Raw genomic sequence first — 83,092 nt, forward strand, 5'->3', positions numbered from 1 at the left:
GCAAGGAAGGTCTGGGCGCCCAGCCGGTCATGCGGATCGTAGTCGGCGTCGATCTTGCGCAGCGCGATCTTGCTGCCGTCATGCTGCTCGACCATTTGCACCGTGCCCGGCGCGTAGTCCACCGCGATGGGATCGCGGCCGACTAGAACGTCGAGCCGGTTCACGGCGTCGTTGTGCTCGCGGACATAGTCGAAGCTCTTGGTCGAGCCGGCGTGGTTGTTGAAGGCGATGCAGGGGCTGATGACGTCGATGAAGGACGCGCCCTTGTGGCGGATCGCAGCCGCGATCAGCGGCACCAGCTGGGTCTTGTCGCCGGAGAAGCTGCGCGCCACGAAGGTGGCGCCCAGCTGCAATGCGATCGCAACGAGGTCGATGGCGTTGTCGGTGTTGGTGACGCCCTTTTTGGACTTCGAGCCGCGGTCGGCGGTGGCCGAGAACTGGCCCTTGGTCAGGCCGTAGACGCCGTTGTTCTCGACGATATAGGTCATGTTGACGCCGCGCCGGATCGAGTGCGCGAACTGGCCGAACCCGATCGAGGCGGAATCGCCGTCGCCGGACACGCCGAGATAGATCAGATCGCGGTTGGCGAGGTTGGCGCCGGTCAAGACCGATGGCATGCGGCCGTGCACGGAGTTGAAGCCGTGCGAATTGCCGAGGAAATAATCCGGCGTCTTCGAGGAGCAGCCGATCCCGGAGATCTTCGCCACCCGGTGCGGCTCGATCGAGAGCTCGTAGCAGGCCTCGATGATCGAAGCCGTGATCGAATCGTGACCGCAGCCGGCACACAGCGTCGAGATCTTGCCCTCGTAGTCGCGATGGGTGTAGCCGAGCTCGTTCTTCTTCAGCCCCGGATGATGGAATTTCGGCTTGGCAATATAGGTCATGACACGGCCTTGCGGAGCGGGGTCACCTTGAGGTGATCCTGGTGGTCGCCAATGGCTTTTGCAATGAAACGGGCGGTGATCGGCGAGCCGTCGTAATGCACGATCGGCACGAGGCGCACCGGGTCGATGCCGTTCTCGTTGACGATCAGCTGGCGGAGCTGGCTGTCGCGGTTCTGCTCGACGACGTAGACGAAATCGTGCTCGGCGAGGAAGCTCGCCACGCTCGAATGGAACGGGAAGGCGCGGATGCGCAGGCGGTCGAGCTGATGCCCGCGCGCTTCCAGAAGGCCGATCGCCTCGTCCATCGCCGGCGACGTCGAGCCGAAATAGATCACGCCGTATTTGGTCGGCCGTTCCGCATTGGCCTGCAGCGGCCGCGGCACCAGGTCCTGCGCGGTCTCGAACTTGCGCATCAGGCGCTGCATGTTGTCGGCATAGACCGAGCCTTCCTCGGAATAGCGCGCATAGCGATCCCGCGAGGTGCCGCGGGTAAAATAGGAGCCCTTGGTCGGGTGCGTGCCGGGATAGGTGCGGTAGGGAATGCCGTCGCCGTCGACATCGAGATAGCGGCCGAAGTCGCGGCCTTCCTCCAGCATCTCCGCGGTCATCACCTTGCCGCGGTCGTATTGCTTGGCATCGTCCCATTTCAGCGGACGGCAGAGCCGGTGATTCATGCCGATGTCGAGGTCGAGCATCAGGAAGATCGTGGTCTGGATCCGCTCGGCGAGATCGAACGCGGCGGCCGCGAATTCGAAGGCCTCGGCGGGATCCTCGGGGAACAGCAACACATGCTTGGTGTCGCCGTGCGAAGCATAGGCGCAGGCGATGATGTCGCATTGCTGGGTGCGGGTCGGCATGCCCGTGGAGGGGCCGGCGCGCTGGATGTTCATGATCACGGCCGGAATCTCGGCGAAGTATGAGAGGCCGATGAATTCGGTCATCAGGGAGATGCCGGGGCCCGATGTCGCGGTGAAGGCGCGGGCGCCGTTCCAGGAGGCGCCGATGACGATGCCGATTGAAGCGAGCTCGTCCTCGCCCTGCACGATGGCGTATTTCGCCTTTCCGGTTTCAGGGTCGTGCCGGTACTTCTTGCAATGGGCGGTGAAGGCCTCCGCCACCGACGAGGACGGCGTGATCGGATACCAGGCGCATACCGTGGCGCCGCCATAGACGGCGCCGAGCGCGGCGGCGCTGTTGCCTTCGATGAAGATGCGGTCACCGACCTTGTCCGACTTTTTCACCCTGAGGCCGAGTGGGCATTTCAGGTTCTGCAGCGCCCAGTCGCGCCCAAGATGCAGCGCGTGGACGTTGGAGGAGAGCAGCTTTTCCTTGCCCTTGTACTGCTCGCCGATCAGCTGCTCGATCAGCTTCGGGTCCATGTCGAGCAGCGCCGAGAGTGCGCCGAGATAGATGATGTTCTTGAACAGCTGGCGCTGGCGCGGATCGGTATAGGTCGAGTTGGTGATGGCGGTGAGCGGCACGCCGATCACGGTGATGTCGTCGCGGAATTTCGTCGACGGCATCGGCTTGGTGGAATCGTAGAACAGATAGCCGCCCGGCTCGATGCCGGCGACGTCCTTGTCCCAGGTCTGCGGGTTCATCGCCACCATCATGTCGACGCCGCCGCGGGCGCCGAGATGGCCGTCCTCGGTCACCCGCACCTCGTACCAGGTCGGCAGGCCCTGGATGTTGGAGGGGAAGATGTTGCGTGGGGAGACCGGAACACCGTGGCGCAGGATCGCGCGCGCGAACATCTCGTTGGCGCTGGCCGAGCCCGAGCCGTTCACGTTGGCGAAGCGGACGACGAAGTCGTTTACGCTGCTGATCGGCTTTTTGTCGGGCATGTCGAACCTGCGTGAGTCATGTCGATGAAATATTTCTGCATGTCCCAGGCGCCGGTGGGACACCGCTCGGCGCACAGCCCGCAATGCAGGCAGACGTCCTCGTCCTTCACCATCACGCGGCCGGTCTTGAGATCCGAGGAGACGTAGAGGTCCTGGTCCGGATGCGGCGAGGGCGCCTTCAGGCGCTGGCGCAGATCGCTTTCTTCTCCGTTGCCCGTGAAGGTGATGCAATCCATCGGGCAGATGTCGGCGCAGGCATCGCACTCGATGCAGAGCGAGGTCGAGAATACGGTCTGCACGTCGCAGTTCAGGCAGCGCTCGGCTTCGCCCAGCGCCAGCTTGACGTCGTAGCCGAGCTCGACCTCGGCGCGGATGTCCTTCAGCGCGATCACCTTGTCGCGATGCGGCACCTTGTAGCGCTTGTCGATCGAGATGTCGTTGTCATAGCTCCATTCGTGGATGCCCATTTTCTGCGATGAGACATGCACCTCAGGCAGCGGCCGCTCGGTAATGTCCTCGCCCGAGAGCATCTTGTGGATCGACAATGCGGCGTCATGGCCGTGCGCGACCGCCCAGATGATGTTTTTGGGGCCGAACGCGGCATCGCCGCCGAAGAACACTTTTGGATTGGTCGATACGAAGGTCTTGGGATCGACCTTCGGCATGTGCCATTTGTCGAACTCGATGCCGCAATCCTGCTCGATCCAGGGGAAGGCGTTTTCCTGGCCGACCGCGACCAGCACGTCGTCGCAGGGAATGGTCTGATCGGGATCGCCCGAAGGCACGAGGTTGCGGCGGCCTTTGGCGTCATATTCGGCTTTGACGTGCTGGAAGGTGACGCCGATGAGCTTGCCGGCGACGTGCTTGAATGCCACCGGCACCATGTAGTTGAGGATCGGAATATCCTCGTGGAGCGCGTCCTCCTTCTCCCACGGCGAGGCCTTCATCTCCTCGAAGCCGGAACGCACGATCACCGTAACTTTCTCGCCGCCGAGCCGGCGCGCGGTGCGGCAGCAGTCCATTGCGGTGTTGCCGCCGCCGAGCACGATCACGCGCTTGCCGATCTTGTCGATATGGCCGAACGAGACCGAGGCCAGCCATTCGATGCCGATATGGATATTGCCAGCCGCTTCCTTGCGGCCGGGAATGTCGAGCTCTCGGCCGCGCGGCGCGCCGGAGCCGACGAAGATCGCGTCGTATTTCTCCGCGAGCAGCGACTTCATGCTCTCGATGCGGTGGCCACCTTTGAACTCGACGCCGAGACCCAGGATGTAGCCGGTCTCCTCGTCGATCACCGAATTGGGCAGGCGGAATTTCGGGATCTGCGTGCGCATCATGCCGCCGGCTTCCGGATCGGCATCGAATACGGTGCAGTGATAGCCGAGCGGCGCGAGATCGCGCGCCACCGTCAGCGAGGCCGGACCGCCGCCGACGAAGGCAACGCGCTTGCCGTTCTTCGGTGCAGGGCGCGGCAGGCGCTGCTTGATGTCGTCCTTGAAATCGGCGGCGACACGCTTGAGCCGGCAGATTGCGACCGGCGTCTCCTCGACGCGTCCGCGGCGGCACGCCGGCTCGCATGGACGATCGCAGGTGCGTCCCAGAATTCCGGGAAACACGTTCGATCTCCAATTGATCATGTAGGCGTCGCTATAGCGGCCTTGTGCGATCAGTCGGATATATTCGGGAACCGGGGTGTGCGCAGGACAGGCCCATTGGCAATCGACCACTTTGTGAAAGTAGTCGGGGGCCGCGATATCGGTCGGTTTCATTCCTACCCTGTCCGCGCAGGCTCAAAGACCCGGCGGCCTCTTCTGAGCTTGGCGAACGCTTAACGCGCTGCGATCTGGTTTCTGAATGACGTCATTGGGTTAGCTTATTAGAACCTTTCCGAAGTACAACGGCAAAGTTCGGTGCGTCCCCGCTTTCATGGGAGCTACGCGCGCACAGCATTAACGGCCGCGCGCGATGCGCGTGCGGTGCAATATGTTGCGATGCAGATGGTTGTTCAGCCGCGCGATGTCGCTCTTTGCGAGGTCCCACATCAGGCTGTAAGTCCCGACCGAGACGGGCAGCGGGAAGGGCGATGCCGCAGGGCCGGTGAAGCGCTCGGCGATCACGGCCGAGACCGCGCCGACATGCGTGCCGTCGATCAGCACGAACCAGTCGCGTGCGCCTTCGTTGCGCACCGCCGGAATGTCCGCGGTCGCGCCAGACAATTCCGGCTCGCTTTCGAGCAGATGCATCGAGATGATGCCGTCGCGCCGCTCCGGCGCCAGCTTTTCTTGCAGCGCATCACGCCATGCGCCAGCATTGTCGGCTGTGGGCCGCAGCCGCACGAGGCCGAGCGCAGCGCCGCGGCCGGTGCCGTTGCTGATGGTAATGCGCGCGACGACACGGAGCATGTCCTTGAAATGCGCCATGCTTTGCCGCGACCATTCGGTCTGGTTGGCCAGGCGCGCCCGATAGGCGGGACTGTCGAGCACGTCGAGCGTCGCGGTCGAGTACAGCGAGAGATATTTGGGATTGGCGGCATGCGCGACATAGCGCCGCGCTTCCAGGAAACCGTCGATCGCGACGCGCTCTTCCAGATGCTCTCGATCGTACCAGCGATTGAAATCGGCCTCATTGGCTGCGTCGATATTCATCGACGTCAGCAGCATGCCCTTTCCGGCGAGCGGCATTTTCTTGTTGTCCTTTTTCGCGCATTAGCGCGCGGCCTTCGACGCAAGGTCGGCAATCGACTTCATGACCGCATCCCTCACGCCGGCATCATAGAGCGAATGTCCGGCTTCTTCCACGAGGCGAATCTCGGAACCCGGCCAAACTTTCGCGAGCGCGTGTGATGTCTCAGGAGGGCACAACAGGTCGTAGCGGCCCTGCACGACAATGCCGGGAATCCCGGCGAGCCGGTCCGCGTTCCGCAGCAGCTGGGCTTCGTTCATGAAGGAGTTGTTGATGAAGTAATGCGCCTCCATGAACGGCGTCGCCGGCAGCGTGCGCCAGACGTTTAGCGACGCCAGGTCCAGCCGCATCTTGGCGGCCTTGTGCTCCGACAGGGCTCGCTCGGTGTCGTGCCAGGCGCGGGCCGCAGGTCCGTGAACGGCCGGATCGGCATCGAGGATGCGGCGATAATAGGCTTCCACCGGGCGCGCACGTTCCTCAGGCGGCAGCACGCTCAGAAAATCCTCGTAGAGCGCGGGATAGAATTGCGGCAGGCGCCCCGTGAAGGCCGTTTCGACCTCGGCCCGCGTGCCCAGAAAGGTCGCGCGGAGCGCGATGCCGGAGACGCGCTCGGGATGGGCCTGCGCATACGCCAGCGCCAGCGTCGCACCCCAGGAGCCGCCGACCACCATCCAGCGGTCAAAGCCGAACTTTTCGCGGATTTTCTCCATGTCCGCGATCAGATGTGCCGTGGTGTTGTGCTCGCGCGATCCCTTGGGCCGGCTGCGGCCGCAGCCGCGCTGGTCGAACAGCACGGCGCAGAAGCGATCAGGGTCGAACAGCCGGCGATGATCGGGCTGGCAGCCGCTGCCGGGCCCGCCGTGCAGGTAGACCGCGGGAATGCCGTCGCTGCGACCGACGCTCTCGACATAGAGCTCATGGCCGTCGCCGACGTCGAGCATGTCGGAGGTCAGCGGCGCAAAGGGATCGGCACGCCTCGCCGCTGTGCCTGCGTCGGCGTCAGGCCCCATTCTCTGATTCCAGGGTGCCGCCGGCGAAGTTGCGATAGAGGAAGCGGCTGGTCTCGCCCTCGGCCTCACGCTCGGCCTGCTTGAAGATGGTCTCGTGCAGCGGCGACAGCGCGCAGGCCGGATCGGTGTTGGCGGCATCGCCGGTCAGCGCGAAGGCCTGGCAGCGGCAGCCGCCAAAATCGATCTCGCGGAATTCGCAAGACTTGCACGGCTCCTTCATCCAGCCGGTGCCGCGATAGCGGTTGAAGGCCTCGGAGTTCTGCCAGATCCAGGCGATCGAATGGTTGGAGCGGACCGATTCGAAGTCGAGCCCGGTGATGCTCTCGGCGGCGTGGCAGGGCAGCACCTTGCCGGCGGGCGAGATGTTGAAGAACTGCCGGCCCCAGCCGCCCATGCACTTCTTCGGCCGCAGCGCGTAATAATCAGGGACGACGTAGTCAATCGCGAGCGTACCCCTCAGCCGCTCGCGCGCCTCCTCGACGATGCGCGTGCACTCATCTAACTGCGCCACGCTCGGCATCAGCGCGGCACGGTTCTTCAGCGCCCAGCCGTAATACTGGACATTGGCGACCTCGAGCCGGTCGGCGTCGAGATCGACAGACATCTGGATGATGTCAGGCAGCTGGTGCAGGTTCTGGCGGTGCATCACCGCGTTCACGGTGAGCGGCAGATCGAGCTCGCGCGTCCACTTTGCGACCTCGAGCTTCTTGCGGTGCCCGTTCTTGTAGCCGGCGACGCGATCGGCGAGGCCTTCTTCAACGCCCTGGAAACTGATCTGCACGTGGCAGAGCCCGGCATCGGCGAGATCGCTGAGCTTTTCGCGCGTCAGCAGCACGGCCGAGGTGATCAGGTTGGTGTAGAGGCCGACGTCACTGGCATGCTTGACGAGGTCGACGAGGTCCTTGCGCGCCGTCGGCTCGCCGCCGGAGAAATGCACCTGCAGCACGCCGATCTCGGCAAGCTCGCTCAAGACCTTCTTCCATTCCTCGGTGGTCAGCTCCTTGCCCGAGCGATCGAGCTCGACCGGGTTGGAGCAGTAGGGGCATTGCAGCGGGCAGCGATGGGTGATCTCGAGCAGCACGGCGAGCGGAATGCCAAAGGTCTCCGCCGTCGAGCGCTGCTTCTCCAGCACCGCGAGGCTGTCGCTGGCATCAGGGGGGATCATGGGGTTGCCGAGCACATCGCTCATGACGTCTTCTCCCGGGCCTCCGTGAGAAAGCCCTTGTCGGCGAGATCCTGCAGCATGACGATGACGTCGGCGAGGATCGCCTCGCGTGGCGCGGCGTATTTCACCGCCAACGCGTCCGCAATGTCGCCGACATTGCGGACGCCGTTGCAGAGCTGCAAGACCTCGACTGCGATCTCGTCGGGTGCCAGCACCCGTTCCGGTGCCAGGATCACCCAGACCTTCCGCGTCTCGTCATATTTCAGCTTGGCATGCCGCGGCAGCACGGGGCGGCTTGCCTCGCTGACACTGATGTTCCGCGGCCCGGCCATTGCTCTTGTCCCTCAACTCGCCTTGGGCACGAACGCGCCCGGCGGAATGTGGCCCTCGACATAGGCGTGCTGAAGCGCGTCAAGCTGCACCCACAGCACGTTGGTCTTGAAGATCAGCGCGTTGCACACTTGCGCGCGCTGCTCCGGCGTCGTGGCATGCGCCTTGACATAGTCGAGCGCAAAGCCGGCATCGCGCGGCGCCTGCGCCAGGCGGCGCTTGAAGTAGCTCATGATGTCGGGGTTGACGAAATCATAGTGCTGCAGCATGCCGGAGATGCGTTCTTCATGCAGGTTCGGCGCGAACAGCTCGGTGAGCGAGGAGGCGATCGCCTCCAGCGGGCTTTTTTCGCGGCAGTAATGCACGTAGGCCTCCACCGCGAAGCGCGTCGCCGGCAAAATGCCTTCGGTCGATTCCACATAGGCCGTGTCGAGGCCGAGGCCTTCGGTCAGCTTCAGCCAGCGCTCGATGCCGCCTTCGCTGCCGACGTCGCCGTCATGATCCTCGATGCGGTGGCGCCATTCCAGGCGCGTGGCGCGGTCGCGGAAACGCGAGATCACCACCGCGTCCTTGATCGGGATCGTGCTCTGGTAATAGTAGCGGTTCAGCGCCCAGGCCTGCACCTGGCCCTTGTTCAGCTTGCCGCCGTGCAGCAGCTTGTGGAACGGATGCAGGCTGTGATAGCGCGTCGCCCCGATATGGCGCAGCGTCGCCTCGAGCTCCTCGGCCGAGTTGAGCCTCAGATCCTTGCCGATCGACAGCGCAGTCATTCCAGTCATTGACGCCGCATTCACAGCACGATCTCCGTTCCATCCGCCGGTATCTGCCAGCCCGCCGCCTCGACGGCCTTGCGCTCGGATGAGGCAGGTAGCAGCGCCGGGTTCGAGTTATTGATATGCAGAAATATCTTCCTGTCGATAGCGAGGTCGGCCAGCCGTGCGATCGCGCCGTCCTCGCCGGACATGGCGACATGTCCCATGCTCTTGCCGGTCTTGTGGCCGAGCCCGCATTTGATCATCTCGTCGTCCTGCCAGACCGTACCGTCGAAGAACACCAGCGAAGCGCCGTCGATCTCGGCCTTGAGCGCGTCGGTCACCTCTGCGCAGGCGGCGATGAAGTAGAAGCACTTGCCGGTGGCCTTGTCGGTGATCTTCAGGCCGAGCGTGTCGCCGTCGCCGCTGTCCCCGCCGGGATGCGCCTTGCCTTCCAGATACCAGGCCGACTTGCCCGAGACCGCGAAGGACAGCACCTCCAGTCCGGAGCGGGTGCCGTCGGGCAGGCGCGGCTCGAATGGCTCGCGGATTGCCATCGGCTGGCGCTGCACGTGCTTCTCGTTCAGCACGTTGAAGATGCTGTTGCTGGCAAGGATCGCCAGCACCTTCTCGTGCGCATAGACCGTGAACGGCGACCCCTCGCGCATCGAGAGCAGGCCGGCCACCGCATCCACTTCGCTGTTGGTCAGGATCACGCCCGCAATCGGCGTATGGCGCAGCGCCCCGGCCTTGGGGTGCAGTTGCGGCGTGGCATTCAGTTGCTGGCGGAGATCCGGTGAGGCATTGATCAGGAACCAGTGCTCGCCATCGCCGCTGAAGGCGACCGAGGCCTGGGTTCTCAAGAGCTCATGGCCGTTCTCACGGGCCGCCCGGCAGCCCTCGCAGCCGCAATTCCATTGCGGCACTCCGCCGCCAGCTGCGGCGCCCAGGACGACGACGCGAAGCATGATCCGTCTCCTGGAAGCAACGTCACGAGGTGGATCTCAGGCCGACACGATTTCCCTCATTCGGAAACCGGTCGTGACCGAAAGACCCACCTGCGCTGAACGCAGATCACCAACCGCTTACTTGCGGGTGGCGCTCACATACATGTTGATTTCCATGCCGCAGGGCACTTCGACGATCTTCGGGGCTTTCCAGGCCATTTTGGCACTCCATTTTCGCGAATTCGGACGTATCGCCCACCCGTTAAATTAGTGCGCGCTGAGAAGTTCGCCAGTGAAATTTTCCCGAGAAGCCCATGTTGCGCCGCGAAAAAAAGCCTTCGGGAACGCTCACTTCTGGGGCGCTGCCTTGCGTTCGGCGCATTCGGTCGCGAACCCTGTCCTGATAAAGCAGTTGTGAGTGCAGTGCAGCTTTCAATCCGGTACAGGCGACCCAACTGGATCTCGATGATGCCCAGATACTACTTCAATACCCGTATCGGCGACGAACTGATCGTGGATCCCGAAGGCGAGGATCTGCGCAACCCCGACCGCGCCTGGGAGGTCGCCCGCCAGATGATCCTTGAAGTGGTGAAATCCGAGGGCACCCAGCGCGCCCTGCTGGACGCCGTGATCGAGGTCACCGACGCCGAAGGCGAGATCGTGCTGGAGTTTCCCTTCACCGAGGCGCTGCTGGACATCCCGGACGCGTCCGCAACGCGGCATTAGCGGGCGCTCTCTCCGGTCATTGCGAGCGCAGGAAGCAATCCAGAGACTCTCCGCGGAGGAAGTCTGGATTGCTTCGTCGCAAGGGCTCCTCGCAAAGACGACGGAGAATGAGGCACCACCCGGCGCCCCAGCGCCTTCGCCCCTGCGAAATCCGCATGGCTTTGCCGCGTTCCCGGCGCTAAAAGACGCCGGTTACACGGAGCAAGCCATGCAAGATCTCTGGCGCCTGTCGGCTGCCGACCTCGCCTCCCTCGTCAAGTCCAAAAAGGTGTCCGCCAGGGAGGCGGCCAAGGCCGGGCTTGCCCGCCTGGATGCCGTCAATCCCCAGCTCAACGCGGTGATCGACCACCGGCCGGACGACGTGCTCAAGCAAGCCGACGCCGTCGATGCCGCCATCGCGCGGGGCGAGGACCCCGGCGTGCTCGCCGGCGTGCCCGTCACCATCAAGGCCAATGTCGACCAGGAGGGCTTTGCCACCACCAACGGCCTGAAGCTCCAGCGCGATTTGATCGCGCGCGAGGACAATCCGGTGATCGCCAATTTCCGCAAAGCCGGGGCCATTCTCCTTGGCCGCACCAATTGCCCGGCCTTCTCCTATCGTTGGTTCACCACCAACCTCGTCCATGGCGACACCAAGAATCCGCGTGACGCCTCTCTGACCCCGGGCGGCTCGTCCGGCGGCGCCGGTTCGGCGGTCGCGGCCGGTATCGGCCACATCGCCCACGGCACCGACATCGCCGGCTCGATCCGCTACCCCGCCTATGCCTGCGGCGTGCACGGCCTGCGCCCGACGCTCGGCCGCATTCCCGCCTTCAACCCGGCGCTGCCGGAGCGTCCGATCGGGCCGCAGATCATGGCGGTGTCGGGTCCGCTGGCGCGCACCGTCAACGACCTCAGGATTTCACTGGCCGCGATGTCGGCCCGCGACATCCGCGATCCCTGGTACGCACCAGTGCCGCTGGAAGGCCCAGCACGGGACAAGCGCGCCGCGCTCTGCCTCAATCCGGACGGCCTTGCCACCATGCCCGAAGTGAAGGCGGCGGTGAGCAATGCCGGCAAGCGGCTCGAGCGTGCCGGTTGGACGGTCGAGACGATCGAAAACACGCCGTCGATGCGCGAGGCGGTCGAGTGGCAGATCAAGCTTTGGCTCGGCGACGGCTATGAGGCGCAGCTGGAGATGGCCGAGCGTGAGGGCGATCCCGGTGCGCTGGCGTGCCTGCGCGGCAATCGCGGCAGGGTCACGCCGATGGATCAGGCGAATTACGCCAAGGCGCTGACCCGAAGAGCCACCCTGACCCGCGACTGGATGCTGTTCTTCGAAAAATACGCGGTGCTGCTGACGCCGGTGTCCGGCGAGCTGCCGTTCCCCGATCATCTCGATCGCAAGGACGATGAGTCGTTCAAGCGGGTCTGGGAAGCGCAGCTGCCGCAGATCGCCATTCCCTTCATGGGATTGCCGGGCCTTGTGGTCTCCACCGGTCTCGTCGGCAAGGCGCCCGTCGGCGTGCACATCGTCTCCGGCCGCTATCGCGAGGATTTGTGCCTGCTCGCAGGCGAGGCGATCGAGGCGGGCGGCGTGCCGCCGTCGCCGATCGATCCCGTGGGTTAGCGATGTCCGTGATCTACGATTTCAAGGCCAACTCGCTTGCCGGCGGAGGAGGTCGCCCTGAAACGTTTCGAGGGGCAGGTGCTACTGATCGTCAACACCGCGAGCAAATGCGGCTTCACGCCGCAATATCGTGGTCTGGAGGATCTGCATCGCGATCTCTCGCCGCGCGGCTTCTCGGTGCTCGGCTTTCCCTGCAACCAGTTCGGCGCGCAGGAGCCGGGGCGGGCGGACGAGATCCAGGCGTTCTGCTCGACCCATTACGACGTCACCTTTCCCTTGTTCGAGAAGATCGACGTCAACGGCGCCAATGCGCACCCTCTGTATGAGTACCTGAAACGCCAGCAATCCGGGCTTCTCGGCGCCGCCATCAAATGGAATTTCACCAAATTCCTGGTGGACCGTGCCGGCAAGGTGGTCGCGCGCTACGCTCCGACCGCGCGGCCCGAAGGATTGCGGAATCAAATCGAAACACTGTTGTGAGCGAGACAATCATGAGCGACGAATTTCCGGACCGCCTGTCGGTCGATCCGAACAGCCCCTATTACAACGCGGACATCCTCGCGCGCGACGTCGGCATCCGCTTCAAGGGCGTCGAGAAGACCAATGTCGAGGAATACTGCATCAGCGAAGGCTGGGTCCGCGTCACCGCCGGCAACGCCAAGGATCGCCACGGCAACCCGCTGACCATCAAGGTGCATGGCCCGGTGGAGCCGTATTTCAGGGATAAGAAATAGACCACCGTCATTCCGGGGCGATGAGAATCCGCCGCGCGTCCAAATGCAAGACCGTCACCCTGAGTTGGCCGCTCCTTCAGCGGCCCTCGAAGGGCGACAGCCCGGCTGCACCTCGGCCGTTCATCCTTCGAGGCTCCCGATGGGGCGCTGAGCGCCCCATCACTCGCACCTCAGGATGACGGGGAGACAGTCCGGCGAATTCCTCTCAACACCCAAGGCTACCCCATGTCCGTCCGCATCGTCGACGTCCGCGAAATTACAAAACCGATCTCCTCGCCGATCCGCAACGCCTATATCGACTTCACCAAGATGACGACGAGCCTCGTCGCCGTCGTCACCGACGTGGTGCGCGACGGCAAGCGCGTGATCGGCTACGGCTTCAACTCCAACGGCCGTTACGGGCAGGGCGGCCTGATCCGCGAACGTTTTGCCTCGCGCATCACCGAGGCCGATCCGAAGTCGCTGCTGAATGCGGCTGGCGACAATCTCGACCCCGACAAGGTCTGGGGCGCGATGATGACCAACGAGAAGCCCGGCGGCCACGGCGAGCGTTCGGTCGCAGTCGGCACCATCGACATGGCGGTGTGGGACGCGGTGGCGAAGATCGCCGGCAAGCCGCTGTTCCGCCTGCTCGCCGAACGTCACGGCGTCAAAGCCAATCCGCGCGTGTTCGTCTACGCCGCCGGTGGCTATTACTATCCCGGCAAGGACCTCTCGATGCTGCGCGGCGAGATGCGCGGCTATCTCGACCGCGGCTACAATGTCGTGAAGATGAAGATCGGCGGCGCCGATATCGACGAGGACCGCACCCGCATCGAGGCGGTGCTGAAGGAGATCGGCAAGGACGCGCAGCTCGCCGTCGACGCCAACGGCCGCTTCAATCTCGAGACCGGCATCGCCTATGCCAAGATGCTGCGGGACCATCCCTTGTTCTGGTACGAGGAAGTCGGCGATCCCCTCGACTATGCGCTGCAGGCCGCGCTCGCCGAATTCTATCCGGGCCCGATGGCCACAGGCGAGAATCTCTTCAGCCACCAGGATGCCCGCAATCTGATCCGCTACGGCGGCATGCGCCCCGACCGCGACTGGCTGCAATTCGACTGCGCGCTGTCCTATGGCCTCTGCGAATACCAGCGCACGCTGGAAGTCCTGAAGACCCACGGCTGGTCCCCCAGCCGCTGCATCCCGCACGGCGGCCACCAGATGTCGCTCAACATCGCAGCCGGCTTAGGCTTGGGTGGCAATGAGAGCTATCCCGACCTGTTCCAGCCCTACGGCGGCTTCCCGGATGGTGTGCGCGTCGAGAACGGCCACATCACCATGCCGGAGCTTGCAGGCATCGGCTTCGAAGGCAAGTCGGATCTCTACAAGGAAATGAAGGCGCTGGCGGAGTAGGCTTGAGGCCGCGATGGCCGCGCCACACCCTCCGCTGTCATGCCCCGGCTTGACCGGGGCATCCAGTACACCGCGGCGGATGTGGCGAGAGTGAGCCCTTCAACGCCGGCCTCTGGAATACTGGATCGCCCGGTCAAGCCGGGCGACGACACCGAGGTTGTGGTCGCGGACAGCGCAAGCCGCCGCCATCGCCGCTACGACAACCGCATATCCAGCAGCCGTCGCCCTTCGCCCTTCAGCAGCTTCTTCACCGCACTGGACGCCACCACCTCGCCGTCATTGGCGTAGGCTTCGTGGTTCTTCTCGATGTCGTCGAGGCGATAGAGGTAGTTGACCATCACGCCGGCGGATTCCCGCACGCCCTTCGGCGAGAGATCGCCCAGCCAATTGATGCGCTCCAGCCTGGCGCCGTTGCCGAGATGGAAGCGGGCGACGGAATCGATCAGCTTGCCCTTCGGCGTGCGCGCCTTGAGGAAGTAGTGTGCCGCGAGCGGCTCGATCACGGCGCGGAGCTGTGCCGTCGTCTCGGGGCTCTCGAACCATTTGGGATCGTCGAGGCGCTTCAGCACCTCGCGGTCCTCGTCGGACAGCGGCAAGTCCTTGTCCTGCTTCAGCCATGGCATGAAGCCCGGCACCGGTGACAGCGTCACGAAAGTGTCGAGCTTGGGCGTTTCACGGCGCAGCTCCTCGACCACCTGCTTGATCAGGAAGCTGCCGAAGGAGATGCCGCCGAGACCGCGCTGGGTGTTGGAGATCGAATAGAACACGGCGGTGCGCGCGCGCTCGATCGGCAGATGCTGGCGGTCGACTGCAAGCAGCGGAGCAATCGCGCCCGGGATGGTCTCGGTCAGCGCCACCTCGACGAAGATCAAGGGCTCGTCGACCATCGCGGGATGGAAGAAGGCGTAGCAGCGGCGGTCGACCGGATCGATGCGGCGGCGCAGATCGTCCCAGTCGGAGATCTCGTGCACGGCCTCGTAGCGGATGATCTTTTCGAGGATGTTGGCCGGGGACGACCAGTCAATCCGGCGCAGCACGAGAAACCCCCTGTTGAACCACGAAGAGAGAAGATGCGAGACGTCGCGATCGAGCGCGGCGAGGTCGGTGTGGCCGTTCATCATGCCGAGCAGATCGGCGCGCATGTTGACGAGATCGCCGGTGCCGCCGGGCGCACGGTTGAGGCGGCGGATCAGCTCCTGCCGCCGCGGCTCCGAGGCGAAATGCAGCGAGCTCGCGTCCTCGTCGCTCGGCGCGGCGCGCCATTTCTCGATCGCCTTGGCCAGGCGCTCCCGGTCCGGGCCGAAATCGCGCACCAGTCCGTCGAAGAAGGCGCGGCGTCCCGCCGCATCCAGCTCACGGTAGATGTCGAGCACCTCACGCGCGATGGCGATGCCCGATGCCTCGCCCCGGCCCGACAGCAGCGCATCGCAGAGATCGATCAGCCCGTCGGCATCCCGTCTGGTGTCGGCGGACTCGCCGCGACGAAGCAGGGTGCGGCCGCGCTCGGAGATCGTGGCGAGCAGGTCGGAGAAGAAGGCGTTGGCCATCGGGGCTTTCGTATCAGGTTTGTGCGTTGCCGAAGCTTACACGGGATTTGGGCGGAAACCGATCACAATCAAGCGGAGGAATGCGGCAACTTTAGTTGGGCCGTGCGTTTGGGGAATGACGGCATAGCGTGGGCGTTGAGGGAGCGGGTGTGCTCACCCCAAACGAGCTGCCGTAGGATGGGCAAAGGCGCCCTTGCGCCGTGCCCACGATCCTTTGACTGCAGCGAAGAAACCGTGGGCACGCTTCCGCCTTCGCTCTTCGAGCTACGGCGGCGCTTTGCCCACCCTACGAGTTCTGTGCTCGCAATGCCGAGGCTGCCTCAAGCTTTGCCGGCAAACTCCGTCGGCGTCCGCCCCGTCACCTGACGGAACGCCGCGGAAAAGGCGGGCACGCTGGCATAGCCGAGCTGGGTTGCGAGCTGCTTCACCGACACATTCGCATCCGTCGACAGGCGCTGGATCGCCGCAGCAATCCGCGCGCGCTGGCACCAGCTCTTGAAGCTCAGCTGCGTTTCCGTTGAGAACAGCCGCGACAGCGTCCGCGCGGAAGTTCCGACCTCGCGCGCGAGCGTGTCGATGTCGTGCAGGCCCGTCGGATCGTCGAGCACGATCAGGGCGGCGCGGCGGCAGCGCGACTCGCGCGGCAGCGGCACGAAGGTCGCGGAATCCTCAGCCTGGTGCAATTCCAGCATGACGAGGCGAACCAGCAGTTCGGTGCGCTCCTCCGTGTTGCGCGCGTCGAACAGCGCCAGGATCGCCTGATTGAGCAGCGGTGACACCCGCACCACGAATTCCCGGGTCAGGCCGTCATAGCGCTGCTCGCGCTTGAGCCAGGACAGGTCGAAATACAGCGTGCGCATCTCGATGTCGGCGAGCAGATCGATGGCATGCTCGAGCCCGGCCGGGACCCAGACCGCGCGGTCCGGCGGCACCAGCCAGCGTCCCCCCGGCGTCGTCACCTGCATGGTGCCCTTGGCCGCATAGATCAGCTGCGCCTCGCGGTGCAAATGCGGATCGATCCGCAAACCCTTGGGGTAGTCGCGCGCGACCAGGTGCACGCCCGCGGGCGAGCGGTGGTTGCTCCGGACCTCCCGCAGGATTGGCGTTTCCAAGATTGGCGTTTCCAAGACAGTCATTGGCAGCATCCCGTCATGGGGAGGACATATAACTCATTTCGGAGCAGGAGAGGATTCGTATGAACAGCCCCAGCCGGGTCATCGGTTTCGTCAACGCAGGCCATTTCATCGACCATTATTCGATGCTTATCTTCGCCGCCGCCGTCATCATCATGGGACCGGCGCTCGGCATGGCCTATTCGGAACTTCTGCCCTACGCGACACCTGGCTTTGTGGCTTTCGGCGCCGGCTCGCTGCTCACCGGCTGGCTCGGCGACCGCTGGAGCCGCCGCCACATGATGCTGATCTTCTTCGTCGGCATCGGCCTCTCCATGATCGCGGTCGGCCTCGTGCAGACCCCGGCGCAGCTCGGCGCGGCGCTGCTGGCGATCGGCATCTTTGCCTCGATCTACCATCCCGTCGGCACCGCCATGATCGTGTCCTATGCCGACCGGCTCGGCCGCGAGATGGGGATCAACGGCGTCTGGGGCAATCTCGGCGTGGCCTCATCGGCGCTGGTGACAGGCGTGATCGGCCAATATCTCGGCTGGCGTTTCGCCTTCATCGTTCCCGGCGTGGTCACGATCCTGATCGGCGTCGCCTTTGCGATGATGGTCGTGCACGAGGACCGCAAGGGCACCAAGCAGGCCGCGGCGCAGGCGCGGGTGGCCAAGCAGGACATGTGGCGCGTGGTGCTGTCGCTGCTGATCGTGGTGATCGCGATCTCCACGACTTTCAACGCGGTCACCGTGGCGCTGCCAAAGCTGTTCGCGGAGCGTCTCGCGGATTTGACGAAGAGCCCGGCGCTGCTCGGCGTCATTGCGGCCTGCGTCTACGTGTTCGGCGCGATGACGCAGTACACGATCGGCCGGCTGCTCGACCGCTACTCGCTGAAGACGGTGGCATTGCCGCTGTCCTTCATGCTGGCGCCGTTCCTCTATCTGGCCGCCAGCCTGAACAATCTGCCGCTGATCCTGGTCTCGATCGGCATCGTCATGGGCGCATTCGGGCAGGTCACGGTGAACGATGCCATGGTCGGCAAGTACACCAGCGAGGAATGGCGCTCGCGCGCCTACGCCGTGCGCTACTTCATCGGCTTCACCGCGGCCGGCGCCTCGGTCGGCCTGGTCGCTTGGCTCTACGAGCAGGGCGGCTTCGTCACCATGCTGCACGCCTTCGCCGCGCTCTGCCTGCTGGCAATCGCAGCCGCCATCATCCTGCCGCGCGAGATCCGGACGCCACAGCCGGTGTGAGGCGCCTCGTGTCCCGGACAAGCCGCAACGCGTGAGCGTTGCAGCGTAGAGCCGGGACCCAGAGTTGCGAGTCCCCTTCGCCAAGGCTTCGGCGGACAAGTCGCTGCGCTCGCAATGACGGTGAATATCCCGCCCCGTGAACCGGGAACCCGCTCCACGTCCCGCGGGTTCTATCCTCGTGGCCCCAACCTCGGGGCAGGCAAAGGGGGAAAGACACCTGCATGCCATGGCGCCTGCTCCGTCCGGTCGGCCTCGTCCCCGCGGCGCTTGTCCTCACCACCATTGCGGCCGGTGCCGAGGGCGGCAAATCGGCCGGCCCGTCCGAATTCCTGCTGGTGGCGCAGATCGTGCTGTTGATCGCTGTGGGGCGCGGTCTTGGCGAGATCATGCAGCGGATCGGCCAGCCCTCGGTGATCGGCGAGTTGCTCGCGGGCATCATCCTCGGACCGTCGCTGTTCGGCTGGATCTGGCCCGAGGCGCAGCACGCGATCTTCCCCAAGACTCCCGAGCAGAAGGCGATGATCGACGGCATTGCCCAGTTCGGCATCCTGCTCCTGCTGCTGCTCACTGGCATGGAGACCGACCTCAAGCTGGTCCGGAAAGTCGGCAGGGCCGCGATCGCGATCTCGATCGCCGGCATCCTCGTGCCCTTTGCCTGCGGCTTCGCGCTCGGAGAGTTTCTGCCCGATGCGCTACTGCCCGATCCGCAAGCCCGCCTCGTGGCCTCACTGTTCATGGGCACGGCGCTGTCGATCTCCTCGGTCAAGATCGTCGCGGTGGTGGTGCGCGAGATGAATTTCATGCGCCGCAATGTCGGGCAGATCATCGTGGCGACCGCCGTCATCGACGACACCATCGGCTGGATCATCATCGCCGTGATCTTCAGCCTGGCCTCGCACGGTACGCTGGATATCGCCTCGGTGGCGAAAGCCGTGCTGGGCACGCTCGCCTTCCTGGCCGTCAGCTTCACCATCGGCCGCCGCCTGGTGTTCCAGCTGATCCGCTGGGCCAACGACAATCTCGTCAGCGCGGCGGCGGTGATCACGGTGATCCTGCTGTTGATGAGCGTGATGGCGCTGATCACGCATCTGATCGGCGTGCACACCGTGTTAGGTGCCTTCGTCGCCGGCATCCTGGTCGGGGAATCCCCGATCCTGACGCGGCAGATCGACGAGCGCCTGCGCGGACTGATCTCCGCCTTCTTCATGCCGGTGTTCTTCGGCCTTGCCGGCCTCAGCGCTGATCTGTCGGTGCTGCGTGATCCCAATCTCTTGATGCTCACCGGCCTGCTGGTCGTGATCGCCAGCGTCGGCAAGTTCGGCGGCGCCTTCGTCGGCGGCACATTGGGGGGCCTGAACCATCGGGAATCGCTGGCGCTGGCGAGCGGCATGAATGCCCGCGGCTCGACCGAGGTGATCATCGCGACCATTGGCCTGTCCATCGGCGTGCTGAGCCAGAACCTGTTCACGATGATCGTGACCATGGCGATCGTGACGACGATGGCGATGCCGCCGATGCTGCGCGCGGCGCTGGCAAGGCTGCCGATGAACAAGGACGAGAAGGAGCGGCTGGAGCGGGAGGAATTCGAGAAGCGCGGTTTCCTCGCCAATCTCGAGCGCCCTCTGCTGGCGGTGGACGAAAGCGCCAACGCCATCTTTGCCGCGCACATCGCCGGCCTGATCGCCGGCATGCGCGGCCTGCCGATCACCGTCCTGCATATCGGCAAAAGCGCGAAGGAGCGGGAGAAGGGCCGCGACCAGGAGGAGAGCCACGAAGCGGTGGTGAAGAAAGCCGCCGAAGTCGTGTCCGCCCATGGCGACGGCGAGGCCGGCAACGTCGATGTCGTCACCCGCGCGCGGCAGGCGGAGCTCGGCGAGACCATCGCCGATGAAGCGCGCAAGGGTTTTGATCTTCTGGTGGTTGGCATCGACAAGGTCATCGCGACCAAGGACCGCTTCGACCGGAGGATCGACGAAATCGCCGCGAAGTTCGAAGGGCCGCTCGCGATCGTCGCGGCCAAGGGCAAGCACCTGAAGCAGCCGGCGCCCGAGGCGCTCAACATCCTCGTTCCGGTCTCCGGCAGCGGCATCTCCAAGCGCGGCGCCGAGGTCGCGGTCGCGTTGGCGCAAGGAGGATCAGGCTCGCTGCGGGTGATCTATGTCGCGACCACGCGCGACAAGGGCGCGCAGCGCGGCGCCTCCCGTGGCCTCGGCCAGGAGGCGGGCATTCTCAAGGACGCCAGCGATCTCGCCGCCCGCTATGACGTTGACATCACCACCACGCTGCGGGTGAACCGGGCACCCGAAGCCGCGATCCTGCGCGAGATCGACACCACCGACGTCGATCTCGTCGTCATGGGCGTCGACCGCATCCAGGCCGACCACCTGTCCTTCGGCGGCGTCGCGGACGCCGTGCTCCGGCAGTCGAAGGTGTCGGTGCTGCTGGTGTCGAGCGGCGAGGCAAGGCAGGCTCCGGCGGAGAAGACTTGAGGTCGACTGCTGGTGCGCTCCCTCTCCCGCAAGCGGGAGAGGTTACACCGAACTCGCGGCGCCGCTGATCCAAACCAACCCTTACGACTTCACCTCCGCCACAGTCTCCACCTTCACCGCCTTCTTGCTCGCCCGCCAGTTCTCGAAACGCTGCACCACCACGAAGAAGGCCGGCACGAACAGCACGGCGAGGCAGGTCGAGGCCAGCATGCCGGAGAAGACGGTGATGCCGATCGACTTGCGCGCGCTGGCGCCGGCGCCAGTGGCGAGCACCAGCGGCACCACACCGAGGATGAAGGCGAAGGAGGTCATCAGGATCGGGCGGAAGCGCGCACGCGCCGCCTCGATCGCGGCCTCCACCACCGGCTTGCCGTCACGGCCGTGCAGCTCCAGCCCGACCTCGACGATCAGGATCGCGTTCTTGGCCGACAGCGCGATCAGCAGGATCAGGCCGATCTGGCAGTAAAGGTTGTTGTCGATCTTCAAGCCGGAGAGGATCAGCATCGGCCCGAGCAGCGACAGCGGCACCGCGAGGATCACCGAGATCGGCGCGTACCAGCTCTCATACTGGCCGGCGAGCACGAGATAGACCAGCAGCATGGCAAGGCCGAACACCCAGTAGATCTGGTTGCTGACCGCCTTCTCCTGATAGGACATCGCCGTCCACTCGTAGCCGGTGCCCGGCGGCAGCGTCTTGTCGGCGATCTCCTCCATCAGCTTCAGCGACTGGCCGGAGGAGTATCCCTGCGCCGGCAGGCCGATCACGGTCGAGGACGGATAGAGATTGTAGAGGCTGATCAGCGACGGTCCCGTGGCCGGCGTGATCTTGGCGACGGTGCCGATCGGGATCATGTCGCCGTTCGAGTTGCGCACCTGCATGTTGGCGATGTCGCGCTCGGTGACGCGGAACGCCGGATCGGCCTGGGTGTAGACCTGGAACACGCGGCCGAACTTGTTGAACTGGTTGACATAGGACGAGCCGAGATAGGTCGACAGCGCCGAGAACACCTGATCCGTCGTGACGTGCAGCGTCTGGGTCTTGACCCGGTCGATCTCGACGTTGAACTGCGGCACCGAGGAGCGGAACGAGGACTGCACGCGCTGCAGCGCGCTCTGGCTCTGGCCGTTGCTGACCATCGCGCCGGTGATCGCCTGCAGCTTGGCGAAATCGCTGTTGCCGTCGCGCAGCTCGACCTGCATCGAGAAGCCGGCGGCGTTGCCGATGCCCTGGATCGGCGGCGGCGGCAGCACCAGCGTGCGCGCCTCCATGATGGTGGCGAGCTTGTCGTTGAGCCCGTACACCAGCGAGCGCAGATCCTCGCCGGGGCCTTTGCGCGCATCCCAATCCTTCAGGATGATGTAGGCAACGCCGGCATTGGCAAGGCTGGCGCTGTTGTCGAGCGCGGAGATGCCGGCGATGGTGATGACCTGCGCCACGCCAGGCGTCTCCTTGATCAGCCCGCTCGCTCTGTCGAGCACGGCTTGCGTCCGCTCCAGCGCGGCGCCGTCGGGCAGCTGCACGGCGGCGATCAGATAGCCCTGGTCCTCGATCGGCAGGAAGCCGGTCGGCACCCGCGACAGGCCGTAGCCGCTGGCGCCGATCACCAGCAGCGCGAACGCGACCGAGATGGTGGCGTGCTTGACGAGGAAGGTGATCAGTCGTGTGTAGCCGCGCTCGACGCGGTCATAGACCGCGTTGAAACCTCTGTAGAAGAAATTGCGCTGCTCGGGCGGCACCGTCGGCCGCAGCCACAGCGCGCATTGCGTCGGCTTCAGCGTCGCCGCGTTGATGGCGGAGAGCAGCGCGGTCGCCGCGATCACCAGCGCGAATTGCGAATAGATGCGCCCTGTGAGCCCGGCGAGGAACGAGGCCGGCAAAAACACCGAGATCAGCACCAGCGTGATGCCGACGATCGGCGCGAACAGCTGGTCCATCGCCTTGATCGCGGCGTCGTGGCCGTTCATGCCCTGCTCGATGTTGTGGGCTGCGCCTTCCACCACGACGATGGCGTCGTCGACCACGATGCCGATCGCGAGCACGATCGCGAACAGCGTCGACATGTTGATGGTGAAGCCGAGCGCCGCCATCGCGGCGAAGGCGCCGATGATGGTGACAGGCACGGTCGTCGCCGGCACCAGCATCGCGCGCCAGTCCTGCAGGAACACGAGGATCACGACCAGCACCAAGAGGCCGGCCTCGATCAGTGTCATGTAGACCTCGTGCACCGAGGCCTCGACGAATTTGGTGGTGTCGAACGGCGTGTCGTATTTGATGCCTTCCGGGAACCGCTTGGCGAGGTCCGCCATCTTCTTCTCGACGGCCTGCTCGACCTGGAGCGCGTTGGCGCCGGGCGACTGGAATACGCCGATGCCGACGGCCGGCTGCTTGTTGAGCGAAAAGATCTGGCTGTAGGTCTGCGCCCCCAGCTCGACCCAGCCGACGTCGCGCACCCGCGTGACGTCGCCGCTGCTGCCCGACTTGACGATGATGTCCTCGAACTGGCTGGTGTCGTCGAGCCGTCCGTTGACGTTGAGCGTGTACTGGAATGCCTGTCCCGGCGGTGTCGGCGGCGCGCCGACCTGGCCGGCGGAGACCTGCTGGCTCTGCTGCTGGATTGCGTTGATGACGTCCTGCGGCACGAGGCCACGGACCTGCAGCTTGTTCGGATCGAGCCAGACGCGCATCGAATACTGGCCGGCGCCGAACACGGTGACGTTGCCGACGCCGGGCAGGCGGGAGAGCTCGTCGCGGATGTTGATGGTGGCGTAATTGCTTAGGTAAAGGCTGTCGTATCTCGAATCCGGCGAGGTCAGCGTCACGAACAGCAGGATCGAGGTCGACCGCTTCTGCACGGTGACGCCCTGGTTCTGCACGGCCTGCGGCAACTGCGACAATGCGCTGGAGACGCGGTTCTGTACCAGCACCTGCGCGAAGTTGAGGTCGGTGCCGATCTTGAAGGTCACGGTCAGCGTATAGGTACCGTCGGAACCGCTGTAGGACTGCATGTAGAGCATGTCCTCGACGCCGTTGACCTGCTGCTCGATCGGCAGCGCCACGGTGTCGATCACGGTCTTGGCGCTGGCGCCGGGATAGCGCGTGGTGACCTGCACGGTCGGCGGCACCACGTCGGGGTATTGCGCGATAGCGAGATTGAACAGCGCGACGCCACCGATCAGGATCATCAACAGCGCGATGACGTTCGACAGGACCGGCCGCTCGATGAAGAACTTTGAGATCATGGCTGGCGCTCCTACTTGGCAGACGCCTGCGGCTGCTCGATCTTCGTTGTTTGCGGATCGATCTTCTGGCCCGGGATCACCCGCAGCAGCCCCGCGATGACGACGCGGTCCTCCGGCTTCAAGCCGCTTTCGATGACGCGCAGGCCGTTGTCGACGGGGCCGATCTGCACCTTGCGCTGCTCGACGACGTTGTCGCCGTTGACCACCAGCAGATAGCGGCCGCCCTGGTCGCTGCCGAGCGCGGTGTCGGGGACGAGCAGGGCGCTCTTCTCCTGGTCGAAGGGCACGCGCACCCGGACGAAATAACCGGGCAGCAGCACCCGCTTGTCGTTGGGCACGACGCCGCGCACCGCGAGCGTGCCGGTTGATGTATTGAGGGTCGGCGAGACGTAGTCGAGCTTGCCCTCATGCGGATAGCCGGTCTCGGTCTGCAGTCCCACCTGAATCGGGAATTGCTTCATGTCGGCGGGGGTCAATCCGCGGCGGGCAGCTTCGGCGCGGATGCGCAGCACGTCCTGCTCGTTGACCGTGAAGTTCACCCAGATCGGATCCATCGCGACGATGGAGGCGAGCTGGGTCGGCGAGGAGACGCCGACGAGCTCGCCGACCGAGACCAGGTGGGCGCTGACGATGCCGTCAAACGGCGCCGTCACCCTGGTGTAGCCGTAATTGACCTCGGCTAGCCTCGTATTGACCTGGGCCTGTTGGAGGTTGGCCTGCGCGTTGTCGCGGGTCGATGTCGAGGTGTCCAAGGTGGATTGCGAGACCGCCTGGCGCTGCACGAGCTCGACCTGCCGCTTGAAATCGGCTTCGGCCTGCTTGACCGTGGCCTGGGCGCCGACCTCGGCCGCCTTCGCCTGCTCGACCTTGAGCTTGTAGGTCTCGGGCTCGATCGTGAAGAGCTGGGTGCCCTGCTTGACGAAGGCGCCGTCCTGATAGTCGATTGATTGCAGGAAGCCCTGCACCCGCGCCACGAGATCGACGCTCTTGATCGGCGCGGTGTTGCCGGTGGCTTCGATGTAGCGCGTGACCGGACGCTGCACCGGCGTTGCCACGTCCACCTTGGGCGGCGGCGGTGCCACGAACGTGTTCTTGTCCTCGCAACCGGCCAGCGCGACCACGGCCGCAGCGGCGGCCAGTGTCCGCCCGGCCTGTCTCCACGCTTCATTGCGCCGTGCAGGAGATGCGGGATTCGATGAGGTCATTCGCTAGCCCCCGAGTATCGTCTGTCGGTGCGGCAGGCTACCAACAAATGACCGGCCGTGGAACACCATAGCCATGGCAGTCGCCGGCCTTGCGCTGCACAGGGCGGTGTGGCCTTTGACAGATTTGTCATGACAAACCGCTTTTCACCGAGCGCACGATCGACCAGAATTGTGTCAAAGACCGTGTGACGCTACGCGAGTCAGCCGGGAAGAAGCCAAGAAGAAAAGAAGAAAAGGTGAGGAGAACATGACATGCCCACGTCCCTCCGCTCGGGCCTTGCCGGCCTCGTTCTCGCAGCGATGGTCGCCATGCCGGCGCTAGCAGACGCTCTGAAGGACGAGATCGCACCGACCGGCAAGCTGCGGGTCGCGATCGCCATCAGCCCCGCAGGCGGCGCATTCTGGTCGACCAAGACCGAAGCCGGCTATGCCGGCGTGCCCGTCGATCTCGGCAAGGCGATGGCCGCCCAGCTCGGCGTCCCCGTCGAATATGTCGTCCACCAGAACTCCGGACAGATCACCGACGCGGCTGGCAAAGGCACGTGGGATGTCACCTGGCTCCCTAGGGATCCCGAGCGCGAGACCAAGATGATGTTCGGCCCGATCTACGAGGTCGCGGACGCCACCTATATCGTCAAGCCCGGCTCGAACCTCAGCAATTTTGCGACGCTCGACCAACTTGGCATCAAGGTCGCGGCCGTCAACGCCACCACCACCATGCGCGGCGCGATCGCGCATCTGAAGCATGCGACCGTCACGGGCTATCAGACCTATGACGAGATCTTCGGCCTGCTCAGGAGCGGCGAGATCGACGCCTTCGCACTGTCGCGCGACCAGCTCAACAAGATGGCGCAGAAGATTCCGGGGACGAAGGTGCTGGACGAGACCTTTAAGAAGACGGTGACCGCCGTCGCCGTGCCGCTCGGCCATCAGCAGGCGTTGGCCTTCGTCACCAAGTTCATGACCGAGGCCACGACCAACGGCACGCTGCGCAAGGCCTATGACGACAACGGCCTGAAGGATTCGCAGATCCGGACGGAGTGACGGCTGCGGCTCCATGACAAGAGAGATTCAGATTCGCGCCTTCTCACCGCCCGATGCAGTTCCTGTGCGGGAGCTGTTCATCCGGGTAAATCGTCTGTTGGCGCCAGCGCGCTTGGAGGAGGCGTTTGAAAGATACATTAGCCGCTCGCTCGCAGAGGAGATAGATCGGCTCTCCGATTATTATTCGAGCCGGAACGGCGGTTTTTGGGTCGCTGTCGATGGCGACGAAATCGTTGGTATGTTTGGACTAGAGGCCCTTGGCGAGCATGCGATGGAGTTACGGCGCATGTACGTCGCTCCCGCGGCGCGGCGCCGCGGCATTGCGCGAAAGATGCTGGCGTTTGCCGAGCAGGAGTGCCGCCATCGCGATCGTCTGCAGTTGCAGCTGAGTACGTCCGAGCTTCAGGAGGATGCGCTGGCGCTGTATCGTAACGCGGGATATGAGAACGTGCGCGAAGAGATCGCCAATGCCTCCAGCAACAAGACGCTGGGCGGCGGCATTCGCCGCTACCATTTCACCAAGCGACTTTGAGGCGGATTTCTTCGCCTTCCCGAAGACGCTGACAGACGGCTACAGGCCGGAGACTTGGGTCACTCTTTTCGCGTGCCACGCGGCGAGCACGTCCTTCTCTTCATCGCCAGTGAGCCCGACGACCGGGCCGCCGCTGATGTGAAGCCAATGCAGCGTGTCGCGCGCGGTGTCTCCCGGTGGTCGCGCGGTCAGTCCGGCCTCGCGAGCCGGCGAGGTGTCGCGTGTCAGGAATCCGGCGAAGTCGGGCAAAGGCAACCATATCGGCAATGACCGCGGACCAGCCCAACGCCGAACGTCGTGTGCCTCGAGGAACGCCCGATCGACCCAGGTGAACGTGCAGGATGCGTTCAGCGCCGATGCGCATTCGGCCAGGAACTCGCCGCGCGAGCGCACTGGTCCAATCCCGTCATAGATGCCGGTGAGGCGAACTTCCGCCGCATGCACGATCCATTGCGCGAGGTCGCGGACATCGATGAACTGGACGGCGTCGTCAGACGATCCCGGCGCAAGCACCTCGCCACCGCGCGCGAGCCGCGCCGGCCAGTAGGCGAAGCGCCCGGTCGGGTCCTCCGGCCCTGCGATCAGGCCGGCACGGCAGATGAAGGCATCGCCGCCGACCGCCTGTTCGCAGGCGACCTTGGCCGCGCCGTAAATGGCATCGGTACTGTGCTCCAGATCCTCGGCCGCAGGCTCGCGCAATGGCGCCGTGTCGGCGCGTTGTCCCGGTATGCGATTGTCCGCATACACGCTGATCGTGGAGACGAAGGTCCAATGCACATTTGGCCGCTTCAGCGCCACGACCGCGCGGCGGACCTGGCCGGGATGACGCGAGACGTCGACGACAGCGTCGAACGTCTCGCCGACGAGCGGCGCAAGACCGTCGGCGACATCGCGGTCGATCCGCACAAAGCGTGCGCCCGGGGCGATCGGCCCCGCGAGCCCGCGGGCTGCGCAAGTCACGTCGTGGCCTGTGGCGCAGGCGTGAGCGGCGATCGCGCGCCCGAGAAACTGGCTGCCGCCGAGAATGAGAATGCGCATGACATTGTCCGTGCCGTCGAAGAGATCGCGAGGCTACAATTTCCGGTAGCATTTGCAACCGATCGTTAGCGCGGCTTGATCTCAGCGTATTTCGCCATCGCCTTCTCGAACTTCCGGTTGAACAGCCACATCGCGGCGAGGATCTCGCGGAAGCTTGCCGAGCTGCGCGCCCGGTCGGCCTGTCCGAAGGCAAAGATGCTGTTGTTGCGCAGATGCTTCATGATCGTCGGGCTAGACACCCTGTAGTTCAGGAGGTCGCCAGACTTGAGCGCCGATCTCGTCGGGGTGGGAACGATCTGGATCAATTCGAACAGCTTCATCTGGTCGATCGGGTCGGGCAGCGTCTTCACGATTCCAGGGATCTCACGGAATACATCCGCATGTGCGTTCATCAGCCCGTCGCGCACATTGGTCCAGTGATTGAAGCGGTGATCGGTGCCGCGCGCCCGCGCCTCCTCCTTGTCGTCGCGCGCGCTTAAGGCAGGATCGATCGCGGCGATCTCGCCCTTGATGGCCTCCCATTTCCTGTGGCCGTTGCGGTCTTCGGAGGGGCCGGTCTGGAAGCTGCCCATATAGGTGTTCGAGCGTCCGTTGCGGACGTTCTGCTTGCCGTTGGTCTCGGCAAAGAACAGCCCGAGGCTGATGCGCCCCGCAGCGTCGGCGTGGGCGGGCGCAAGCCCCTTGGCGCGCGCGATCACTGTCGCGAGATCGACGACGTCCTTGAACGGCGTCGGCGAGTTCTGGGCATTCGCCGGCGGCGCCTCCATGACGTCGAACAGTTTTGAATATTCGTCGATCAGCGGCTCGATGTCGGCATCGAAATAGGCCGGAGGAATCTCGAACTTGTTGGGCCGGCCGATCCGTGACGGCATGGCGTCGGTGAGATCCTTGTAAGAACTGATCACGGCGACGCGGGCGAGATAGAGCGCCTGTCCAGGGAGATTCGGCAGCGGCTCCTTGCCATCGATCTGGCGCCGACGCTCGGCGAGGATCGACTTGAAATTGCCGAGCGCCCGCTCATAGGTGGCGAGCGCCTCGGATTGCTTCGGCGTGAGCGCGCGCTGTTGTCCGACGGCGGGCGCCGCGACGAAGAAGGCAACAGCCGCAAAAACCGTGGCGGCAAGACGTCTGGATCCCATGGCCGTTTCCCATCGATTCGATGCCAGGGAGATCGTAAGCATTGGAGGCGAGGGCTGGCGAGATGCAAATCCCGCTCAGCCGCAATTCTTCTGCTCAGGCCGCGCGATAGTCCGGCGCCGTCGCCAGGAATTTCGCATAGGCATCCGCATCCGGCGGCTGGAAGCGCCCTTTGAGCCCGCCGGTCTTCTGGTTCTTCGCGCCGATGTCGGCCATTAGCTCGTCGAAATGGCGGTAGTGATAAGGCGCGACGCAGAGGCCGCCATAGACCCCCGCGGCGGGCCGTTCGACGCGCCTGAAGTGCAACATCATCTCGATGTTGTCATGCATTTGCCGCGCCGTCGGCTGGTTGGCGAGCTGGCCGTCGGCATAGCGTACCAGCCAGTTGGCGGCGAGGTCGGCGCAGAGCACGGTGCAGAACGACGAGTTGAAGCCGACGAAGCCGAGCTCGGGCAGGTCAGGGTTGGCGATCAGGCGGTAGAGCCGGTACTGCCCGTCGGCATCGACCAGCTTCTGCTTGTAGGCCGCGGGCAGGAACGGCACGCCGAGCTTGTAGCCGATCGCGAGCACCGCGACGTCGGCGCCGATGCGCTCGCCGCCGCTCATCACGATGCTGTCGCCGTCATAATGGCCGAAGGTGCCGAACACCGCCTTGATGCGGCCGTCGGCGACCATCGGGTAGAATCCGGGCGTTGCGATCGGAACCGAGCAATTGACGCCGTCCTCGATCCGCTCCTTCGGCACCATCTTGCAGCGGCCGAGCTTGAGCTGCGCCTTGAGCAGGCTCTCCAGCCCGCGCCAGTTCGCCCACACCAGCGGCGCGGCGATGCGGTGCGCGAGCCGCGTCATCGCGCCGATGCCCCAGCCCGGAAACATCTCCTCCTGCGCGCGGATGTAGAGGATGCGCTTGAAGTTCACGAGCCCGCCGATGAAATAGGGAATGCGCCAGACCGGCTCGCGCATCACGATGGTGACCTCGCGCGCGCCCGATTTCACCGCGTTGACGGCGATGTCGGTCGCCGATTTCGAGCCGCCGAGCACGACGATTCGGCGTCCTTTCGCCAGCGTGGGATCGCCGTATTTCGACGAATGCAGGATCTGCCCGCCCTGGGCCAGAAAGGCGTCCTCGCCGGGGCAATGCAGCTCGCGCGGCTCGTTGAACTGCCCGGTGCAGACCGCGACGAAATCGAAATCCTCGTCCGTGGTCGCGCCGTCCTTGTTTTTCAATGCGAGGGTCCAGCCCGGCTTGCCGTCGGCGCGGCGCGCCATGCCGGCGACCTCGGTGCCAAGGCGCAGCATGCGGTCGAGACCGAAGCTTCTGGCATAATCGGCGAGATAAGCATGCACCTGAGGCCCGGTCGGCCATTCCGGATAGGCCTCCGGCATGGCGCGGTCGGTGTAGCGATAGAGCTCCTTCGGGCTCTGGGTCTGCACGTCAGGGTAGGAGCGCGCCGGCTCCCAGACGCCGCCGAGATCGGCGCTGCGCTCGACGATGGTGACGCGGTGGCCGCGGCTGGAGAACGCCTTGGCGGCGGCAAGGCCGGAGACGCCGGCGCCGATTACGCAGACATGCTTGGGAGGGATCATGGGTTTGCTCGCAATCGATGTGTTTTCCGCGCGCAAGCGGCCTCGTTCAGCCGCAAGGCGCGGCCGGCGGAGCTGCAAGCAGATGAAAGTGGACGAGGGGCTCGTGCCTAGTCGTTGGCCTCGGGCGGCAGGAAGTCGACCTCATGCAGCGCCGAGATGCGCACGACCTCGGCAGGGTCGGTCAGATTATGCAGCTGGTTGAACAGCGCCTCCAGCTTCTGCATCGGCGAGACCCAGAACAGCGCGCGGCACGGCTTATCGGACTTGTTGAAATAGCCGTGCGGGATGCCGCGCGGCATGCGCACGAGGTCGCCGGCGTGAGCCTTGACCCATTTGCCATCGAGCTTGAGGTCGAGCGTGCCCTCCTGCACCAGGATGAACTCGTCCTGGGTCGGATGGATGTGCACCGGGACGAACTGGCCGGGATCGCTGTTGGTCTCGAACGCAAAGGTGGAGTCGGTGACGGCCTTGGGGAAGTAGACTTGGCCCAGAATGTTCCAGCTCTTGCCGCCGTAGCCTGTGCCAGCGGCGGTAATGCCCTTTTCGAGTGCAGTCTTTTCAGGTGCAGACTTTTCAGGTGCAGTCATGGCGCTCTCCCATGGATTTCGGCGAGGATGGAGCTTCAGTCAACAATGGGTCGCCTGTCTATCCGCTAAACGAATCCGCCAGCGCCTGTTGCCCTGCAGCATGACGATTTTTGCCGACGCCGCCCTTTCCGCGTCCGGGGAACTATTATAGGCTTAAAGCAATTCCGTGACGCGAAGCGTGGTCGACCATGTCCGCAGCCGTGCTGGAAATGAGCGCAAGGGCGCCCGCGGCCGACCGGCTCGCGGATTTCGCCCGCGTCACCACCGACGATGTCGACGAAGCGGCCGAACAGATCGGGCGCATCTTCTGCCCGCACGATCTCAAGCCGGCACAGGCGCGCGCGGCCGGCTTCTCCGCCCGGCACAATTGCGCCGGCTTCGACGGCTTTTCCATCAATTACGTGGCCTATGGCGGATCGGTCGGCATCGATCCGGGCTGCCTCGAGCGCTTCTTCCTGGTGCAGGTCCCGCTCACCGGCACGGCCTATATTCGCGCCGGCACGACCGAGCTCGACGCCGCGCCGGAGCGGACGGCGTCGCTGCTGTCGCCGACGATCCCGACCCGGATGATGTGGCGCGACTGCGCGCAGGCGATCCTGCTGTTTGACCGCCGCATGGTCGAGCAGCGCGCCGCGGCGCTGTCGGGCAGGGCGTCAGGCACGGTCGAGTTCGATCCCGTGATCGATTTGGAGGCGCCGGCCGGGCGCGCCTTGCGCGGTAGTCTCGCCGAGTTGATGAAGCTCGCCGAACGTCTCGGTCCCTCCGGCCGGCTGTCGGCGGTCGCGATGGCCGATTGGCGCGAGCTGCTGCTCGATCACCTGCTCAACGGTCAGCGCCATGGCCTGTCGGATGCGATTCAAACGTTTTCGGGGCAGGCCGAGCGGCTGCCGCGCGCGCTCCGCGCGGCGCGGGACCATCTTGCGGACAATGCCGGCGAGCCGCTCGACCTTGCACAGCTCGCCTGTGCCGCCGGCATCGGCATCCGCGCGCTCCAGCTCGGCTTCCGCCGTCACTTCGGCCTGTCGATCTCGCAGATGCTGCTCGACATGCGCCTCGCCGGTCTGCACGCCCGCCTGGCGCAGGCCGCGCCCGATGCCTCCATCACCGAGATCGCCTTCGATCTCGGCTTCACCCATCTCAGCCGCATGGCCGGCGCCTACCGCGAAAAATTCGGCGAGACGCCGTCGGCGACGCTGCGGCGACGATTGAGCTAGCGCGAGAGAGCTATTTCCGCGGCCGCATCGTGCCGTTATCGTCGGCCGCCTGTCTGCGCAGGAACGCCTCGACATCAGCCTGCACCGAATAGGGCGTCGGGATCGCGTCGCCGGCGGAATCGACGGCGGTGTCGAGGCAGCGGCGCAGCATGCGGGCGAGCTCGGCCTTGCGGTAAGGCTTTCTCAAGAGCGGCGCGCCCATCGTCGCACGTCCCTGCGCGTGCAGCGAATCGTAGGCGTAGCCCGACGTGAACAGCACCCGAAGAGAGGGGCGCGCCGCCACCATCTGCTCGGCGAGCTCGCGTCCATTCATGCCGCCGGCCATCACGATGTCGGTGAAGAGCAGGTCGAAGGACCTGCCTTCGGCCGCAATCGCGAGCGCCTCGTTCGCATTGGCGGCCGGGATGACCTTGTAGCCGAGACCTTGGAGCTGGACCGTGACGTATTGGCGGACGTCGCGGTCGTCTTCGACGCAGAGGACGGTTTCCCTGCCGCCCACGATCTTGCGGTCGTCATAGCCGGTCGGGCGCAGCGCGCTCGCCTCCGCCTTCGGCAAATAGAGCGTGAAGATCGTGCCGCGTCCTTCTTCGGAGGCGACCTTGATGCCGCCGCCGGACTGCTTGACGAAACCGAACACCATGCTGAGCCCGAGTCCCGTGCCCTTGCCGACGTCCTTGGTGGAGAAGAACGGATCGAAGATCCGCTCCAGGATGGCCTGCGGAATGCCGGTGCCGGTGTCGGCAATCTCGATCTCGACATAGTCGCCGGCATAGCCGGCGCCGACCGCGACGGCCTCGCGCACGCCGAACACGACGTTGCGCGTCGTCAGCGTCAGCCTGCCGGCGTCCAGCATGGCGTCGCGCGCGTTGATCGCGAGGTTGAGCAGCGCCGAGCTCAGCTGGCCGCGGTCGGCATAGGCGAGCCAGACGTTGCGGTCGAGCCTGGTCACGATCTCGATCTTCTTGTCGAAGGTCGCCAGCAGCAGCTTTGCCAGCTCTTCCAGCAGCTCATTGACGTCGATCTCGGCCGGCTGCAGCGCCTGCTTGCGGGCAAAGGACAGCAGGCTCGAGGTCAGCGCGGCGCCGCGATCGGCGGCCTCGCTGATCAGCTTGGTGATGGTCGCAAGCGGCGGGTTGTCCCTGACGGCGTCGGCCAGGATCTCGATCGTGCCTGTGATCACCGTGAGCATGTTGTTGAATTCATGTGCGATGCCGCCGGTGAGCTGCCCGACCGCCTCCATCTTCTGGGACTGCACCAGCTGCTCCTCGGCAGCGCGTTTCTGGGTGATGTCCCTGACGAAGGTGTTGATGATGGCGCGTCCACCCAGCCGCAACACCGTGCTGGACGCCTCGGCCAGGATCTGGTCGCCGTTCCTGTGGATCAGGGCGAGCTCGAAGCGCAGGCCGGACGGCGTGTCCGACAATTCCGGCACCAGCCGCGCCATGCGCTGCCTGAAGGCGGCCCGCAGCGGCTCGGCGACGATCAGGTCGACGACGTCGGCACCGAGCGCCTCCTCGCGCGTCCATCCGGTCAGGGCCTCCGCCTGAAAGCTCCACTCCAGCACGGCGCCGCTATCGTCGATCTGAATGAAGGCATCGAGCGCGGTCTTGATGACGGCCTGCATCATCTGCGCGCTGTCGCTGCGTGCCCGCGCGTCTTCCGCCGATCGTCCGGCGGCGCGCTTGTCCTCCGATCTCTCGATCGCGCGATTGCAGAGGTGCACGAGCAGCGCGGCAACGGCGGCGCTTGCGATTAGGGCTGCGATCTGGGCCATGCCGAACCCGGGTCCGGCCACGGCATAGGAGGCGAGGAGGGCCGCCGCGGTCACCACGACCTGTGCGGCCATCGCGAGTGTCAGAAGCCCCCTGAGTTTCATGGTCTCCCACCAAAGAAGACTACCGCATTGGCCGCCCGGTCCCGGGTGCCGCTTTGATGTGAGCTACAGACTCCGCGCGGCGGCGTCGAGGGGCAATTTGCGGTGGTGTCGGCCGCCAGCCTTTCTTCGGCCTCAACCTGCGGGCGAATCGCATGGCAAGCAGGCGCGCATACAAGCAATGCGATTGACAGCTGTACTGAGGCGTGATCGTTCGAACTGAACTCCAGGAGTGCTCCATGTCCCCGCCGCTCAACCGTATCAACAGCGACGAACGCCTGCCGCAGCAGGTCGACGTCGTCGTCATCGGCGGCGGCGTCATCGGTGTCTCCGCGGCCTATCATCTGGCGAAGAAGGGCCTTTCGGTCGCGCTGGTCGAGAAGGGCCACGTCGGCGGCGAGCAGTCGAGCCGCAATTGGGGCTGGTGCCGCCAGCAGGGCCGCGCGCGCGAGGAGATTCCGCTCGCCCGTGAAGCGCTGCTGCTGTGGGAGGAAATGCAGAACGACGCCGGCGTCGATGCCGGCTTCCGCCGCACCGGCGTTCTGTTCCTGACCAAGAGCAAGGACGAGCTTGCGAGCTGGGAACGCTGGGCCGCGGTCGCGCGCGAGATGCAGGTCCACTCGACCGTGCTGACGCCGGCCGAGGTTGCCGAGCGCATGCCGGGCAATACCGACACCTGGGTCGGCGGGCTGCATACGCCGAGCGACGGGCGTGCCGAGCCGTCGATGGCCGTGCCCGCGCTCGCCACCGCCGCGCGAAAGCACGGCGTCACCGTCCATCAGGGCTGCGCCGCGCGGGGACTGGAGACGACTGGCGGTCGCGTCAGCGCCGTCGTCACCGAGAAGGGCACCATCCGCACCCAGTCCGTGCTGTTGTCGGGCGGCGCATGGTCGTCGCTGTTCTGCCGCCGTCATGGCATCGAGCTGCCGATCGGCCTCGTCAACGCCACCGCCTGCCGGACCACGCCGGGACCGGAGATCACCTCGGGCGCGCTGGGCACCGATCTCTACTGCGTCCGCCGCCGCCTCGACGGCGGCTTCACGCTGGCGCTGCGCAACCGCGGCACGGTCGAGCTGTCGCCCGATCTGTTCCGCTACGCGCGCACCTTCTGGCCAACCTATTTGCATCGCAAGAACGGGCTGAAACTTTCGTTGGGCAAGTCTTTCTTCGACCAGATCGTGCGCGGCACCAGCTGGAGCTTTGACAAGCCGTCGCCGTTCGAGACCGAGCGCGTGCGCGATCCCGAGCCTGACATGTCGCTGGTGAATGCGGCGCTGGCCTCACTGATCAAGGCTAACCCTGAACTCAAGGACATCGAGATCGCGGAAGCCTGGGGCGGCACCATCGACTGCACGCCCGACACGATCCCGGTGATCTCGCCGGTCGACGCGCTGCCGGGCTTCTTCCTCGCCACCGGATTCTCCGGCCACGGCTTTGGCATCGGCCCTGCCGCCGGCAAGCTCGCCGCCGACATCGTGACCGGCGCCACGCCGCTGGTCGATCCCGCGGCCTACAGCCACAAGCGCATGATCGACGGCCGCCGGCTGGTGCCGGTCAGCCCGTTCTGAGGGCTCGCATGACGGTTCTCTACAAGGCCAACATGGTTCGCGGCGCCGAATGGGCGCGCTTCTTCGCGGAGCGTGCGCCCGACGTCCCATTCCGGCTCTGGCCTGACATCGGCGATCCCGCCAACGTCCGCTATCTCGTTGCGTGGGTGCCGCCTGACGATATCGCGACGACGTTTCCCAATCTCGAGCTGGTCTTCTCGGTCGGCGCTGGCGTCGATCAGTTCGATGCCACGAAAGTGCCCGCGCACATTCCGCTTGTCCGCATGCTGGAGCCCGGCATCGCCGAGACCATGGTGGAGTACGTCGCCATGGCCGTGCTCGGTCTGCATCGCGACCTCCTGCGGTTCATCGATCAGCAGAAGCAGCAGGTCTGGCGCGAGATCCGGATCACGCCGGCGAAACGGCGGCGTGTCGGTGTGATGGGGCTTGGCCAGCTCGGCCAGGCCGTGCTCGAACGCCTCAAGCTGTTCGGCTTCCCGCTCTCGGGATGGAATCGCTCGGCGCGTGAGATCGAGGGCGTGACCTGCCACGTGGGTGCAGACGCGCTGCCAGATTTCCTCGCGCAGAGCGACATTCTCGTCTGCCTGCTGCCGTTGACCGACGAGACCCGCGGCATCCTCAACGCGGATTTGTTCGCGCGCCTGCCGCACGGTGCGTCCCTCGTCAATGTCGGACGTGGACCGCATCTCATTGAGGCCGATTTCCTCGCGGCCCTCGACAGCGGTGCGCTGTCGGGCGCGGTGCTCGATGTCACCGAACCGGAGCCGTTGCCTGAGGGACATCCGTTCTGGCGCCATCCGCGTATCCTGCTGACGCCGCACAATGCCAGCATGACGACGCCGGACACGGCCGTCGATTTCGTGCTCGACGTCATCGACCGTCACCGCCGCGGCGAGGAATTGCCGGGGCGTGTCGATCGCAGTCGCGGTTACTGAGGGCGTGATGGTGATGGGAACACCGGTCTAGCCACGAGCTCCTCTTACCTCTCCCGCTTGCGGGTGAGGTCGGCGCGCAGCGCCGGGTGAGGGTTCTCTCCTCTTGGGGGGAGGGGTGGCGCGACGATGAGGATTTGTCCTCCTGAAATTGTGACCGGATGGAGCGAGAGGGAACTGCGGCATGTGAACCGCCTCATATTCCATCACTCTCTTTTCGAGCTATCACTCCCGCAAGAAATTGTCGCACCTGGAGCCAACTGGCAGACACGGGTGAGATGCAAATGCCTGCGAAGCCGCGTGCTCGCAGCTTTGGATTGGCTCTCGTCCTGGTCACGAGCAAGCCAACCCCATCACTCAACACAGATCTTTCAGAAATTGGAATCAAGGGCATCGAGAAACGCGTCCTGGCAGCTTCTAGTCGGGGTCGGCCGGTAGGCTGCTACTTACTCAGAGGAGCCCCCAATGAAGATTAGCAGCGCAATTTCCAGCGCCTTTTCCCTAAGAAGGCAGGTCGGCAGTCTTCGGATCGCCCGTTCCAGCCTGATCAAGTCGGCCCACATTCTTGAAAGAATTGGGCTGGCAGCCGTTGGGGCCTCTTGTGGCCTCTACGTGGGTGCGACCCTGTTGCGTCAGAAAGGCGGAATGTTTGAAAGCGGCTGGATCGTGCTGATAACAATGCTCTATGGAGCTCTCAGCTATTATGTCGGGATTGATTTGTCCGGCAATGTCGCACGAAGGGCGACATCGAACATCTCGGAAGAATGGAATGGTTCTGAGCCGGCTGAGCTCATGAGTGCGGCTGGAACGTTCAGCGCGGCGATTGCCGCAACGCTGTCCGTCAGCATCCTTGTCCTTGATCAAAACCTGCCTAACGGCCTGATAGGCTTTGTTGCCGGCTGTTGGGTGGTTGGTTCTTCGCTTCAAGTTGCGGCGGGTGCAATGACTCGCAGCTCCGATGCGCCCACGAACGAGCAACGATAAAAGTGCGCCTCACGGAAAACGTGCACTTGGCATCGTATGTGCGCACAAGCCGCAGTGTTGGTTCGGCTTCAGGTCTGCGGTGAGCAGCGACGACTCATCGCAACCTCTGCCATCTAACGCTGCGCGCGGGCGATGTTTGGTAGCGCAGCCGTTCGCATCGAGCAGTGTCCCGGTCGAAAAACGTGTCGGTATCGAGTAACCTAAATTTTCGCGCGACAAACAAGACGTGCCATCATGGTGGCGTTGGGATATTGTCCCTGCGCGCCGTGGTCCAAAATTCTGCTAACCGCCAACCACACGATCGGTGGAGCCAATGCAGATTGCGGAGTGGCTCGAGAAGCTGGGGCTTGGGCAATACGCAGAGCGTTTTGTCCAAAATGGGATCGACATGGGCGTCCTTCCCGAGCTGATGGTCGAGGACTTCGACAAGCTCGGAGTCCTGCTCGGGCATCGCCGCAAAATGCTGCGTGCGATTGCCGACCTTGATCCAGCCGCGTTGATCGCATCGCCGACTCCGCCTCACGACGCCGAGCGGCGCCACCTCACTGTCATGTTTTGCGATCTGGTCGGCTCGACGGCGCTCTCGGCGCGTCTCGATCCCGAGGATCTGTGGGAAGTGATCCGGGCGTACCGCGCCGCCTGCGGGAGCGTCATTGCCGCTTATGACGGCAGGATAGCCAGGTTCGTTGGTGACGGAATACTCGTCTATTTCGGGTATCCGCGCGCCCACGAAGATGATGCGGAGCGGGCAGTGCGAGCGGGCCTCGATATTATCGCTGCGATTCGCCAGCTCAAGACAGGCGCCGGCGAACGGGTTGAACTGCGGATCGCAATTGCGACCGGGCTTGTGGTGGTCGGCGATCTCATCAGCGGAGATGCATCGGAGGAGCACGCAACCATCGGCGATGCACCAAACCTCGCTGCTCGGCTTCAAAGCCTGGCCGAGCCGGGGGCGGTCGTCGTTGCCTCGTCGACGCGCCGGCTACTTGGCGATCTCTTCACCTTTCGCAATCTCGGCCGCCGCGAGGTCAAGGGGATAGGCGAACCCATCGCGGTCTGGGCGGTGGAAGGAGCGACCTCATCGGAGAGTCGCTTCGAGGCGGTCCGCGCCGCGCGCTCGATCGGCTTTGTCGGCCGCAAGGACGAGATCGAGTTCATTCTCTCGCGCCAGCGGGAGGCATGGCAGGGCCAGGGCCAGATCGTATTGATTTCCGGCGAAGCGGGCATCGGCAAGTCGCGCATCGTGGCAATGCTGTCCGAGAGCCCCTCGTTGGGGACGCACCGTCGCGTGCGATATCAGTGTTCGCCTTACCACACCAACAGCGCACTTCATCCCTTTGTCGCGCAGCTCGAGCGCGCCGCCGGAATCCGCTCCCACGACACGCCAGAACAAAAGCTCGACAAGCTCGAGGCGATGCTGGCAATAGGAACCCGGCAAGTCGCCCGGGCCACGCCGCTCATTGCGGCCCTGCTCTCGATTCCGACCGGCGATCATTGCCCGCCACTCGGCTTGAGCCCGGCGCAGCAGAGGCGACAGACATTTGCCGCCCTTCTCGATCAGCTCGAGGGATTGGCGCGAGACCAGCCTCTGCTGATCATCTGCGAGGATATGCATTGGGCCGATGCGACGACACTTGAACTGTTCGATCTCGCGGTCGATCGGATCAGGGGCCTGCAGATACTCGTGCTCTTGACGTCCCGGCCGGAGTTCGAGCCCTCCTGGTCGGGCCTTGCCAATGTCAGTCTGTTGCGGCTCGACCGGCTCGATCGGCAGGACACGCGCGCGCTGGTCGAGCAGGTGGTCGTCGGTCGCCAGCTGCCACGCGAGATGATGAAGCAGATCATCGACAAGACCGATGGCATACCGCTATTCGTCGAAGAGTTGACCAAGATGGTGCTGGAGTCCGGGCTGCTCGTCGAAGATGCCGGGCGCTACCGCCTGAATAGTCCGCTCCCGCCGCTTGCTATCCCCGCGACGCTGCAGGATTCGCTGATGGCGCGGCTCGACCGGCTCGCTCCGGTCAAGGAGGTAGCGCAGATAGGCGCCGCCATTGGCCGTGACTTCTCGTACGCACTGCTGAAAACCGTGGCGGGACGCGACGATCTGACGCTGAACGCTGCGTTGGGACAACTTGAAGAGGCCGAACTGCTGTTGCGTCGTGGCACGCCGCCCGAAGCAAATTACAGTTTCAAGCACGCCCTTGTTCAGGAGGCGGCCTACGAGAGTCTGCTCAAGAGCAAACGGCAGCTGCTTCATACCCGCATTGGCGATGTTCTGCGCGAGAAGTTTCCAGCAGTCGCCGAGACCGAACCGGAAGTTCTGGCGCACCACTTCACTGAGGCGGGGCTGAGCGAGACGGCCCTCGAATGGTGGCGCAAGGCGGGCCAGCAGGCGTTGAAACGCTCGGCCTATTCCGAGGCGATCGCGCATCTCGGCAAGGCCATTGCGACCGCCGATCAGTTGCCTGATGATTCCCGCCGGATCATGAGCAGGCTGCATCTTCAGATCGCATATGGCCGTGCCTTGCGGGGCAGCCTCGGCCACAGCGCTCCAGAGACGGTCGCGGCATGGACGCGTGCGCGCCAGTTCGCAGCCGACATCGATGATCCCGTTGAACTTGCGCCGGTGCAGTCGGGGCTCTTCAATGCCTGCCTGACCCACGGCGAACTCGCTCCGATGCGGGAGCTGGCGGACGCCATCAGGAGCGCCGCTGACCGACGACCGGACTCGCCGGTGGCCGCCGTCGTCGCCCATTGGACGGGCGGCGTCACCTGCTGGTTCGAGGGCGATTACTTGAATGCGAGAACGCATCTTGAGCGGGCGCTGGGGATCTATGGTGCCGAACCGGATCCCGCGACCTTCAGGGCGTCTGCGCTGGATCTGCCGTTCGTGATCATGAGATTTCTTGCCCTGGTGCTCTGGCCGCTCGGTAGCACCGCTCGTGCGCGCAAGCTCGCCGCGGAAGCGGTGGGTGCTCCGGGCGAAAAACGGGCGCTGTCCCAGGCCAATGCGCTGGTTCATCGCGCTGTGTTCGACGGGGTATGCGGGGGCATGTTGCAGCAAACAGAGACGATCCTGGCGCTCGGTCTCGCGCGCGACCACACGATGCCGCTGTACGTGGCCGCGGGCACCTACCTGAATGGCCTCGCCAAGTGGCGTGCCGGCGACCGGATGGCCGGACTGGCGGACATGCGTCACGGCTGGGCCTTCCTGCACGAGAACGACTGCTACCTCTGCGAACCGTTCTGGGGGATGCATGTCGCCCTGGCGAATGCAGAGGTGGGCGAAGTCGGGACCGGGCTGGAAATCCTGGACGAATCGATCGCCGGGACGGAACAATCCGGCCAGCATTGGCTCGATGCCGAGCTGCATCGTGTCCGCGGTAAACTTGTATCGCGCCAGGATCCTTCGGACGAATCCAGTGCCGAAGAAGCCTTCAAGCGCGCGCTGGACATCGCGCGACACCAGCAGACCAGGACTTTCGAGCTGCGCGGCGCCCTTGAACTTGCACGCCTGTACAAGACAAATGGCCGAGCTGGTGCGGTCTCTGAAGTGCTCGCTCCTGTGCTCGCCGAATTCGATGCGGAGCGAAATCTTCCCGAAGTCCTGGAAGCGAAAGAGCTGCTTGGGAATGGGCGTTAGCCGCGCCATTCGATCGCCGCAAGCGCCGCGCCGACTTCAAGCCGGAATGGGACGATATCCTGATCCTCGACTCGGCAGCCGTAGTTATCCGGTTTTGACACAGCTTAACCTGATGTGGTGAATCCTAGGTATGCTTCTCGTGGTTGCGAAGGCGAGTCTGCCGCGGTGGCGAATCCTGATTTCGGCTGGCGGCAATGTTGTCGGATTGCTCCTTGCCTCAAGGCGCAAACTTCATCCCAACGCCCGACGATTGGTTTGCCTTCGCTGCGGCAGGCGCAGCGACCAAAGCCCATTGGAGATCCAGTCGTGGTCCGTTTGCACGTCGAACGTTTCATTCGCAGCCGGGTTGTTCGCCGAGCTCTGGCGCTCGGGATCATCGCGCTGAGCGGATGGGCCCTGTTGCCGTATGTGACCTACCGAATCGCTCCCTCCGCCTTTGTCAATGCCGAGCTCATGCGGGTGACTGCACCGTTCGCGGGTCAGCTCTCGCCTGATCTTCCACGCAAGGGCGAATATTTCCAGCAGAGCCGGGTGGTGCCGATGGTCGGGGCGCGTTCGCCGGATCGCCGACACCTCATGGACCTCGATCAGCAGCTTGCCGTGTCCACCAAACGCGCCGAGCTCGCACGTCGGCAACTCGAGGAGATCGCCGGGCTCGATCGCAAGCTCGGCGAGCGCAGCGAGGACTATCGTTTGGGGATGGTCGCGCGCCTGAGCCACGAAATCGGCGAAACGGAAGTTGAAAAAGGCGGCTGTCTCGCCGAGGCGCGGCAGCGGAACGATGTCGCGGGCCGGATGGAGAGGCTCGTGAAGCTCGGCATCAGTTCGCAGATCCGCTCCGGCGAGGCCCAAGCCTCGCAGGAGGCAACCGCAACGCGGTGCCGGATGGCCGATGAACGCCTGCAGCGCCTCAAGACCGAGTTGGGGGCGGCGGAGAAAGGTCTCTATCTTCGTGGCGATGCCAATGACGTGCCCTACTCCCAGCAGCAACGCGAGCGGCTTGTTCTCCGCCGCCAGGAGCTCGAGACGGACGAGTTGCAAAACAGCTCACGTTCTGCGCAACTGGCCGCGGAAATCGCCGAGGAGCGCGCTCGGCTTGATCGTCTCGATCACTACGATCTGTCGTTGCCGGCCGCCCATGTCGTCTGGTCGGTCGCGGCCAGCCCCGGCTCGATGGTCACGGAAGGGCAATCGGTCCTCGATTTTGCAGACTGCCAACGCCGATTCATTGTCGTTGAACTGCCCGAGCGCGATTTCGAGAAGATCAAGGCCGGAGATGCGGCTACCGTCCGCCTGATCGGGAGCGGCGAATGGAAGACCGGCCTGGTCCGGCAAGTCCGCGGATCGGCTGCTTACGCCGACGATCGACTGCTTGCGGCTCGGGTGCCGCGGCCTGATCCGGGCAACATTACCGTTGAGATATCGCTTCCCCCCAACGAAACGTGGGCCGACCGCAATGGCTCCTGCGATATCGGACGGCTGGCCGAAGTGCGCTTCGAGCGCAGAGCCGACGGCTTGCTACGATTGGTCAGCTCGAAGTTGAAATGGCTGACCGCGCGCCTGGAGCTCGACCAGTCGTCGCTGTGAGCGAGGTGTTCCATGCAGGCCATGACTCTGTCTCTCTCTCAGCTGTTCGCGCCGATGGTGGGGATCTTTGCGGCGATGTACCTGTTGGCGCCGACCTTTCCGGTCGCGCGCCTTTGGGCACGTGTCGCGGTCTTTGCCGCGGTTTGGCTTGTCGTGGCTCGCTACCTCGAATGGCGTATTTTCACCACGGTGCTGCCGGCGACCGGCACTTGGTATCAGGTCTACTGGATCTGGTTCTGTCTCTTCGTTGAGCTACTGACCTTTACGGATCAGTTTATTCTTTATCTGATTTTCCTTCGCAGGACCGATCGCCGCAGCGAGGCGGATCAGCACGAGCGTCGGCTTCGCAGCCTGCCGCATGATGAGCTGCCATCGGTCGACGTCCTTATTCCAACCTATGACGAGCCGTTCGAGGTGTTGGAAAAGACGATCACCGGCGCGTTGTGTCTGGACTATCCAAACTTCCAGGTCTGGGTTCTGGATGATGGTCGCCGGCCTTGGCTCAAGAAACTCTGCGAGGAAAAGGGTGCCGGGTATCTCACGCGCGCCGACAACCTGAATGCCAAGGCCGGCAATATCAATCATGCGCTGACGCAGACGAACGGCGAGTTCTTTGCGATCTTTGACGCGGACTTCGTGCCGCAGTGCAAATTCCTGATGCGCACGATCGGCTTCTTCGCGGATCCAAAGATCGGAATCGTTCAGATCCCGCACACCTTTTACAACGAGGATCCGATGCAGGCGAATCTCGGCCTGCACAGGGGATTGCCGGACGAGCAACGGTTCTTCTTCGATTCCATCATGCCCGCGCGCGACGGCTGGGATGGTGCCTTTTGTTGTGGTTCCAACTCCGTCACGCGTCGTGCAGCACTTCGCGTGGTTGGGGATGCCTTGCCAACCCAGTCCATTACCGAAGACATTCTGCTGACGCTGGTCCTGCTGCGCAAAGGGTACATCACCCGTTATCTCAACGAGCCATTGGCGATTGGATTGGCGCCGGAAAGCCTTGACGCGTTTTTCGTGCAACGGCAACGCTGGGCGCGTGGCGCGATCCAGACTCTGTATCTCGCCGCCGGCCCGCTCGGCCCCGGACTGGGCTTGATGCATCGGCTTCTGTTCTTTCCGACTCATTGGCTCTCATTGGGCTTGCGAGCGCTCATGGTCGTGGTGGTTCCGATCGTGTTCATGTGGACCGGTCTATCGCCTGTCGCCGACGTCACCCCCGAGGCGGTCTTCTTTTACCTGTTCCCCGCGATCCTGGCGCTCAACGGCGGCATCTCCTGGTTTGCGCCGCACGTGCACTTTCCGCTCGCCGCTCAGGTGTCGGCGACGATCCAGAGCTTCAAGATTCTGCCGACGGTGCTCGGGACTCTCGTCAAGCCGATGGGACATGCGTTCAAGGTGACGCCCAAGGGAGCTGCCGCGCGGTGCGCAAGCTACGCCGCGGAGATATTCTGGCCGTCGGCGGCGCTGATGGCGTTGACGGTTGTCGGCCTGGTTCTGAACACCATCCCGGAATGGCGGATGATCGATCATCCGGCCGCTTTACCGATGGTCGCCTTCTGGTCGGTGGTGAACGTCGTCGTGCTCTTCTTCGTCTGCATGACCTCGCTGCAAGCCCGGATGGGACGCGCCGAGGAGCGTTTCGACGTCGATGAATCGGTCTTGATCGAGACCGGGGCCGGCGAACGGCTTTCTGGGCGCGTGAGCAACATCTCCCTCTCTGGCGCTGGCGTTCTGCTCGGCTCCGGCATTGACTGTCCCGGCGCTGGAGAACCGCTGCGCGTGCACATCATGCAGGTGGGCTGGATCGACGCGATGATTGTACAGCAACGAGGCCGGCTGGTCGGGATGCAGTTCCATTTGCCGCAATCGCTTGAACGAGACCTGCTGATTCGCAAGCTCTTTACCGTCGCCCGTCTGAAGGAGAACGGTGTCGTCGCATGCTCCGTGAACAGGGCGATGCTCAAGAACATCTGGTCAATGGCCGTGCCGTTGCCTCAAATTGTTACAACTGGCGCGAAGCCCGCATCGCTTTCGCCGCCGATTCGGTTGCCGGCAGAGAGCCTGGTCATTCGGCCTCAACCGCGGATCGACGATCTGGCACATCTTGCCGGAGTCCGAAGCCTGCATCCCGCCAGTTTCACTGAGCCTCACTTGGCCGAGTGGCCGGCACGTTGAGCGAGGCCGTCAAGTCGGGCTGATTGCTGTGGTGTCCTTCTCGCCCGACCGGTCGATGGGTTATCGATCGACGGTCAAGCCGCTCATCGATGCCGTCAGTCTTCCGAAGCCCTGCCAGAAACTCAACCGGAACGAGCAACTATCCCTTAAGCCCAAGGCGTTTACGGGGCTGGGGTGGAGGGAACATCTCTTGATCTATCACCGTAGTGATGTTCGCCAGGGGCGTCTGACGTTCTGGGTCTCGGCATTCGTGGCGGTCGCCTGTATGGCGATTGTCGCGCTCAGCGGCTGGCGGGAATGGTCCTCGCGACTGGCGGTGCTGAAGGGTTCCGAAACGGACATGGCCAATCTGGCCCGGTCGCTGACGCAACACGCGGACGACACGTTCGAACTCGCGGATACCGTTCTGAACGTGCTGGTTGGTCAACTCGAACTGGAGGGAGCCGGGCCAACAGCAATCGCCAAGATTCAGACCTTTTTGACCCGACGCAAAGCCGCGAACCGGATCCGCGCCGTATTTATCTACGACGAGACCGGCCGCTGGCTCGCAACCAGCGAGCCAGTGGATTTCGCCCGTCTCAACAACAGCGACCGGGATTATTTCCAGCATCATCGTGCCGTGGCGGACCGGGGGACCTTCATTGGGAATCCGGTGAAGAGTAGATCGGGCGGTCAATGGATCATCACCGCGTCACGGCGCTTCAACCATCCTGACGGCAGTTTTGCCGGAGTTGCCCTTACGACGATCGATGTCGACTATTTTCTACAATTCTATCGCGGGTTCGACGTTGGCCGGAACGGTTCAATCGCTCTGGCGACCGCGGGAGGCATTGTCCTCGCGCGTACCCCGGACAACGGATACACGGGCCGCGATCTGTCGAGTGCTCCGCTTTTCAAGACTATTCGCGAGCGGCCGGCTGCGGGCGTCTACTACTTCACGTCGCCTCTCGACGGCGTTCGGCGTCTGAGCTTCTATCAACTCAGCAGCCGCTACCCCGTTCTCCTCGTTGCTACGGAATCGGAAGATGACGTCTTGGCCCCCTGGCGCAGAGCCGCGCTGACGCGCATTGCCGCAGTCCTGGCGCTGACTGGTGGGCTCGGTGTTGCCGGGCTCTTTCTGGTGCGCCAGTTGCACCTGCGGCAGAAGATGGCGGCTGCCCTGGTCGCCAAGGAGGCGGATTTTCGCCTCCTTGCAGAGCAGTCGGGAGACATGGTCATGCGCGTCGCAGTCGATGGACGGATCCTCTATGCGTCGCCGTCCACCGCTCGAATCCTTGGCTGGGCTCCGAACGAATTGGTGGACACATCAGCCCTCGCCGGCATCAATCCCGCGGATCTGGCCCGGGTTGAGCAAACGCTCTCCGCATTGATGAACGGCGAAGCCGAGGAGGCGAGAATCACGTATCGCACCCGTCATCGTGAGAAGGAAGAGATCTGGGTCGAAACTGCACTGCGCGTCACGAGGAGTGCGCAGAGTGGACACATCAACGGCGTGGTGGCGATCTCGCGCGACATGACCGAACGCAAGGATCTGGAGGATAGGCTGGCGGCTCTCGCCAGTTCGGACGGCCTAACGGCCTTGGCAAATCGCAGACACTTCGACGAGCGGCTGGAGGCGGAATGGGACCGGGCCAGGCGGGAAGGAACGCCTCTGTCACTGCTGCTGATGGACGTCGATCATTTCAAGAGCTTCAACGACCGGTACGGGCATCAAGCGGGCGATTCATGTCTCCGCTCAATCGCGGGGGTCCTGGCGCAGCAGGCCAGACGGCCGGCAGACGTGGCGGCCCGGTACGGTGGTGAGGAATTCGCCTTGCTGCTACCGAATACCGACGCAGGAGGTTGCGAGCAGGTCGGTGAGCGAATCCGGCAGGCGATCGAGGACCTCGGCATCCTGCACGCGCTCAACCCGTCATCCAGGCAGGTCACCCTCAGCATTGGTGGCGCCACATATCATTCGTTCGGCGACAAGGCGGATTGCACGTCGCTGATAGCGGCTGCGGATAAGGCGCTTTACGCCGCCAAGGAGGGCGGACGCAACCGCATGGTGATGTCAGGGCAAGTCGTCGCGTGGCCCGGCTCGATACGGGCTTGAAGAGCAATTCCAGCGCGCCGCGGCGTGGTGTCACGAATTCACGTGCACGAAATCCCGCAGCAGCGGATAGATCTCGTTATTCCAGCGCCGGCCTGAGAACACGCCGTAATGGCCAACGCCGGCCTGCATGTGGTGGACGCGCCGATAGGCGCGTACGCCGGTGCAGAGGTCCTGCGCGGCGAGCGTCTGGCCGATCGAGCAGATGTCGTCCTTCTCGCCCTCGACTGTCATCAGCCCCATGCGGCTGACGGCTTTGGTGTTCACCGGGCGGCCGCGATGCATCAGTCTGCCTTGCGGCAACAGGTGCTCCTGGAACACGTCGCGCACGGTCTCGATGTAGAACTCGGCCGGCAGGTCCATCACGGCGAAATATTCGTCGTAGAAAGTCTTGATGGTCGCGGCCTTGTCGTTCTCGCCCTTGGCGATGTGGTTGGCGAGATCCATGTGCTGCTTGATGTGGCGCTCGAGGTTCATCGAGACGAAGGCGGTGAGCTGCACGAAGCCGGGATAGACTTTCCGCAGCGCGCCGCGGCACTGCATCGGCACGTAGTTGATCAGGTTCTGCTCGAACCATTCGATCGGCTTGCTCTTGGCGAAGTCGTTGACCCTGGTCGGCTGGATGCGGGTGTCGATCGGCCCCGCCATCAGCGTCAGCGTCGCCGGGCGCGAGGGATGGTTGTCCTCGCACATGATCGCGGCGGCCGCGAGCGCCGACACCGACGGCTGGCAGATCGCCACCATGTGCGGGCGCGGGCCGAGCTGTCCGAGGAAATCGATCAGATGCTCGGTGTAGTCGTCGAGCCCGAAGCGGCCCTCGCTGCGCGGAATGTCGCGCGGATTGTGCCAGTCGGTGATGTAGACGTCGTGGTCCTGCAGCAGCGTCTGCACGGTGCCGCGCAAGAGCGTCGCGAAATGGCCGGACATCGGCGCCACCAGCAGCATGCGCGGCTGCTCCGTCACGCCGTCCTTCCTGAAGTGCAGCAGCGAGCCGAACGGTGTCGCGTAGGCGACCTCCTCGGTGACGGCGACTTCGCGATTGCCGACCATGACGCTGTCGATGCCGTAGGCCGGGCGATGATAGGTGAGGGTGGAGCGCGAGATCAGCTCCAGCGCCGCCGAGAGACGGCCGACGACCTGGTCCGACATGCCCTGCGGCACCAGATTGAGGAATTTGAGCGCGGACGAAGCCCCCGCCCGCCACGGCGCTGTCAGGTCCATCTGGTTCTGAAAGGCCTGATAATACATCGACATCATACTGAAGTGCCCACCTGTCCCCCCGTCGTGATGCAATATCGAAGCCAGATGGGAGCCGGACCGCCGGGAAAATTGGCACGTCGCTTGCTGCTCTTTGGGCGGGAAGGACGGGGCACGCACGCGCGGCAGTGCGCGCCCAGGCGTGAGGGAATGGCCATATGGCGAAGGCGACTCTGACCATCAGCAGCAAGAACTACTCGTCCTGGTCGCTGCGCGGCTGGCTGCTGACGAAATTCTCCGGGCTCGATTTCGAGGAAATCGTCACCGCGCCGGACGATCCGTCGGCGCGCGCCGAAATCCTCTTGCTGTCGTCGTCGATCCTGGTGCCGTGTCTGCGGCACGACGGTGCCGTGGTGTGGGATACGCTGGCGATCGCCGAATACCTCAACGAGGCGATGCCGTCAGCCGGCCTGCTGCCTGATGACCGCGTGCAGCGCGCCCATTGCCGCTCGATCTCGGGCGAAATCCACTCCGGCTTCACCACGCTGCGCGCCTCGCTGCCGGTGAATCTGAAGGGACGTTTTCCCGGCTTCAAGATCTGGTCGCGCGCGCAGGCCGACATCGATCGGGTCTGGTCGATCTGGCGCGACTGCCTGGACAGGTCGGGCGGCCCGTTCCTGTTCGGCGAGCGGCGAACCATGGCGGATGCGATGTACGCGCCCGTGGTGACGCGCTTCGTCACCTACGACGTCAAGCTCGAGCCGCAGCTGAAGGCCTACGCCGACACCATCATGGCGATGGATGAGATGAAGGAATGGATCGCGGCGGCGAGGGAAGAGCCGGCCGAGATCGAGGAGCTCGAGGTCGAATATTAGGCAGGCCTTGCCTGGCCCTGCCTGTTTCGGGGGCGGGGACCGGCCACAGCAACTTGAGCGCTATGTCCTTTTCGCGATTAACCTTTGGCGCCCGTGCGAGGCGTGGGCCATCCACCGCGCTGCGCAGATATTGTACGCGCCGGCCAAGCCACATCGATATCTAGCCGTGAACAGCTGCGTACACGTCCGTTCGGCTGATTCGGACGTGATTCGTTCGGGCCGCGTTCCGAAGGTTAAGACGGAGCGCGGCCCCGTTGCATTTTGGAACAAATATGGGCGTCAGGCGGCCCCGCGCTGCCTCACGCGCGGCAGGCGCCAGCCGATGACGGTCGCTTCGACCGCGATGCCGGCCTCGTGGTTCTGCCAGCGTCCCTCGACATAGCGACAGGCGAACGGCAGTTGGTACGTTCCGCTGTGGTCCTCGCACAGCACTTCGAGCGCCAGGCCCGGCGGTGGTTCTCCGGCGCCGTCGAATTCCGCCAGTCGTCTATCGCGCGTTGCCATTCCAAAAATCTCCCCTAAACAAAGCCGCGGAACGAGCGCCCACTTCTTCCGCGTGCGGATCATCGTTCCCCGTCCAAGGGAACGATGCAAGCTCAACGCGAGAATGCGGTGCGAGTGTGGTAGCCTTGAGTGGCTGTGCGCAAACAGCGCACATTGCCGTGATCGATCGGAGAGGAACCTTTCATGCTGCTTCGAAACGCCGGCGTTTGTTTCGCAATATTGCTGCTCGCAACGCTGGCGAATGCGCAGGTGCACGCGCAGGACGTGCCCGGTATCGAGATCTGCACGGTCGAGAAGACCATGGAGCGGCGCACCAGCTGCCTGCAGAGCAATGTCGACTTCCTGCAGAAAACGATCACCAAGCTCGCGCTCGACCAGCAGCAGAAGCTGGATGCAGCAAACCGTCAGATCGATGCGCTGAAGACGAACCTCGCCGGCCTGCAGAAGACGCTCGGCGATCTCCAGGCCGCGCAGGTGAAGACGGCCGATGATCTGAAGAAGAAGCAGGACGCGCCGGCGGCGAAGGACGCGAAATAAGCGAGCCGATCACGCCACGCGATAGCGCTCCATCACGTCCCGATCAGGCTCATAGCCGAGCCCCGCGCCCGCGGGCACCGCGACATGGCCGGTGGCATCGCTGTCGGCGCGGCCGCTCCAGAGGCAGGCTTCGCGCTTGAGATAGAACATTTCGACCAGCCCGTCCTCGCGTGTCGCCAGAAGGTGCAGCGTCGCGAGCAGGCCCGGACCGAAATACGGCGAGTGCGGAACGATCTTGACGCCGAGCTGATCGGCGAGCGCCGCGACCTTCAGAAATTCCGTGATGCCGCCAACCTTGGTCACCGACGGCTGGGCGTGGCTCACCGCGCCGGCCTGCATCATCTGGCGGAATTGATATTCCGTGCAGGCGTTCTCGCCGGCGGCAATCCCGAGCCCGCCTTTGCTGCGCACCTCGGCGAGCGCGGCGAAATCCTCCGGCGGCCAGACCGGCTCCTCCAGAAACATCGGCCGTGCGTCGCGGCAGGTCGTTGCGAACGCGATCGCCTGCTCGGCCGTCAGCGGGCAGTTCATGTCGACCATCAGCGGAACGGTCGGTCCGATCGCCTCCCGGGCGGCGAACACCGCCGGCGCCGTGGTCTCGTGCAGCTTGATCGCGCCATAGCCGAGCGCGAGCGCCTTCCTGCATTCGGCCGCGATGTTGTCGGGCGAGCCGATCCGCAGCAGGCTCGCATAGGCGGGAATGGCCGTGCGCCTGATCTCGCCGAGCAGGCGATGCAGGGGCACCCCCTGCACCTTCGCCGCCAAATCCCACAGCGCGATGTCGAGCGCTGAGATCGCGAACATGGTGATGCCGTAGCGGCCGAACAGATGCAGATTGCGCTGGATCTGCTCCATGGCAGCGGGAATGCCGGCCGTATCGGGCACCTTCAGCCCGCGGGCCTGCGGTGCGATCATCTCCTCGACGGCGCTGCGCGCGGTGCGCGGGCAGACATAGGCAAAGGCGTCGCCCCAGCCGGTCAGCCCGGCATCGGTGATGACCTCGACCAGCACCATGTCGAGCGCGGTAATCGCGGACGCGCCCTGGCGAAAGCTCGCGACACCGGCGTCATAGGGGATGCGGATATGGTGTGCCCGCACATCGGTGATGTCCATGACGTGGGGTTCCTCTTTCTCGTGAGCGGTTCGAAACAGTCTAGCCGCGAATGCCGGGGCGTTGCCAGTGGCTATTCCCGAACTATCCTCACGCGAGGACAGCAATGCCGATCAAGCGAAGCCGGCGCTGAGGGCGCATCATCGTCACGCTTCGAACGAGGGTTGAGCCGCCATGAACCCTGCCCAACGCGCGCTCTGGTATATCGAGAGCCATCTGGCCGAGCCGATGACGCTCGACGAGATCGCTGCGATCGCGGGCGTGTCGCGGTTCCACATCGTGCGCGCGTTTGCCGCAGCCACCGGCCTTCCGGTGATGCGCTACGTCCGCGCGCGGCGGCTGACCGAGGCGGCGCGTCTTCTCGCGAACGGCGCGCCCGACATTCTGTCGCTGGCGCTGGAGGCCGACTACGGCTCGCACGAAGCTTTCACCCGCGCGTTCCGCGACCAATTCGGCACCACGCCCGAAGCGGTCAGGGCGGCGATGTGCGTCAATGACCTCAAGCTTCAGGAGCCGATCCTCATGGACTCCACCATGCTCGACCATCTCGCCCCGCCGCGTTTTGAGACCGAGCGGGCGTTGCTCGTCGCCGGTCCCGGCGAGCGCATTTCTTGCGACAACGGCGCCGTCATCCCCGGCCTCTGGCACCGCTTTCACCAGGAGGTCGCCGATATTCCATCGAGGGTCGGACAGGTCGCCTATGGCGTCTGCTGCAACGGCGACGATTCCGGCAATTTCGACTACATCGCGGGCGTCGAGGTCGCCGAGTTCTCGGACCTGCCGCGACGCTTCGCCCGCATCCGCATTCCCGAGCAGCGCTATGCGGTGTTCACGCATACCGAGCACGTCGCCTCGATCCGCCGCACCGTCAACACGATCTGGAATCGATGGCTGCCCGCCTCGGGATTGACGGCCGCGGACGCGCCGAGCTTCGAGCGCTACGACGAGGCGTTCGATCCCGCAACCGGGAATGGTGGCTTCGAGATCTGGCTGCCGGTGAAGCATTAGGGCTTCCGCAACGCTGGCATACCATCCCGCTTGCTTGGCAAGCCGAGGCGACTTTGTCATAACCGCAGGCAAATCTTGCGTGTGGGGCCCGTGCCGGACATCCCGTGCAAGCCATAACAAGGAGCCGGGAGGGTCCCCAATGTCTGACGTCCGCGTTCTCGCCACCGACCTCGAATTTCCCGAAGGGCCGGTTGTGATGCCGGACGGCTCGGTGGTGCTGGTGGAGATCCGCGGCCAGCGCCTGACGCGCGTTTATCCCGACGGCCGCAAGGAGATCGTCGCGAAGATTCCGGGCGGCCCGAACGGTGCCGCGCTCGGGCCCGACGGCAAGATCTACATCTGCAACAATGGCGGCTTCTCCTGGATCCCGACCCGCAAGATGATCATGCCGGGCCCGCAGCCGGACGATTACCTCGGCGGCTCGATCCAGCGTGTCGATCTGCAATCCGGCAAGGTCGAGACCGTCGTCACCAGATGCGGCGAGCACGATCTGCGCGGGCCGAACGATCTGGTGTTCGACAAGCAGGGCGGCCTGTGGTTCTCCGATCTCGGCAAGCGCCGCGCGCGCGAGATGGACGTCGGCGGCATGTACTACCTCAAGCCCGGGATGACCGAGCTCGTCGAGATCGTGCACGGCATATTGCCGGCCAACGGCATCGGGCTGTCGCCGGATGAGAATACCGTCTACATCGCGGAGACGCCGACCGGCCGGCTGTGGGCCTACGAGCTCTCCGCGCCCGGCACGCTGAAGCCGCGCGACGTGATCTATCGTGGCGAGCGCGGCAAGCCGATCTGCGGCCTCGGCGGCTACCAGATGTTCGACTCGCTCGCGGTGGAAGCCGGCGGTAATGTCTGCGTCGCCACCCTCGTCTCCGGCTGCATCTCGGTGATCGCACCCGACGGCACGCTGGTCGAGCAGGTCCCGACCGGCGACCGCGTCACCACCAACATCGCCTTCGGCGGCCCCGAGCTGGAGACGGCCTACATCACGCTGTCAGGCAAGGGCGAGCTGGTCGCCATGGACTGGCCGCGCAGCGGATTGCCGTTGAATTTTTTGAACAAGTGAGCCAAGCCGTCATTGTGCGAGAGGCGAGGTAACTCTCAGACCCTCACCCTGAGGAGCGCGCCCTTGGCGCGCGTCTCGAAGGGCGAGGCCACCAGCCGGGCCTTCATCCTTCGAGACGCGCGTTCCGCGCTCCTCAGGATGAGGATCTGGCACCCGGAATGCCTCGCCGCATAGTGACGTAAGGAGAGACCTCAAATGCCCTGGCCCGATCCCATCACCCTGCGTGGACAGCACGCCCGTCTCGAGCCGCTGTCGCATCAGCATCTCGATGGGTTGGTGACGGCCGTCAAGGACGGTGAGCTGTCAAAACTCTGGTACACCGCGATCCCGCTGCCGGAGAACATGGCCAAGGAGATCGACCGGCGCCTCGGGCTGCAGGCCGCGGGCTCGATGCTGCCGTTCACCGTGTTCGACGCCGGCGGCAACGTCGTCGGCATGACCACCTACATGAACATCGATGCCGCCAACCGCCGCGTCGAGATCGGCTCGACCTGGTACGGCAAGAGCGCGCAGCGCGGCCCGCTCAACACGCAGTGCAAATTGCTGCTGCTTCGCCATGCTTTCGAGACCCTGAACTGCATCGCGGTCGAATTCCGCACGCATTTTTTCAACCACCAGAGCCGCCGCGCCATCGAGCGCCTCGGCGCCAAGCAGGACGGCATCCTGCGCAGCCACCAGGTCGCGCCGAACGGCACGCTGCGCGACACCGTGGTCTACAGCATCACCGCCGCCGAATGGCCAACGGTGAAGACGCATCTGGAATTTCAACTCAACGACAAGCCGCGCTAGGAGCGGCCGAGGCACCATGGACAGATTTGATTATGTGATCGTCGGCGCGGGCTCTGCCGGTTGCGTGCTCACCAGCCGGCTGAGCGAAGACCCCAACACCAGCGTGTGCGTGCTGGAAGCCGGCCCGTCCGACTGGCATCCCTACATCCATCTGCCGGCGGGCTTCATCAAGACCTTCCACATGAAGAGCATCAACTGGGCCTACCAGCAGGAGCCAGGGCCCTGGACCGGCGGGCGCAGCATCTATGCGCCGCGCGGCAAGACGCTCGGCGGTTCGTCCTCGATCAACGGCCACATCTACAACCGCGGCCAGCGGATGGATTTCGACACCTGGGCGCAGATGGGCAATCGCGGCTGGGGCTATGCCGACGTGCTGCCCTACTTCCGCCGGCTGGAGAAACGCGTGGGCGAGGGCGAGGACACCTATCGCGGCCGCGAAGGCAGTCTCACCGTCACCACCATGGAGTGGCGCGACCCGCTGTGCGAAGCCTTCATGGAAGGCGCGGTCTCGCTCGGCATTCCCCGCAATCCCGACTACAACGGCAAGACCCAGGAAGGCGTCTCCTACTGCCAGCGCACCATCAACAACGGCCTGCGCGTCTCCGGCGCGACCGCGTTCCTCAAACCGGCGATGAAGCGGCCCAACGTGCATGTGCACACCCATGCGCACGCGACCGAGATCATCTTCGAGGGCAAGCGCGCCGTCGGCGTGCGCTACACCAAGGGCGGCCGCGGCGGCATGCCGGTGGAGGTGCGCGCCAACAAGGAAGTCATCCTCTCCGGCGGCACCTATAATTCGCCGCAGCTCTTGCAGCTCTCCGGGGTCGGCTCGCCCGATCTGCTGCAGCAGCACGGCATCGCGGTGCGTCACGCGCTGCCGGTCGGCGAGGGCCTGCAGGACCACTATGCCCCGCGCACGGTGGCGCGCGTCAAAGACATCAAGACCATCAACGAGCTTCGCCGCGGCTTCTCGCTGTGGATCGAGGCGCTGAAATGGGCGACCGCGCGCCGCGGCCTGCTCTCGCTGTCGCCGACCATGGTCTATTGCTTCTGGCATTCCGGCGAGAGCGCCGAGAGCTCTGACCTCCAGCTCACCTTTACGCCGGCGTCCTACAAGGAAGGCGTGCAGGGCCAGCTCGAGGACGAGCCCGGCATGACCGTGGCGTCCTGGCAGCAGCGCCCGGAGAGCCGCGGCTATGTCCGCATCCGCTCGTCCGATCCGTTCGCACCGCCGATCATCCAGACCAACTATCTCGATGCCGAGCTCGACCGTCGCGTCATCGTCGGCGGCATGAAGCTCGCGCGGCGCCTTTTGAAGTCCGCGCCGTTGTCGCCCTATTACGCCTACGAGGATTTCCCCGGCCCTAACGTCAACACCGACGACGAGTTCTTGCAAGCCGCCACCGAGCGCGGCACCACCACCTTCCACCCCGGCTGCACCTGCCGCATGGGCCCGGCGGATTCGACCTGGGCGGTGGTCGACGACCAGCTCCGCGTCCACGGCCTCGAAGGCCTCCGCGTCATCGACGCCTCGGTCATGCCGCGCATGATCTCGGCGAATTTGAACGCGTCGACGATGATGATCGCCGACCGCGCCTCGGACCTGATCCGCGGCAAGCAGCCGATGGAAGCCGCAAGGATTCCGGACGCCGCGGTGGCGTAGGGGCTTCGTAGGATGGGTTAGCGCGCGGCTGCGCGAAGGCGCAGTCCGCTGGCGTAGTTCACCATTTATGCTGAAACCAAGAGGCGGATTACGCTGACGCTGACCCCACCGTACGGCGCTGATCTAGGAGTAATTCGCCTGGAGCATCGTCAGAAATCCCTCGCCGAAGCTGTCAACCAATTCACGATCGCGCTGCGTTCGACGCGAAAGCCAGCCCCTGACGTCGCCCAGCGAGAAGAAGCAGTCCTTGATGTCCTCGATACTCATGAGCTGTTGAGAGCTATCAATCGCAAAAATGCCGACATCGACCGGACTGGCTTGATAGGCGGCCCACCTATTCTGGCTGTCCACAAGAGCTAGTCCATAGACGTCGCCCTCATCGAGCATGGCGTTGCCAAGCGCAAAAATTCCCAGAGTCCAATCAGCGTCTCTCGTCAGTCGCGCTAGGAAGGACCGGCTTGAACTGGCAAACACATCCATATCGGCATCCGAGCCGAGGCATATCGTGGTCGCTTGCCGAATCGCGACAGCTAACGGTTTTGAGGTGCAGATGTCGGTGTCAAAGAACAGATACTGCTTGAACCGGCGATTGAAGACATCGCAGGGAAGCTCGACGCCGAGAAGGACCGTTTCCAACTGTTTTGGCATAGTGTTGAGCGTCGTATCCTTGCCTGCGATCACCTTCCGCGGGAGCATAGCTTTGTGCCAGAGTTGTTGAAACGTCCCACGGGAGGCTCGATGGACAACACATATGTTGAGCCCTGGCGTCAAGTCACCGATGCACCGGAGCGCCTTCTTCTCGAAGAAGAGTTGACGAAAGAGGCTGTGATGGGCACCTGCTTGTCGGCTGGGAGATTAAGGTGCTCGCAAGATGTGATGATCGGGAGGATATCCTGGTCTCGTCAGGCGATGGAAGTTTTCGGCGGGCTTGGATGGCACGATGCTGAATGTCGACGAACAAATCCTGTTGAACCAACTGGCGCAGGGGATCGCAAGCGCTTCGGAAGGGGACGCTTGGTTTGGCGCGCAGAGCGAGGATAATAAGCGCAGGCTGCTCCGTGGCTTGAGTAACTTCATATTGCAGGCCAGTCCGAAGCTTGAAGATGTGACAGTTGCAATTGCCAAGTCACGACTAAAGCCGACGCTTACTCCCTGCGTCTTGCTTGCGATGCCTCACCTCAAGGTTCAATTGGCCAAGCTCTCGACGCTGCCTGAGTTTGAGTTGCCTCGCGTGTTTCGACTCCTCATCAAGTTGCTCGCAGCCGCAGACAACAGGCGTCGCAGGGAGCGGCCACTGGATCTTATAAATCATTAGTGGCATCGGGACTTAAGCGATCCGGAGGTCGTGAACGACATTAAGCGAGCCAAGGGGGCGTAGCCTCGGTTACTTGCCGCGTGATGAGCTGCGATCTTCTCAAGCTTGCCCGTCGGGCAAAACACCAGCCACCCCGTCAACCCCTCTTCGCAAAAATATTCCACTTTACCGAAATTCGGAATTGCGTCATACATCGACGCAGCCCGGCCCGACGAAGAGGGGCGGTTCGCGAGTCGTTCGAAACGCGGGTCGGGTTGCGGTGGACGCGGCAGCGTCGGCACGAGAGGTAGCGGGCAGGGCGGGTAGTCCCTGTGAGCCCGAGGCCGCGTGTAGACGAACGGCGCTGAGCGCGTACGGCAAAACCGTGTGGTCCTGGCCGTCGTTGCTACGGTCAAGCCTTTGCGGAGATGTGCGCGAGCCCAACCGGGTGGACGGCATTGTCAATTCGCAGGGGCGAGGGAGGCCAGAAGGAAAGTTCGGCTCCCGGGAGAGCACGGCATAAGCCGTCCGACCATCGCGCAGGGAAGGCCGTGTGTTCGGCACCACCTGTATGCTGCTGTGCGGTTTTCTGCGTGTGCCTTTTGCGCAGCAGACCGCGGGTGCGAGGTCAGCACCCGGCCTTCCCTGCGCCCTCTTTCTTGGAGGGTGGAGCGATTGAAGCAAAGCTCGGGCGAGATGCGCCGCGAGGACGCGAAGGCGTGTCTGCGATTCAAAACGCGACTGAAATGGCGAGGCTGCTGCCACATGCGCGAACATCGTAGGGTGGGCAAAGCGCAGCGTGCCCACCAGAAGCAAATGGTGGGCACGGCGCTTTGCGCCTTTGCCCACCCTACGGCACCGTGCGTTACACGAGGCGTCTCACACTTCCCTTCTGCTCAGGAACGCCAGCCGCTCGAACAGATGAACGTCCTGCTCGTTCTTGAGCAGCGCGCCGTGCAGCGGCGGGATCAGCTTTCGCGGGTCGCGCTCGCGCAGCTGCTCGACGCTCATGTCCTCGTTGAGCAGCAGCTTGAGCCAGTCGAGCAACTCCGAGGTCGACGGCTTCTTCTTCAGGCCGGGCACCTCGCGCACCTCGAAGAAGATGCGCAGCGCCTCTTCCACCAGGCGCTTCTTGATGCCGGGGAAGTGGACGTCGACGATCCGATGCATGGTGTCGGCATCGGGGAACTTGATGTAGTGGAAGAAGCAGCGGCGCAGGAAGGCGTCCGGTAGCTCCTTCTCGTTGTTGGAGGTGATCATCATGATCGGGCGTTGCTTGGCCTTGATCGTCTCGCCGGTCTCGTAGACATGGAATTCCATGCGGTCGAGCTCGAGCAGCAAATCGTTCGGGAATTCGATGTCGGCCTTGTCGATCTCGTCGATCAAGAGCACCGGGCGCTGCTCGGCGGTGAAGGCTTCCCACAGCTTGCCGCGCTTGATGTAGTTCTTGATGTCGGACACGCGCGCGTCGCCGAGCTGGCTGTCGCGCAGGCGCGACACCGCGTCGTATTCGTAGAGGCCCTGCTGCGCCTTGGTGGTGGACTTGATGTGCCAGGTCAAAAGCGGCGCGTTCAGCGCCTTCGCCACTTCCTCCGCCAGCACGGTCTTGCCGGTGCCGGGCTCGCCCTTGATGAGCAGCGGGCGCTCCAGCACGATCGAGGCATTGACGGCGACCTTGAGATCGTCGGTCGCAACATAGTCCTTGGTGCCGGTAAATTTCATTGCGTGTCCTTGGGTAATCGTCGGCGCGAGGCATTTGCCAATGTCATGGCCCCGGTCGCGACAAGGGAACGGCCGCTCGTGGCGGCCGTTCCTGGTTCGGTCAGGCTTTCAGACCCGTTTTATCAGCGAAAGGATGACGAGCACAATCACCGCGCCGATGGTGGCGTCCACGATGGCGCCGACCGTGCCTGTTGCCAGCTGAATGTGCAGCTGGGGCAACACCCAGCTTGCGACCAGCGCGCCGATGATGCCGACGACGATGTTGCCGATCAGTCCAAATCCCGCCCCGTGGACAATCTTGCCCGCAAGCCAGCCTGCGATCGCCCCGATGATGAGCGCTGCGACAATTCCCATTGCAAACGTCCCCAAAACAACCCCGTGAGAGCCCCAATTCTAGAGCAAAAAGCTTCCCGGTCCAGCACCCCGCGACGGTCTCCGCCCCTTGACGTCAGCCACCCGACGGGCAATCTGTCACCCATGTTCCTGCAATTCTTCACCTCTCTGCGCGACGCGCAGGTCCCCGTGACGCTGCGCGAATACCTCACGCTGATGGAGGCGCTCGACGCCGATCTGTCGGATTATTCAGTCGAGAATTTCTACTACCTGTCGCGCACCTCGCTGGTGAAGGACGAGCGCAACCTCGACAAGTTCGACCGCGTCTTCGGCACGGTGTTCAAGGGGCTGGAAAACCTGCTCGACGCCATGGAGAAGGCGGAGATCCCCGAGGAGTGGCTGAAGAAGCTCGCCGAAAAATACCTGACTGACGAAGAGAAGAAGCAGATCGAGGCCATGGGCTGGGACAAGCTCATGGAGACGCTGAAGAAGCGCCTCGAGGAGCAGAAGGGCCGCCACCAGGGCGGTTCGAAGTGGATCGGCACCGCCGGCACCTCGCCGTTCGGCGCCCACGGCTACAATCCCGAAGGGGTGCGCATCGGCCAGGAGAAGAATCGCAACAACCGCGCCGTGAAGGTGTGGGACAAGCGCGAGTTCAAGGACCTCGACGGTAATGTCGAGCTCGGCATCCGCAACATCAAGGTGGCGCTGCGCCGTCTGCGCAAATTCGCGCGCACCGGCGCGCCCGACGAGCTCGATCTCGACACCACCATCCGCGAGACCGCCAATCACGGCTATCTCGACGTTCACATGCGCCCCGAGCGGCGCAACGCGGTGAAGCTCCTGGTGTTCTTCGACATCGGCGGCTCCATGGACGCGCATATCGAGCAGGTCGAGGAGCTGTTCTCGGCGGCGAAGAGCGAGTTCAAGCACATGGAGTATTTCTACTTCCACAACTGCCTCTATGAAGGCGTGTGGAAGCAGAACAAGCGCCGTTTCACCGACCGCACCCCGACCTGGGACGTGCTGCACAAATACCCGCACGACTACAAGATCGTGTTCGTCGGCGACGCCTCGATGTCGCCTTACGAGATCATGGTGCCCGGCGGCTCGGTCGAGCACGTCAACGAGGAGCCCGGCTCGGTCTGGCTGGACCGCATCATCCGCACCTATCCGCATGCAGTGTGGCTGAACCCGGTCGCTCAGAAGCATTGGGATTATTCGGAATCGACCACCATCATCAAACGCATTTTTGCCAACCGGATGTATCCGATCACGATCGAGGGGCTTGAGGGCGCGATGAAGGAATTGACGCACTGATGCATGAGTGAGCCCGGCCCTGTCGGCGACGGGTCTGCGCTCCCTCCCCCGCTTGCGGGGGAGGGAGCCTCCACAACGGGAGAGTCCCCTAGAGGAGAGAGCCCTCACCCGCATCGCTCGGGACGATGCTTCGCATCGCTCGGCGCGCTGCGACCTCTCCCGCAAGCGGGAGAGGTGACCCCACCTCAGGCAGTTCGCTTGGGGACGATGACGTAACAAGAGGGAGAACCACATGCCCCAAAACATCACCCGAGGCATCAAGGCGCTGATCGACGAGGCCAATGCCGAGATCGAGACGCTCAACGCCAAGGACGCCATCGAGATCTCCAAGAACGGCGATGTCGTCATCGTCGATATCCGCGACCCCCGCGAGATCGAGCGCGACGGCCGCATCCCCGGCGCGTTCGCCTGCACTCGCGGCATGCTCGAATTCTGGATCGATCCGCAGAGCCCCTACGCAAAGCCGGTCTTCCAGGAGGACAAGAAGTTCGTCTTCCACTGCGCCGGGGGACTGCGTTCCGCACTCGCGGCAAAGACCGCGCAGGACATGGGCCTCAAGCCCGTCGCCCACATCGCCGGCGGCTACGCCGCTTGGCGCGATGCCGGCGGGCCGACCGAGCAGTGGGAGCCGAAGAAGAAGGGGTGAGGGGTGCTCCGCTATCTCTCCGGGCTCTGCTGCCATTCCCCGCGAAGGCGGGGAATCCAGTACGCCGCGGCCTCTCGGTTCCATCACAACCGCCTCTGGAATACTGGATCGCCCGTTCCTAGTGCGCAATTGCGCACTGGCCGGGCGATGACAGCGGAGTGCGACGCGCGCTGCTTCAGTCTCGCTCGCGCGGCGCATGCTCCGGAATGACAAGGAAGAAATCGCATGACCAGCGCCACCGACCCCCTCGTCTCCACCGAATGGCTCGCCGCCCATATCAACGACGCCAACGTCAAAGTGCTCGACGCCAGCTTCAAGCTGCCGGGCGTGCTGCCGCTGCCGAAGGACGATTATCTCGCCGCGCACCTGCCGGGCGCTGCGTTCTTCGACGTCGATGCGATGTCGGATCATTCCAACCCGCTGCCGCACATGTATCCGAGCGCCGAGCAGTTCGGCCGTGACATCGGCAATCTCGGCATCTCCAACGCCGACACGGTCGTGCTCTACGATGCCGGCGGCTGGGTCGCAGCGCCCCGCGCCTGGTGGATGCTCCTGGCCTTCGGCCATAACAATGTGCGCATCCTCAATGGCGGCTTGAAGAAGTGGCGCGCCGAAGGGCGAGCGGTCGAGAGCGGCGAGGTGAAGCCGAAGCCCGCGACGTTCAAGGCGACTTACGATCCGAAGCGCGTGCGCAGCATGCAGCAGCTGATCGCCAATGTCGAAAGCCGTGCCGAGCAGGTGATCGACGCGCGCGCCGCCGACCGCTTCGAGGGCCGCGCGCCCGAGCCGCGCGCAGGCATCCGCTCCGGCCACATCCCCGGCGCGCGCAACTTGCCCTACAATCTGCTGTTCGATGCGGCGACGGGCACGATGAAGCCGCTCGAGGATCTGCGCGCCGCCTTCACGAGCGCCGGCGTCAAGCTCGATGCGCCGATCGTGACGAGCTGCGGCTCGGGCGTCTCGGCCGGCGTGCTGACGCTCGCGCTCTATCGCCTGGGGATCACCGACACCGCGCTCTATGACGGCTCGTGGTCGGAATGGGGCCAGGAAAAAGGCCCGGCCATCGCAACCGGGCCGGCCTAGCCTACTGGCGCGACCTCGCGGCCGTCGTCGTCGCGAAGGTCTGCGGCTGGCCGAACGGATCGAGCTGCTGCTGCAACTGCTGAGGCGGCGGACGTCGCACCACGCGATGCCGCTTCTTGGCCTTCGCCTTGCGCTTGGTCGCCTTGTCGTCAGGCTTGCTATCAGCCTTGCTCTCGGTCTTGGCCTTCGCCGGCGCATCCTTCACGGCCGTCGTCGCCGGCTCGTTCAGAGCCGCCAGCTTGGCCGAGGCGGCATCGAGTGCGGAGGAGGCCAGGGCCGCGCTGGGATCGACCGGCGCCGGCTCGCTGGCGGTCGCGGCAGGCTCGGCCGCGGGGATCGACGCCGTGGTGTCGGCAGCGGTGAGTGTATCGGCGGGTGCCGGCACTGCGGTCTCCGTTGCCGTCTCGGCCTTGGCCGGTTCGGCGACGGGGACGTCAGCCGGAGGTGCCGCGACCTGGGGCTGAGCCTCGGTCTCGGTCGTCAGGGCGGCGACCTGCTCGGGCTCGCTTTCGGGCAGTCCAATGGTCGGCACCCGGTCGCGCAGCGACGGCTCGGGCTCGGCGGTCAGCTCCGGCTCGGCGCGGAGGACCGCGAGCACCGGCTGGGCCGGCTCGGGAGCCCGCGCGAACACCTGCTCCTGCGGGCCGTTCCGCCAGGAGGGATTGCTGACATACTGCTCATGGCTCGCCCGCAGCAGTGCGGCGGCGCCCAGGCCGAACACCAGGATGGAGACTGACAGCAGGATCGCGGCAAACAGGAAGCGAAAGCCGGGAAGCATCGAGCGGTTGCGAATTTCCGCCCCGGCGGCGAAGAGGCCAGGGCCCAAGAGCCATCTGAACGCGGTGACGGTACTGTTTGCCGCGTTCGCCACGCGGGGATCGGGAGCTCGAATGGGCGGCGAATCAGGCTGATTCGAACATACCGCAACGATTCCGACCCGTTCCGCAAAAAACGGGCCGAGGACTCCGGCAATTGACGCCATGAGCCGATTTCCGCCCCGTGATGCAACGGGGCAACGGTAGTCTTGCGGATCACAAATCGGCAGGTCCGGCGCAAATAAGCCTGATATGTCTTGAATGTGCCGCTATCTTCGGCCATCTGGCCGTTAACGGTCCGATCGGGCTTGGGGACTATACAAGAGCGATGATGATCAAACACTTTCTGACGATATGCGCTGCCGCGACAGTCGCTGCGGCGGGAACCTCGCTCGCGCAGGCTCAGAGCTATCCGGTTCAGCAGGCACCGAGCTACGGCGCCCCGGCCGAATATCGGCCCGGCGACCGCACGCCAAATTTCGACGCGCTGGAAGACGACGACGACGCGATGCCGCAGGCATCGCTGCCGCCGCCCGGCCCGGCCGACGATCCGCGCTATGGCCGTCCGGTCGGCGCTCCGCCAGTCTACTCGGCCGCGCCGCCGCAGGGTCCGGTGATGTCGCCGGATGATCCACGTTATGGCCGTCCGTCCGGCGCGCCGGTCTATTCGGCCGCCCCATCGCAGGGCCCCGTGATGTCGCCCGACGATCCCCGCTACGGCCGGCCCGCCGGTCCGCCGCCGGTGATCTACGCAAATCGCCCGGGTCAAGGACAGGCCCCCGCCAATGACGGCATGCGTCCGCCGGAAGCCGTTGGTGGTCCCGCCGCGACCGGTACGGTCCAGGCCGCCCAGCCGCCCGTCGGCACCGATGGCAGGCCGATGACGATGGCCGCGCTGCCGCCCGAGGAGCAGCCCGATGCTGCGCCGGTGCAGCTGCCGCAGAACCTGCGCCGTCAGGAGGTCGCGTTCCAGACCAAGGAGCCCGCGGGCACCCTCGTGGTCGATACCCCCAACACCTATCTCTATTACGTGCTCGGCAATGGCCGCGCGATCCGCTACGGCGTCCGCGTCGGCCGCGACGGCTTCACCTGGACCGGCGTGCAGAAGATCACCCGCAAGGCCGAGTGGCCGGATTGGCATCCGCCGACCGAGATGATCGAGCGCCAGCCCTATCTGCCGCGCTTCATGGCCGGCGGCCCCGGCAATCCGCTCGGCGCCCGCGCGATGTATCTCGGCTCGACCGTCTACCGCATCCACGGCACCAACCAGCCCTCGACCATCGGCAAGTTCGTCTCGTCCGGCTGTATCGGCATGCTGAACGAGGACGTCTCCGACCTGTTCGATCGCGTCAAGGTCGGCACCCGCGTGGTGGTGATGCCCGGTGGCCCGCCGCCGGGAACGGCGACGGCATCCGCTGCGCCGGCGCCCGGTCCCGCCGCCGGTCCGGCTCCGATGGCCGCCCAGGCTGGTCCGGTCCCCGGCACCCAGCCGACGGTCGTGCCGCCGCTGCCTGCACCGGTCACCGTGCGCTAAGCGCGCCGCGAATATTCAGATTGCAAAAGGGCGTGCCATCGGCACGCCCTTTGTCATTCAGGCGAGCTTGGTCATTCAGGCCAGCTTGCGCGGCAGCTCGCTGCCTTTGGTGAAGGCATCGATCGCCTCGACCATCTGGCCGTAATGGATGCGCAGGCCGTCTGAGGTCGCGTAGCCGAGATGCGGCGTCAGCACGAGGTTGTCGAGCTTGCGGAAGGGATGGTCGACCGGCAGCGGCTCGACCGAAAACACGTCGATGCCGGCACCCGCGATCTTGCGCTGCTGCAAGGCCTCGAGCAGCGCCTGCTCGTCCACGATCGGCCCGCGCGCGGTGTTGACGAGGAAGGCCGTCGGCTTCATCCGCGCGAGATCGGCAGCGCCGACCAAACCACGCGAGCGCTCGCTCAGCACCACGTGGATGGTGACGATGTCGGCCTTGGCGAACAGCTCCTCCTTGGTGGCGTAGCCGACGCCGGCGGCAGCGCATTTCTCCGGCGTGAGGTTCGGGCTCCAGGCGATCACGGTCATGCCGAACGCCTTGGCGATCCCGGCCATCCTGCTGCCGAGCTTGCCGAGCCCGACGATGCCGAGCGTCATGCCCTCGATCTCGACGCCGGCAAAGGTCTGCCAGGGCTCGCCTGCATGCATGCGCGCGTTCTCGCGGCCGATGCCGCGGGTCAGCTCCAGGATCAGCCCCATGGTGAGGGGCGCTGTGGGATCGCGCGAATATTGCGTGCCGCCGACGGTGACGCCGCGCGCCTTTGCGGCTTCCATGTCGATCGCGGCGTTGCGCATGCCTGACGTGAGCAGCAGCTTCAGCTTCGGCAAGCTCTCGAACAGGCTCTTCGGGAAGGCCGTCCGCTCGCGCATCGCGCAGATGATCTCGAAATCAGCCAGCGCGCTGGCTGCAGCCTGTTCGGAGGCAAAGGGATGGCTGAACACGGTGACGTCGAGGCGGTCGGACAGTTTCTGCCAGTCGGCGACGTCGAGCGCGAGGTTGAAATAGTCGTCGAGAATTGCACAGCGCAGCCGGCTCATCAGCGTTCATCCAGGGCCAGAGTTGATGGCGAGAGGTGAGGGCGCTGGGCGAGCGCCGCCGTCGGAACCAGGCCATGGTTGCGCGCAATCAGGACGGCGCGCAAGCCGCTTGCGTCTTCAAAAGTCCGATAGGAAGGAGGCGCTCAGAGATCCCGGGGCTTGAGCCGGAACGGCGCATCCATGCCGTGCTTGGCGCGCCAGGCGGGACCGGGTCCACGCATGTAGTGCAGCTCGGGCCGGTAGGGATTGAAGGCGGTGGCGAAGAAGCGCTTCCAGAACCCCGCGACCTCCGAGACGAGCCCGGAGACGTGGCCGGCTTCTGCCGGAACAGGAAGTGAGTTGGTCTCGATCAGAGCCATGATGCGGCCTCGCTGTGCTCCCGTTCGTTCTGAGCGGGTGGCGCTGTTTCCGCGCGAAACCGAGCTTTCGGCCTGATTTATTAAAAGATGGTTTCAATTGTCCGGATCGGTGGCCGGATGGTGTCCGTCCCGTATTCATCCGTGGTGAACGGACGGAAAACATTGCCCTTTGGGGGCGGGATCGTTACATCGGCGGCGAAGCAAATTTCCTCAAATCGAAGGTTTTCGGGACCTATGGCGCGCCAGTTCATCTATTTCATGCAGGGCCTGACCAAGAGCTACCCGACCCGGAAGGTGCTCGATAACATCCATCTGTCGTTCTACCCGGACGCCAAGATCGGCGTGCTCGGCGTCAACGGCTCGGGCAAGTCGACGCTGCTCAAGATCATGGCTGGCCTCGACAAGGAGTATAACGGCGAGGCCTGGGTCGCGCAGGGCGCCCGTGTCGGCTATCTCGAGCAGGAGCCGCATCTCGATCCGGCACTGAGCGTGCGCGAGAACGTCATGCTGGGCGTCGCCAAGCAGAAGGCCATCCTCGATCGCTACAACGAGTTGGCGATGAACTACTCCGAGGAAACCGCCGACGAGATGACCAAGCTGCAGGACGAGATCGAGGCCCAGGGCCTCTGGGATCTCGACAGCAAGGTCGACCAGGCCATGGACGCGCTGCGCTGCCCGCCCGACGATGCCGACGTCACCAAGCTCTCGGGCGGCGAGCGCCGCCGCGTGGCGCTGTGCAAGCTGCTGCTCGACCAGCCCGATCTGCTGCTGCTGGACGAGCCGACCAACCATCTCGATGCCGAGTCGGTGTCCTGGCTCGAAGGCCATCTGCGCAACTATCCCGGCGCGATCCTGATCGTCACCCACGATCGCTACTTCCTCGACAACGTCACGAGCTGGATTCTCGAGCTCGATCGCGGCAAGGGAATTCCCTACGAGGGCAATTACTCGTCCTGGCTGGTGCAGAAGCAGAAGCGGCTGGAGCAGGAAGGACGCGAAGACGCCGCGCACCAGAAGACGATTGCCCGCGAGCAGGAATGGGTCGCGTCCTCGCCGAAAGCGCGCCAGGCCAAGTCCAAGGCGCGCTATCAGCGCTACGAGGAGCTACTCAAGCAGGCGAGCGAGAAGCAGACCCAGACCGCGCAGATCATCATTCCCGTCGCCGAGCGGCTCGGTGCCAATGTGGTCGATTTCGAAGGCCTCAGCAAAGGCTATGGCGATCGCCTGTTGATCGACGATCTCACCTTCAAGCTGCCGCCGGGCGGCATTGTCGGCGTGATCGGTGCCAACGGCGCCGGCAAGACCACGCTGTTCAAGATGATCACCAAGCAGGAGACCCCGGACAAGGGCACGATCACGGTCGGCGAGACCGTGCATCTCGGCTATGTCGACCAGTCGCGCGACGCGCTCGACGGTAGCAAGAACGTGTGGGAGGAGATCTCCGGCGGCAACGAGCTGATCTTGCTCGGCAAGAAGGAAGTGAACTCGCGCGGCTATTGCTCGTCCTTCAACTTCAAGGGCGCGGACCAGCAGAAGAAGGTCGGCGCGCTCTCCGGCGGCGAACGCAACCGTGTGCATCTCGCCAAGATGCTGAAGTCCGGCGCCAACGTGCTGCTGCTCGACGAGCCGACCAACGACCTCGACGTCGACACGCTGCGCGCGCTCGAAGAGGCGCTGGAGGATTTTGCCGGTTGCGCCGTCATCATCAGCCATGATCGCTGGTTCCTCGACCGTATCGCGACCCACATCCTGGCCTTCGAAGGCGACAGCCACGTCGAATGGTTCGAAGGCAACTTCCAGGATTACGAGAAGGACAAGATGCGCCGGCTCGGCCAGGACAGCATCATTCCGCACCGCGTGAAGTACAAGAAGCTGACGCGGTGATTTCGGCATGATGCGGCGGGCGCTCATCGCTGCGGTGATCGTGGTCACCTGCGGCTGGACGTCCGCGCGCGCCGCCGATGCCGCCTTCACCCAGTTCATCGCCTCGCTGTGGCCGGAGGCGCAGGCAGAAGGCGTCTCGCGCAAGACGTTCGACGAGCAGACGCGCGGGCTCGAGCCCGACTACAAGCTGCCCGATCTGATCCTGCCCGGACGGCCCGCGCTAGGTGCGCCGTCGCAGGCCGAGTTCGTGCAGGTGCCGGCCGATTACGTCAAGGAAGCCTCGATCGCGCGGCTTGCGGGCGAGGGGCAGCGGCTGCTGCAGAAATATCGCGCCTCGCTAAGCGAGATCGAGAAGAAGTCCGGCGTGCCGGCAACCGTGATGCTCGCGATCTGGGGCCGCGAGACCGATTACGGCCGCTACACGCTGCCTTACGATCTCGTCAGTGTGCTGGCGACGCAGGCCTATGTCGGGCGCCGCAAGGAGCAATACCGCACCGAGTTCATCCTCGCGCTGAAGATCCTCGGCGAAGGCGTGGTGACGCGCAAGGACATGCGCTCGTCCTGGGCGGGCGCCACCGGGCTGACGCAGTTCCTGCCGTCCGAATATTACAAGCACGGCGTCGATTTCGACGGCGACGGCCGCATCGACATCTGGCATTCGGTGCCGGACGCGCTGGCCTCGGCCGCGCAGCAACTCGTCAACAAGGGCTGGCAGAGCGGCGTGCGCTGGGCGTACGAGGTGCAAGCACCCGCGAAGGTCGATTGCACCACCGGCGTGCCCGAGGTGACGAAGCCGATCGGCCAGTGGTTGCGCGAAGGTTTTGTGCCGGTGCGCGGGCAGAAGCTGAGCGCTGCTGAACAGGCGCAGCCGGCCTCGCTGCTGCAGCCGGAAGGCATCTATGGCCCCTCGTTCCTGACGACGAAGAACTACTTCGTCATCAAGGAATACAATTTCTCCGATCTCTACGTGCTGTTCGTCGGCCACCTTGCCGACCGCATGACGAGCCCGCTGCCGTTCGCAACGCCATGGGCGGCCTCGAAGCAATTGCGCACCAGGGATGTCGAGACCATGCAGCGTGGGCTCACGCGCGTCGGGCTCTACAAGGACAAGATTGACGGCAAGGCCGGCATGCAGACGCGCGCCGCGCTCGGCGCCTATCAGAAGTCGGCAGGCCTCAAGGTCGATTGCTGGCCGAGCGAAGAGGTGCTGCGCTCGATCCAGGCGGCGCGATAGCGTTTCATCAAAAAGAAAAAGCCCGACCGAGATGCTCGGCCGGGCTTCGATCGTGGCGCGGATGCGCCGGTGCGATCAGATCAGTAGCAGACGCGAACCGGGCGAACGACCCAGCCGTAACCGTCCCAATAACGCTGACGCTGCCAGTAGCAGGGCGGGGGCGGCGGGCCGGGCTCGGCGACGTAAACGGGGCCGCCATAGGCCGGACGGCTCGACGCGATGGCGCCGCCGACGATCGCGCCGCCAATCAGGCCGGCCGCAATGCCGGCGCCGATGCTGCCGTCATGCGCCTTGGCGGACGGAGCGGCAGTCACCAGCGAACCGGCGATCGTCGCAACCGTGAGGGCGGCAACAAGAGTCTTCTTCATGCTCAGGGCTCTCCTGGGAGATGGGTTCCTCTTGTTAGAGGCGCCCGGGTTTCAAAGGTTCACGCACACGCTGATGGAATTGGCCGTGCAGCTAGGAAGCGCGCAATTGGTCAACCCACGGTAAACGCACACGGAGCTGTGACGAGAAAAAGCGGTCTTTTTCAGGCCCGGAGATGAACGGCGCATCCGTAGTGAACCGGCCAGCGAAGCAGTTGCGATGGACCGGTTCGAGTCGCTTCAGCCGCAGACTCTGACGCGGCGGGCGCGCCAGGCATAGCCGTCCCAGAAGCGCTGCTTCTGCCAGACGCAGCCGCCGCCGTAATAGTCGTCAGAGACATAGCCCGGACCCGGCGCATAGTAACGGGGCGGGTAATAGCCGGGTTCGTAATAGCCGGGGCCAGGTCCGTAGTAATACGGAGAGGCCAGCGCGCCGCCGACAATGGCGCCGCCGATGATGCCGGCCGCCACGCCTGCCGCGACGCCGCGCTGGGCATGGGCCGGGGATCCGGCCGCAACGGTCAGGGAGGCGACGGCGGCGACCGTCAGGAGCAGCTTCTTCATTGGCTTGACCTTTCGTACCAACACGCGGGAACCCTTTGGGGCAGAGTTCCATACTTCGCTTGAATGATCAATGAACGGCACCTTGGGGGCGGGCGACCAATTGATATGGACCGTAGGCCCGGCCATGGAGGCGATGATGGGCAACGCGATGATCAATGCATTGATTGCTGCCGGGATCGTGTCCGCGATCGGTTACGGCTGGATCACCCATCTTCAGAACCGCGGCCAGCGGCGCTCCCGCGCCGGGGCGGGCGGCGATGGCAGCAGCAGCGGCGACACCTATTCGGGCAGCAATAACGGCTTCTCGCTGGGAAGCTGGTTTTCCAGCGACAGTTCGGGCAGCTCGACCGACGGCGGCAGCTGTTCCAGCAGCGATAGCGGCAGCAGTGGCGGCGATTGCGGTGGCGGCGGCGACGGTGGGGGAGGCGGTGGCGGCGATTAGATCCGCTCCAATCTTGATCCAGCGCAACCCTGAAATTTAGGGCCGTTCTAGGCTGCTTTTGGGCCAGTTTGGAATAGCTTCAAATACCGCTTTTTCCTTTTGCATCCGGCGGGCCCGTTAAATATCGATGATGACGCATCACCGAAGGGCCTGCCGCTTCCATGATCGTTTGTTCCTGTAACGTGCTGAGCGATGACGACATCCGCGCCGCCGTCGCCGAGTCCGACGACGCCGTGCGCCATGCCAAGCAGGTCTATGGATGCCTCGGCTGTAGCGCCGAATGCGGCCGCTGCGCCCGGACGATCAAGACCATCATCGACGAAGCTCTCGGCCCTTGCGCCCAGTCCTGCTGTGCCGGCTGCCCGCACAACCACACCGTGGCTGCTAATGACGAGGCGGCCGAGCCCGCCCAGTTTGCCCTCGCGGCCTGCTGAAAGCCTTCGCCAGCTCAGCTGAGCTTTTCCCCGGCTGCGCCGCCGTAGCCAGTTGCCCTCATTCGTAAACTGACTTAGAAGCATTCTAAATTCGGTTTTGGGCCGATTTGGACTGCAAGAGCTGGAGTGAACCATGCAGGGCGACGCAAAAGTCATCGACTATCTCAACAAGGCACTGCGTCACGAACTGACTGCGATCAACCAGTACTGGCTGCACTACCGCTTCCTCGACAATTGGGGCCTCCTCGACATGGCCAAGGTCTGGCGCAAGGAGTCCATCGAGGAGATGGAGCACGCCGACAAGCTCACCGCGCGCATCCTGTTCTTTGACGGCTTTCCGAACATGCAGGTGCTCGATCCCTTGCGCATCGGCCAGAACGTCAAGGAGATCATCGAGTGCGACCTCGCTGCCGAGATGAGCGCGCGTGCGCTCTACCAGGAAGCGGCGACCTACTGCCACGGCGCCAAGGACTACGTCACGCGTGACCTGTTCGAGAAGCTGATGAGCGACGAGGAGCACCACATCGACTTCCTCGAAACCCAGCTCGACCTGATCGGCCGCATCGGCCTTGAGCTCTACACCCAGAAGCACGTCGGCGGGCTCGAGGGCGAGGGGCATTAAGCTCGGGCATCGCTGCGTACTCGGTGTCGTCCCGGCGAAGGCCGGGACCCACCGCGTGATCTATCTGGATGCGCCGGTATGAGCACCGGGGCACGAGTTCTTCACTGTTAGTCTTCGCAAAACCACTCCCTGTGGTTATCGCGACGAGCGCAAGCGCTCGCGCGGAGGTCCCGGATCTGCGCTGCGCTTGTCCGGGACGACACCGTGATTGTCGTCCCAACTACAACTGCGTCTTGTAAATCTCTTCCACAGTTTCCTGGCTCGCCGGTTCGCCGAGGCCAGTCTGGTCGTGAATGACCGTGACGATGCTGGGCATCACCGAGCGCTGCACTTTCTCTGGCGACCACAGCTTCGAGCGCATCAGCGCCTTGCCGCAATGGAAATAGACTTCGCTCACAGCGACGTTCAGCACCGCCCGCGGCGGCTTGCCGAATTCGACCATCGCGGCGAGCAGATCCGGATCGGCCGACAGCGTGCCGCGTCCGCCGACGCGTAGCGTTTCGTCAATCCCAGGCACGAAGAACAACAGGTGCACGAAGCCCGAGCCTTCGACGACGTTGCGAAAGCTGTCGATCCGGTTGTTGCCGGAGCGGTCAGGCATCAGCAATTGGTTGGGACCGGCGACGTGGACGAAGCCGGTGCCGCCGCCGCGTGGCGAGGCATCGACGCTGCCGTCCGCGCCCGACGTCGCGAGCACGCAGAACGGCGACATCTCGATGAACTTCTTCGCATGCGCATCGATCGCGGGCCGCGCTTTCGCGATCACGCGCGGGCTCGGCTTGGCATAGATGGTGGCGAGGTCTTCGGCGCAAAGATCGGTCAACGGCATGCCTCCTCTTCAGCTTGGCGGCAAGCTAGCCGATCGGGCCGCCTCCGGCCAATGGAATCGATAAAGACGCATTACACGGCGTCCGCCGGCACGAAGCAGCTTATGATGATGGCGCCGCGGTGGCGAACGTACCACACCACGGCCTGGCCGACCGGATTGCCCCGGTCGCGGATGATGGCGCGCTCCGGCACCTCCATCCACTGCCCTTCGATCGGCACCCAATAAGCGCCGCTGCGCACATCGTAGTCGGTGCGATGGCCGTCCGAGACGTCGCAGCAGGGCACGCCGTTCGGCGCGATCACGCTCTTGAACCAAGCGCGGATATCGGGCGGGATGTGGTCGTATTGCCCGTTGTCGAATGCGAGTGCGGCGCTGGTCAGCGCCGTCATCGCGACCAGCCAAACGCACAGTGCGAGCCTGTGCATGCGATCCCTCCTCGTCGCGTCCAGCTATTCGCGCGCGAGTCTTGCTCGCGTCGATTCCATCGGTGACGCGATTAAGCCCGAGCTGTCAGCGCATTGCATGCCCAAATAATATGCGGCTCCGAAGTGCCGCACATGATGCGCTGCAAAATCAGCGGCGCGCCGATTCGATCGTTTGCTGCGGTGTGCTCTCCAGCAATTGCCGCACCTGCTCGCTATAGAATTTCGCATTGCCGGTGGTGCCGTGGCCGCGCGTCTCGCCGCTCGCCGGGATCAAATAGAGACGGCCGTTCTTGACCCGCTTCATGGCAGCGTCCGTGATGCCGGTCTCGGGCGGATTGCGCTCGTCGTCGGCGGAATTGATCAGCAGCAGCGATGCTTCGATGGCCTCCAGCTTCTCGCCGGCATTATAGTCGTGCGAGGATTCCCACTGGTAGACGAAATCGTTGGCGTCCGCCGTGATCGGCGCCGCCAGCCGGTCGTCGACGATCTTGTCCGCCTTGGCCGCGGTCGGCGCCTGCGATTGATAGGCGAGCGTGCCGCCGATGCTGGCGATGCCGTAGGCGGTGATGGCATATTTCATCATGCGCGGCTGGCTGGTGTAATTGCCGCCATTGTAGTCCGGGTCGTTGCGGATGGTGTCGAGCATGATCCGCCGCAGCATCCAGTTGCGCGACGCCATCTCGGTCGGCTGCGAGGCCATCGGGATCAGTGCGTCCATCGCGTTCGGATATTTCGCGCCCCACAGCCAGCTGTGCATGCCGCCCATCGAATTGCCGATGACGAGCCGCAAATGCTTGACGCCGAGGCCCTCCGTCACCAGGCGATGCTGCGCTTCGACCATGTCGTCGTAATCGTATTTCGGGAAGCTCGTCTTCATCCCGTCGGAGGGCTTCGACGATTTGCCATGACCGATGCCGTCGGGAAGGATGATGTAATATTTGGAGGCGTCGAGCGGTTGCCCCGCGCCGAACAGCTCGCCGGCGAAGGCGGGTGACAGCATGCTTGCGCCCGAGCCGCCGGTGCCGTGCAGCACCAGCACCGGTTGGCCCGAGGGCTCGCCGATTGTGGTGTAGTGCAGCTTCAGCTCCGCCATGGTCTCGCCGGTGTGGAACTTGAAATCCCTGGCGATCCAGTCGCCCTGCTTCGGTGCCGGATAATCCGCGGCCAGGACCGGTATTGAAAAGGACAGCAGGGCAGCCGACAGCGCGGCGCAGGAAGCCTTCATGCTTTTCTCCCCATTGCGGCTCATGGTCGGCGGCCGCGTTGCGGCGGGACTTAGCAGAAATGCACAGAAGGATGTAGGATTTCGGCTCCGCCGATCGTCTTCAAGGAAACATCCGGAAGAGGCCCCTGCATGTGCCGCAACATCAAGACGCTGTTCAACTTCGAGCCGCCAGCGACGGAGGATGAGATCCATGCCAGCGCGCTCCAGTTCGTACGAAAACTGTCCGGCTTCAACAAGCCGTCGCAGGCCAACGAGGCGGCGTTCGACCGCGCAGTGGCCGAGGTCTCGCAGGCCGCGCGAAATCTCCTGACCTCGCTGCACACCCATGCGCCGGCGCGGGACCGTGAGGTCGAGGAGGAAAGGGCCAGGGAGCGCTCGCGGCTGCGCTTCGGTTAGTGGGCTAGTGTAATTCGTTCCGTGATCTGGCTCACGGTACGGGGGCGTCTCCTCCTGCAATGATGTGTGCCGGGGTTTTGACAGCCGGAGCACGACCCATGAGCCGCCCCCTTCTTCCTCTGAAAGCAGGTGCCATCGTCCTCACGCTATTATGGACCGCGTGGATGATGTGGTGGAGCGGCTCGTTCTCGAGCGCGAACGTGATCATCCTGGCCCTGTGCGGCGCAGCGGTGGGCTATCTCTGGTATCGCGCCATGCGCTGGCAATTCGAGCGCATGGGCATGCTGCCGCGCAAGGATGATTCATCGGCTTCCTAAACCGAGGCTCGTGTCCCGGGACGCGGCGCAGTGCGTCAGCGCTGCGACGCAGAGCCGGGACCCAGAAAATCACGAGAAAAGCTCTTCAGATGGGCGCCGGCCCAGCAGCGCGTCACTGCGTGCTGCGCTGCGTCGGGGCACGGGCGCGCCACTAATCCTACTGACCGTGCTTCTTCTTTTTCTTCTTTTTCTTGTGCGCGTCGCCTTCGCTGTCGTCGCTCGCGTCGTCGACGATGCCCTCATCGGGCTCCTGCACGGCGGCCTCCAGCGCCTCGCGTTCGGCGGCGTCGCGCTCGCGCTGGCGGCGGCGCTCGTCCCAGGCGTCGAACAGTTGCTCGAGCCACGGCAGCAGCTGTTCGATCGAGGGCAATTGACCGGCAGGCCCAGCCTCGCCGCGCGGGCCTTGCGGTCCCGCCGGCCCTTGAGGTCCGGCAGGCCCCTGCGCGCCGGCGGCCCCACGCGGGCCAGCCTCACCCTGCTTGCCTTGCGGACCGGGCTTGCCCTGAGGTCCCGCCTTTCCGAGCGGCCCCGGCTTGCCCTGCGGTCCCGGCTTGCCGCGCGCGCCGTCGGGACCGCGCCGGCCGGGATGACCCTGCGGTCCCGGCCGTCCCGGTTCACCCTGCCGTCCGCGCGGCCCTTGAGATCCCTGCCGTCGTCCCTGATCGTCTGCCACGCCACTGCTCCCCATGATCGGAAGCAAGCTACTTAGCGGCGTTTGACGACAGCAGCAATTCCGCCCACGCGCTAATCCTGATAGGCGGGCACCTCGATGCCGGACGCGGCATAGAGCTTGATCTTGTTGCGCAGCGTACGCACCGACAGGCCGAGCACGCGCGATGCGCGTGTGCGGTTGCCGTCGCAGCGCGCAAGCGTCTGAAGCACGAGCTCGCGCTCGACCTCGTCGACGGTGGCGCCGATCAGAAGCGGAACGATCTGGTTAGGAGCAAGGAATTGCGCGCCCGACTCGGACGCGGCGACATGAACAGTGGTCATCAACACACCTCCCGATCAACGCCCGCTGCCATCTTTGGAAGCGGATCGAGAACCAACGACCCCCAAGCCGTAGATCCACGGTGGGCGGGTTTGGTTAATGAAAGGTTAATCGCGGACGATCGCACCAATTGACCTCAGGAATGCCGCTAAGCCGCCGCGATTTGCGCCAGATGCATCGTGATGCGGGACTATCTCTTCCACACACGCGGTGTCATCGTCCGGTCCAGTGGCGCAATTGCCTACAAGGCGGACGATGATCTCGTGCTTCGGGATAGTGAGTCGCGCCTCACACCGTCCGATAGCCGCCGTCCACCATCACGATCGTTCCCGTGACATAGGCCGACAGATCCGAGGCGAGGAAGATCGCGGGCCCGACGATATCCTCGGGCTTGCCGGTGCGCGCCAGCGGGGTGTGGTCGACGAAGGCCTGCACCAGCGCCGGATTGGTCGCGCGCACATTGGCGTTGATGTTGGTCTCGATGAAGCCCGGCCCGATCGCGTTGACGCGCACGCCCTCCTTGCCGAGCTCGACCGCGAGCGCCTTGGTAAAGCCGAGCACGCCGTGTTTCGAGGTCGTGTAAGCCGCCGAGCTTGGCGTGCGCAGATGCACGAAGGACTGGATCGAGCCGATATTGACGATGCGGCCTTTGCTCGCGCGCAAGGGTGCAAGGAAGGCCTGCGTCATATTGAAGACGCCGTTGAGGTTGAGCGAGATGATGTCGTTCCAGTCCTTCGCCACCGTCTCCGTCTCCGCGGTGAAGGCGTTGCGGCGGGTGATGCCGGCATTGTTGACGAGGATCGAGACCTGCCCGACCTCGCCCGCGACCTGCTTGGCGAGCGCAAAACAGTCCTCGCGGCTGACAACGTCGAGCGCAAAACTCTCGGCCTTGCCGCCCGCTTTGCGGATCTCCTGGGCGGCCTCCGCGACCGTGTCGGCATTGACGTCGAGCAGCACCACTTGCGCGCCCTCGCGGGCGTAGCCGGCCGCGATGGCGTGGCCGATGCCGGAACCGGCGCCCGTGACGACGGCGATGTGGTTTGCGAGCAATGCCATTACATTTTCCTCCCGATTTCGTTTCGAAGTTTCACGAAACGCTAACTCGAAATTAAGGGGTCGGAAACGGCAGCCTTGGCATACTGATCTTCATTGCTAAACGTTGCGCGCATGATGGAACGGCTCGACTCCCGGCTCGACTCCTGGAAACCCGCCCTCGAACGCCTGCGGTCGGCGCAATCGGCCGATTGGGCCGAGGCGGGCCGGCTCGTGGCCGAGATCGCGCGGATGAGCGTCGATGCCACGCTGCGCCAGGCCGCCGAGCAGGCGCTTCCGGTGCTGCGCCAGGCGGTCGACAATGACGATCACGGCGTCACGCTGGCGGCCCAGCGCCGCATCGGCGTCGTTCTCGAAGTCGTTCATGATCTGACCGCGCCGCGCTTCGGCCGTCGCAACGCCACGCCGAAACAGCTGTCCAGCGAGGATCGCGCCCGCAAGATGCTCGGCCTGCCGCTCGCGGTGCAGCTCACCTGCGAGGACATCAACCAGGCCTATCGCCGCGCTGCCAAGGGCATGCATCCCGACCACGGCGGCAGCACGCAAGCCTTCATCGATCTCGCCGCCGCGCGCGACGTCCTGATCCATCCCGGCGCGCATAAGGATGCGTGAGCGGGCTTGACGATATCTCGTAGGGTGGGCAAAGGCGCATCGCGCCGTGCCCGCCATTTGCCCGTTGTTGAAAGGCGTGGGCACGGCGCGCGAAGTGCGCGCCTTTGCCCACCCTACGGCATCTCGGAAAAACAAGCGGGCAAGGACGCATGGTCCTTGCCCGCTCTTCGTCCGCCGATCGAAATCTTACCAGGTGCACTGACCGTTCTTCAGCGCGGCATCCTTCACCGCGAGGGCGTCGATGAAGGTCGGCACGGATGCGCTGGCGCGATGATAGCCGGCCGGCCACGGTGTGGTCGGGATGCTCTCGTCCCAGATCTGGCACAGGCCCGTGTCCTGCCAGCGGATCAGGTGATAGCTGGCTTCCGCAGGGCTCGCCGCGACGAAGGCGGTGACGGCAAGACCGGCAGCAGCGCACAGCACTGAAATACGACGCATGATCAGCTCCTCAAATGAATGATGTGATGTGCCTCCCGGCAATGACGGGGAGGGCTGGTGCGGGACGTCTTGGGGAATGCGCCCCGGACAAGATGTGAGTAGTTCCGCAGGCCGGTCAGGTTCAAAGCGCGCGGGCGGGACATGGCTGAATTCGGCCGGAAAACGCGCGGGTCCCGCCAAAAGAAGAAGGCGGATCGCTCGCGCGACCCGCCCTCGAAATCCGGTCCGTTGCAAAAGCTCAGAGCGTGCAGCGGCGCTCGGCGCGCATCTTGATCTGGACGTCGGAAGCGGCCTGGAAGGTCGGGAGCGGCTTGCTGACGACCTTGTAGGTCGACACCCCAATTTGAAGCGGCTTGTACTGCAGGTCTTCGTTCCAGACCTGGCAGATGCCGGTGTTGTCCCAGCGGATCACGTAATAGCCGACCTTGGCGGATGCGGGCACGGCGAACACGGAACTTGCGATGCCGGCAACGGCACAGAGGGCGAGAACGCGACGCATGAAATATCTCCTTGTGGGGAAGTGGGACGCAAAAATTCGTGCGGTAAAAGCAGGTCCTTTGCAAGCCGGTGAGCTGCCGTTCACGGACATGTCAGCTGTTCCCCAAGCATTTGGTTCGGCCGCGTGCCCGGCAAGCCACACGCTCCGTGGCTCACTTCGCCAGCGAGGCCACCGCCTCGATCTCGATCAGCATCCTCGGATCGGGCAGGGCCTGCACCACGCAAGTGGTGCGGGCCGGATAGGGCGGCGGGCCGAAGGCGCCGGCATAGAGCGCGTTCATGGCGGCGACGTCGGAGGCGCGGGTCAAGAGCACGTTGACCTTGACGAGGTCGCGGACACCGGCGCCGGCCTCGTCCAGCACGCGCTTGATGTTGACGACGACATTGGCGAACTGCGCCTCGAAACCGTCGGGCAGCGCACCATTGGCATCGAAGCCCGGAATGCCCGAGACGAACAGGAGATCACCGACGCGCGTCGCAAAGGACAGCGGCGGCGCCTTCACGTGCGGCGGGGGCGCGAAATGCTGGATCGGCATGGCATCACCTCGAATTAGGAACGGGCGCGTAGCCCGCATGAGCGTAGCGACATGCGGGAGACTTGCAATCGGGTTGCGGAGACGGGCAAGAACAAAAACGCGAAAACAACCCCATGCACAGTAGAGATCATGCGGAGATCATTGAGTTTTTATAATTCGGTAAAGGCTAAACACTCAAGTTGCTCCGTCGGGCAAAACAAGGGCAGAATGGGATGATGGCGATGCGCGACCTTGTGCCCGAACCTCCGCCGCGATGCCCCGGCTTTGACCGGGGCATCCAGTACGCCGCGGCCTCTCGGCTCAATCACCGGCGCCTCTGGAATACTGGATCGCCCGGTTGAACCGGGCGATGACGGTTGAGTGCGACGCTGCACCTTGTGTCTCAGGGCAGTCCCATCATGTTGCCGCCGCGATCGATCGGATAGATTCGGCTCGTCTGATTCGCTTTCCCCCCTTGAAAAATAGCTCCCGGAGACGTCCATGAAGATTGCATCCACCTTCCGCGCCGCGCTGGTCGCCATTGCCGCCCTGGCCGGGCTCTCGACCTCGGCGATGGCCGACAGCGGTTTCGTGACGCTGACGATCTACAAGGCCGGCTGGATCATCGGCGGCTCAGGCGGGAGCGGCGTGCTCAACTTCCGCGGCCGCACCTATGGGCTCTCCACCGGCGGCCTCGACTACGGCCTCGTCTTCGGCGGTTCAAAGACGGTGCTGCGCGGCCGCGTCTCCAACATCAACCGTCCCTCTGATGTCGCCGGGGTCTACGGCGCCGCCGGCGCGGGCCTCGCCGTTGGCGCCGGCGCCCGTGCCATCGTGCTCACCAACCAGAAGGGCGCCGTGCTGGAGCTGACGGGCACGCAGGTCGGGTTGATGGCGAATGCGGATCTAAGCGGCCTCGCGATCACGATGCGGTAGGCCAGGGTGCCGTAGGGTGGGTTAGCCGCTTGGCGTAACCCAGCACTTCTGTCACCGCGGAAAGCGAAGAGGTGGGTTACGCGCATCGGCCCGCGCTTCGCGCAGCCGCTGCGCTAACCCACCCTACGATTTTCCGATCGCCGCATGAATCCGCTCGCAATGCGCGACGAGATTCTTCTGCGCATCGACGAACGCCTTCAGCGGCGTCGGGATCGGAAAATAATAGATGTTGGCGATGAAGCCGTAGATGCCGGCATCGATGCTCGTTGGCGCCGCGCCGTGCACGAAGCCCGCGGCCGGCACGATCTCGGCCAGCACCTGCAAATCGGCGAGCCCGCGCGCGTAAGCCTGATCGGGCCTGTAGCGGCCGATGCCTTGGTAATGATAGCGCTGCGCATTATACGCCTTCGCCTTCTCGAATCCTTCCGCATCGATCTGCGGATGCTGCGCAATGAAGCCGTCGCGAAACGCCGGATAATAGCGCTCGTCCTTCCAGCGCGAATACGACATCACCCAATAGAGATCGTCCAGCATGCGCGTGACGAGGAGATTGGTGCGGCGCTGCTCCGGTGAAAGTCCGGCATCGATGGTGAGACGATATTTCGCGATCACATGCGCGATGATGGTCTCGCTGTCGCCGATGCTCTCGCCGTCGTCGACGACGTAAGGCAGCTGCCCGCGCGGTGCGGCCGAGGCATCGAAGATATGCTCGTGCACGAACGACACGGCTGCGAGCTTGAGGAAGGCGTAGACCTTGAGGCCGTAGCCGTTGTTGTCGGCGACGCCGAACAGTTGCGGGTAGGAATAGAGGGTCAGCATGGGCGGGCTCCCTTCCACCCGGAGTCGTATCGCTGCAGTGACAGGCTTGCAACAATCCGGCGCCTTGTCGGCGGTGTCGTTCGATCGGAGGACGCGAGGGATCGCCCGTTCGCAGTATGGATTCGGCCTGAAATACTTGCCCCAGGGCCCGCCATGCGATGTTCATCGACCCGCCGAAACATGCCGGCATTGTCTTGCGGCGGTGCGCTTCTGGTCGGGCTCGCCTTCGCAGCACCGGCACGGGCTGCGGACCTCGCGGCAAAGCCGTTGACCAAGGCGCCGCCGGTCGCGGTCTCGTCGTGGACCGGCTTCTATGCCGGCCTCGGCCTCGGCTTTCGATCGACGGCCGCCGATCTCACCACCACCTCGGTGCTGGAGGACGGCGTTCCCCGTGACATCAGTGATGCCGTCGTCAGTCAGCCGTTCGATGGCCCGGGTCTTCGCGTCAATCCCTATGCCGGTTTCAATTGGCAGGTGGCACCGAGCTGGGTCCTCGGCGTCGAAGGCGATGTCGGTTTTGGCAACCAGACCACCATCCTCCAGGGGTTTCGCGCCTCGCCGCGGGCCGGCTCGTCCACATTCCTCGTCGACAGCCTCGCGCTCAAGGCCGGCTGGGATGCGAGCCTGCGCGGCCGCGTCGGCTACCTGCTGACGCCCGCGACACTGGCCTATGTGACGGGCGGACTTGCCTGGCAGCAGTTCGACGTCACCTCGGTCTGTGTCGGCGCCACCTGTAACAATGCGGTGCCCGCAGTGATCTCGAACTCCGCCATCAAGACGGGGTGGACGCTCGGCGGCGGCCTCGAGACCGCGCTATGGGACAACTGGCTGCTGCGCGCCGATTATCGCTACGCCGATTTCGGAGCCACGCCGTTCGCCATTGCGCGCACGAGAAGCGGCGCGGGGCCCACGCTGACGGTCGACAATTTCGATACCAGGCTGCGGACCCACACGGCGAGCGTCGGCCTCGCCTACAAGTTCGGCGCCCCCGTCACCGGCGGCGGTTCAAATCCGCTGCAAGCTCAGGCCGCCGTGCTGCCGTCCTGGACCGGTGCGTATCTCGGCCTTGGTCTCGGTGCGCGCGCCACGCGCACCGACCTGACGGCGACGTCGGAGACCATCGGCGGCTTTGCGTTCGACCTCACCGAGCGCGCCAACAACCGCCCGATGGACAACACCGCGTTTCGCGCCAGCCCCTATGCCGGCTATCTCTGGCAGCTCGCGCCGCAATGGGCCGCCGGGGTCGAGGGCGACGTCGGCTTCGCCGACCGCACCACCATGCGCGAGGGTTTTACCAGCGTCCATCTCGCCGACTCCCAGGCGCCGGGCGAGAGCCTTTCGATCCGCAGCCGCTGGGATGCATCCTTGCGCGCGCGCGCCGGCTATCTCGTCAACCCGCACACCATGCTCTATGCCACCGCCGGCGCGGCGTGGCAGAACGTCGAGTTGACCTCAACCTGCACCAGCCGCAACTGCAGCGGCTTCTTCGCGCTGTCCTCGCCGATCATCAGTTCGTCGACCACGAAGATGGGCTGGACTCTCGGCGGCGGCCTGGAGACCGTGCTGTGGGGCAATTGGCTCGCGCGCGCCGAATACCGCTATGCCGACTACGGCAGCGCCGGTTTCACCGTCGCACGGTCGAGTGCCCGGCCCGAGTTCGACCCGTCCGTCAACACCTACGATGTCGCGATGCGAACGCATCTGGCGACGTTCGCCATGACGTATCGGTTTCAGTAGGGGGTGCGTAGTCGTGGGGTGGCTCCTACGACTGTGATGCCGCGTTGAACACGGCCAATTGCGCATCGAACGCTCGCTTGAACGCCGGCCGCGCTTCACCGCGCGCGACATAGGCGGCGATGTCAGGATATTCGTCGAGCAGGCCAGATGTGTTCAGCCGCCGCAGCACCGTCACCATCATGAGATCGCCGGCGCTGAAGGCGCCGTCGAGCCGGTCGGCACCACTGATATGGCGGGACAGTTCGCCGAGCCTGATACGGACGCGCTGCTGCAGCATGGGCAGCCGCTCCGCGTACCAGCTCTTGTCGCGCTCGAACAGCATGGCCATGGTGAGCTCGACGATCGGCGGCTCCACCGTGCTCAGCGCGGCGAACATCCACGCGATCGCGCGGGCGCGGGCATTGGGGTCCTTCGGCAGCAAGCCATCGTGGCGCTCGGCGATGTGCAGCACGATCGCACCCGACTCGAACAGACTGAGATTGCCGTCCTCATAGGTCGGGATCTGCCCGAACGGATGCAGTGCGCGATGCGCCGGCTCCTTCATCGCCGCGAACGAGACGAGGTGAACGTCGTAAGGTTGCCCGACCTCCTCGAACGCCCAGCGAACCCGCATGTCGCGCGCCTGTCCCCGGCCGCGGTCGGGGGAGTTTTCGAAGGCGGTGATGGTGGGGGGCATCTAGGGCTCCGGGTTGATCGCCGTTTAGCTTTGCAGAGGACGAACGGCTGGTGCGGATTCCGACAACGGTTCGATTCTTATCCCGCGTGCTGCCAAACCAACGGTGTCGTCCCGGCGAACGCCGGGACCCATATGTGGACGGCCCCCGTGGCACAAGAGCTTTGAGAGGTTTGACCGGATCGCTTGCATCCATATGTGCGGCCTGTTGGGTGCAGCTTGTTCGCTGCTGGCCAAGATGGTTTCCGCAACACGAGTTCCAA

General features: G+C 64.4%; 78 protein-coding genes and 1 pseudogene (1 of these 79 cut by a window edge). 38 read left to right on the forward strand and 41 right to left on the reverse strand.

The genetic code is table 11. The features are described from left to right. From GGD66_RS32575 to pqqA, 10 genes are all read right to left on the reverse strand, one after another. Positions 1–884: the 5' portion of a 2-oxoacid:ferredoxin oxidoreductase subunit beta gene (locus tag GGD66_RS32575; protein WP_018318541.1), read on the reverse strand. 172 nt of this gene lie to the left of the window's left edge; only the first 884 of its 1,056 coding nucleotides appear in the window; the start codon lies at positions 882–884; the stop codon falls past the left edge of the window. Next, on the reverse strand, positions 881–2,728 hold the full coding sequence (locus GGD66_RS32580; RefSeq protein ID WP_018318542.1) for a 2-oxoacid:acceptor oxidoreductase subunit alpha: 1,848 nt from the start codon (positions 2,726–2,728) through the stop codon (positions 881–883). The genes GGD66_RS32575 and GGD66_RS32580 overlap by 4 nt, the downstream gene beginning before the upstream one ends. Continuing rightward, positions 2,698–4,497 (reverse strand): FAD-dependent oxidoreductase, encoded by a 1,800-nt coding sequence (locus tag GGD66_RS32585; RefSeq protein ID WP_183260555.1) that lies wholly within the window; start codon positions 4,495–4,497, stop codon positions 2,698–2,700. The genes GGD66_RS32580 and GGD66_RS32585 overlap by 31 nt, the downstream gene beginning before the upstream one ends. Before the next feature lie 180 nt (positions 4,498–4,677). After that, on the reverse strand, positions 4,678–5,409 hold the full coding sequence (locus tag GGD66_RS32590) for a DUF4286 family protein (RefSeq protein WP_183260557.1): 732 nt from the start codon (positions 5,407–5,409) through the stop codon (positions 4,678–4,680). Between the two features lie 24 nt (positions 5,410–5,433). Further along, the gene (pip, locus tag GGD66_RS32595; protein ID WP_183260559.1) at positions 5,434–6,420 is read right to left on the reverse strand and encodes a prolyl aminopeptidase; all 987 of its coding nucleotides are present in this window, start codon (positions 6,418–6,420) and stop codon (positions 5,434–5,436) included. Next, the gene (gene pqqE, locus GGD66_RS32600; protein ID WP_183260561.1) at positions 6,410–7,609 is read right to left on the reverse strand and encodes a pyrroloquinoline quinone biosynthesis protein PqqE; all 1,200 of its coding nucleotides are present in this window, start codon (positions 7,607–7,609) and stop codon (positions 6,410–6,412) included. The genes pip and pqqE overlap by 11 nt, the downstream gene beginning before the upstream one ends. After that, positions 7,606–7,917: a pyrroloquinoline quinone biosynthesis peptide chaperone PqqD gene (gene pqqD, locus GGD66_RS32605; protein WP_183260563.1), complete on the reverse strand. Its 312-nt coding sequence runs from the start codon at positions 7,915–7,917 to the stop codon at positions 7,606–7,608. The genes pqqE and pqqD overlap by 4 nt, the downstream gene beginning before the upstream one ends. A 12-nt stretch (positions 7,918–7,929) precedes the next feature. Next, entirely contained in the window at positions 7,930–8,685 is a 756-nt protein-coding gene (gene pqqC, locus GGD66_RS32610; protein WP_210321755.1) for a pyrroloquinoline-quinone synthase PqqC, read from the reverse strand. A 20-nt stretch (positions 8,686–8,705) separates the two neighbouring features. After that, positions 8,706–9,635, reverse strand: coding sequence for a pyrroloquinoline quinone biosynthesis protein PqqB (gene pqqB / locus GGD66_RS32615; protein WP_183260567.1), 930 nt, complete (start codon positions 9,633–9,635; stop codon positions 8,706–8,708). Between the two features lie 117 nt (positions 9,636–9,752). Beyond that, complete coding sequence (gene pqqA / locus GGD66_RS32620; RefSeq protein ID WP_007595659.1) at positions 9,753–9,833, reverse strand: pyrroloquinoline quinone precursor peptide PqqA; 81 nt, start codon at positions 9,831–9,833, stop codon at positions 9,753–9,755. 249 nt (positions 9,834–10,082) lie between these two features. Between pqqA and GGD66_RS32625 the strand changes: the two genes are divergently transcribed. From GGD66_RS32625 to tarD, 5 genes and pseudogenes are all read left to right on the forward strand, one after another. Next, positions 10,083–10,340, forward strand: coding sequence for a DUF6894 family protein (locus GGD66_RS32625; protein WP_026202038.1), 258 nt, complete (start codon positions 10,083–10,085; stop codon positions 10,338–10,340). A gap of 208 nt (positions 10,341–10,548) precedes the next feature. Further along, on the forward strand, positions 10,549–11,949 hold the full coding sequence (locus tag GGD66_RS32630) for an amidase family protein (protein ID WP_183260569.1): 1,401 nt from the start codon (positions 10,549–10,551) through the stop codon (positions 11,947–11,949). A gap of 2 nt (positions 11,950–11,951) precedes the next feature. Then, positions 11,952–12,429, forward strand: a pseudogene (locus tag GGD66_RS32635) (glutathione peroxidase). Positions 12,430–12,440: 11 nt separating this feature from the next. Further along, positions 12,441–12,683, forward strand: a complete 243-nt coding sequence (locus GGD66_RS32640; protein ID WP_038950952.1) for a DUF3297 family protein — start codon at positions 12,441–12,443, stop codon at positions 12,681–12,683. A 225-nt stretch (positions 12,684–12,908) separates the two neighbouring features. Further along, positions 12,909–14,078: a D(-)-tartrate dehydratase gene (gene tarD / locus GGD66_RS32645; RefSeq protein WP_183260571.1), complete on the forward strand. Its 1,170-nt coding sequence runs from the start codon at positions 12,909–12,911 to the stop codon at positions 14,076–14,078. A 194-nt stretch (positions 14,079–14,272) separates the two neighbouring features. On the opposite strand, the gene GGD66_RS32650 is transcribed toward tarD, so the two are convergent. Both GGD66_RS32650 and GGD66_RS32655 read right to left on the reverse strand, forming a co-directional pair. Continuing rightward, on the reverse strand, positions 14,273–15,625 hold the full coding sequence (locus tag GGD66_RS32650) for a malonyl-CoA decarboxylase (protein WP_179736332.1): 1,353 nt from the start codon (positions 15,623–15,625) through the stop codon (positions 14,273–14,275). Positions 15,626–15,945: 320 nt separating this feature from the next. Beyond that, positions 15,946–16,770 carry a helix-turn-helix transcriptional regulator gene (locus GGD66_RS32655; protein ID WP_183260572.1) on the reverse strand — a complete coding sequence of 275 codons (825 nt, stop codon included), beginning with the start codon at positions 16,768–16,770 and terminating at the stop codon, positions 15,946–15,948. Between the two features lie 50 nt (positions 16,771–16,820). On the opposite strand from GGD66_RS32655, the gene GGD66_RS32660 reads away from it, so the two are divergent. Together GGD66_RS32660 and GGD66_RS32665 are read left to right on the forward strand one after the other, a co-directional pair. Then, complete coding sequence (locus GGD66_RS32660) at positions 16,821–17,993, forward strand: MFS transporter (protein WP_183260574.1); 1,173 nt, start codon at positions 16,821–16,823, stop codon at positions 17,991–17,993. Positions 17,994–18,214: 221 nt separating this feature from the next. After that, a complete protein-coding gene (locus GGD66_RS32665) occupies positions 18,215–20,482 on the forward strand; it encodes a cation:proton antiporter (protein ID WP_183260576.1) in 2,268 nt (755 codons plus the stop codon). An 81-nt stretch (positions 20,483–20,563) separates the two neighbouring features. Here GGD66_RS32665 and GGD66_RS32670 read toward each other — a convergent pair whose 3' ends face one another. After that, positions 20,564–23,722: an efflux RND transporter permease subunit gene (locus GGD66_RS32670; RefSeq protein ID WP_183260578.1), complete on the reverse strand. Its 3,159-nt coding sequence runs from the start codon at positions 23,720–23,722 to the stop codon at positions 20,564–20,566. An 11-nt stretch (positions 23,723–23,733) separates the two neighbouring features. Beyond that, the gene (locus GGD66_RS32675; RefSeq protein ID WP_183260581.1) at positions 23,734–24,927 is read right to left on the reverse strand and encodes an efflux RND transporter periplasmic adaptor subunit; all 1,194 of its coding nucleotides are present in this window, start codon (positions 24,925–24,927) and stop codon (positions 23,734–23,736) included. Positions 24,928–25,179: 252 nt separating this feature from the next. Between GGD66_RS32675 and GGD66_RS32680 the strand changes: the two genes are divergently transcribed. Beyond that, positions 25,180–25,971, forward strand: coding sequence for an ABC transporter substrate-binding protein (locus GGD66_RS32680; protein ID WP_183260584.1), 792 nt, complete (start codon positions 25,180–25,182; stop codon positions 25,969–25,971). Positions 25,972–25,984: 13 nt separating this feature from the next. Next, complete coding sequence (locus GGD66_RS32685; protein ID WP_183260586.1) at positions 25,985–26,503, forward strand: GNAT family N-acetyltransferase; 519 nt, start codon at positions 25,985–25,987, stop codon at positions 26,501–26,503. A 39-nt stretch (positions 26,504–26,542) separates the two neighbouring features. Here the strand turns inward: GGD66_RS32685 and GGD66_RS32690 are convergent, their stop codons facing one another. The 4 genes from GGD66_RS32690 to GGD66_RS32705 all read right to left on the reverse strand — a co-directional run bounded on the left by GGD66_RS32690 (position 26,543) and on the right by GGD66_RS32705 (position 30,852). After that, positions 26,543–27,541 (reverse strand): NAD-dependent epimerase/dehydratase family protein, encoded by a 999-nt coding sequence (locus GGD66_RS32690; protein ID WP_183260589.1) that lies wholly within the window; start codon positions 27,539–27,541, stop codon positions 26,543–26,545. A gap of 65 nt (positions 27,542–27,606) precedes the next feature. After that, the gene (locus GGD66_RS32695) at positions 27,607–28,680 is read right to left on the reverse strand and encodes a hypothetical protein (RefSeq protein ID WP_183260592.1); all 1,074 of its coding nucleotides are present in this window, start codon (positions 28,678–28,680) and stop codon (positions 27,607–27,609) included. 94 nt (positions 28,681–28,774) lie between these two features. Beyond that, positions 28,775–30,265, reverse strand: a complete 1,491-nt coding sequence (locus tag GGD66_RS32700) for an NAD(P)/FAD-dependent oxidoreductase (RefSeq protein ID WP_183260594.1) — start codon at positions 30,263–30,265, stop codon at positions 28,775–28,777. A gap of 107 nt (positions 30,266–30,372) precedes the next feature. Then, complete coding sequence (locus GGD66_RS32705; protein ID WP_018318566.1) at positions 30,373–30,852, reverse strand: cupin domain-containing protein; 480 nt, start codon at positions 30,850–30,852, stop codon at positions 30,373–30,375. 188 nt (positions 30,853–31,040) lie between these two features. Here GGD66_RS32705 and GGD66_RS32710 point away from each other — a divergent pair, with 188 nt between their 5' ends. Continuing rightward, positions 31,041–32,066 carry an AraC family transcriptional regulator gene (locus GGD66_RS32710; protein ID WP_183260596.1) on the forward strand — a complete coding sequence of 342 codons (1,026 nt, stop codon included), beginning with the start codon at positions 31,041–31,043 and terminating at the stop codon, positions 32,064–32,066. A 10-nt stretch (positions 32,067–32,076) separates the two neighbouring features. On the opposite strand, the gene GGD66_RS32715 is transcribed toward GGD66_RS32710, so the two are convergent. After that, positions 32,077–33,942, reverse strand: a complete 1,866-nt coding sequence (locus GGD66_RS32715; RefSeq protein WP_183260598.1) for an ATP-binding protein — start codon at positions 33,940–33,942, stop codon at positions 32,077–32,079. Between the two features lie 236 nt (positions 33,943–34,178). Here GGD66_RS32715 and GGD66_RS32720 point away from each other — a divergent pair, with 236 nt between their 5' ends. From GGD66_RS32720 to GGD66_RS32750, 7 genes are all read left to right on the forward strand, one after another. Next, positions 34,179–35,507: an FAD-binding oxidoreductase gene (locus GGD66_RS32720; RefSeq protein WP_183260600.1), complete on the forward strand. Its 1,329-nt coding sequence runs from the start codon at positions 34,179–34,181 to the stop codon at positions 35,505–35,507. A gap of 8 nt (positions 35,508–35,515) precedes the next feature. After that, on the forward strand, positions 35,516–36,442 hold the full coding sequence (locus GGD66_RS32725) for a glyoxylate/hydroxypyruvate reductase A (RefSeq protein ID WP_183260602.1): 927 nt from the start codon (positions 35,516–35,518) through the stop codon (positions 36,440–36,442). Positions 36,443–36,904: 462 nt separating this feature from the next. After that, on the forward strand, positions 36,905–37,423 hold the full coding sequence (locus GGD66_RS32730) for a hypothetical protein (RefSeq protein ID WP_183260605.1): 519 nt from the start codon (positions 36,905–36,907) through the stop codon (positions 37,421–37,423). Positions 37,424–37,736: 313 nt separating this feature from the next. Then, a complete protein-coding gene (locus GGD66_RS32735; RefSeq protein ID WP_183260623.1) occupies positions 37,737–41,066 on the forward strand; it encodes an adenylate/guanylate cyclase domain-containing protein in 3,330 nt (1,109 codons plus the stop codon). Between the two features lie 306 nt (positions 41,067–41,372). Then, the gene (locus GGD66_RS32740) at positions 41,373–42,653 is read left to right on the forward strand and encodes an HlyD family efflux transporter periplasmic adaptor subunit (protein WP_179736309.1); all 1,281 of its coding nucleotides are present in this window, start codon (positions 41,373–41,375) and stop codon (positions 42,651–42,653) included. A 12-nt stretch (positions 42,654–42,665) separates the two neighbouring features. Then, complete coding sequence (locus tag GGD66_RS32745) at positions 42,666–44,834, forward strand: glycosyltransferase (protein ID WP_183260625.1); 2,169 nt, start codon at positions 42,666–42,668, stop codon at positions 44,832–44,834. Positions 44,835–45,099: 265 nt separating this feature from the next. After that, positions 45,100–46,929 (forward strand): sensor domain-containing diguanylate cyclase, encoded by a 1,830-nt coding sequence (locus tag GGD66_RS32750; RefSeq protein ID WP_246789090.1) that lies wholly within the window; start codon positions 45,100–45,102, stop codon positions 46,927–46,929. A gap of 30 nt (positions 46,930–46,959) precedes the next feature. Here the strand turns inward: GGD66_RS32750 and GGD66_RS32755 are convergent, their stop codons facing one another. After that, entirely contained in the window at positions 46,960–48,183 is a 1,224-nt protein-coding gene (locus tag GGD66_RS32755) for a polyhydroxyalkanoate depolymerase (RefSeq protein WP_183260627.1), read from the reverse strand. A 158-nt stretch (positions 48,184–48,341) separates the two neighbouring features. Between GGD66_RS32755 and GGD66_RS32760 the strand changes: the two genes are divergently transcribed. Next, the gene (locus GGD66_RS32760; protein WP_179736301.1) at positions 48,342–48,998 is read left to right on the forward strand and encodes a glutathione S-transferase family protein; all 657 of its coding nucleotides are present in this window, start codon (positions 48,342–48,344) and stop codon (positions 48,996–48,998) included. A 279-nt stretch (positions 48,999–49,277) separates the two neighbouring features. Here the strand turns inward: GGD66_RS32760 and GGD66_RS32765 are convergent, their stop codons facing one another. Continuing rightward, positions 49,278–49,502 (reverse strand): hypothetical protein, encoded by a 225-nt coding sequence (locus tag GGD66_RS32765; RefSeq protein ID WP_018318578.1) that lies wholly within the window; start codon positions 49,500–49,502, stop codon positions 49,278–49,280. A 183-nt stretch (positions 49,503–49,685) separates the two neighbouring features. Here GGD66_RS32765 and GGD66_RS32770 point away from each other — a divergent pair, with 183 nt between their 5' ends. Then, positions 49,686–50,039: a hypothetical protein gene (locus GGD66_RS32770; RefSeq protein ID WP_092253592.1), complete on the forward strand. Its 354-nt coding sequence runs from the start codon at positions 49,686–49,688 to the stop codon at positions 50,037–50,039. Positions 50,040–50,048: 9 nt separating this feature from the next. Here GGD66_RS32770 and GGD66_RS32775 read toward each other — a convergent pair whose 3' ends face one another. After that, positions 50,049–51,152 (reverse strand): mandelate racemase/muconate lactonizing enzyme family protein, encoded by a 1,104-nt coding sequence (locus GGD66_RS32775; protein ID WP_183260629.1) that lies wholly within the window; start codon positions 51,150–51,152, stop codon positions 50,049–50,051. A gap of 172 nt (positions 51,153–51,324) precedes the next feature. Between GGD66_RS32775 and GGD66_RS32780 the strand changes: the two genes are divergently transcribed. From GGD66_RS32780 to GGD66_RS32795, 4 genes are all read left to right on the forward strand, one after another. After that, complete coding sequence (locus GGD66_RS32780) at positions 51,325–52,158, forward strand: AraC family transcriptional regulator (RefSeq protein ID WP_183260632.1); 834 nt, start codon at positions 51,325–51,327, stop codon at positions 52,156–52,158. A gap of 139 nt (positions 52,159–52,297) precedes the next feature. Continuing rightward, entirely contained in the window at positions 52,298–53,224 is a 927-nt protein-coding gene (locus GGD66_RS32785) for an SMP-30/gluconolactonase/LRE family protein (protein WP_183260634.1), read from the forward strand. Between the two features lie 195 nt (positions 53,225–53,419). Then, positions 53,420–54,013, forward strand: coding sequence for a GNAT family N-acetyltransferase (locus GGD66_RS32790; RefSeq protein ID WP_183235073.1), 594 nt, complete (start codon positions 53,420–53,422; stop codon positions 54,011–54,013). Positions 54,014–54,029: 16 nt separating this feature from the next. After that, positions 54,030–55,676, forward strand: coding sequence for a GMC family oxidoreductase (locus GGD66_RS32795; RefSeq protein ID WP_183260636.1), 1,647 nt, complete (start codon positions 54,030–54,032; stop codon positions 55,674–55,676). A gap of 123 nt (positions 55,677–55,799) precedes the next feature. Here GGD66_RS32795 and GGD66_RS32800 read toward each other — a convergent pair whose 3' ends face one another. Next, positions 55,800–56,372: a hypothetical protein gene (locus GGD66_RS32800; protein WP_183260638.1), complete on the reverse strand. Its 573-nt coding sequence runs from the start codon at positions 56,370–56,372 to the stop codon at positions 55,800–55,802. Positions 56,373–56,616: 244 nt separating this feature from the next. On the opposite strand from GGD66_RS32800, the gene GGD66_RS32805 reads away from it, so the two are divergent. Then, positions 56,617–56,991 carry a DUF5958 family protein gene (locus GGD66_RS32805; protein ID WP_183260640.1) on the forward strand — a complete coding sequence of 125 codons (375 nt, stop codon included), beginning with the start codon at positions 56,617–56,619 and terminating at the stop codon, positions 56,989–56,991. An 858-nt stretch (positions 56,992–57,849) separates the two neighbouring features. On the opposite strand, the gene GGD66_RS32810 is transcribed toward GGD66_RS32805, so the two are convergent. Continuing rightward, a complete protein-coding gene (locus tag GGD66_RS32810) occupies positions 57,850–58,692 on the reverse strand; it encodes a MoxR family ATPase (RefSeq protein WP_018318586.1) in 843 nt (280 codons plus the stop codon). A 108-nt stretch (positions 58,693–58,800) separates the two neighbouring features. Next, positions 58,801–59,046, reverse strand: a complete 246-nt coding sequence (locus GGD66_RS32815) for a GlsB/YeaQ/YmgE family stress response membrane protein (RefSeq protein ID WP_018318587.1) — start codon at positions 59,044–59,046, stop codon at positions 58,801–58,803. 123 nt (positions 59,047–59,169) lie between these two features. On the opposite strand from GGD66_RS32815, the gene GGD66_RS32820 reads away from it, so the two are divergent. The 3 genes from GGD66_RS32820 to sseA all read left to right on the forward strand — a co-directional run bounded on the left by GGD66_RS32820 (position 59,170) and on the right by sseA (position 62,074). Continuing rightward, positions 59,170–60,345 carry a VWA domain-containing protein gene (locus GGD66_RS32820; protein ID WP_028145611.1) on the forward strand — a complete coding sequence of 392 codons (1,176 nt, stop codon included), beginning with the start codon at positions 59,170–59,172 and terminating at the stop codon, positions 60,343–60,345. 232 nt (positions 60,346–60,577) lie between these two features. Further along, positions 60,578–60,991, forward strand: a complete 414-nt coding sequence (locus GGD66_RS32825; protein WP_018318589.1) for a rhodanese-like domain-containing protein — start codon at positions 60,578–60,580, stop codon at positions 60,989–60,991. Between the two features lie 225 nt (positions 60,992–61,216). After that, on the forward strand, positions 61,217–62,074 hold the full coding sequence (gene sseA / locus GGD66_RS32830; protein ID WP_183260642.1) for a 3-mercaptopyruvate sulfurtransferase: 858 nt from the start codon (positions 61,217–61,219) through the stop codon (positions 62,072–62,074). A 1-nt stretch (position 62,075) separates the two neighbouring features. Here sseA and GGD66_RS32835 read toward each other — a convergent pair whose 3' ends face one another. Further along, the gene (locus GGD66_RS32835; protein WP_409362391.1) at positions 62,076–62,900 is read right to left on the reverse strand and encodes a hypothetical protein; all 825 of its coding nucleotides are present in this window, start codon (positions 62,898–62,900) and stop codon (positions 62,076–62,078) included. A 320-nt stretch (positions 62,901–63,220) separates the two neighbouring features. Between GGD66_RS32835 and GGD66_RS32840 the strand changes: the two genes are divergently transcribed. Further along, complete coding sequence (locus GGD66_RS32840; RefSeq protein ID WP_183260644.1) at positions 63,221–64,423, forward strand: L,D-transpeptidase; 1,203 nt, start codon at positions 63,221–63,223, stop codon at positions 64,421–64,423. A 75-nt stretch (positions 64,424–64,498) separates the two neighbouring features. On the opposite strand, the gene GGD66_RS32845 is transcribed toward GGD66_RS32840, so the two are convergent. Both GGD66_RS32845 and GGD66_RS32850 read right to left on the reverse strand, forming a co-directional pair. Continuing rightward, entirely contained in the window at positions 64,499–65,461 is a 963-nt protein-coding gene (locus tag GGD66_RS32845) for a D-2-hydroxyacid dehydrogenase family protein (protein WP_183260646.1), read from the reverse strand. 143 nt (positions 65,462–65,604) lie between these two features. Beyond that, positions 65,605–65,820, reverse strand: coding sequence for a hypothetical protein (locus GGD66_RS32850; RefSeq protein WP_018318594.1), 216 nt, complete (start codon positions 65,818–65,820; stop codon positions 65,605–65,607). A gap of 234 nt (positions 65,821–66,054) precedes the next feature. Here GGD66_RS32850 and ettA point away from each other — a divergent pair, with 234 nt between their 5' ends. Both ettA and GGD66_RS32860 read left to right on the forward strand, forming a co-directional pair. Next, positions 66,055–67,704 carry an energy-dependent translational throttle protein EttA gene (ettA, locus tag GGD66_RS32855; protein ID WP_018318595.1) on the forward strand — a complete coding sequence of 550 codons (1,650 nt, stop codon included), beginning with the start codon at positions 66,055–66,057 and terminating at the stop codon, positions 67,702–67,704. 7 nt (positions 67,705–67,711) lie between these two features. Then, positions 67,712–68,938 carry a lytic murein transglycosylase gene (locus tag GGD66_RS32860; RefSeq protein WP_183260648.1) on the forward strand — a complete coding sequence of 409 codons (1,227 nt, stop codon included), beginning with the start codon at positions 67,712–67,714 and terminating at the stop codon, positions 68,936–68,938. 80 nt (positions 68,939–69,018) lie between these two features. On the opposite strand, the gene GGD66_RS32865 is transcribed toward GGD66_RS32860, so the two are convergent. Then, positions 69,019–69,306, reverse strand: coding sequence for a hypothetical protein (locus tag GGD66_RS32865; protein ID WP_018318597.1), 288 nt, complete (start codon positions 69,304–69,306; stop codon positions 69,019–69,021). Positions 69,307–69,543: 237 nt separating this feature from the next. Beyond that, the gene (locus GGD66_RS32870; protein WP_183260651.1) at positions 69,544–69,867 is read right to left on the reverse strand and encodes a hypothetical protein; all 324 of its coding nucleotides are present in this window, start codon (positions 69,865–69,867) and stop codon (positions 69,544–69,546) included. A 133-nt stretch (positions 69,868–70,000) separates the two neighbouring features. On the opposite strand from GGD66_RS32870, the gene GGD66_RS32875 reads away from it, so the two are divergent. The 3 genes from GGD66_RS32875 to bfr all read left to right on the forward strand — a co-directional run bounded on the left by GGD66_RS32875 (position 70,001) and on the right by bfr (position 71,365). Beyond that, positions 70,001–70,309: a hypothetical protein gene (locus tag GGD66_RS32875; protein ID WP_183260693.1), complete on the forward strand. Its 309-nt coding sequence runs from the start codon at positions 70,001–70,003 to the stop codon at positions 70,307–70,309. A gap of 161 nt (positions 70,310–70,470) precedes the next feature. After that, positions 70,471–70,743 (forward strand): bacterioferritin-associated ferredoxin, encoded by a 273-nt coding sequence (locus GGD66_RS32880; protein WP_018318601.1) that lies wholly within the window; start codon positions 70,471–70,473, stop codon positions 70,741–70,743. Positions 70,744–70,876: 133 nt separating this feature from the next. Beyond that, positions 70,877–71,365, forward strand: a complete 489-nt coding sequence (gene bfr, locus GGD66_RS32885) for a bacterioferritin (RefSeq protein ID WP_008556076.1) — start codon at positions 70,877–70,879, stop codon at positions 71,363–71,365. A 220-nt stretch (positions 71,366–71,585) separates the two neighbouring features. On the opposite strand, the gene GGD66_RS32890 is transcribed toward bfr, so the two are convergent. The 3 genes from GGD66_RS32890 to GGD66_RS32900 form a co-directional block, all read right to left on the reverse strand. Further along, a complete protein-coding gene (locus GGD66_RS32890; protein WP_179736275.1) occupies positions 71,586–72,188 on the reverse strand; it encodes an MSMEG_1061 family FMN-dependent PPOX-type flavoprotein in 603 nt (200 codons plus the stop codon). Between the two features lie 77 nt (positions 72,189–72,265). Continuing rightward, complete coding sequence (locus GGD66_RS32895; RefSeq protein ID WP_028145598.1) at positions 72,266–72,619, reverse strand: hypothetical protein; 354 nt, start codon at positions 72,617–72,619, stop codon at positions 72,266–72,268. A gap of 148 nt (positions 72,620–72,767) precedes the next feature. Continuing rightward, complete coding sequence (locus GGD66_RS32900) at positions 72,768–73,844, reverse strand: alpha/beta fold hydrolase (RefSeq protein WP_183260653.1); 1,077 nt, start codon at positions 73,842–73,844, stop codon at positions 72,768–72,770. Positions 73,845–73,973: 129 nt separating this feature from the next. Here GGD66_RS32900 and GGD66_RS32905 point away from each other — a divergent pair, with 129 nt between their 5' ends. After that, positions 73,974–74,240, forward strand: coding sequence for a DUF2277 domain-containing protein (locus GGD66_RS32905; protein ID WP_183260655.1), 267 nt, complete (start codon positions 73,974–73,976; stop codon positions 74,238–74,240). Positions 74,241–74,338: 98 nt separating this feature from the next. Next, positions 74,339–74,557, forward strand: coding sequence for a hypothetical protein (locus GGD66_RS32910; RefSeq protein ID WP_026202044.1), 219 nt, complete (start codon positions 74,339–74,341; stop codon positions 74,555–74,557). Positions 74,558–74,714: 157 nt separating this feature from the next. Here the strand turns inward: GGD66_RS32910 and GGD66_RS32915 are convergent, their stop codons facing one another. The 3 genes from GGD66_RS32915 to GGD66_RS32925 all read right to left on the reverse strand — a co-directional run bounded on the left by GGD66_RS32915 (position 74,715) and on the right by GGD66_RS32925 (position 76,604). Further along, positions 74,715–75,230: a collagen-like protein gene (locus GGD66_RS32915; RefSeq protein ID WP_183260657.1), complete on the reverse strand. Its 516-nt coding sequence runs from the start codon at positions 75,228–75,230 to the stop codon at positions 74,715–74,717. A 71-nt stretch (positions 75,231–75,301) separates the two neighbouring features. Then, positions 75,302–75,550, reverse strand: a complete 249-nt coding sequence (locus GGD66_RS32920) for a helix-turn-helix domain-containing protein (protein ID WP_018318607.1) — start codon at positions 75,548–75,550, stop codon at positions 75,302–75,304. A gap of 286 nt (positions 75,551–75,836) precedes the next feature. Then, a complete protein-coding gene (locus tag GGD66_RS32925) occupies positions 75,837–76,604 on the reverse strand; it encodes an SDR family NAD(P)-dependent oxidoreductase (RefSeq protein WP_092253562.1) in 768 nt (255 codons plus the stop codon). Between the two features lie 111 nt (positions 76,605–76,715). Here GGD66_RS32925 and GGD66_RS32930 point away from each other — a divergent pair, with 111 nt between their 5' ends. Then, the gene (locus GGD66_RS32930) at positions 76,716–77,213 is read left to right on the forward strand and encodes a J domain-containing protein (RefSeq protein WP_183260659.1); all 498 of its coding nucleotides are present in this window, start codon (positions 76,716–76,718) and stop codon (positions 77,211–77,213) included. A 186-nt stretch (positions 77,214–77,399) separates the two neighbouring features. Here GGD66_RS32930 and GGD66_RS32935 read toward each other — a convergent pair whose 3' ends face one another. From GGD66_RS32935 to GGD66_RS32945, 3 genes are all read right to left on the reverse strand, one after another. Further along, positions 77,400–77,651: a hypothetical protein gene (locus GGD66_RS32935; RefSeq protein WP_018318610.1), complete on the reverse strand. Its 252-nt coding sequence runs from the start codon at positions 77,649–77,651 to the stop codon at positions 77,400–77,402. A gap of 238 nt (positions 77,652–77,889) precedes the next feature. Further along, complete coding sequence (locus GGD66_RS32940) at positions 77,890–78,150, reverse strand: hypothetical protein (protein WP_018318611.1); 261 nt, start codon at positions 78,148–78,150, stop codon at positions 77,890–77,892. 151 nt (positions 78,151–78,301) lie between these two features. Then, a complete protein-coding gene (locus tag GGD66_RS32945; RefSeq protein ID WP_183260661.1) occupies positions 78,302–78,685 on the reverse strand; it encodes a RidA family protein in 384 nt (127 codons plus the stop codon). Positions 78,686–79,165: 480 nt separating this feature from the next. Between GGD66_RS32945 and GGD66_RS32950 the strand changes: the two genes are divergently transcribed. Continuing rightward, a complete protein-coding gene (locus GGD66_RS32950; RefSeq protein WP_018318613.1) occupies positions 79,166–79,600 on the forward strand; it encodes a hypothetical protein in 435 nt (144 codons plus the stop codon). 123 nt (positions 79,601–79,723) lie between these two features. On the opposite strand, the gene GGD66_RS32955 is transcribed toward GGD66_RS32950, so the two are convergent. Beyond that, positions 79,724–80,419 carry a glutathione S-transferase family protein gene (locus GGD66_RS32955; RefSeq protein WP_183260663.1) on the reverse strand — a complete coding sequence of 232 codons (696 nt, stop codon included), beginning with the start codon at positions 80,417–80,419 and terminating at the stop codon, positions 79,724–79,726. A 180-nt stretch (positions 80,420–80,599) separates the two neighbouring features. Here GGD66_RS32955 and GGD66_RS32960 point away from each other — a divergent pair, with 180 nt between their 5' ends. Then, positions 80,600–82,156 carry an outer membrane protein gene (locus tag GGD66_RS32960; protein WP_183260665.1) on the forward strand — a complete coding sequence of 519 codons (1,557 nt, stop codon included), beginning with the start codon at positions 80,600–80,602 and terminating at the stop codon, positions 82,154–82,156. 25 nt (positions 82,157–82,181) lie between these two features. Here GGD66_RS32960 and GGD66_RS32965 read toward each other — a convergent pair whose 3' ends face one another. Beyond that, positions 82,182–82,832: a glutathione S-transferase family protein gene (locus GGD66_RS32965; RefSeq protein WP_183260667.1), complete on the reverse strand. Its 651-nt coding sequence runs from the start codon at positions 82,830–82,832 to the stop codon at positions 82,182–82,184. Positions 82,833–83,092 lie beyond the last annotated feature (260 nt).

This window comes from Bradyrhizobium sp. CIR48 (genome assembly GCF_014198315.1).
GTDB lineage: Bacteria > Pseudomonadota > Alphaproteobacteria > Rhizobiales > Xanthobacteraceae > Bradyrhizobium.

Bases quoted from the DNA above. Each gene is read 5' to 3' on its own strand.
- GGD66_RS32755 (WP_183260627.1), bottom strand. From the start codon at position 48,183: ATGATGTCGATGTATTATCAGGCCTTTCAGAACCAGATGGACCTGACA.
- GGD66_RS32795 (WP_183260636.1), top strand. From the start codon at position 54,030: ATGGACAGATTTGATTATGTGATCGTCGGCGCGGGCTCTGCCGGTTGC.
- GGD66_RS32765 (WP_018318578.1), bottom strand. From the start codon at position 49,502: ATGGCAACGCGCGATAGACGACTGGCGGAATTCGACGGCGCCGGAGAA.
- GGD66_RS32920 (WP_018318607.1), bottom strand. From the start codon at position 75,550: ATGACCACTGTTCATGTCGCCGCGTCCGAGTCGGGCGCGCAATTCCTT.
- tarD (WP_183260571.1), top strand. From the start codon at position 12,909: ATGTCCGTCCGCATCGTCGACGTCCGCGAAATTACAAAACCGATCTCC.
- GGD66_RS32810 (WP_018318586.1), bottom strand. From the start codon at position 58,692: ATGAAATTTACCGGCACCAAGGACTATGTTGCGACCGACGATCTCAAG.
- GGD66_RS32695 (WP_183260592.1), bottom strand. From the start codon at position 28,680: ATGGGATCCAGACGTCTTGCCGCCACGGTTTTTGCGGCTGTTGCCTTC.
- GGD66_RS32905 (WP_183260655.1), top strand. From the start codon at position 73,974: ATGTGCCGCAACATCAAGACGCTGTTCAACTTCGAGCCGCCAGCGACG.
- GGD66_RS32925 (WP_092253562.1), bottom strand. From the start codon at position 76,604: ATGGCATTGCTCGCAAACCACATCGCCGTCGTCACGGGCGCCGGTTCC.
- GGD66_RS32675 (WP_183260581.1), bottom strand. From the start codon at position 24,927: ATGACCTCATCGAATCCCGCATCTCCTGCACGGCGCAATGAAGCGTGG.
- GGD66_RS32955 (WP_183260663.1), bottom strand. From the start codon at position 80,419: ATGCTGACCCTCTATTCCTACCCGCAACTGTTCGGCGTCGCCGACAAC.
- GGD66_RS32820 (WP_028145611.1), top strand. From the start codon at position 59,170: ATGTTCCTGCAATTCTTCACCTCTCTGCGCGACGCGCAGGTCCCCGTG.
- GGD66_RS32580 (WP_018318542.1), bottom strand. From the start codon at position 2,728: ATGCCCGACAAAAAGCCGATCAGCAGCGTAAACGACTTCGTCGTCCGC.
- GGD66_RS32790 (WP_183235073.1), top strand. From the start codon at position 53,420: ATGCCCTGGCCCGATCCCATCACCCTGCGTGGACAGCACGCCCGTCTC.
- pqqA (WP_007595659.1), bottom strand. From the start codon at position 9,833: ATGGCCTGGAAAGCCCCGAAGATCGTCGAAGTGCCCTGCGGCATGGAA.
- GGD66_RS32815 (WP_018318587.1), bottom strand. From the start codon at position 59,046: ATGGGAATTGTCGCAGCGCTCATCATCGGGGCGATCGCAGGCTGGCTT.
- GGD66_RS32660 (WP_183260574.1), top strand. From the start codon at position 16,821: ATGAACAGCCCCAGCCGGGTCATCGGTTTCGTCAACGCAGGCCATTTC.
- GGD66_RS32680 (WP_183260584.1), top strand. From the start codon at position 25,180: ATGCCCACGTCCCTCCGCTCGGGCCTTGCCGGCCTCGTTCTCGCAGCG.
- GGD66_RS32870 (WP_183260651.1), bottom strand. From the start codon at position 69,867: ATGAAGAAGCTGCTCCTGACGGTCGCCGCCGTCGCCTCCCTGACCGTT.
- GGD66_RS32865 (WP_018318597.1), bottom strand. From the start codon at position 69,306: ATGAAGAAGACTCTTGTTGCCGCCCTCACGGTTGCGACGATCGCCGGT.
- GGD66_RS32945 (WP_183260661.1), bottom strand. From the start codon at position 78,685: ATGCCGATCCAGCATTTCGCGCCCCCGCCGCACGTGAAGGCGCCGCCG.
- GGD66_RS32750 (WP_246789090.1), top strand. From the start codon at position 45,100: ATGGCGATTGTCGCGCTCAGCGGCTGGCGGGAATGGTCCTCGCGACTG.
- GGD66_RS32745 (WP_183260625.1), top strand. From the start codon at position 42,666: ATGCAGGCCATGACTCTGTCTCTCTCTCAGCTGTTCGCGCCGATGGTG.
- GGD66_RS32625 (WP_026202038.1), top strand. From the start codon at position 10,083: ATGCCCAGATACTACTTCAATACCCGTATCGGCGACGAACTGATCGTG.
- GGD66_RS32785 (WP_183260634.1), top strand. From the start codon at position 52,298: ATGTCTGACGTCCGCGTTCTCGCCACCGACCTCGAATTTCCCGAAGGG.
- GGD66_RS32895 (WP_028145598.1), bottom strand. From the start codon at position 72,619: ATGCACAGGCTCGCACTGTGCGTTTGGCTGGTCGCGATGACGGCGCTG.
- GGD66_RS32630 (WP_183260569.1), top strand. From the start codon at position 10,549: ATGCAAGATCTCTGGCGCCTGTCGGCTGCCGACCTCGCCTCCCTCGTC.
- GGD66_RS32965 (WP_183260667.1), bottom strand. From the start codon at position 82,832: ATGCCCCCCACCATCACCGCCTTCGAAAACTCCCCCGACCGCGGCCGG.
- GGD66_RS32800 (WP_183260638.1), bottom strand. From the start codon at position 56,372: ATGCTCCCGCGGAAGGTGATCGCAGGCAAGGATACGACGCTCAACACT.
- GGD66_RS32655 (WP_183260572.1), bottom strand. From the start codon at position 16,770: ATGCTGCCAATGACTGTCTTGGAAACGCCAATCTTGGAAACGCCAATC.
- GGD66_RS32930 (WP_183260659.1), top strand. From the start codon at position 76,716: ATGATGGAACGGCTCGACTCCCGGCTCGACTCCTGGAAACCCGCCCTC.
- GGD66_RS32875 (WP_183260693.1), top strand. From the start codon at position 70,001: ATGATGGGCAACGCGATGATCAATGCATTGATTGCTGCCGGGATCGTG.
- pqqE (WP_183260561.1), bottom strand. From the start codon at position 7,609: ATGAGCGATGTGCTCGGCAACCCCATGATCCCCCCTGATGCCAGCGAC.
- GGD66_RS32860 (WP_183260648.1), top strand. From the start codon at position 67,712: ATGATGCGGCGGGCGCTCATCGCTGCGGTGATCGTGGTCACCTGCGGC.
- GGD66_RS32760 (WP_179736301.1), top strand. From the start codon at position 48,342: ATGGCGAAGGCGACTCTGACCATCAGCAGCAAGAACTACTCGTCCTGG.
- GGD66_RS32725 (WP_183260602.1), top strand. From the start codon at position 35,516: ATGACGGTTCTCTACAAGGCCAACATGGTTCGCGGCGCCGAATGGGCG.
- GGD66_RS32940 (WP_018318611.1), bottom strand. From the start codon at position 78,150: ATGCGTCGCGTTCTCGCCCTCTGTGCCGTTGCCGGCATCGCAAGTTCC.
- GGD66_RS32950 (WP_018318613.1), top strand. From the start codon at position 79,166: ATGAAGATTGCATCCACCTTCCGCGCCGCGCTGGTCGCCATTGCCGCC.
- GGD66_RS32715 (WP_183260598.1), bottom strand. From the start codon at position 33,942: ATGAAACTCAGGGGGCTTCTGACACTCGCGATGGCCGCACAGGTCGTG.
- GGD66_RS32690 (WP_183260589.1), bottom strand. From the start codon at position 27,541: ATGCGCATTCTCATTCTCGGCGGCAGCCAGTTTCTCGGGCGCGCGATC.
- bfr (WP_008556076.1), top strand. From the start codon at position 70,877: ATGCAGGGCGACGCAAAAGTCATCGACTATCTCAACAAGGCACTGCGT.
- GGD66_RS32825 (WP_018318589.1), top strand. From the start codon at position 60,578: ATGCCCCAAAACATCACCCGAGGCATCAAGGCGCTGATCGACGAGGCC.
- sseA (WP_183260642.1), top strand. From the start codon at position 61,217: ATGACCAGCGCCACCGACCCCCTCGTCTCCACCGAATGGCTCGCCGCC.
- GGD66_RS32640 (WP_038950952.1), top strand. From the start codon at position 12,441: ATGAGCGACGAATTTCCGGACCGCCTGTCGGTCGATCCGAACAGCCCC.
- GGD66_RS32650 (WP_179736332.1), bottom strand. From the start codon at position 15,625: ATGGCCAACGCCTTCTTCTCCGACCTGCTCGCCACGATCTCCGAGCGC.
- ettA (WP_018318595.1), top strand. From the start codon at position 66,055: ATGGCGCGCCAGTTCATCTATTTCATGCAGGGCCTGACCAAGAGCTAC.
- GGD66_RS32665 (WP_183260576.1), top strand. From the start codon at position 18,215: ATGCCATGGCGCCTGCTCCGTCCGGTCGGCCTCGTCCCCGCGGCGCTT.
- GGD66_RS32770 (WP_092253592.1), top strand. From the start codon at position 49,686: ATGCTGCTTCGAAACGCCGGCGTTTGTTTCGCAATATTGCTGCTCGCA.
- GGD66_RS32670 (WP_183260578.1), bottom strand. From the start codon at position 23,722: ATGATCTCAAAGTTCTTCATCGAGCGGCCGGTCCTGTCGAACGTCATC.
- GGD66_RS32700 (WP_183260594.1), bottom strand. From the start codon at position 30,265: ATGATCCCTCCCAAGCATGTCTGCGTAATCGGCGCCGGCGTCTCCGGC.
- pqqC (WP_210321755.1), bottom strand. From the start codon at position 8,685: ATGACTGCGCTGTCGATCGGCAAGGATCTGAGGCTCAACTCGGCCGAG.
- GGD66_RS32910 (WP_026202044.1), top strand. From the start codon at position 74,339: ATGAGCCGCCCCCTTCTTCCTCTGAAAGCAGGTGCCATCGTCCTCACG.
- GGD66_RS32840 (WP_183260644.1), top strand. From the start codon at position 63,221: ATGATCAAACACTTTCTGACGATATGCGCTGCCGCGACAGTCGCTGCG.
- GGD66_RS32685 (WP_183260586.1), top strand. From the start codon at position 25,985: ATGACAAGAGAGATTCAGATTCGCGCCTTCTCACCGCCCGATGCAGTT.
- GGD66_RS32585 (WP_183260555.1), bottom strand. From the start codon at position 4,497: ATGAAACCGACCGATATCGCGGCCCCCGACTACTTTCACAAAGTGGTC.
- GGD66_RS32780 (WP_183260632.1), top strand. From the start codon at position 51,325: ATGAACCCTGCCCAACGCGCGCTCTGGTATATCGAGAGCCATCTGGCC.
- GGD66_RS32720 (WP_183260600.1), top strand. From the start codon at position 34,179: ATGTCCCCGCCGCTCAACCGTATCAACAGCGACGAACGCCTGCCGCAG.
- GGD66_RS32960 (WP_183260665.1), top strand. From the start codon at position 80,600: ATGCCGGCATTGTCTTGCGGCGGTGCGCTTCTGGTCGGGCTCGCCTTC.
- pqqB (WP_183260567.1), bottom strand. From the start codon at position 9,635: ATGCTTCGCGTCGTCGTCCTGGGCGCCGCAGCTGGCGGCGGAGTGCCG.
- GGD66_RS32775 (WP_183260629.1), bottom strand. From the start codon at position 51,152: ATGGACATCACCGATGTGCGGGCACACCATATCCGCATCCCCTATGAC.
- GGD66_RS32730 (WP_183260605.1), top strand. From the start codon at position 36,905: ATGAAGATTAGCAGCGCAATTTCCAGCGCCTTTTCCCTAAGAAGGCAG.
- pqqD (WP_183260563.1), bottom strand. From the start codon at position 7,917: ATGGCCGGGCCGCGGAACATCAGTGTCAGCGAGGCAAGCCGCCCCGTG.
- GGD66_RS32805 (WP_183260640.1), top strand. From the start codon at position 56,617: ATGCTGAATGTCGACGAACAAATCCTGTTGAACCAACTGGCGCAGGGG.
- pip (WP_183260559.1), bottom strand. From the start codon at position 6,420: ATGGGGCCTGACGCCGACGCAGGCACAGCGGCGAGGCGTGCCGATCCC.
- GGD66_RS32880 (WP_018318601.1), top strand. From the start codon at position 70,471: ATGATCGTTTGTTCCTGTAACGTGCTGAGCGATGACGACATCCGCGCC.
- GGD66_RS32705 (WP_018318566.1), bottom strand. From the start codon at position 30,852: ATGACTGCACCTGAAAAGTCTGCACCTGAAAAGACTGCACTCGAAAAG.
- GGD66_RS32900 (WP_183260653.1), bottom strand. From the start codon at position 73,844: ATGAAGGCTTCCTGCGCCGCGCTGTCGGCTGCCCTGCTGTCCTTTTCA.
- GGD66_RS32735 (WP_183260623.1), top strand. From the start codon at position 37,737: ATGCAGATTGCGGAGTGGCTCGAGAAGCTGGGGCTTGGGCAATACGCA.
- GGD66_RS32590 (WP_183260557.1), bottom strand. From the start codon at position 5,409: ATGCCGCTCGCCGGAAAGGGCATGCTGCTGACGTCGATGAATATCGAC.
- GGD66_RS32845 (WP_183260646.1), bottom strand. From the start codon at position 65,461: ATGAGCCGGCTGCGCTGTGCAATTCTCGACGACTATTTCAACCTCGCG.
- GGD66_RS32710 (WP_183260596.1), top strand. From the start codon at position 31,041: ATGTCCGCAGCCGTGCTGGAAATGAGCGCAAGGGCGCCCGCGGCCGAC.
- GGD66_RS32935 (WP_018318610.1), bottom strand. From the start codon at position 77,651: ATGCGTCGTATTTCAGTGCTGTGCGCTGCTGCCGGTCTTGCCGTCACC.
- GGD66_RS32850 (WP_018318594.1), bottom strand. From the start codon at position 65,820: ATGGCTCTGATCGAGACCAACTCACTTCCTGTTCCGGCAGAAGCCGGC.